99 protein-coding genes, 1 tRNA gene and 5 pseudogenes (2 of these 105 only partly in view) are annotated in these 112,693 nt (G+C 71.3%); 55 read left to right on the top strand and 50 right to left on the bottom strand.

Annotation, left to right across the window (positions count from 1 at the left end):
* A protein-coding gene (locus tag ACIQ9E_RS08870) for an endonuclease/exonuclease/phosphatase family protein (protein ID WP_403704208.1) crosses the window boundary here: on the top strand, window positions 1-974 show its 3' portion. It extends 154 nt beyond the left edge of the window; the window shows 974 of its 1,128 coding nt (coding positions 155-1,128); its start codon lies beyond the left edge, outside the window; its stop codon occupies window positions 972-974.
* 77 nt (window positions 975-1,051) lie between these two features.
* Here the strand turns inward: ACIQ9E_RS08870 and ACIQ9E_RS08875 are convergent, their stop codons facing one another.
* Window positions 1,052-1,492 carry an RNA-binding S4 domain-containing protein gene (locus tag ACIQ9E_RS08875; protein WP_403704211.1) on the bottom strand — a complete coding sequence of 147 codons (441 nt, stop codon included), beginning with the start codon at window positions 1,490-1,492 and terminating at the stop codon, window positions 1,052-1,054.
* 156 nt (window positions 1,493-1,648) lie between these two features.
* Entirely contained in the window at window positions 1,649-3,733 is a 2,085-nt protein-coding gene (locus tag ACIQ9E_RS08880) for a PhoX family protein (RefSeq protein WP_403704214.1), read from the bottom strand.
* Between the two features lie 320 nt (window positions 3,734-4,053).
* Here ACIQ9E_RS08880 and ACIQ9E_RS08885 point away from each other — a divergent pair, with 320 nt between their 5' ends.
* Window positions 4,054-6,276, top strand: a complete 2,223-nt coding sequence (locus ACIQ9E_RS08885) for a VWA domain-containing protein (RefSeq protein WP_403704217.1) — start codon at window positions 4,054-4,056, stop codon at window positions 6,274-6,276.
* Window positions 6,277-6,279: 3 nt separating this feature from the next.
* On the opposite strand, the gene ACIQ9E_RS08890 is transcribed toward ACIQ9E_RS08885, so the two are convergent.
* Entirely contained in the window at window positions 6,280-7,545 is a 1,266-nt protein-coding gene (locus ACIQ9E_RS08890) for a sensor histidine kinase (RefSeq protein ID WP_403705191.1), read from the bottom strand.
* An 80-nt stretch (window positions 7,546-7,625) separates the two neighbouring features.
* Complete coding sequence (locus tag ACIQ9E_RS08895) at window positions 7,626-8,279, bottom strand: response regulator transcription factor (protein ID WP_403704219.1); 654 nt, start codon at window positions 8,277-8,279, stop codon at window positions 7,626-7,628.
* A 311-nt stretch (window positions 8,280-8,590) separates the two neighbouring features.
* Between ACIQ9E_RS08895 and ACIQ9E_RS08900 the strand changes: the two genes are divergently transcribed.
* On the top strand, window positions 8,591-9,616 hold the full coding sequence (locus ACIQ9E_RS08900; protein ID WP_403704222.1) for an SGNH/GDSL hydrolase family protein: 1,026 nt from the start codon (window positions 8,591-8,593) through the stop codon (window positions 9,614-9,616).
* A 60-nt stretch (window positions 9,617-9,676) separates the two neighbouring features.
* Here the strand turns inward: ACIQ9E_RS08900 and ACIQ9E_RS08905 are convergent, their stop codons facing one another.
* The 4 genes from ACIQ9E_RS08905 to ACIQ9E_RS08920 form a co-directional block, all read right to left on the bottom strand.
* The gene (locus ACIQ9E_RS08905) at window positions 9,677-10,297 is read right to left on the bottom strand and encodes an FMN reductase (protein WP_403704225.1); all 621 of its coding nucleotides are present in this window, start codon (window positions 10,295-10,297) and stop codon (window positions 9,677-9,679) included.
* Window positions 10,298-10,470: 173 nt separating this feature from the next.
* Window positions 10,471-11,550 (bottom strand): LLM class flavin-dependent oxidoreductase, encoded by a 1,080-nt coding sequence (locus tag ACIQ9E_RS08910; protein WP_403704228.1) that lies wholly within the window; start codon window positions 11,548-11,550, stop codon window positions 10,471-10,473.
* 400 nt (window positions 11,551-11,950) lie between these two features.
* Entirely contained in the window at window positions 11,951-12,751 is an 801-nt protein-coding gene (locus tag ACIQ9E_RS08915) for a hypothetical protein (protein WP_403704230.1), read from the bottom strand.
* Between the two features lie 15 nt (window positions 12,752-12,766).
* Window positions 12,767-12,913 (bottom strand): hypothetical protein, encoded by a 147-nt coding sequence (locus tag ACIQ9E_RS08920; protein WP_403704232.1) that lies wholly within the window; start codon window positions 12,911-12,913, stop codon window positions 12,767-12,769.
* Window positions 12,914-13,836: 923 nt separating this feature from the next.
* Between ACIQ9E_RS08920 and ACIQ9E_RS08925 the strand changes: the two genes are divergently transcribed.
* Window positions 13,837-14,052, top strand: a complete 216-nt coding sequence (locus tag ACIQ9E_RS08925; RefSeq protein WP_403704235.1) for a hypothetical protein — start codon at window positions 13,837-13,839, stop codon at window positions 14,050-14,052.
* A gap of 69 nt (window positions 14,053-14,121) precedes the next feature.
* Here the strand turns inward: ACIQ9E_RS08925 and ACIQ9E_RS08930 are convergent, their stop codons facing one another.
* From ACIQ9E_RS08930 to ACIQ9E_RS08950, 5 genes and pseudogenes are all read right to left on the bottom strand, one after another.
* The gene (locus ACIQ9E_RS08930; RefSeq protein ID WP_403704238.1) at window positions 14,122-15,210 is read right to left on the bottom strand and encodes a magnesium and cobalt transport protein CorA; all 1,089 of its coding nucleotides are present in this window, start codon (window positions 15,208-15,210) and stop codon (window positions 14,122-14,124) included.
* Window positions 15,211-15,415: 205 nt separating this feature from the next.
* On the bottom strand, window positions 15,416-15,778 hold the full coding sequence (locus ACIQ9E_RS08935) for a hypothetical protein (protein WP_403704241.1): 363 nt from the start codon (window positions 15,776-15,778) through the stop codon (window positions 15,416-15,418).
* 87 nt (window positions 15,779-15,865) lie between these two features.
* Window positions 15,866-16,516 (bottom strand): hypothetical protein, encoded by a 651-nt coding sequence (locus ACIQ9E_RS08940; protein WP_403704244.1) that lies wholly within the window; start codon window positions 16,514-16,516, stop codon window positions 15,866-15,868.
* 848 nt (window positions 16,517-17,364) lie between these two features.
* A complete protein-coding gene (locus ACIQ9E_RS08945; protein WP_403704247.1) occupies window positions 17,365-18,987 on the bottom strand; it encodes a sensor histidine kinase in 1,623 nt (540 codons plus the stop codon).
* A gap of 272 nt (window positions 18,988-19,259) precedes the next feature.
* A pseudogene (locus ACIQ9E_RS08950) lies at window positions 19,260-19,934 on the bottom strand (response regulator transcription factor); the annotation flags it as partial.
* 354 nt (window positions 19,935-20,288) lie between these two features.
* On the opposite strand from ACIQ9E_RS08950, the gene ACIQ9E_RS08955 reads away from it, so the two are divergent.
* Complete coding sequence (locus tag ACIQ9E_RS08955; RefSeq protein WP_403704250.1) at window positions 20,289-20,462, top strand: hypothetical protein; 174 nt, start codon at window positions 20,289-20,291, stop codon at window positions 20,460-20,462.
* A gap of 401 nt (window positions 20,463-20,863) precedes the next feature.
* Here ACIQ9E_RS08955 and ACIQ9E_RS08960 read toward each other — a convergent pair whose 3' ends face one another.
* The 3 genes from ACIQ9E_RS08960 to ACIQ9E_RS08970 form a co-directional block, all read right to left on the bottom strand.
* A complete protein-coding gene (locus tag ACIQ9E_RS08960) occupies window positions 20,864-23,533 on the bottom strand; it encodes a toxin-antitoxin system YwqK family antitoxin (RefSeq protein WP_403704253.1) in 2,670 nt (889 codons plus the stop codon).
* A gap of 277 nt (window positions 23,534-23,810) precedes the next feature.
* Window positions 23,811-23,984 (bottom strand): hypothetical protein, encoded by a 174-nt coding sequence (locus ACIQ9E_RS08965; RefSeq protein WP_403704255.1) that lies wholly within the window; start codon window positions 23,982-23,984, stop codon window positions 23,811-23,813.
* A complete protein-coding gene (locus ACIQ9E_RS08970) occupies window positions 23,974-24,219 on the bottom strand; it encodes a hypothetical protein (RefSeq protein ID WP_403704258.1) in 246 nt (81 codons plus the stop codon). The genes ACIQ9E_RS08965 and ACIQ9E_RS08970 overlap by 11 nt, the downstream gene beginning before the upstream one ends.
* Before the next feature lie 117 nt (window positions 24,220-24,336).
* Here ACIQ9E_RS08970 and ACIQ9E_RS08975 point away from each other — a divergent pair, with 117 nt between their 5' ends.
* From ACIQ9E_RS08975 to ACIQ9E_RS09010, 8 genes are all read left to right on the top strand, one after another.
* Window positions 24,337-25,110 (top strand): XRE family transcriptional regulator, encoded by a 774-nt coding sequence (locus ACIQ9E_RS08975; protein WP_403704261.1) that lies wholly within the window; start codon window positions 24,337-24,339, stop codon window positions 25,108-25,110.
* A 105-nt stretch (window positions 25,111-25,215) separates the two neighbouring features.
* Complete coding sequence (cyaB, locus tag ACIQ9E_RS08980; protein WP_403704264.1) at window positions 25,216-25,767, top strand: class IV adenylate cyclase; 552 nt, start codon at window positions 25,216-25,218, stop codon at window positions 25,765-25,767.
* A gap of 19 nt (window positions 25,768-25,786) precedes the next feature.
* On the top strand, window positions 25,787-26,272 hold the full coding sequence (locus ACIQ9E_RS08985; RefSeq protein ID WP_403704267.1) for a hypothetical protein: 486 nt from the start codon (window positions 25,787-25,789) through the stop codon (window positions 26,270-26,272).
* Window positions 26,273-26,337: 65 nt separating this feature from the next.
* The gene (locus tag ACIQ9E_RS08990) at window positions 26,338-27,210 is read left to right on the top strand and encodes a glycosyltransferase family 2 protein (RefSeq protein ID WP_403704270.1); all 873 of its coding nucleotides are present in this window, start codon (window positions 26,338-26,340) and stop codon (window positions 27,208-27,210) included.
* A gap of 451 nt (window positions 27,211-27,661) precedes the next feature.
* Window positions 27,662-28,177: a hypothetical protein gene (locus ACIQ9E_RS08995; protein ID WP_403704273.1), complete on the top strand. Its 516-nt coding sequence runs from the start codon at window positions 27,662-27,664 to the stop codon at window positions 28,175-28,177.
* Between the two features lie 88 nt (window positions 28,178-28,265).
* Window positions 28,266-29,111 (top strand): DUF4097 family beta strand repeat-containing protein, encoded by an 846-nt coding sequence (locus ACIQ9E_RS09000; protein WP_403704275.1) that lies wholly within the window; start codon window positions 28,266-28,268, stop codon window positions 29,109-29,111.
* A 72-nt stretch (window positions 29,112-29,183) separates the two neighbouring features.
* Window positions 29,184-30,173 carry an ATP-binding cassette domain-containing protein gene (locus tag ACIQ9E_RS09005; protein ID WP_403704278.1) on the top strand — a complete coding sequence of 330 codons (990 nt, stop codon included), beginning with the start codon at window positions 29,184-29,186 and terminating at the stop codon, window positions 30,171-30,173.
* Window positions 30,170-30,961, top strand: a complete 792-nt coding sequence (locus ACIQ9E_RS09010) for an ABC transporter permease (RefSeq protein ID WP_403704281.1) — start codon at window positions 30,170-30,172, stop codon at window positions 30,959-30,961. The genes ACIQ9E_RS09005 and ACIQ9E_RS09010 overlap by 4 nt, the downstream gene beginning before the upstream one ends.
* Window positions 30,962-31,045: 84 nt before the next feature.
* On the opposite strand, the gene ACIQ9E_RS09015 is transcribed toward ACIQ9E_RS09010, so the two are convergent.
* The 4 genes from ACIQ9E_RS09015 to ACIQ9E_RS09030 all read right to left on the bottom strand — a co-directional run bounded on the left by ACIQ9E_RS09015 (window position 31,046) and on the right by ACIQ9E_RS09030 (window position 39,368).
* Entirely contained in the window at window positions 31,046-31,381 is a 336-nt protein-coding gene (locus ACIQ9E_RS09015) for a hypothetical protein (RefSeq protein ID WP_403704284.1), read from the bottom strand.
* 115 nt (window positions 31,382-31,496) lie between these two features.
* The gene (locus ACIQ9E_RS09020) at window positions 31,497-36,398 is read right to left on the bottom strand and encodes a DNA repair ATPase (RefSeq protein ID WP_403704287.1); all 4,902 of its coding nucleotides are present in this window, start codon (window positions 36,396-36,398) and stop codon (window positions 31,497-31,499) included.
* A 343-nt stretch (window positions 36,399-36,741) separates the two neighbouring features.
* On the bottom strand, window positions 36,742-38,775 hold the full coding sequence (locus ACIQ9E_RS09025; RefSeq protein ID WP_403704289.1) for an SPFH domain-containing protein: 2,034 nt from the start codon (window positions 38,773-38,775) through the stop codon (window positions 36,742-36,744).
* Between the two features lie 56 nt (window positions 38,776-38,831).
* Window positions 38,832-39,368: a hypothetical protein gene (locus ACIQ9E_RS09030; protein WP_403704292.1), complete on the bottom strand. Its 537-nt coding sequence runs from the start codon at window positions 39,366-39,368 to the stop codon at window positions 38,832-38,834.
* 105 nt (window positions 39,369-39,473) lie between these two features.
* Here ACIQ9E_RS09030 and ACIQ9E_RS09035 point away from each other — a divergent pair, with 105 nt between their 5' ends.
* On the top strand, window positions 39,474-40,541 hold the full coding sequence (locus tag ACIQ9E_RS09035) for a PucR family transcriptional regulator (RefSeq protein WP_403704295.1): 1,068 nt from the start codon (window positions 39,474-39,476) through the stop codon (window positions 40,539-40,541).
* A 329-nt stretch (window positions 40,542-40,870) separates the two neighbouring features.
* On the opposite strand, the gene ACIQ9E_RS09040 is transcribed toward ACIQ9E_RS09035, so the two are convergent.
* Together ACIQ9E_RS09040 and ACIQ9E_RS09045 are read right to left on the bottom strand one after the other, a co-directional pair.
* On the bottom strand, window positions 40,871-41,428 hold the full coding sequence (locus tag ACIQ9E_RS09040) for a DUF4240 domain-containing protein (RefSeq protein WP_403704298.1): 558 nt from the start codon (window positions 41,426-41,428) through the stop codon (window positions 40,871-40,873).
* Window positions 41,429-41,515: 87 nt separating this feature from the next.
* Window positions 41,516-41,728, bottom strand: coding sequence for a cold-shock protein (locus ACIQ9E_RS09045; RefSeq protein ID WP_403704301.1), 213 nt, complete (start codon window positions 41,726-41,728; stop codon window positions 41,516-41,518).
* A gap of 207 nt (window positions 41,729-41,935) precedes the next feature.
* On the opposite strand from ACIQ9E_RS09045, the gene ACIQ9E_RS09050 reads away from it, so the two are divergent.
* Entirely contained in the window at window positions 41,936-42,580 is a 645-nt protein-coding gene (locus ACIQ9E_RS09050; protein WP_403704304.1) for a dihydrofolate reductase family protein, read from the top strand.
* A 103-nt stretch (window positions 42,581-42,683) separates the two neighbouring features.
* Here the strand turns inward: ACIQ9E_RS09050 and ACIQ9E_RS09055 are convergent, their stop codons facing one another.
* Both ACIQ9E_RS09055 and ACIQ9E_RS09060 read right to left on the bottom strand, forming a co-directional pair.
* Window positions 42,684-43,646, bottom strand: coding sequence for an electron transfer flavoprotein subunit alpha/FixB family protein (locus ACIQ9E_RS09055; RefSeq protein WP_403704307.1), 963 nt, complete (start codon window positions 43,644-43,646; stop codon window positions 42,684-42,686).
* Between the two features lie 59 nt (window positions 43,647-43,705).
* Window positions 43,706-44,494: an electron transfer flavoprotein subunit beta/FixA family protein gene (locus tag ACIQ9E_RS09060; protein WP_403704309.1), complete on the bottom strand. Its 789-nt coding sequence runs from the start codon at window positions 44,492-44,494 to the stop codon at window positions 43,706-43,708.
* Between the two features lie 155 nt (window positions 44,495-44,649).
* Between ACIQ9E_RS09060 and ACIQ9E_RS09065 the strand changes: the two genes are divergently transcribed.
* Window positions 44,650-45,366: a TetR family transcriptional regulator gene (locus ACIQ9E_RS09065; RefSeq protein ID WP_403705194.1), complete on the top strand. Its 717-nt coding sequence runs from the start codon at window positions 44,650-44,652 to the stop codon at window positions 45,364-45,366.
* A gap of 137 nt (window positions 45,367-45,503) precedes the next feature.
* Window positions 45,504-45,911, top strand: a complete 408-nt coding sequence (locus tag ACIQ9E_RS09070) for a Zn-ribbon domain-containing OB-fold protein (RefSeq protein ID WP_389891113.1) — start codon at window positions 45,504-45,506, stop codon at window positions 45,909-45,911.
* Window positions 45,912-45,999: 88 nt separating this feature from the next.
* On the opposite strand, the gene ACIQ9E_RS09075 is transcribed toward ACIQ9E_RS09070, so the two are convergent.
* The 3 genes from ACIQ9E_RS09075 to ACIQ9E_RS09085 form a co-directional block, all read right to left on the bottom strand.
* Window positions 46,000-46,401, bottom strand: coding sequence for an SHOCT domain-containing protein (locus ACIQ9E_RS09075; protein WP_403704312.1), 402 nt, complete (start codon window positions 46,399-46,401; stop codon window positions 46,000-46,002).
* A 105-nt stretch (window positions 46,402-46,506) separates the two neighbouring features.
* Entirely contained in the window at window positions 46,507-47,040 is a 534-nt protein-coding gene (locus ACIQ9E_RS09080; RefSeq protein WP_403704315.1) for a hypothetical protein, read from the bottom strand.
* A 99-nt stretch (window positions 47,041-47,139) separates the two neighbouring features.
* Complete coding sequence (locus ACIQ9E_RS09085; RefSeq protein ID WP_403704319.1) at window positions 47,140-49,311, bottom strand: MMPL family transporter; 2,172 nt, start codon at window positions 49,309-49,311, stop codon at window positions 47,140-47,142.
* Between the two features lie 396 nt (window positions 49,312-49,707).
* Between ACIQ9E_RS09085 and istB the strand changes: the two genes are divergently transcribed.
* Window positions 49,708-51,072, top strand: coding sequence for an IS21-like element helper ATPase IstB (gene istB / locus ACIQ9E_RS09090; RefSeq protein WP_403704321.1), 1,365 nt, complete (start codon window positions 49,708-49,710; stop codon window positions 51,070-51,072).
* A gap of 94 nt (window positions 51,073-51,166) precedes the next feature.
* Here the strand turns inward: istB and ACIQ9E_RS09095 are convergent, their stop codons facing one another.
* Window positions 51,167-52,729 (bottom strand): alpha/beta fold hydrolase, encoded by a 1,563-nt coding sequence (locus ACIQ9E_RS09095; RefSeq protein ID WP_403704324.1) that lies wholly within the window; start codon window positions 52,727-52,729, stop codon window positions 51,167-51,169.
* Window positions 52,730-53,124: 395 nt separating this feature from the next.
* Between ACIQ9E_RS09095 and ACIQ9E_RS09100 the strand changes: the two genes are divergently transcribed.
* The gene (locus tag ACIQ9E_RS09100; protein ID WP_403704327.1) at window positions 53,125-53,808 is read left to right on the top strand and encodes a pyridoxamine 5'-phosphate oxidase family protein; all 684 of its coding nucleotides are present in this window, start codon (window positions 53,125-53,127) and stop codon (window positions 53,806-53,808) included.
* Between the two features lie 214 nt (window positions 53,809-54,022).
* Here the strand turns inward: ACIQ9E_RS09100 and ACIQ9E_RS09105 are convergent, their stop codons facing one another.
* The gene (locus ACIQ9E_RS09105; RefSeq protein WP_403704330.1) at window positions 54,023-54,811 is read right to left on the bottom strand and encodes an SAM-dependent methyltransferase; all 789 of its coding nucleotides are present in this window, start codon (window positions 54,809-54,811) and stop codon (window positions 54,023-54,025) included.
* A gap of 223 nt (window positions 54,812-55,034) precedes the next feature.
* On the opposite strand from ACIQ9E_RS09105, the gene ACIQ9E_RS09110 reads away from it, so the two are divergent.
* The 4 genes from ACIQ9E_RS09110 (at window position 55,035) to ACIQ9E_RS09125 (ending at window position 61,050) form a co-directional block, all read left to right on the top strand.
* Window positions 55,035-56,531 (top strand): FAD-dependent monooxygenase, encoded by a 1,497-nt coding sequence (locus tag ACIQ9E_RS09110; RefSeq protein ID WP_403704333.1) that lies wholly within the window; start codon window positions 55,035-55,037, stop codon window positions 56,529-56,531.
* 184 nt (window positions 56,532-56,715) lie between these two features.
* Window positions 56,716-57,705: an ABC transporter ATP-binding protein gene (locus ACIQ9E_RS09115; protein WP_403704337.1), complete on the top strand. Its 990-nt coding sequence runs from the start codon at window positions 56,716-56,718 to the stop codon at window positions 57,703-57,705.
* A 229-nt stretch (window positions 57,706-57,934) separates the two neighbouring features.
* The gene (locus tag ACIQ9E_RS09120; RefSeq protein ID WP_403704340.1) at window positions 57,935-58,939 is read left to right on the top strand and encodes an ABC transporter substrate-binding protein; all 1,005 of its coding nucleotides are present in this window, start codon (window positions 57,935-57,937) and stop codon (window positions 58,937-58,939) included.
* On the top strand, window positions 58,939-61,050 hold the full coding sequence (locus ACIQ9E_RS09125) for an iron ABC transporter permease (RefSeq protein WP_403704343.1): 2,112 nt from the start codon (window positions 58,939-58,941) through the stop codon (window positions 61,048-61,050). Before ACIQ9E_RS09120 ends, ACIQ9E_RS09125 begins: the two co-directional genes overlap by 1 nt.
* A 59-nt stretch (window positions 61,051-61,109) precedes the next feature.
* Here the strand turns inward: ACIQ9E_RS09125 and ACIQ9E_RS09130 are convergent, their stop codons facing one another.
* The 4 genes from ACIQ9E_RS09130 to ACIQ9E_RS09145 all read right to left on the bottom strand — a co-directional run bounded on the left by ACIQ9E_RS09130 (window position 61,110) and on the right by ACIQ9E_RS09145 (window position 63,737).
* Window positions 61,110-61,586, bottom strand: a complete 477-nt coding sequence (locus ACIQ9E_RS09130) for an SAM-dependent methyltransferase (protein WP_403704346.1) — start codon at window positions 61,584-61,586, stop codon at window positions 61,110-61,112.
* Complete coding sequence (locus ACIQ9E_RS09135; protein WP_403704349.1) at window positions 61,583-62,254, bottom strand: DUF1932 domain-containing protein; 672 nt, start codon at window positions 62,252-62,254, stop codon at window positions 61,583-61,585. The genes ACIQ9E_RS09130 and ACIQ9E_RS09135 overlap by 4 nt, the downstream gene beginning before the upstream one ends.
* A 393-nt stretch (window positions 62,255-62,647) precedes the next feature.
* On the bottom strand, window positions 62,648-62,980 hold the full coding sequence (locus tag ACIQ9E_RS09140) for a PCC domain-containing protein (protein ID WP_403704352.1): 333 nt from the start codon (window positions 62,978-62,980) through the stop codon (window positions 62,648-62,650).
* Window position 62,981: 1 nt separating this feature from the next.
* Complete coding sequence (locus ACIQ9E_RS09145) at window positions 62,982-63,737, bottom strand: helix-turn-helix transcriptional regulator (protein WP_403704355.1); 756 nt, start codon at window positions 63,735-63,737, stop codon at window positions 62,982-62,984.
* Window positions 63,738-64,052: 315 nt separating this feature from the next.
* On the opposite strand from ACIQ9E_RS09145, the gene ACIQ9E_RS09150 reads away from it, so the two are divergent.
* The 4 genes from ACIQ9E_RS09150 to ACIQ9E_RS09165 all read left to right on the top strand — a co-directional run bounded on the left by ACIQ9E_RS09150 (window position 64,053) and on the right by ACIQ9E_RS09165 (window position 65,143).
* Complete coding sequence (locus tag ACIQ9E_RS09150; RefSeq protein ID WP_403704358.1) at window positions 64,053-64,238, top strand: hypothetical protein; 186 nt, start codon at window positions 64,053-64,055, stop codon at window positions 64,236-64,238.
* Between the two features lie 173 nt (window positions 64,239-64,411).
* Window positions 64,412-64,678 (top strand): hypothetical protein, encoded by a 267-nt coding sequence (locus ACIQ9E_RS09155; protein WP_403704361.1) that lies wholly within the window; start codon window positions 64,412-64,414, stop codon window positions 64,676-64,678.
* 4 nt (window positions 64,679-64,682) lie between these two features.
* Window positions 64,683-64,844, top strand: coding sequence for a hypothetical protein (locus ACIQ9E_RS09160; protein WP_403704364.1), 162 nt, complete (start codon window positions 64,683-64,685; stop codon window positions 64,842-64,844).
* Window positions 64,841-65,143, top strand: a complete 303-nt coding sequence (locus ACIQ9E_RS09165; RefSeq protein ID WP_403704367.1) for a hypothetical protein — start codon at window positions 64,841-64,843, stop codon at window positions 65,141-65,143. Before ACIQ9E_RS09160 ends, ACIQ9E_RS09165 begins: the two co-directional genes overlap by 4 nt.
* A gap of 25 nt (window positions 65,144-65,168) precedes the next feature.
* Here the strand turns inward: ACIQ9E_RS09165 and ACIQ9E_RS09170 are convergent, their stop codons facing one another.
* Entirely contained in the window at window positions 65,169-65,714 is a 546-nt protein-coding gene (locus tag ACIQ9E_RS09170) for a hypothetical protein (protein ID WP_403704369.1), read from the bottom strand.
* Window positions 65,715-65,894: 180 nt separating this feature from the next.
* Complete coding sequence (locus ACIQ9E_RS09175; protein WP_403704372.1) at window positions 65,895-66,365, bottom strand: ArsI/CadI family heavy metal resistance metalloenzyme; 471 nt, start codon at window positions 66,363-66,365, stop codon at window positions 65,895-65,897.
* Between the two features lie 90 nt (window positions 66,366-66,455).
* Between ACIQ9E_RS09175 and ACIQ9E_RS09180 the strand changes: the two genes are divergently transcribed.
* From ACIQ9E_RS09180 to ACIQ9E_RS09195, 4 genes are read left to right on the top strand one after another with little or no spacing between them, the layout of a single operon-like run.
* Window positions 66,456-66,866, top strand: coding sequence for an ArsR/SmtB family transcription factor (locus tag ACIQ9E_RS09180; RefSeq protein ID WP_389891019.1), 411 nt, complete (start codon window positions 66,456-66,458; stop codon window positions 66,864-66,866).
* Complete coding sequence (arsB, locus tag ACIQ9E_RS09185; RefSeq protein ID WP_403704375.1) at window positions 66,863-67,963, top strand: ACR3 family arsenite efflux transporter; 1,101 nt, start codon at window positions 66,863-66,865, stop codon at window positions 67,961-67,963. Before ACIQ9E_RS09180 ends, arsB begins: the two co-directional genes overlap by 4 nt.
* The gene (locus ACIQ9E_RS09190; protein ID WP_403704378.1) at window positions 67,941-68,381 is read left to right on the top strand and encodes an arsenate reductase ArsC; all 441 of its coding nucleotides are present in this window, start codon (window positions 67,941-67,943) and stop codon (window positions 68,379-68,381) included. The genes arsB and ACIQ9E_RS09190 overlap by 23 nt, the downstream gene beginning before the upstream one ends.
* A gap of 42 nt (window positions 68,382-68,423) precedes the next feature.
* Window positions 68,424-69,020, top strand: a complete 597-nt coding sequence (locus tag ACIQ9E_RS09195; RefSeq protein ID WP_403704381.1) for a DUF4291 domain-containing protein — start codon at window positions 68,424-68,426, stop codon at window positions 69,018-69,020.
* Here ACIQ9E_RS09195 and ACIQ9E_RS09200 read toward each other — a convergent pair.
* On the bottom strand, window positions 69,010-70,596 hold the full coding sequence (locus tag ACIQ9E_RS09200; protein WP_403704384.1) for an MFS transporter: 1,587 nt from the start codon (window positions 70,594-70,596) through the stop codon (window positions 69,010-69,012). The two genes, ACIQ9E_RS09195 and ACIQ9E_RS09200, sit on opposite strands and share 11 nt — an antisense overlap.
* Window positions 70,597-71,099: 503 nt before the next feature.
* Here ACIQ9E_RS09200 and ACIQ9E_RS09205 point away from each other — a divergent pair.
* The 3 genes from ACIQ9E_RS09205 to ACIQ9E_RS09215 are packed head-to-tail and all read left to right on the top strand — an operon-like array spanning window position 71,100 to window position 75,369.
* Window positions 71,100-72,989, top strand: coding sequence for an IucA/IucC family protein (locus ACIQ9E_RS09205; RefSeq protein WP_403704387.1), 1,890 nt, complete (start codon window positions 71,100-71,102; stop codon window positions 72,987-72,989).
* Complete coding sequence (locus tag ACIQ9E_RS09210; RefSeq protein WP_403704390.1) at window positions 72,986-74,782, top strand: IucA/IucC family protein; 1,797 nt, start codon at window positions 72,986-72,988, stop codon at window positions 74,780-74,782. Before ACIQ9E_RS09205 ends, ACIQ9E_RS09210 begins: the two co-directional genes overlap by 4 nt.
* Entirely contained in the window at window positions 74,779-75,369 is a 591-nt protein-coding gene (locus tag ACIQ9E_RS09215) for a GNAT family N-acetyltransferase (RefSeq protein WP_403704393.1), read from the top strand. The genes ACIQ9E_RS09210 and ACIQ9E_RS09215 overlap by 4 nt, the downstream gene beginning before the upstream one ends.
* Before the next feature lie 218 nt (window positions 75,370-75,587).
* On the opposite strand, the gene ACIQ9E_RS09220 is transcribed toward ACIQ9E_RS09215, so the two are convergent.
* From ACIQ9E_RS09220 to ACIQ9E_RS09230, 3 genes are all read right to left on the bottom strand, one after another.
* Window positions 75,588-77,060: an amino acid permease gene (locus ACIQ9E_RS09220; RefSeq protein WP_403704396.1), complete on the bottom strand. Its 1,473-nt coding sequence runs from the start codon at window positions 77,058-77,060 to the stop codon at window positions 75,588-75,590.
* A 379-nt stretch (window positions 77,061-77,439) separates the two neighbouring features.
* Entirely contained in the window at window positions 77,440-78,831 is a 1,392-nt protein-coding gene (locus tag ACIQ9E_RS09225; protein ID WP_403704399.1) for a hypothetical protein, read from the bottom strand.
* A 233-nt stretch (window positions 78,832-79,064) separates the two neighbouring features.
* Complete coding sequence (locus ACIQ9E_RS09230; RefSeq protein WP_403704402.1) at window positions 79,065-79,736, bottom strand: hypothetical protein; 672 nt, start codon at window positions 79,734-79,736, stop codon at window positions 79,065-79,067.
* Window positions 79,737-79,859: 123 nt separating this feature from the next.
* Between ACIQ9E_RS09230 and ACIQ9E_RS09235 the strand changes: the two genes are divergently transcribed.
* Together ACIQ9E_RS09235 and ACIQ9E_RS09240 are read left to right on the top strand one after the other, a co-directional pair.
* Entirely contained in the window at window positions 79,860-80,609 is a 750-nt protein-coding gene (locus ACIQ9E_RS09235; RefSeq protein ID WP_403704405.1) for a class I SAM-dependent methyltransferase, read from the top strand.
* A gap of 274 nt (window positions 80,610-80,883) precedes the next feature.
* A complete protein-coding gene (locus tag ACIQ9E_RS09240; RefSeq protein WP_403705197.1) occupies window positions 80,884-81,297 on the top strand; it encodes an excalibur calcium-binding domain-containing protein in 414 nt (137 codons plus the stop codon).
* 1,299 nt (window positions 81,298-82,596) lie between these two features.
* On the opposite strand, the pseudogene ACIQ9E_RS09245 reads toward ACIQ9E_RS09240, so the two are convergent.
* Window positions 82,597-83,527: pseudogene (locus ACIQ9E_RS09245) on the bottom strand (DegT/DnrJ/EryC1/StrS family aminotransferase).
* 10 nt (window positions 83,528-83,537) lie between these two features.
* Window positions 83,538-83,930, bottom strand: a pseudogene (locus ACIQ9E_RS09250) (hypothetical protein); the annotation flags it as partial.
* A gap of 469 nt (window positions 83,931-84,399) precedes the next feature.
* On the opposite strand from ACIQ9E_RS09250, the gene ACIQ9E_RS09255 reads away from it, so the two are divergent.
* From ACIQ9E_RS09255 to ACIQ9E_RS09280, 6 genes are all read left to right on the top strand, one after another.
* Complete coding sequence (locus tag ACIQ9E_RS09255; protein WP_403704408.1) at window positions 84,400-84,738, top strand: hypothetical protein; 339 nt, start codon at window positions 84,400-84,402, stop codon at window positions 84,736-84,738.
* Between the two features lie 509 nt (window positions 84,739-85,247).
* Window positions 85,248-87,389, top strand: coding sequence for a hypothetical protein (locus ACIQ9E_RS09260; protein ID WP_403704411.1), 2,142 nt, complete (start codon window positions 85,248-85,250; stop codon window positions 87,387-87,389).
* Window positions 87,390-87,672: 283 nt separating this feature from the next.
* Window positions 87,673-88,131, top strand: a complete 459-nt coding sequence (locus ACIQ9E_RS09265; protein ID WP_403704414.1) for a hypothetical protein — start codon at window positions 87,673-87,675, stop codon at window positions 88,129-88,131.
* An 87-nt stretch (window positions 88,132-88,218) separates the two neighbouring features.
* Window positions 88,219-88,776: a toxin gene (locus tag ACIQ9E_RS09270; protein WP_403704416.1), complete on the top strand. Its 558-nt coding sequence runs from the start codon at window positions 88,219-88,221 to the stop codon at window positions 88,774-88,776.
* A 233-nt stretch (window positions 88,777-89,009) separates the two neighbouring features.
* A complete protein-coding gene (locus ACIQ9E_RS09275) occupies window positions 89,010-90,260 on the top strand; it encodes an MAB_1171c family putative transporter (RefSeq protein WP_403704419.1) in 1,251 nt (416 codons plus the stop codon).
* Window positions 90,257-90,883, top strand: coding sequence for a hypothetical protein (locus ACIQ9E_RS09280; RefSeq protein WP_403704422.1), 627 nt, complete (start codon window positions 90,257-90,259; stop codon window positions 90,881-90,883). The genes ACIQ9E_RS09275 and ACIQ9E_RS09280 overlap by 4 nt, the downstream gene beginning before the upstream one ends.
* A 135-nt stretch (window positions 90,884-91,018) precedes the next feature.
* Here the strand turns inward: ACIQ9E_RS09280 and ACIQ9E_RS09285 are convergent.
* Window positions 91,019-91,244, bottom strand: a pseudogene (locus ACIQ9E_RS09285) (MerR family DNA-binding transcriptional regulator).
* Between the two features lie 118 nt (window positions 91,245-91,362).
* On the opposite strand from ACIQ9E_RS09285, the pseudogene ACIQ9E_RS09290 reads away from it, so the two are divergent.
* A pseudogene (locus tag ACIQ9E_RS09290) lies at window positions 91,363-91,863 on the top strand (tyrosine-type recombinase/integrase); the annotation flags it as partial.
* 364 nt (window positions 91,864-92,227) lie between these two features.
* Here ACIQ9E_RS09290 and ACIQ9E_RS09295 read toward each other — a convergent pair.
* Window positions 92,228-92,301, bottom strand: a tRNA-Gly gene (locus ACIQ9E_RS09295).
* 463 nt (window positions 92,302-92,764) lie between these two features.
* On the opposite strand from ACIQ9E_RS09295, the gene dcd reads away from it, so the two are divergent.
* Both dcd and ACIQ9E_RS09305 read left to right on the top strand, forming a co-directional pair.
* Window positions 92,765-93,340, top strand: a complete 576-nt coding sequence (dcd, locus tag ACIQ9E_RS09300; RefSeq protein ID WP_006347809.1) for a dCTP deaminase — start codon at window positions 92,765-92,767, stop codon at window positions 93,338-93,340.
* Window positions 93,341-93,342: 2 nt separating this feature from the next.
* Window positions 93,343-93,855, top strand: coding sequence for a phosphoribosyltransferase (locus ACIQ9E_RS09305; RefSeq protein WP_403704427.1), 513 nt, complete (start codon window positions 93,343-93,345; stop codon window positions 93,853-93,855).
* A 478-nt stretch (window positions 93,856-94,333) separates the two neighbouring features.
* Here ACIQ9E_RS09305 and ACIQ9E_RS09310 read toward each other — a convergent pair whose 3' ends face one another.
* The 3 genes from ACIQ9E_RS09310 to ACIQ9E_RS09320 form a co-directional block, all read right to left on the bottom strand.
* A complete protein-coding gene (locus ACIQ9E_RS09310) occupies window positions 94,334-95,284 on the bottom strand; it encodes a Yip1 family protein (RefSeq protein WP_403704431.1) in 951 nt (316 codons plus the stop codon).
* 174 nt (window positions 95,285-95,458) lie between these two features.
* A complete protein-coding gene (locus ACIQ9E_RS09315; RefSeq protein ID WP_403704434.1) occupies window positions 95,459-97,729 on the bottom strand; it encodes a heterodisulfide reductase-related iron-sulfur binding cluster in 2,271 nt (756 codons plus the stop codon).
* Between the two features lie 145 nt (window positions 97,730-97,874).
* Window positions 97,875-98,435, bottom strand: coding sequence for a sugar transferase (locus ACIQ9E_RS09320; RefSeq protein ID WP_403704437.1), 561 nt, complete (start codon window positions 98,433-98,435; stop codon window positions 97,875-97,877).
* 347 nt (window positions 98,436-98,782) lie between these two features.
* Here ACIQ9E_RS09320 and dnaK point away from each other — a divergent pair, with 347 nt between their 5' ends.
* Genes dnaK through ACIQ9E_RS09340 form a run of 4 tightly spaced genes read left to right on the top strand, consistent with a single transcriptional unit; the run spans window position 98,783 to window position 103,022 of the window.
* The gene (gene dnaK, locus ACIQ9E_RS09325) at window positions 98,783-100,639 is read left to right on the top strand and encodes a molecular chaperone DnaK (RefSeq protein ID WP_403704440.1); all 1,857 of its coding nucleotides are present in this window, start codon (window positions 98,783-98,785) and stop codon (window positions 100,637-100,639) included.
* Complete coding sequence (grpE, locus tag ACIQ9E_RS09330; protein ID WP_403704443.1) at window positions 100,636-101,328, top strand: nucleotide exchange factor GrpE; 693 nt, start codon at window positions 100,636-100,638, stop codon at window positions 101,326-101,328. The genes dnaK and grpE overlap by 4 nt, the downstream gene beginning before the upstream one ends.
* Before the next feature lie 60 nt (window positions 101,329-101,388).
* Window positions 101,389-102,570, top strand: coding sequence for a molecular chaperone DnaJ (dnaJ, locus tag ACIQ9E_RS09335; protein ID WP_403704446.1), 1,182 nt, complete (start codon window positions 101,389-101,391; stop codon window positions 102,568-102,570).
* A gap of 5 nt (window positions 102,571-102,575) precedes the next feature.
* Window positions 102,576-103,022, top strand: coding sequence for a heat shock protein transcriptional repressor HspR (locus ACIQ9E_RS09340; RefSeq protein ID WP_366260976.1), 447 nt, complete (start codon window positions 102,576-102,578; stop codon window positions 103,020-103,022).
* A gap of 135 nt (window positions 103,023-103,157) precedes the next feature.
* On the opposite strand, the gene ACIQ9E_RS09345 is transcribed toward ACIQ9E_RS09340, so the two are convergent.
* A complete protein-coding gene (locus ACIQ9E_RS09345; RefSeq protein ID WP_366260977.1) occupies window positions 103,158-104,156 on the bottom strand; it encodes a helix-turn-helix transcriptional regulator in 999 nt (332 codons plus the stop codon).
* A 126-nt stretch (window positions 104,157-104,282) separates the two neighbouring features.
* Here ACIQ9E_RS09345 and ACIQ9E_RS09350 point away from each other — a divergent pair, with 126 nt between their 5' ends.
* Together ACIQ9E_RS09350 and ACIQ9E_RS09355 are read left to right on the top strand one after the other, a co-directional pair.
* Window positions 104,283-104,516: a hypothetical protein gene (locus ACIQ9E_RS09350; RefSeq protein WP_366260978.1), complete on the top strand. Its 234-nt coding sequence runs from the start codon at window positions 104,283-104,285 to the stop codon at window positions 104,514-104,516.
* Entirely contained in the window at window positions 104,513-104,839 is a 327-nt protein-coding gene (locus ACIQ9E_RS09355) for a hypothetical protein (protein ID WP_006347798.1), read from the top strand. Before ACIQ9E_RS09350 ends, ACIQ9E_RS09355 begins: the two co-directional genes overlap by 4 nt.
* A gap of 161 nt (window positions 104,840-105,000) precedes the next feature.
* On the opposite strand, the gene ACIQ9E_RS09360 is transcribed toward ACIQ9E_RS09355, so the two are convergent.
* Window positions 105,001-105,414 (bottom strand): pyridoxamine 5'-phosphate oxidase family protein, encoded by a 414-nt coding sequence (locus ACIQ9E_RS09360; RefSeq protein WP_403704450.1) that lies wholly within the window; start codon window positions 105,412-105,414, stop codon window positions 105,001-105,003.
* A 214-nt stretch (window positions 105,415-105,628) separates the two neighbouring features.
* Here ACIQ9E_RS09360 and clpB point away from each other — a divergent pair, with 214 nt between their 5' ends.
* Window positions 105,629-108,220, top strand: a complete 2,592-nt coding sequence (clpB, locus tag ACIQ9E_RS09365) for an ATP-dependent chaperone ClpB (RefSeq protein WP_403704452.1) — start codon at window positions 105,629-105,631, stop codon at window positions 108,218-108,220.
* A 93-nt stretch (window positions 108,221-108,313) separates the two neighbouring features.
* On the top strand, window positions 108,314-108,856 hold the full coding sequence (locus ACIQ9E_RS09370) for a YbjN domain-containing protein (RefSeq protein ID WP_006347795.1): 543 nt from the start codon (window positions 108,314-108,316) through the stop codon (window positions 108,854-108,856).
* A gap of 51 nt (window positions 108,857-108,907) precedes the next feature.
* Here the strand turns inward: ACIQ9E_RS09370 and ACIQ9E_RS09375 are convergent, their stop codons facing one another.
* Window positions 108,908-110,155 (bottom strand): glycosyltransferase family 39 protein, encoded by a 1,248-nt coding sequence (locus ACIQ9E_RS09375; RefSeq protein WP_403704455.1) that lies wholly within the window; start codon window positions 110,153-110,155, stop codon window positions 108,908-108,910.
* A 106-nt stretch (window positions 110,156-110,261) separates the two neighbouring features.
* Window positions 110,262-111,503, bottom strand: a complete 1,242-nt coding sequence (locus ACIQ9E_RS09380) for a pyridoxal phosphate-dependent aminotransferase (protein ID WP_403704457.1) — start codon at window positions 111,501-111,503, stop codon at window positions 110,262-110,264.
* Between the two features lie 105 nt (window positions 111,504-111,608).
* Between ACIQ9E_RS09380 and ACIQ9E_RS09385 the strand changes: the two genes are divergently transcribed.
* Together ACIQ9E_RS09385 and ACIQ9E_RS09390 are read left to right on the top strand one after the other, a co-directional pair.
* Window positions 111,609-111,812, top strand: coding sequence for a hypothetical protein (locus ACIQ9E_RS09385; protein ID WP_403704460.1), 204 nt, complete (start codon window positions 111,609-111,611; stop codon window positions 111,810-111,812).
* A 607-nt stretch (window positions 111,813-112,419) separates the two neighbouring features.
* Window positions 112,420-112,693 carry the 5' end (the start) of a DUF2617 family protein gene (locus ACIQ9E_RS09390; RefSeq protein WP_403704463.1) on the top strand. 275 nt of this gene lie beyond the right edge of the window, so 274 of the gene's 549 nt are visible here — the first part of the coding sequence; the start codon lies at window positions 112,420-112,422; its stop codon lies beyond the right edge, outside the window.

Consider the following 112,693-nt stretch of genomic DNA (forward strand, 5'->3'; position numbering starts at 1 on the left):
ACCGCCCCCGCCGGGGGGCCGGGCGCCTCGTCGCGGCATGGTGCGCGGCGCTGCTGCTGATCGTGCCCACGGTCGTCGTCGCCTGCCGGGTCGTCGACACGGACGCGGTGACCCCGATTCCGCAGCTCCTCGCCTTTCTGCCGTGGCTGCTGGTGCCCGCGGGCGCGGCGCTGCTGCTGGCGGCGCTGGCCCGCTGGATCCCGGGCCTCGTCTGGGCCGTCGTCGTCCTCGCGAGCACCGGCTGGTTCGTCCGGCCGTACGACATCGGGCTCGCGGACAGACCGTCCGGCAAGGCGGTCGCCAAACTCGAAGTGCTCACGTCGAACGTGGAGTTCGGCAACGGCACCCAGGGGCTGCTGGAGCTGATCGAGAAGGAGCAGCCCGATCTGGTCTTTGTGACGGAGTGCGCCGAGGCCTGCTCGCAGGGGCTGGCGACCCGGATCCCGATGTCCGACTACCCCCACCGGAATGTGGTGGAGGGCAAACTCGCCTTCGGGTCCGCGATCCTCAGCAAGTACCCGCTGAAGAAGGGCGCCGGTATCGAGTCCACCCTGGCGATGCCGGGCTCCGTCGCCACCATCGCGGGCCAGGAGGTCCAGGTCCAGCTCGCGCACCCGCTGCCGCCGATCCCGAGCGGTATGGACGACTGGCGGCGGGAGCTGGGCCGGATGAAGACGTACGCGGCGGGAGTGAAGGACGTTCCGACGATCTTCGCCGGGGACTTCAACGCGGGCCAGGACCATGCCGCCTTCCGGCGCATATTGGACGCGGGCAAGCTGCGCTCGGCCGCCGCGCTCGGGGGTGCGGCCCGGACGCCGTCCTGGCCGACGATGGTCGGCCGCCCGCTGGGCACGCAGATCGACCATGTGCTGATCAGCAAGGAGTTCTCGGTCCGCAAGGCCCGTTTCGTGGAGCTGGACCACACCGATCACCGCGCGCTGCTGACGGAGCTGGAGCTGCACGAGCAGCGGTAGCGGCGGTAGATGCGGTACGGGGTGGTCCGGCCGGTGGCCCGCCCAGTGGTTTGGTGGACCTATCACCGGCCGGCGGTTCAGCCGGTGCGGGGCCCGGGCCGGCCGTGGGCGTCCTGATGGCGCTGGGCCAGGCGTTCCATCTCGCGGCGGTCCCGTTTGGTGGGGCGGCCCGCGCCCCGGTCCCGGACGGCCACCGGGGCGGTGAACTCCCTCGGCGGGGGCGGCGGGCTGTTGTCCTCGTAGCACTGGACGGCCACGGGCGCGCCCACCCGTTTGCGGATGATCGTGGAGATGATGACCAGCCGCTCCCGGCCCTCGTGGAAGAGCCGGACCCGGTCCCCGGGCTTGACGGTGGCCGCGGGCTTCACCCGCTCGCCGTTGACCCTGACATGCCCGGCCTTGCAGGCGGCGGCCGCCTGGGACCGCGTCTTCGTCAGGCGTACGGACCAGATCCACACATCGACGCGTGCGGACTCGCCGGACGGCGGCGGTGCGGTGGACTGACCCTGGGATGCCATGCCTCCGACCCTACGCCCGGGGAGGGGGAGGACGGCGGGGAGTTTCCGCCCGCGCCGCGCCGGAGCGACGGATTCCGTGCGGGGTTGTGCCGGAAGGGAATCGACCGGGCGGTACGGGGACCGGGCCCGCGCCCGGTCCCCGTACCGCCCTGCGGGTCAGACGCCGATGCCGCGCCCGTCCTTGCGCCAGACCGCCACGACCGCCGGGCGGACGATCCGGCCCGGACCGTCCGGCCAGACACTCGCCGGCTTCTCCACCGACGCCCCGTCCAGCTCGCCCGGGTGCTGCACGGCGACCAGGACCCGGCGCTCCTGAATCACCGGACCGCAGGTCTCCGCCCCCTTCGGCACGGTCAGGAACTGCTTCAGCTCACCGCGCCGCTCACCGTGCACGGCCACCCCGAACAGGCCGTCGTGCGAACCGAGCTGATTGCCGTCCGTGGAGATCCACAGATTGCCGTGCGGGTCGAACGCCACATTGTCCGGGCAGGAGATCGGGCTGACCTTCTCCTTCGGGAAGCCCGCGAAGTAGGTGGACGGGTCCTTGGGGTCACCGGCCACCAGGAACAGCCGCCAGGCGAAGCCGTCGCCCGCCGGGTCGTCCCAGTTCTCCGCCAGTTCGAGGATCTGGCCGTGCTTGTTGAGATTGCGCGGATTGGCCTCGTCCGCGCCGGGCTTGCCCGCCTTGCCGCGGTCGGAGTTGTTGGTCAGCGCCACATACACCCGACCGGTGCGCGGCGAAGGCTCCACATCCTCGGGCCGGTCCATCTTGGTGGCCCCGACCTTGTCGCCCGCGAGCCGGGTGAAGACGTACACCTCCTCGGCGGTCATCCCCGGCACGTGCGAGACGTTGCCGGTCGCCAGCGGGATCCAGACGCCCGAACCGTCGAACTCGCCGTCGTTCGGCAGCTTCCCCGTGCCGTCGACCTCCGCCGCCGGGCTGTCCCCGGACAGCTTCGCCACATACAGCGTGCCCTCGTCGAGCAGGGTGCGGTTGTGCTCGCGGGCGGCGCGCGAACCGCCCTTCATCATCCGCTTCGAGGAGACGAACTTGTAGAAGTAGTCGAACCGCTCGTCATCGCCCATGTAGACCACCGGACGGCCGTCGTCCGTCAGTCTCGGCTGCGCCGCCTCGTGCTTGAAACGGCCCAGCGCGGTCCGCTTCCGGGGCGTGTAGTCGGGGTCGTACGGGTCCAGCTCGACGACCCAGCCGAAGCGGTGCGACTCGTTGGGCTCCTGCTTGACGTCGAAGCGCCGGTCGAACCGCTCCCACTTGCGTTCCGAGGCGCCGGTGCCGATGCCGTACCGCTTGTCGGTGGTGCTGGAGCCGTTCGCGAAGTACTGGTTGAAATTCTCCTCGCCGTGCAGCGTCGTCCCCCAGGGGGTTTCACCGCCCGCGCAGTTGTTGAGCGTGCCGAGCACCCGCCGGCCGCTCGGGTCCGCCGAGGTCCGCAGCAGCGCACCGCCCGCGGCCGGGCCGGACACCAGGAACGGGTCGGTCGCGGTCAGCCGCCGGTTGAGGTGGTGCCGGGTCACCGGGGTCAGCCCGCCGGACTTCCGCTCCTCCTCGACCACGACGACCGACAGACCGTGCGCCGCCCAGGCGATCTCCACCTGCTCACGGGTCGGGTTCTCCGGGTCGTACCCCCGGAACATCAGCATCTCGTCCGTGTACTCGTGGTTGGCGACCAGCACTTGACGGCCGCGTTCGCCCGGCAGTGGGAGGAGCGAGAGGAAGTCGTTGTTGTAGCCGAACTGGCCCGCCTGCGCCTTCGCCGACTGCCGCCGCTCGTCGAACTTCGGCGCCCCCCGAAGGATCGGATCGCCCCAGCGGATGACGAGGCCCTGGGCATAGCCGTCGGGGACGGTGACCTTGTCGTCCCGGTTGGGCGCGACGGGCTGGAAGCGCAGCCCCCGGGCGCCGTCCCCGCCGCTCCCGGAGCCCGGTTTGTGCCCGTGTCCGTGGCCCCGGTGGCCCACCGGGGCGGCGACCGCCCCGGCGCCCCCGCCCGGCCCCGTGACCGTCGCGGCCCCGGCCGCGGCGGCCACCGTCACCACGGCGGCGGCCCGCACCATCGAGCGGCGCGACAGAGCACCCGCGATGATGTCGCCGGCGTACTCGTTGTCGCTGGTGTTCGGGACCTCCTGGAAACAGGCGTCACCGCAGCGGTAGCGGCAGGTCAGGGCAGAACGGCCACCCGCGTGCGGAGTGGCGCTCAACAACGGCAGCAGCTTGCGCACTTCGTCCTCCTCCGGCGCGCACCGCGCCGACAGCGTGTCGGAATATCTCCGGGCGTGACGTTAGGGGGGAACGTGTGCAAAGTGGCGGACATCGGATGAACGGCGGATGAATCCGCAGCTTGCGTATGCCGCGTCTCGGCCAGGGGGCGTGCGCCGGGCCGGGCTGGGCGGGGTGGTCGCGCCCGGAGGAATCGGCGGGTCCGGGGCGTGTCATGGGCGGCGGCTAACCTTACGTGTCCGCCCTGACCAGGACACGACCGGGACAGCCTGGTCCAAGCGCGGACAATCACCGCACTTGACTGATGCGAAAGGGCTCACTCATGGGCATTCGGAGTTTGCTGCGCAAGGTGTTCGGCCGTGACCGCTCGGAGCCCAGCGAGTCGGCGACGGTTCCGCCCCAGGCGGACCGTAAGGATTCGGCCACGGTGACGTCGGCCGCCGTGAGTGCGCCCGCAGAGGGTTCGCCCGCGATCGGTTCGCCCGCGGCGGTGGCGGAGCCGGAGCCCGAGCCGGAGCCCGAGCCGGTGCCGGAGCCGAAGGGCCAGGGGAAGCCGGAGGCCGTGCCCGCGGACGGGGTGGATTCCCCGGAGGAGCGGGCGGCGGATCTGGTGTCGGCGGCGTTCGACAAGCCGCGCTCCACGGTGGCGCTTCCCGCGCAGACGAGGACGGAACCGGAGCCGGAGCCGAAGGCGGTGGAGGAGCCGAAGGCGGTGGAGGAGCCGGGGGCGGTGGAGGAGCCGGAGAAGCCTGAGGTGGTCGCGCCCGAGCCCGAGCCTGCGCCTGTGCCCGAGCTGGAGCCGGTGGCGGAGCCCGAGCCCGCGGCGGAGAAGCCTGAGGTGATCGCGGAGGCCGCGCCCGAGCCCGAGCCCGAGACGGCGCCGGTGGCGGCGCCCGAGCCGGAGCAGCCTGAGGCGGAGTTGAAGGCTCAGGAGCAGGAGCAGGAGCAGGAGCAGGAGCCGGAGCAGGAGGCGGTCGCGGTCGCGGAGCCCGAGGCCGAGCCCGAGCCCGAGACGGCGCCGGAGGTGGTGCCGGTGGCGGCGGCGGAGCCGGAGCCCGAGCCGGAGGCGAAGACGCAGCCGGTGGCGGCTGAGGAGCCTGAGCCGGAGGCTGTGACCGTGCCGGAGCCGGTGGTGGTGGTTGAGTCGGCGTCGACAGGCGAGTCCGAAGCTGCTGTGGAGCCTGTCGCGGCTGTGGAGCGCGAGGTGGTTACGGAGCCTGAGGTGCCGCAGGCCGAGCCCGAGCCGGAGCAGCCTGAGGCGGAGTTGAAGGCTGAGGAGCAGGACGCGGAGGCGGTGGCGGAGCCCGAGGCCGAGCCCGAGCCCGAGACGGCGCCGGAGGTGGTGCCGGAGCCTGAGGCAGAGGTGAAGCAGGAGGAGCCGGAGGCGGCCACCGAGGCCGAGCAGGAGGCGGAGGCGGTCGCAGAGCCCGAGGCCCCGCAGGCCGAGCCTGCCGAGCCCGCTGCCGTTGAGGTGGAGGACGCTCCGGCCGCCGAGACGGACAGCGCGCCCACCGCACCCGCGTCGGACGTATCCGCCGAGGTCGAAGCCGGGCCCGTCGCCGTCGCCGTCCCAGCGGCCGAGGACACCGAGACCGCTCCGGCGGCCGTCGCGGACGACGAGGCCCCGGCGGCTGCCGGGGCCGCTCCCGAGGAGCCGGAGGCGCAGGACACCGCTCTCGCCGACGTCGCCCCCACCGAGGCCGAGGCCGAGGCCACTGACGTGGACGTTGTCGCGGAGCCCGCTCCCGTGGAGGCCGCCGAACCGGAGCCGGAGCCGGAGGCGGTCGCGGAGCCCGAGGCTGCTCTCGCGGACGCGGAAGCTCCCGCGGAGGCCCCCGCCGCCGAGCCCCCCGCCGCCGAGCCCGCCGCACCCGCGGCTGCCGCTGCCGCCGTTGCCGTGTCCGTACCCCCCGCCCTTGCCGGAACGGCCACCGCCGCCGCGGGTGCCGTTGCGCGGGCCGGGCTCGACGGGGTGCGGGCCCGGGTGTATCTCGTGCTGGACCGGTCCGGGTCGATGCGCGGGTACTTCAAGGACGGGAGCGCCCAGCGGCTCGGGGAGCAGGCGCTCGCGCTGGCCGCCCAGTTCGGGCGGGACCGGGTGCAGGTGGTGTTCTTCTCCACCGAGATCGACGGGACCGGCGAGCTGACCGGCGCTTCCTACGAGAACCGGATCGACGAACTCCACGCCTCCCTCGGGCGGATGGGACGCACCAACTACCACCTCGCCGTCGAGGAGGTCCTCGCCCTGCACGCGAAGGGCGACGACCCCGCCGCGCCCGCGTTCGTCGTCTTCCAGACCGACGGCGCGCCCGAGTCCCGGACCGCCGCGACCGCCGCCCTGACGGTCGCCGCGGGACGGCCCGTCTTCTGGCAGTTCGTGGCCTTCGGGGAGCAGGACGCCAAGGCCTTCGACTATCTGCGGAAGCTGACCACGGAGGGCGTCGGCGGTCTGTCGAACGTCGGCTTCTTCCCCGCGGGCCCGGCGCCGAAGGACCTCTCCGACGCCGAGCTGTACGACGGGCTGCTCACGGTCTGGCGCCCCTGACGGTCACCCGGGCCGGACGATACGGCCCAGGGTCCCCGCCCCGGCCCGGGGACCCGGTCCGTCCGCCCTGAGGGCGGACGCCCGTACCGGCAGGGACACGGTGACGGCCAGCCCGCCCGCCGGTCCCGGCCGGGCCGTCACCGTCCCGCCGTGCGCCTCCGCGATGGAGCGGACGATCGACAGACCGAGGCCCGCGCCCGGCCCCAGCCGGTCGCGGCCCTCGCCCCGCCGGAAGGGTTCGAAGAGGGCCGGCACATCCGCCGCCGGGATCACCGGGCCCGTGTTCGTCACGGTCACCGCACCGCCGGAGACCACCACGTCCACCGTCCCGTCCGGCACGTTGTACGCCACCGCGTTGTCGACCAGGTTGCGGACGAGCTGGGCCAGCAGCGGCCGGTTCCCGCGGACGACCGGATGCCGTACGGACCGGCCGCGGATCCGGACGTTCCGTACCTCCGCGCGGACATCGTGCCGGGCCGCCTCCTCGGCCACCACCTCCGCCAGGTCGATGTCCTCGCAGTTCTCCAGGCCGCGTTCGCCGCGCGCCAGCATCAGCAGCCCTTCGATCAGGCGCTCGCTGCGGCGGTTGCTGTCCAGCAGGACCTGCTTCACCGCCGCCAGCTCCTCCGGCGACGAGGACGCGTCGAGCCCGACCTGGACGGCCGTGCGCTGGGTGGCCAGCGGGGTGCGCAGTTCATGGGAGGCGTTGGCGATGAATCTGCGCTGGCTGTCGAAGGTTCGCTCCAGCCGTCCCAGCAGCGCGTCCAGCGTTTCGCCCAACTCCTTCAGCTCGTCGTCGGGCCCGTCGTCGGGGCCGATCCGCTCGTGCAGGGTCCGGGCGGAGAGCCGGCGTGCTTTCGCCGTCATCTCGTGCACCGGACGGAGTACCCGCCCCGCCGCCCACCAGCCGACCGCGACCGCGCACAACGCCGTCACCAGCAGCGCGGCGACCGACCAGTAGAGCATCTGGCGGGACGCGGCGTCGGTGACGTTGTCGGTGAGCCGGTCCGCGAGGAGAGGGTCGAGCGCCGTGACGGCGGCGGAGTCGGCGGGTCCGGGGCCCGCGGTCCCACCGCTCTCCCGGTAGTTTTTGAGCACGGACGGCAGATACTCCGACCGTTCGGCGATCGCCGCCGCCTCCGTCTGCGTACCGGCGCTGGAAAGCAGATTGACCACGGTGAGCAGGGCCCCGCCGAGGACCAGGAAGACGGCGCCGAAGGCCAGGGCGATCCGGGTACGGGCCGACAGCGGGCGGCCGATCCGGCCGATCCGTGCCCGAACTTCCCGCCACCGGCCGGTCCGCCGGCGCGTCCGCCACCGCGCCGCCCGGGAGTCGCCGCCGGTCCCGGTCACAGCGCGTACCCCGCGCCCTGCACCGTACGGATCAGCGAAGGCTCTCCCAGCTTTGACCGCAGTTTGCTCATACAGACCCGGACCGCGCCCGTGAACGGGTCGGTGTGCGCGTCCCAGGCCCGTTCCAGCAGCTCCTCCGCCGAGATCAGCGCGCCGTCCGCCTCCAGCAGGATCTGGAGTACGGCGAACTCCTTCGGCGACAGGTCCAGATCCCGTCCGTCGCGTGCGGCGGTCCGGCGGACGGTGTCGAGGCGGACGCCGTGCCGCTCCAGCCGGGGCGGCACCAGCCGGGCGCTGCGGCGGCGCAGGGCCCGCACCCGGGACACCAGCTCGGGGAAGTCGAAGGGTTTGCCCAGATAGTCGTCGGCGCCCAGGTCGAGCCCGGCCACCCGGTCCTCCGCCGCGGTGGCCGCGGTGAGCATCAGGATCCGGGTCCTGGCGCCGGAGTCGACGAGCTGCCGGGCGACCTGGTCGCCGTGGACCCGGGGGAGGTCGCGGTCGAGTACGACGACGTCGTAGTCGTGGAGTCCGAGGTAGGCGAGCGCGGCGTCCCCGCTGTACACCGTGTCCACGGCGAATCCGGCCCGCCGCAGCCCGGTGGCGATCAGCTCGGCCAGAACCTGTTCGTCCTCGGCGACGAGTATGCGCATGGCGCTGTCCCCATCCGTTCCTGTTTGCGGCTTGTCTCCCCCAAGGATGCGTGCTTTCTATCCCGAACGGGGTTTCGCCGATGTTTCTCCCGGGAGCGGGCGCCGGGAGCGGGCGCCCGGGAGGCGACGGCCCCGCGGGCGGGTGCGGTCCTGCTGCACGGTGATCTGTACATGAGGGGCTGATCCCGGAAGCGCCGGGGCGCCCCGCAAGTTGACCCGTCACCCTTCGTGCATGAAGGATCACCTAGCGTTCAAGCTGACCGGCCCCTTCTTATGGGCCTCGACGACAGGGCACATCCATGTCTTCAGCCATGCGCAGGACGACGAAATCCCCGGTGATGCGGCGGCTGGCTGCCGCGGCCGTCGCGCTGGGCGGCTGCCTGGCGCTCGCCGGACCGGCAGGCAGCGCCGGTGCGGCGCCCGCCGAACCCGTACCGACCGTCTTCTTCGGCGACTCCTACACCGCCAACTTCGGCATCGCCCCCATCCACCAAGACGGCAAGAGGGACCTCTGCTTCCGGGCGCAGGAGAACTATCCCGCCGTCGCCACCCGCCGTCTCGTGGACAAGGGCATCAAGCTCGACGTCCAGGCGGACGTCTCCTGCGGCGCCGCCCTCGTTCAGAACTTCTGGCAGGATCAGGAGCTGCTGCTGCCCGGACTGAAGGTCCCGCCGCAGCAGGACGCGCTCAGGCAGGACACGGGGCTGACGGTGGGCAGCCTGGGCGGCAACACGCTGGGCTTCAGCCGCATCCTGAAGCAGTGTTCCGCCGAGCTGCGGGAGCACCCCCTGCTGCCGGGAGAGCCGGTGGACGGGGGCGAGCCGGCCTCGACGTGCGGTGACTTCTTCGAGACCGGTGACGGGAAGCAGTGGCTGGACGATCGGTTCGAGCAGGTCGCCGGGGATCTGGAGGAGCTGCTCGACCGCATCGGCTACTTCGCTCCCGACGCCAAGCGCGTCCTGGTCGGATACCCCAGGCTCATCCCTGCGGACACTGCCGAGTGCCGGACCGCGGCGCCCGGTCAGACGAAGCTGCCGTTCGCCGACATCCCCCAGGACGCCCTGCCGGTCCTGGACCGGATCCAGAAGCGGTTGAACGACACCATGAAGAAGGCCGCCGCCGGCATCGACGGCGGCGCCGACTTCGTCGACCTCTACGCCGGCACCGGTGGCAACACGGCATGTGACGGCGCCGACCGGGGCATCGGCGGCCTGCTGGAGGACTCCCAGCTCGATCTGGGCGCCAAGCTCCCCTGGTATGCGCACCCCAACGACAAGGGCCGTGACCTCCAGGCCGCACAGGTGGCCGAGAAGGTCGAGCAGATCCTCAACCGGTAGGGAGACCTGCGGCCCCGGGCCCAGGGCCCAGGGCCGTATCCGCCGTCCACCCCCCCGGGGTTACGTCAGCCGGAGTTCCGCCATCGGCGACGCCGTGTCATCGGGAGCGGCGGCCTTGGCCTCCGCCGACGCGGTCATCGCCCGCGCCAGCTGGCCGCCCGCGCGGACGATCCGGTCCGGCAGGGTGTCCGTCAGCGGGTCGCCGCTGCCGCCCCAGTCCTCGGACGCCGCGTACACCCCGGTCGGCACCGGCTCGGCGCGCAGATACGTGAACAGCGGGCGCATCGCGTGCTCCAGCACCAGCGAGTGTCGGGCCGTACCGCCGGTCGCGCCGATCAGGGCCGGCTTGCCGGTCAGCGCGCCCACGTCGATCAGATCGAAGAACGACTTGAACAGGCCGCTGTACGAGGCGGAGAAGACCGGCGTCACCGCGATCAGCCCGTCGGCCTCCACCACCGCGGCCACGGCCTCTTCGAGCACGGGCGGCGGGAAACCGGTGACCAGGTTGTTCGCGATCGGGACGGCCAGTTCGCGCAGTTCGACGACCTGGACCTCCACCTCCGGCGCCCCGGCCGTCTCGGCCAGGGACCGGCGTACGGCCTCGGTCAGCCGGTCCGCGAGCAGCCTGGTCGACGACGGCACGCTCAGTCCGGCCGAGACGACCACCAGCCTCATGGTCATGTTCTTTCCTCCTTGCGTTCTCACTGCGCGTTCTCTCGTATGCGCTTTCCCGCCGCGTGTTTCCCGCCGCGTGTCCTTCGCTGTGCGTTTTCCCGCTGTGCGATTCCTACTGTGCGATTCCTACTGTGCTTCCGTACGGCGCGGGTCCGCGGTCCGGTGGGCGGACTGCCCGGTCAGTCCCGGTCCAGCCCGGTGACCGCCGGGTGCAGTGGCGCGCTCTCCGGCACGCCCTCCGGGCGCAGCGCGGCGAACTCCTTGCGCAGCACCGGAACGACCTCCTCGCCGAGGATGTCGAGCTGCTCCAGGACCGTCTTCAGCGGCAGTCCGGCGTGGTCCATCAGGAAGAGCTGCCGCTGATAGTCCCCGACGCCGTCGCGGAACGACAGGGTCCGTTCGATCACCTGCTGAGGCGATCCGACGGTCAGCGGAGTCTGCTCGCTGAAGTCCTCCAGCGAGGGCCCGTGGCCGTACACCGGAGCGTTGTCGAAGTACGGACGGAACTCCCGCACCGCGTCCTGCGAGTTCTTCCGCATGAACACATGCCCGCCGAGCCCCACGATGGCCTGCTCGGGCGTGCCGTGCCCGTAGTGCGCGTACCGCTTGCGGTACAGCTCGACCATCTTCTTCGTGTGGGACATGGGCCAGAAGATGTTGTTGTGGAAGAAGCCGTCACCGTAGTACGCGGCCTGTTCGGCGATCTCCGGGGAGCGGATGGAGCCGTGCCAGACGAACGGCGGTACGCCGTCGAGCGGGCGCGGGGTCGACGTGAACGACTGGAGCGGCGTACGGAACTTGCCCTCCCAGTCCACCACGTCCTCCCTCCACAGCTTGTGGAGGAGCGCGTAGTTCTCGATGGCGAGCGGGATCCCCTGGCGGATGTCCTGCCCGAACCACGGATACACCGGGCCGGTGTTGCCGCGGCCCATCATCAGGTCCACCCGGCCGTCGGCCAGATGCTGGAGGTAGGCGTAGTCCTCGGCGATCTTCACCGGGTCGTTGGTGGTGATCAGGGTCGTCGAGGTGGACAGGATCAGCTTCTCGGTGCGCGCCGCGATGTACCCGAGCAGGGTCGTGGGCGACGACGGTACGAAGGGCGGGTTGTGGTGCTCGCCGGTGGCGAAGACGTCCAGTCCGACCTCTTCCGCCTTCCGGGCGATGGCCAGGGTCGCCTTGATCCGCTCGTGCTCGGTCGGCGTGCTGCCGTTGGTGGGGTCGGTCGTGACATCACCGACGGTGAAGATCCCGAACTGCATGGCGCTCGCCTCCCGGCTCCGGTCCCTCGGTGGGGCCGTTGGTTGAATGTTGAACTAACCCTATCAACGAGTCCCCCCAACGGTCTATTCCAGCCTCTCCCGGAACTCCGTCCCACCGCCTCTCGTGCCACGTTGACCAGCAGTTTCGTCATGGTGATCAGCCCCCGGTCGGTGGCCGGCGGCAGTTTTTCAAGATCCTGGAAGCGGTACGGGGCCGGTAGGCCGCGCCGCATGATCACCATCTGGTGCGGCCGGGTCGTGGCTGGGTATTCGTGTGCCCCGGGTGGTCGACCCGGGGCACGTTTCGCAGGGCAGTCGGTCCCGCCTGTTCCGCCTGTTCAGTCGGTCCCGCCTGTTCAGTCGGTTCAGTCGGTTCAGTCGGTTCGGCGGGTTCGCCGGTTCAGCCGGGTGCGGTGCCCGCGGCGCCCGGGAACAGCAGCCGGAACATATCGGCCGACTCCGTACCGGACCGTCCGAAGGGGGCGTCGAAGTCCCACACCAGGAAGAGCAGGAACGCGATCAGCGCGCTGAAGAAGCCCGCGAGGAGCAGCTCCTGATAGCTGCGGCCGATGTTCATGGTGAAGATCAGCCCGACCGTCACCAGCGCGCCGATGATCAGCCCGAACCACACCACCCCCGGCAGGGTCGCCGCGGCGCTCTGGATCCGGGAGTTGCGGGCCTCGTCCACGATCGACACCCGGTCCAGCATGGGCTGGTAGGCCTGGGCCTGGAGTTCACCGCGGGGGACGTGGCCCGCGACGCCGTCACGGATCTCGTCGAGCAGTTCACCGCCGCGCCCGTTGATGTCGTCGCCGTCGACCATTCGGGGCCACTCCTGATGGACGACGTGCGAGACGTAGGCGTCGACGTCGTTGGAGAGCCGGGCGCGGTAGTCGGCGGGGAACACCTCGGCGCGCTGCACCAGTTCGTGCAGGGCCTGGGCCTCCCGCCGGGCATCGTCCTGGGCCGCACTGCGGGCCTCCCAGACGCCCGCGATGGCGAGTCCGAGGACGATCGCGTACACCACGCCGACCATCATCGTCATGTACTCCAGGACGTCCGGCGTCTCCACGCCGTCCTCGCGGAGGTCCTCGCCCCTCGCCGCCTTGAGGCTTCTTCTGCGCTGGTTGAGGAGGGTGACGGCGACGACGACCGCGGTGGCCGCGGCCATGACGATTCCGAGGACCAGCCATTCGGACATGGGGTGTCTCCAGTTTCAGCGGCTCCGCCGCGGCTTGAGCAGCGCGGCGGCGAGCACGGCCGGGGTGGTGGTCACCAGGACGAGGACGACCAGGGGCATGCCTTCGCGGCCGGTCTGCGACGCGGGCGGCCGGTAGGCGGGCACCTCCTGCGCGGCCCGCACGGGCCGGACGGGAGAGCGCGACGGGGTGGGGGAGGGCTTCGGCGGCGGAGTGTGCCGGACCACGGGCGGCGGTACGGGGACGGGCGCGGCGATCCGCTCGGGCGCCGGAGCCAGCGCCGGAGGACGTGGAGCCGGGGTCGGCTCCGGCGTCGGCTTGGGCGTCGGCTTGGGGGCGGGAGTCGGCTTCGGCGTCGGGCTCGGGGTCGGTGTCGGCGTGGGCGTGGGCGTGGGCGTGGGGCTCGGGGTGGGGGTGGGTGTCGGTGTGGGCGACGGGGTCGGCTTCGGGGGTTTGGTGGGTTTGGGCGGCTTGGGGCAGTGCTTCAGGATCTGCACCCGGACCGATACCGAGACCTTCAGGGGGAACGGCCCGGCGGCACCGGCCTGTACGGAGAGGCAGATCAGCCCCGGTACCTGTAAGTGGATCCGGGCGCCGACGGAGAACGCGGGCGATGCTCCCGACGGCTCCGACGGCTCCGACGGCTCCGACGGCTTCAGGCGGTTCAGCGGGGCTCGTTCGGCGGCGGACCGGGCCGCTTCGGCCGCCCGGGGGCTCGCCGCGGGCCGCGGGCCGGGGCGCTCCGGGGCGCTCTCCCGGGGAGCGGGCACCGGGACCGGGAGCGGGGAACGGTCCGGCGCGGCGACGGCCGTACTACCCCCCTGTAAACCGAGAAGGACCGTCGCGATCGTCACTGCGCTCAACTGCTCCCATCGGGCCACATCAGCACGTTATGGGCGCAGCAGGGACACAGGTAGCACTATCACTTCGACTGATGAGTAAAACATTTGTCGGATCGGTCACCCACATGCGCATCACCGCTGTTCCGCGGCGTGCGATGCGCCCCAGCGCCGGGGCGCGCACGCTGGGGGATCCGGACGGAGCACTCCGGGATGCGGGCAGCGGTGGCCCATGAGACGTTCGCCGGGTGAGTGAATCACTGATCGACCTGACGCGCTCCGGGACCGGCTACGCGGTCGCCGGACTCACCGTCTGCGCCCTGCTGTTCATGGCCGTCGCGGCGCTTCGGCTGTCCAACGCGGGCCGTACGGAACCGTCCGACGAGGCGCGGTCGCTGCGGCTCGCGCTCTACGGCGGGGTGCTTGCCGCTGTCTCCCTGGGCCTGTTCGTGACGGTGATATAGGCGACATAGCGGTACGGGGCGGGGTTGCTGAAGGACGCGGCGGGCACCCGGCCGCGCCCAGCTTCCCGTTCAGAGCCAGCCGTTGCGGCGGAAGCTGCGGTGGATCACCACACAGGCGGCCGCCATGATCCCGAGGACCAGGGGATAGCCGTACCGCCACTTCAGCTCCGGCATGTGCTCGAAGTTCATGCCGTACACCCCGCACACCATCGTCGGTACGGCGATGATCGCGGCCCAGGCGGTGATCTTGCGCATATCCGCGTTCTGGACGACGGTCACCTGTGCCAGATGGGCCTGGAGTATCGAGTCCAGCAGTCCGTCGTATCCGGCGATCTGCTCGTTGAGCCGGACGAGATGGTCGACGACGTCGCGGAAGTACGGCTGCATATCCGGATCGACCGGCGGTTCGGGGCGGGTCGCGAGGCCGAGCAGCGGGCGCTCCAGCGGGCCCGCCGCGCGGCGGAGTTCCAGCAGTTCGCGTTTGAGCTGGTAGATCCGGCCCGAGTCGCCGCGCTGGGACCGTTCGCTGAAGACGACGTTCTCGACGGCGTCGACGTCCTCCTGGACCGCGTCCGCGACCGCGAGGTAGTCGTCGACGACCTGGTCCGCGATGGCGTGCAGCACCGCGCCGGGGCCCCTGGCGAGCCGCTGGGGCGAGGCTTCGAGGTTCTCGCGCAGCGGGCCGAGCGAGCCGTGCCGCCCGTGCCGGACGGTGATCACGAAATCGGGTCCGGTGAAGACCATCAGCTCGCCCGTGTCGACGACCTCGCTGGTCGCCGTCAGCTCCTCGTGGGCCACGTAGACGCAGGTCTTGAAGACCGCGAACAGGGTGTCCCCGTACCGCTCTACCTTGGGGCGCTGATGGGCGTGGACGGCGTCCTCGACGGCCAGCGGATGGAGGCCGAACGTCTCCGCGTAGACGGCGAATTCGAGGTCGGTGGGCTCGTGGAGGCCGACCCAGACGAAGCCCCGCCCGCGTCTGCGGACCTGGCGGAGGGCGTCCGCCGCGGTTCCGTCGCAGGGCCGCCGCCGCCCGTCCTCGTACACCACGGCGTTGATCACCGAGCTGCCGAGCGGGGAGCGCCGCGGATGGGAGAGGTCGACCTTGGGCCGGTAGGCGCGGCGCACGGCGTGCCGGATACGGCGGATGACGGGCACGGTGGCGCTCCTTCTGCGGGGCTCCGGGAGGGTCCGGGGCCGGTGGTGCGGGGCCGCCGGAAGATCCGGGGCGGGTTTCCTGCGGTTTCAGTGCCCCGGTGACCGTCCGGCCATGCGTGCCGGTCGGGCACCGGTGTCACCGGTGACACCGATGTGACCGGTGGTGGTGACGGTAGGGCGGGTGGGGGGTTCGGAGGGCCGTTTTTCAGCGGTCGTTGAGGGTGAGGCGTTCGGATACCGCCGTACCGCCCGCGAAGTACTCCACTTCGTAGTGGACGGCGGTCGTCGCGCTGCTGAGGTGCGGACCGGCGATCCCGACCGTGACGGCCGCCCCCACCCGGTGCCCGGGGACCCGCAGCGGTTCCTTGTGGAGCCCGTCCGGGGTCCGCCAGTGGACGGTGACGACGTCGTTCGCGGCCATGCCGGGGTAGGGGGCGATGTGTACGGTGAGGGAGCGGGTGTCCTCGTAGTCGTAGAACCCGTCCGGTGCTTCCGGCACACGGGGCGCCGGGAGGAGTACGGGTCCGGGCACGGGCGTGGGCTGCGGCCGGTCGGTGGGGTGCGTCATATCGGCGGTCTGCCCGCCGCGGGGTTTCCGGAACAGTATCCGTGCCCGCATTCCGCCCGGTGGTCCGGCACATGTTTCCCGGTGGTCTCATGGCCGGTAGGGGGCCTCCGGGGTCCACTCCACCGGTTTCCCGGTCGCCTTCGGATGCCCGTCGGGCACCGTGCGGCACGGCGATTCGGCGTCGACCCGGAGCAGGCCCGACGGCAGGCTCCACTGGAGGGAGACGACGTCCCCGGTGCCCGGGTCCTCGTAGCGCGCACCCACCCCGCCGCGGCCGCCGGCCTCGTCGTCGTACGCGAACCCCGCCTCCCAGCCGTCGGCCCGCAGCCCTTCCCCGGCCCGGCGCAGGGCGTCGCGCGCGGCGGCGCCGCCCATCCCGCCGAAGGCCCAGAGATGACGGACTCCGATCGCCGACCGGTCGGTGCGCTCCGAGGAGACGGCCGCCCGGACCGGGCAGCGGCTGGAGCGCAGGGTGTTGTTCCCGGGGGCCGGCGGGGTCGCGGCGGGCACGGCAGCGCGGAGATCCGCGTGGACCCGCCGGGAACGGTCCTGGAGCCGCTCGGCGGCGGTGTCCGGATCGGCGGTCGGATAGGGCCGGCCGCGCCACAGCCGGTCGGCGACGGGGCCGGTCGTGACGACGGCGGTGCCAGCCGCCCCGAGGACAAGGGCGGCGAGGACCGCCGCGAGGACCGTCGTACGCGTACGCCGCTGTCGCTGTCGCTGGATACCGGTGGACATGGGCCGACGGTAGGGCCGGCCGGTGCGGTGGCGCCTGAGTAGACGTACTCATCCCCGGTACGGCGGGGCGGGGCTCCGGGCGGGGCATCCCCAGCGGGCCGGGTCCTCGGTGGGCGGGGGTCTCTGGCGGGTGGGGTCCCTGGTGGGCGGGCCGGGTGCGGGGGCTTCCGCGCTCCGGGGGCTTCCTGGCGATCCTGACGAGTTCTTCAACGGCTCTTCAAAGGTTCTTCAACGGTCCGGGCCTACCGTCCTGGTGTCCGGCCCGGGAGAGCCGGGCCGTCGGGGAGGTGGAACGGCTGTGGGAGACGGACCGGACCGCATCACGGGGGCCCCGGCGTCCGTGCCGCACGGGGGCGGCCACGGGCGGACGGCGGACCCGGGACGGGGTGCCGGACCGGGCCGGGAAGTTCCTCCTTGCGGGTCGGGCCGGGTCAGCCCGGCGGGACCCGCGGGAGTTGCCCCGGGGCCTTTCCTCCGGATCAGGCGTGAGCCCGCCGGGATCCGGCAGGGAAGGCCCCGGGGACGGGGGAAGAGCGCCCCCGGCCCGTAAGCCCTGTCAGGTCCGGTCCGGTCCTTTCCGGTCCTATCCGGTCCGGCCCTATCCGTTTCGGTCAGGTCTGTTTCGGTCGGGTCTGTTTCGGTCGGGTTGGGCATCCGGGTTTCCCGGGCGGTCCGGACCGGCCCCCACCGGTAGCAGCCGCTTCTCCCTCCTCCTTCCGCCCTTCACCGCCCTTCCGGCGGTGGGGGCAGCACCGTCGGAAGCCCGGCCGGCCGCCGCCCGGCCGGGCTTTCCGCATGGGCCCTCCGAACCCGTACGCGTCTACGGTTCGAAGGGCCCGTACGGCTGTTCACATGCGGTCGAGGACGACGGTGAACGTCGTGCCCGTGCCCACCGCGCTCTCCACCCGTACCGTGCCGCCGTGGTCGTGGACGATCTGGCGGACGATGGACAGGCCCAGGCCGCTGCCCCCGGTCAGCCGGCCGCGGGCCGCGTCCGCCCGCCAGAACCGGTCGAAGAGGTGCGGAAGATCGTCGGCGGGGATTCCGTGGCCGGTGTCGCTGACCCGGATCACGGCCTGCGGACCACGGGCTTCCAGGGCGAGCGTCACGCTGCCGCCGGACGGTGTCGCCCGGATGGCGTTGACGACCAGATTGCCGACGGCCTGGCGGAGCCGGTCCGGATCGGCATGGACCAGGACCGGCGGTCCGTAGTCGGCGGGTTTGAAGAGGAGCGCGACCCCGGTCGGTTCGGCCCGTGCCAGCTGGGCGGTACGGCAGGTCTCCAGCAGCTCGCCGAGGTCCGTCTCGCTGCGGTGGTACGTGAGGGCACCCGCTTCGGCGAGCGCGAGCTGCTGGAGGTCGTCGACGATCCGCTTCTGGAGCATGACCTCCTCGTGGAGGGAGTCCAGCAGCTCCGGGGTGGCCTCCACATAGCCGTCCTGAAGGGCCTCCACATAGCCGCGGAGATTGGCCAGGGGCGTCCTCAGCTCATGGGCGATATCACCGGTCATCCGGCGCTGGCGCTCCTCGGAACGCTGGAGCGACGCGGCCATCCGGTTGAAGTCACGGGCCAGTTCCGCGATCTCGTCCCGGCCGGTGACCGGGACCCGGCGCCCGAGGTCGCCCTCGCCGAGGGAACGGGTCGCCTCCGTCAGCGCCCGGACCGGGCCCAGCACGGCCCGGCTCAGCAGCAGCGCGGCGGCCGCGACGGCCAGTGCCACGCCCGCCGCGACGCCCGCGGCCGGTTTCGCCCCGGGGGACGGCGGCGGTTCGTCGCCCACCCCGAGCCGCACGGTGAGCCGGGGCGGTACAACACCCCGCACATTGTCCCGGAACACCTGCTGGAGGCAGGGGTCGATGCTCGCCGTATCGCTGCCCATGCACGCCTGGGCCGCGTCCTGTACCGACGCACGCGCATCGGGCGCCTTCGTCCGGGGGCACTGCGGGCGGGACGGGTCGGTCCGTACCGACGGGGTGCCGCTCGGAGTGAAGCTGACCACGGGGTCGGCCCCGGAGCGGGTGAGGCAGGCCGCGTACCGCATACCGGTGACATAGGCGCCGATCTCGCGGAGCGTGGTCTCCTTCCGGTTGAGCCGGCCGGTGCCGGCGGGCGGGCGGAAATCGGGCAGCGGATCCACCAGGACCGGTGTGCGGTCCCCGGGCAGGCGCGGTGCGCGGCCCTCCAGGGCGTCGGAGTCGGCGAGCAGTTCGTCGTCCCCGGTGGTGACGTGGATCCGCTGCCCGGTGTCCCGGGCCAGGGCGTGCACGGCGGTCGCGATGCCCTCCCAGGTGCCGTGGGTGGCGCCGTACTGCCGCAGTCCGGCCGTGATCCGGATCTCCTCGGCCAGACCGGCGGTCACGCTCTGCTCCACGGCGTCGGTCGTCTGCCGCCAGGTCAGCCAGGCGGTCGCGGCACACGCGGCGCAGGCGACGAAGAGCAGCAGAACGAGGGCGCGGAGGCGGAAGCTCACGGGGTGAAGCCACCGGCTCCGGGGAAGGGGGCGGAGCGCGGGCGGGGCTGCGGGGCGCGGTCGCGGACGGCACCGGCCCAGGGGCCTGCCGTCCTGGAGCCTCCGGACCTGGCACCGTCCGTCCCGGAGCCTCCGGACCTCGAACCCCCGTACCAGGCACCCTCGGACCCGGAACCTTCGGGCCAGGGGCCACCGGTCCAGGTGCCGGGGGCCTCCACCGCGTCCTCCGGGCCCCGGGACCCTTCCGGCTCCGGGCCGTCCTCCAGCGGCGCGATGAGGCGGTAGCCGCGCCCGTAGACCGTCTCCACGACCCGGGGGAAGCGGCCGTCGGCCTTCAGCTTCCGCCGCAGGTTCATCACATGCGCGTCCACGGTCCGTACCAGGACGCCCTGGTCGAAGCCGAAGACCCGGTCGATGATCTGGGCCCGGGTGAACACCCGGCCCGGTGACTGCGCCAGGACGTGCAGAATCGCGAACTCCTTTCCGGTCAGCGGGATCGGTACCTCCGCCAGCCGGACCTCGTACCGGTCGGGGTCGATCTCCAGCACCCCCACCCGCAGCACCGAGGCGGCGGCCGGTACGGCGTTCGCGCGGCGCAGCAGGGCCCGTACCCGGGCGGTCAGCTCGCGGGGGCTGTAGGGCTTGGTCATATAGTCGTCGGCGCCGAGGTCGAGGCCGAGGAGGAGGTCCTCCTCGGTGGCGCGGGCGGTCAGCAGCAGGATGGGCACCGGGGACTCCATCCGCAGGACCCGGCAGACGTTGAGGCCGTCGACGAGCGGCATCATCACATCGAGGACGATGAGGTCGGGCCGGGTGGCTCTGGCCCGGTCGATGGCGGCCCGGCCGTCGCTGACGACCTGGACGTCATGGCCTTCGCGCTCCAGATAGATCCGGATCAGCCGGGCCTGTTTGACGTCGTCCTCGGCGACCAGAATGCGTGACGTCACGACGGTTCCTCCCCTGGTGAACTCCCCCGTCACTGACGGATGTTCTTCCGCTACCCGGCGACTCTACGATTCGGAAAGTGGATAAAGCGGGCGGGCTTCATGGTGCCTTCACGATTGGGCGGTACGGGGGGTGGTGCGGGGGCGGTACGGCGGCGGGCCCCGGGGCGTTCCCCGGGCGGACCGCCGGTGTCCTCCAGCCGTTCTGCCTGGTGGCCTGCCCGGTGTTCCGGTGGGTTCTCGCCGGAAGGGTCGGTGCCTGAGGGGGAGGACAGCACGGCGAGGGGGGTTAACCCGAGAACGGTTCGGCCCGGCAGCCGGATGGGACGGTCCGGCCGTTCCCGGAAAGCTGGATGCATGATCGGAAATCGCACCACCACCGACGCCCACGGCACCACCACCGACGCCCACGGCACCACCACCGACGCCCACGGCACCACCACCGACAACCACGGATCGGCGGGGCACCTCGGGTCCACCGGCCGCTCCGGGCCTGTCCGTGTGACATTTCCTGTGGTGCCTGACGCATAGAGGTACGGGGGGGGTCCGGACCCGGCCCGGCACGGGGGTGCGGGCCGGAGCCGGGCCCTCCCGGTCGGACCGCCCCCGCGATGCCGAGCCCCCAACAGCCTCTCCCCGGAGGCCTTTCACCCCGCTGCCGGTATACGGCCGAAGGGGGAGATCGCCCGCGGATTCCCTCCCTCACTCCCGGTCGACCATGTCCCTATCGGCGCCTGATCCCTTCCAACGGCGGTCGGCGGGCACCCTGCCCGCGAAGGATGTGACCCGCGCGAAGAGCCACGTCCCCGCGCGCGGTTCCGCGGAGCCGGTCCACCCGGCGGTCGCGGAAGCGGACCCGGGCACCCTGCGCCGACCCGGCCTGCGGTCCCGCGCCCGTCCGCAGCCGTGCGGTGCGGGCGCGGGACCGGTATTCACTCCTGTTCGCAGAGCGCTCGCAGCAACTCGGCCGTGTGCGGAAGGTTGTTGTAGCGGAGCACCTCGCTGACGTCGACGTTGATGACGCCGCCGTCACCGGCGTGTCCGGCGACCGCCAGGACGACCCGGCGCTGGTCGGCCGTGAGCGGGGCGCCGTCCTGGTAGGCCTCTTCGGGGAAGACGATGTCGAGCAGGGACCGGGCCAGGGAGGGGGCGGTGAACGAGTTCGCCCCGTCCAGCAGGGCGCACATCTCGTCCAGACAGCCCTGGGAGTGTTCGGGTGGCAGCTGGGACAGCACATCGAGCGCATCGGCGGACGCGGTGCCTTCCGCGAACCAGTGCGCGCCGTAGCCGTCCAGGCCGGTGGTGTCGCCGAGGGTGGAGATGAGCAGCGGCAGCGCGTCCGGCAGCGGGTTCCCGCCGATCCGTACCCAGGTCAGCGCGGCGCAGAAGGCGAGCAGCGGATCCTTGTCCCCGAGGAACGGCTCCACCAGGGCACGGGTCTCGTCGCCGGGCGTAAGGCCGAGGCAGAGCAGCAGATCGCCGAGGTTCTCCCGGTCGCGCTCGTCGCCGTCCCGTGCGGCCTCGGCGGCCAGCCGGTCCCGCAGGGCGGCCGCGGCGGCCTCGCCCGGGGCGGCGGCCAGCAGATGGAACGCGGTCTGCTGGGCTTCGCGGGAGATGCCGGGGCCCCCGGCGGCGAGCCGGGCCCATGCCGGTGTCGCGGCGCCGAGCCGGGTGTAGATCTCGTAGTAGGCGGGCTCCACGTGGTTCTCCCCGTAGAACTCCGCCGGATCGTCCACCCCGGCGGCTGCGGCGTGCAGCTCCTTGAGCTGCCGGGTGTGGTCCGGACCGCCGTCACGGGTGACGACATGCAGCAGGAAGTTCAGCAGGTCCTCTTCCTCGGGCCGGGCCTCCGCCAGCGCGATCACGAACCGCAGGGCGGGGCCGGCGATCTCGGAGACGGTGTGCTGATGCAGCACGGTGTCCCAGATCGCGCCCAGGGCGTGGCCGGAGGCGAGCGGGTCCGGGACGGCCAGTCCCTTGATCAGGAAGGCGAAAGCCTCGCCGCCGCCGAAGAAGGTCTCGTACCCGGTCCACTCGATGTCGTCGACGCCCGCGAGGACATCCGGCAGGGGCGTGGTCCGCCAGGTGTGCACGGCGTGCGCGAACTGCCCCAGGTCGCCCCCGCGCTGTACCTCCAGCCCTTCGAAATCGGTCACGGCGCGTTCGGTGCCGTCCGGGCCGTCGACGCCGTACAGCTTCCACCGCCCCACGGGTTCGCCCTGGAGGCCGGGCCGGACCGCGCCCTCCGCGATCACCGCGCCGGAGACGTCCAGACCGCGCCACCACTCGACCGGTTCGTCGTCCACCAGCACATCGGACGGTACGACCTCGGCCAGGCGCGTCCCGTCCGCGTCGAACCACACCTCGGACACCAGGGCGTCGTCCCGTGTGGTGCGCTCGACCCTGACGGGCCCGTCCTGGTAGAAGCGCCGTTCGGCGACCGCGCCGTCGGATTCGGGCAGGGCCTCGGTCTCGGTCTGCGGCCGCCCCCGGTCGTACTTCCGGTACAGCAGAACCGTGCCGTCGGGGCCGTACGTCCACTCCTTGGCCGGCCACTCGTGCCGCCACGCCACCCACTCGCGGCGCCGGGCCGGGCGGCCGTCCCTGAACTCGACGACGATCGGCTCGACCTGCGCCTCGCCGAACGAAAGGTCCTTCCACAGCCGCCAGGTGCCGAGGGCGGCGCCGGTCGCCGGGTCGACCTCACCGACGGCCCACGACTTCAGACCCGCGATCCACACGGCGTCGCCCGGAACGCCGTCCAGCCGCTCGGGCTCGCCGCGCGGATCGGTGAACTCGGCCCGGGGCGCGCCGGCCTCCCCGCCCAGCAGCCGCAGGGCGAGGGCGGACCGCCCCACGGACGCGGCGTGCAGTGCGGCGCCCTGCGAGCTGCCGAGCCCGAGGGCGAGACACTCCTCGACCGCCCGCTCGTCCCCGGCCAGCTCCGCGTCGACGAGCGGGTTGCTCTGGCAGGTGCTGGCCGTGTTGATCTGCGCCACCAGCTTGCCTTCGACGGTGTAGTACTCGGCGCCCTTGAACCGGCCGTCGGTCTCCCAGAACCGGTGCAGCCCGATCTTCCGCTCCTCCCCGCCCGGCTCGTAACGCTGGTGGTACCAGTGCCGGTGCCGTGCGGCGTGCTGCGCGTCCTCCGGCACCCCGGCCGGTCGGGGCGGTATCGGCTCCCCGTCGAAGTCGACCTCCGATCCGGCGGCGGTGTAGAAGCGCTGGCGGAAGAAGTACCCGTTCTCGTCGAAGTCCTGGACCAGGCGCCGGATCGACTCCGGCAGTTCGGCCATGACGGTCTCCTGCGACGGGGTGTCGGCGCGGTGGAGCACCATGGTGGTCCGCTTGCCGTCCTCCCACGGTCCTTCGCTCGCGACGGATCCGTCGTCGTGGTAGCGGATGTGCGGCCCGTGCATCTTCCCGTCGACCCAGTGGCTGGACTCGGCGAAGGTCCCGTCGGCCCGCCAGCAGCGCCACTCCCCGGTTTTCCCCCGCTCCCCGGTCGCCCCCAGGGTCCACCCCGTCTCCTCCTCGTCCCATCCGGCCCCGGCGGGCACGCCGTCGGGTCTGTCGGGGGTGGTGGCTTCGTCCATGGTCATGCTCCTCGTTCCTGCCTGTCACGGACCGCGTCGGACCGCGCGCGAGTGAACCGTCCACCGATGTGCCCCCGTGGCCGCTTGTGCGTGGCGTGCGATCGGTGCTGCGACGGGATGCTAGGCCCACCCACCGACAGGGCGGTACGGAGGTGGAGTTCAGACGGGTGGGGTGCCGGGTGGGGATTTGGGGGTGGTCCCGGCTTTGTGCCGGGGGTCGTGTTCGGGGCCGGGACCGTTCCCGTACGCGGGGCATTTGGGGCTGCGGCGCGTACGGGAGCCTTCAGCGCGGAGCGCGCTTGCGCGGGGCGGGGCAGGAGGGGTGCGCGTACAGGGAGGGTCGCGCCCCGGAGGCGGAGAACCCGAGCATCACGAGGTTCCCCTCGGACCGCTCGACGGGCCGGTCGCAGTAGACGCAGTACTCGGGGACCGGAACGGCGGCGGGGTCATTGCCCATGGTCGTCCATGGGGCTGTGTCGGCAGCGGGGGCAGTGGCAGGGCGGGAAGCGCAGTGGCTCGGGCGGGAGGTCGCGGGCGGCGTCGGCGTGGACGACCGTGTGCGGTCCCCAGGTCCGGCCCGAGTCCCGGGAGACACGAAGCGTCATCAGGATTCTCGGTCCGCCGTCCGTGGCGCGGGCGTTGCCGTCCGGAGGGCACCTGCCGGACAGCCGGCCGTCGTCGGTGATGGTCACGGAAACACGATGGACCCGGCACACTCCGTTGCGCGGCGTCGCTGAAGGCGACATTCCGACGACACGAAAGGCGTCAAATCGGTGTCATTGCAGGGTCGGTGGGCGTACCGTGCTCGCATGGCGACCCCGAACAGCGCTCTCCGGGCGGTCCGTATGGGCCTGCTGATGTCCCAGGACGACTTCGCCCGCGCGGTCCGCGAGGCCGGAAACCGCGCAGGCCGGCCCAACGATGCCAACAAGCGCCTGGTCCAGAGATGGGAGTCCGGCACGACCACCGCACCACGCGCCGTCTACGCCCGTGCCCTCGAAGCGGTCACCGGGCTACCCATCGACGCTCTCGGCTTCGACGGGGTCGTAATAGCCCGCGTGACCGACACCGGAACCGCCGGAGGCAGCGAGCCGAGCAGCCCCGACACCTCACCGACCGCAAGGGCTACTCCTGCGGCCATGCCCCACAACGCCCCGGCCACGGCCCACCGCAACTACTCGGGCGTCTGGCTGTCCCGCTACGAGTACTACTCCAGCAGCCGCGACGCCACCCACACCGGACAGCACTACGTGGTGATCCTCCAGCACGGCGACCGTCTCACCGTCCGCAGCCTGCCCGGCTCCTCCGACTCCCCGCTCACCATCGACCTCCACGTCGACGGCCACGTCGTTACCGGCACCTGGACCGAACAGACCGCAGCGGACGGCTACTACCGGGGCGCCCGCTACCACGGGGCCGTACAGCTCCTCGTCGAACCGACCGGCCGCCGCATGGCCGGCAAATGGGTCGGCTTCGGAAAGGACTTCGACATCAACACCGGCCCCTGGACACTGACCTTCGAAGACGCCTCCACCACCAAGGCCACCCTGGCCTCCTATGACAGAAAACCCACTGACAGCTGACATCCCACGCCGAAGGCGGACGCACGAGGTACTTACAGCCGCCGAGACCGGGCCGACTCGGTGCGCCGAAGGCAGCAGGGCACGGTCCGAAAGGAGTGCCACCGCGTGATCGAAGCAGAGCTGAAGGCCCGGGTGACAGCACCTGACGTGGTCCGGCGAGGTCTGGAGGGTCTGGTGGCAGGCCGTTCCGAGGTGTACCGGGACACCTACTACGACGCTCCTGATCACGCTCTTGAATCCGCGGACCAGGAGCTGCGGGTGAGGACCGTGCACGGCCCGGACGGGTCCCGGACGGTGCTGACGTTCAAGGGTGCGCGGGTGGACGACGAGTCCGGGTCCAAACCCGAGTACGAGACCGGGGTGGAGGACCCTGAGGCGGTGCACGCCCTGCTGCGCGGCCTGGGCTATGTACCCGTTGTCGAGTTCGAGAAGCGTTGCAGGAACTACGCGTTCGAGGCTCATGGACGGCAGATGCTCGCGACACTCGTACGGGTTCCCGAGCTGGACGGCACTTTCCTGGAAGTGGAGACGCTCACCGAGGAGCCCGATGTGGCCGCGGCGCTGGTGGACATGCGCGCGGTGCTCACGAGCCTGGGCATCGACGAGGACGATCTGACGCGAGAGTTGTACACGGACGCCGTGCGGGCGCGCCGGTGAACGGAAGGGGTGACACGGCATGGTGACCATGGCCGTGACGGGGCATATGGACCTGACCGAGGGGAGCGTGGCTCTGGTCCGTGCCGCCCTGCGGGAACTGCTCGCCGGGCAGGGTGACGGGCTGACCGGGGTGTCGTGCATCGCTGCCGGTGCCGACAGTCTCTTTGCCGAGGCCGTGCTGGAAGCGGGCGGGCGGCTGGTGGTCGTCGTGCCGTCGCGGGACTACCGGGCGGCCAAGGTGAAGCCGGGGCACGCGGAACTTTTCGACCGGCTGCACGGGGCCGCGGCCGAGGTTGTCGTCCTGCCGAACGAGACCGCCGACCGGGCTGCCTACGAGGCCGCCAACCGTGAACTGCTGGCCCGCGCCGAGCGCCTCGTCGCCGTATGGGACGGCACCCCGCCCTCCGGCAAGGGCGGCGGCACCGCCGATACGGTCCTCGAAGCACAGGCGGCCGGTATCCCCGTGGACATCGTCTGGCCCGAAGGGGCAAGTCGGCGCGGCTGAGTGCAACTTCAACCTCTGGACACGAGCGTCACCGAACCTCTGCGAGGCACCGCGTGAAGGGCACCATGAACCCGACCCTCGGCGTGATCGTTCTGACCATGGGGGACCGTGAGCCGGAGCTGTTGACTCTTCTTGATTCGGTGGCCGCGCAGGACGGTGAGGCCACCATCGTGGTCGTGCTGGGGCAGGGTGTTGCGTTGCCCGAGCTTCCGGCCTGGGCGGAAGGTATTGAGCTTCCGGAGAATCTCGGGGTCCCGGGTGGCCGGAACGCCGGGGTCGAGTGGCTGCGGCAGTACGGCGGCGTCGATGTGGTCGTCGTGCTCGACGACGACGGGTTCCTGCCCTGGACGGACACCCTGCAACTGGTCAGGGAGGCGTTCGCCGCCGAACCCCGGCTGGGGATCGTGAGCTTCCGTATCGCCGACGAGGAGGGGCTCACCCAGCGCAGGCACGTCCCCCGTCTCGGTGCCTCCGATCCGTTGAGGTCCGGGCCGGTCACCACCTATCTCGGCGGGGGCCATGCCATCCGGATGAGGGTGATCGACGAAGTCGGGGAGTTCCCTGCCCCGTTCTTCTACGCGCACGAGGAGACCGACTTCGCGTGGCGTGCCCTGGATGCCGGCTGGGACATCCACTACCGGGCCGACATGGTGCTCCGCCATCCCCGTACCGAGGCGTCCCGCCATGCCGTCTACTACCGCAACACCGCCCGCAACCGGGTGTGGCTGGCCAAGCGCCGTCTGCCCGCTGTCCTGGTGCCGGTGTATCTGATGACGTGGGCGGCGTACACCATGAAGCAGAGGCCGTTGAGGGAGGGCCTCAAGGCCTGGTGGTCCGGATTCTTCGAAGGCGTACGCACTCCGTGCCCGCCCCGGAAGCCCATCCGATGGCGCACGGTCCGGCGGATGACCCGCCTGGGACGCCCACCGCTGATCTGAACCGCTCCCGAGGGCATCGTGCTACCGGGCCATATGTGCCCGCCTGACCCCACACGCCCGTCCGAGCTGAGGTTGACGACCGTCCGGCCGACCGGGGCAGGAGCGGAGGCAGGGGTGGATACGGATACGGACACGGGGCTCCGTCGCCAGGTTCTGCCGGGACTAAAACGAACGCTCTATTGAGCGCGGTGTCGCGACTGTGGCGCGGCGCTAGGGCGATCGCTCTCGCGAGGAGGCGGCGGATATGGCGCCATGAGGCATGGAGTGGCGCCAGTGGGCGGGCTGTGGCGTTATGTCATGGCATGTCATGGCCTGCCATGGCGAAGGAGGCGGCTGTGCAATCCGCGATGGAGGTTCGTTTCCGCTGGTCGCAACGGTCTGGTGCCAGCGAGATGCAGAGCAGGCGCCAAGGGGCTTGCAGATGGCGCCATGAAGGTGCCATGATGACGTCATGGACCTCACGCCGTACGTCGAAACCGTTCGCCGCGAGTTCGCGGCGGCCTGCAAGGCAGGCGGGGAAGACTCCCGGGAGCCGGCGGAGTGGCTGAACGCCCCGCTGGAGGCGGCGACCCGCCTGGCCATGCTCCATGTGCTCTCCGCCGCCATGGACGAGATCACCCGCGAACTGGCGCCCGGCTCGGTCGAGATACGGCTGCGCGGGCTCGACCCCGACTTCGTCGTGACGCTGCCGCCCGCACACGACGGCGCCACGCCCCCGCCCGCCGAACCGCCCAGAACCCCCGCACCCGCCGAAGGCGGCGACGGCAGCACCGCCCGCGTCAACCTCCGGCTCCCCGCCTATCTCAAGACCCTGGTCGAGGAGGCCGCGGCCCGCGAAGGGCTGTCGCTCAACGGCTGGCTGGTACGTGCCGTGTCCGCCCGGGTCGACCGCGGAACCGGGACGCCCCGGCCGCCGGAGACAACGGCCCGGGAGAGCGGAAAGAGCTTCCAGGGCTGGGTGCGCTAGCCAGCCGCCCCGCCCCACCCCACGACTTCACCTCCCTCACGTCCCGCCGGCCGGGACGCTACCCCAGACCCACGAGGACGGGACAGCCATGCCTGCTTACGCCACCCCCCAGCCCATCTCCGTCACCGCGCACGTCGAAGGAGGCTCCATCCGCTTCACCGCGACCGACCGCACCGACACCGTGGTCGGCGTCCGGGCCCGCGAGCCGAAGAACGAGCTGGACGCCCGGACCGCAGAGCAGACCGAGGTCTCGTACACCAGCGGACTGCTCACCGTACGGACACCCAGGCCCGGCCTCCTGGGCCGGACCGGCATCGTCGACGTCACGGTCGAACTGCCCACGGGCTCCCGGATCGATATGACCGGCGCCTGGGCCCAGGTGGTCGGCGAGGGGCGGCTCGGCGAGGTCCGGGTGAAGACCTCCTCCGGCGATGTCCGCCTCGACGAGACCGGCCCGCTGAACCTGACCGCCAACCACGGCTCCCTCAGCGTCGACCGGGTCGAGGGCCTCGCCGAGATGACCACCAGCTCCGGCAGTCTGCGCGCCGGTCTCCTCGACGGCCCGGCCGTCCTGAAGAACTCGCACGGCACCACGGTCGTCGGCGCCGTGACCGGCGAACTGCGGGTGAAAGGCGCCAACGGCGATATCGAGATCCGGCGCGCCGAGGACTCCGTCACCGCGGTCACCGCGCACGGCACCGTCCGCGTCGGAGAGGTCGCCCGCGGCACCGTCCAGCTGGAGACCTCCTACGGCGCCATCGACGTCCGCGTCCGCGAGGGTTCGGCGGCGTGGCTCGACCTCAACTCGGGCGCCGGCCAGGTCCGTAACACGCTCGCCGAGTCCGGGGCCCCGGAAGGAGCCGAGGAAACCGTCACGATCCGCGCCCGCTCCCGCTACGGCAGCGTCGACGTCCTCCGCGCCGCCAAGGCATGACCCCGCGCACCGCACACCCGGGGCGCATCGCGCCCGAGCCCACCGCACCCCTTCTCCGACCCGGAGTCCGCCATGCCCTCATCCGCCCTGCCCACCGCCCGGCGAGCGGACGGCCCGCCGCCGCCCGCCGGAATCTCCGCCACCGGACTGCGCAAGTCGTACGGCGAGAAGACCGTCCTCGACGGCATCGACCTCTCCGTCCCCGCCGGAACCGTCTTCGCGCTCCTCGGCCCCAACGGCGCCGGAAAGACCACCGCGGTCAAGATCCTCTCCACGCTGATCTCCGCCGACGGCGGACAGGCCCGGGTCGCCGGCCACGATCCGGCCACCGAACCGCAGGCCGTGCGCGCCGCGATCGGCGTCACCGGACAGTTCTCCGCCGTCGACGGGCTGATCACCGGCGAGGAGAACATGCTCCTGATGGCGGACCTGAACCATCTCCCGAAGCGCGAGGGCCGGCGCGTCGCCGCCGAACTGCTGGAGCGTTTCGACCTCACCGACGCCGCCAGGAAACCCGCCGCCACCTACTCCGGCGGTATGAAGCGCCGCCTGGACATCGCCATGACCCTCGTCGGCGACCCGCGGATCATCTTCCTCGACGAGCCGACCACCGGACTCGACCCCCGCGCCCGCCACAATATGTGGCAGATCATCCGCGGACTGGTCTCCGGCGGTGTCACCGTCTTCCTCACCACCCAGTACCTGGAAGAAGCCGACGAACTCGCGGACCGCATCGCCGTCCTGAACGACGGCCGGATCGCCGCCCAGGGCACCGCCGACGAACTCAAGCGGCTCGTCCCCGGCGGACACGTACGCCTCCGCTTCTCCGTCCCCGCCGCCTACCGGAACGCGGCCGCCGCCCTGCGCGACGCCGCCCGGGACGACGAGGCCCTCGCCCTCCAGCTCCCCAGCGACGGCAGCCAGCGCGAACTGCGGGCCATCCTCGACTGGCTGGACTCCGCCGGTGTCGAAGCGGACGGACTGACCGTGCACACTCCCGACCTCGACGACGTGTTCTTCGCCCTGACCGGCGCCGGAAAGACCCAGGAGAATGCCCGATGAGCACCCTCTCGCACGCCGTCCGCGATACGACCACGATGCTCCGGCGGAACCTGCTGCACGCCCGGCGCTACCCGTCGATGACGCTCAACCTGCTGCTGACACCGATCATGCTGCTGCTGCTTTTCGTCTTCATCTTCGGCGAGGCCATGAGCGCGGGCATCGGCGGCAGCGGCGCCGACCGGGCCGACTACATCGCGTTCATCGTGCCGGGTCTGCTGCTGATGACCATCGGCGGCGCCACCGTCGGCACCGCGGTCTCCGTCTCCATGGACATGTCCGAGGGCATCATCGCCCGCTTCCGCACGATGGCCATCAGCCGCGGATCCGTGCTCAACGGGCATGTCATCGGCAGCGTGCTCCAGTCGATCATCGGTGTGGTGCTCGTCGGCGCCGTCGCCGTCGCCATCGGCTTCCGCTCCTCCGGAGCCACCGCCCTGGAGTGGGTCCTGGCCTTCGGCATGATGGCGCTGTTCGCCCTGTCGCTCACGTGGATCGCGGTCGGCATGGGCCTGATCAGCCCGAACGCCGAGGCCGCCAGTAACAACGCCCTGCCGCTGATCTTCCTTCCGATGATCTCCAGCACCTTCGTCCCGATCGACGCGATGCCCGGCTGGTTCCAGCCGATCGCCGAGTACCAGCCCTTCACCCCGGCCATCGAGACCGTCCGCGGACTGCTGCTCGGCACCGAGATCGGCCACAACGGATGGCTGGCCGTGGCCTGGTGCCTGGGCCTGGCCGCGCTGGGCTGGTTCTGGTCCAGGTCGGTCTTCAACCGCGACCCGAAGTAAGCACGGGGGCTCGTTCCCGGACGGGGGTGGCGGACACCGGCAGCACGCCGGAGTCCGCCGCCCCCGCGGTGTGTCCCACACGGCCTAGTGGATCCGCAGCGGCGTGACCCGCCCGATGCGGACCGTCTCCGGCTGCCGTACGAGCCGCGCATAACGGGCCCGTGTCCCGTTCCCGGCCGCCTGGCGGCGGCCGTTCATCCGGCCGAGCCGCGCGCCCGGCACCGCCGAGGGGACCCCGCCGGATCCGGCGGCCCGCGCGGCCGCCCCGCCCCCGGGCCCGAACACACCCTTTGCCGAAGCCCCCAGCCCGAATATCGCCCGCGCCCCGGCCGCCAGTGTCCGCAGCCGGGCCGCCAGCACCGCCCCCAGCCGCCTCACCACCGCCACGGCGACCTGCCTGCTCCCGGAGCACGCGTTCATGAGCCCGACCTCCCGTATCGCGGTGTGTGCCGCCGACATCCGTGCAGTCGACACCTACGAGGTGCTCCGGCCCCTCCGTTCCGTCGCACCCGGCGGATGTGAGCCCGGTCACCGGTCAGGGCCGCCCGGCCGCCGCCCGTACGATCGCCGCCTCCAGCGAAGCGATCCGCTCGGCCAGCCCGCTGTACGGATCCCGCTCCGACTCCCGGGCCCGCGCGTACGCCTCCTTCACCGCAACCCAGCGCGCCGCCCCCGCCTCGTCGAGCGTCCCCCGCAGCGCGGCCAGCTTCAGCAGGTTCGCCTCGGTGTCCCCGGGCAGCGCCTGCGCCTCCGCCGTGTAGTGGTCACCGACGACCGCCGCGACCTCCGCCTCCGTCATCGCCGGGCTGAGCCGTTGCACGATCCGGTTCATATTGCGGTACGAACCCTGGAGCCGGAACGGCGGTTCGGTACGGGCCGCCTCCGACACCCCCGCGGACGCGATGTACGCCGAGTTGACCGCGAGGACCGTCTCCCGGGCCGCCAGCACCTGCCGCAGCACCCCGACGATCCGCTCCAGCTCCCCCGCGGCGTACGGATGGACCAGCCCGTCGCGGCGGGCCGCCGGATCCCCGGCCGCGAGCCGTACCAGCAGTTCCACATCCGACCGCTCCCGGCCGGCCAGCGGCGCCAGTTCGGGGTGCGACGTCAGCGCGTTCTCCACGAAGCTCAGCCGGAACGCCTCCTCCTTCCCGGTGAGTACGTCTCCGAGGTTCCACACATCGGCCCGGTTGGCCAGCATGTCCGGCAGCCGGAACCTTTCGCCGGAGCCGGTGTACGGATTGCCCGCCATCACCACCGCGAACCGCTTCCCCCGCAGATCCCGCCCGCCGAGGGTGCGGCTCGCGTCGCACAGCGGCAGGAACTTCTGGAGCAGTTCGGGCGAGGTGTGCTGGATATCGTCCACGTACAGCAGCACGTTGTTGCCCGCCGCCACCGCGAAGGCGATCTTCTCCAGCTCGGCGCGGGCCGCCGCGTCCGGTGCCTGCTCCGGGTCGAGGGAGACCGTGCCGTGCCCCAGCGCCGGACCGTCGGCCTTGACCAGCAGCAGCCCGAGGCGCTCCGCGACGTACTCGACGAGTGTGGTCTTGCCGTAGCCGGGCGGCGACAGCAGCAGCAACAGGCCCCCGCTGTCGGTCCGTTTGGCGTCGCCCGCCGCGCCGAGCTGCCGGGCCAGGCTGTCGCCGACGAGCGGCAGATACACCTCGTCGACGAGCCGGTTGCGGACGAACGCCGACATCACCCGGGGCCGGTACTCGGCCAGCCGCAGCCGGGCCCGTTCGGCGTCCACGAGCCGGGACCGCAGGGCGCGGTAGGCGCGGAATCCGGGCACGTCCCGGCCCGCGAACGCGGTGGTACGGGAGAGGAACTCGTCGAGCCTGAGGTCCAGGGCGCCGCCGTCGATCCGGGGGTGGCTGCCGAGCAGGCCGTCGACGGTCACGGCGGCGGGGCCTTCGGCGTCGTAGCGGTCGAGGTCCGGATACAGCTCCAGGGCCAGCGCCTCGGCGAGCACGTCGGCCGGTACGTCGCGCCCGGTGGAGCGGGCGTACGCGGTGAGCCACCCCTCGGTGATCCGCCGCACGGTCGCGGGCTCGTCGGCCCCGCTCTCGCGGCCCGTCCCGCGGTACGCCGCGCCCACGGCTTGCCGGAAGGCCGCCACCAGCGCCCGCGCCGCCGGGCCCGTCACAAAGCCGCGTTCGCCCGTCAGCTCCTCCACCAGATACCCGGCCGCGGCGGCCGCGTCCGGGCCCGCCGGACCGGCTGCGGCTCCAGCCGGACCGAACGCGCCCGCCACCCCGCCCGCCGACCCGGCCGCCGCCCCGCCCGCGCCCGCCGCCTCCGCCGAATCGTCCCCCGCCGTACCGCCCGCCGCCTCCCCCGACCCGGCGATCGCCTCCGCCAGCTCCCTGTGCAGCGCCCCCAGCGCCGGAGACGGCCCGAACCGCTCCCGCGCCGCCACCAGCGATACCGCCTCCCGCGTCCACCGCGCCCGGTCCGCCACCTCCGCCCCCGCCCAGAACGCCTGGGCCCGCGCCCGCTCCCCGCCCCCGTACCGCAGCAGCCCGCCCACCCGCCACAGGCCCGCCGCCGCCCGCAGCACCGCGACCGCGTCGTGGTCGTGGACCCCGCGCTCGTACCCCTCGTCGTACGCCTCCGCCACCGCCCCGGCCACCAGCTCCGCCGGATCCCCGCCCGCGACGGCCGCGGGCAGCAGCCGGGCCGCCAGATACTCCGCGCGGTAGACCTCCGGCGACTCCGACGGCAGCGACCGCCCCCAGTAGGGCCGCGCCGCCGCGAACTCCGGGCCGCCGCCGACCGGCCCCCGCCAGTCCGTGCCCGTCAGCGCGAACACCATCCCGTCGCCCTGCGGCAGCAGCGTCAGCTCCGGCTCCCGCGCGGTGACCGCGAACGCGTGCCGCCCCAGCCGGATCGTGCCCCCGCCGTCGCCGAACAGCTCGCGCCGGTCCCGCAGCGCCCGTACCGCCTCCGCACGGGCCGCCTTCAGCCGCCCCTCCACCTCCTCGGCCCGTACCGGATCACCGAGTTCCCGCAGTTCGGCGGCGGTCCGCCGGATCCGGGCGACCATCGGGTCCGAACCGAAGTACGCGTGCAGCGCATCGCTGCCGTCCAGCGCGGACGCCCGCCGGGCCACCGCCTCCAGCACCCGGCGCGCCGACTCCGCGAGCCGCTCCGTCCGCCGCGCCCGCTCGTCGTCCAGCGACTGGCGGCGCGCCGAGAATGCCTCGTACACCTCCGTCCGCTTCCCCGCGATCTCCGCCAGGAAGCCGTCATGGCCGGGGAAGCGGGACTCCAGGTTCTCCAGCTTCAGCAGCAGCGCGGCGAGCCGCTCGTCGCACTCCTCCGGTGTCCCGGCCGCCGCGAGTGCGCCCGTCACCGACTGGGCGAGCAGCGCGAGTTCCGCGGCGAACTCGGCCCGCCCCTCCCGCTCCGCCAGGTCCCGGCGGCGGCCAGCGAGGGCGGCGCGGGCCCGGTTGACCAGGGCGGTGACGGACGCGATGCGCTCCAGGATGCCGGTGCGGACCGTGGTGTCCCCGATGTCGAGGCCCGCGACGACCTCGGTCAGTTCGCCGAGACCGGCGGCGCGCGCGTCCAGCCCCGCCACCACCTCACCGGCCTCCGCGGCCGTCGTCAGCCCGGCGGCCCGGTCCGCCAGCGCCGTGATCTCCGCGCGGTAGCCGTCGAAGGCCTCCTCGCGGGCGAGGAACGCGATCGCCCGGCGGCCCGCCGAAGCGGTGTCCGCGGCGACGTCGTCCGCGAGCGCGTCGATCGCGCCGGCGTCCGCGTACCGCAGCTCCTTCAGCGCCAGCAGCCGGCCGCGGGCCGACCGGAGTCCGGTGATCCGCCCGATCCACTCCTCCGCCGACGCCGGGGACTCGCCGCGCACCCGCCGCACCAGCCGGGCGATCCCCGCGGCCTCCCCGGCGAGGGCCTCCGCGGCCTGCCGGGTCAGCTCCCGTACGGCCGCGAACTCCTCCACCGCCGATGCCGCGGCCGTCCGGATCTCCTCCAGCGGGCCGCGCAGCCCCCCGGCGTCCGCGTCGCCCAGCCACGGATGCCGGTCGGCGGTCCGCTCGCAGTCGGCGGCCAGCGCCTCGTAGAGACCGGCCGTCGGCTCGCCCGCCGCGGCCTCCACGGCGCCGCGCGCGACGGCGAAGGCATCCGCGACCGCCCGTACCAGGGACGCGTTCCCGATCCGGGCGAGCGGACCGTCCGGATCCCCGGCGGGGGCGTGTCCGTCGTGTTCCTCGGAGACGTACGGGCTCCGCCAGATCTGCACCGTGTGGGTACGGGACGGCTCCCCGCCGTCCGGCGCGGCGAGCGCCACCAGCGTGCCGTCGTCGAGCAGCGCCCAGCCCTCGCAGCCCAGCGGCGCCACGACCTCCTTGCGGACGGTGTCGTACGGCAGCAGGATGCACCGGCCGCCGTCCGGGGCGCGGAACGCGTAGAGCACGCTGTCGCCGCCGGGGGAGCGGACGGCCCGCTCGAAGGCGGCGTCCGGGTGGGGATCCTCGAAGGCCTTGGCGGATCCGGTCCCGGCGGACCGGGCATAGCCGCCGGGGAAGACGACGCCCTGGTCGTCGGGGAGCCGCCGCAGCGCGCCGCCCGCACCTTCGAGGCGGTTCACCGAGCCGGTGAGGGTGTGGACGACGAGCTGCCGTACGGCGTCCTCGTTGTACGGGCGGACCCGCAGCAGCACCAGGGGTCCGACCCGGGCCCAGGACACGTCCGCGTCCGCGAGGGCCTGGAGGGGTTCGGCGACCGGCTCGGAGAACACCCCGCCGGGGCTGCCGGTGTCGGCGGTGCCGTCGCTGGTCCTCACGGTCAGCGTGCCGCCGGTCGTCGACACGTACACGCCGTCGGTGATCCGGATCTGCGGACGGCGGCCCGGGACATGGTCGTCGCGGCCGGTCGCGGTCCAGACGATGTCGTCCGGCGGCGGCGCGGCGGCGAGATCGCGCTCCCCGCGCCCGTCGAGGAAGCCGAGCGGCGAAAGGGACCAGCGCAGAACGCGTACGTCGTCGTTCTTGCCGGTGCGGAAGACGGCGAGGAGCCGGTCGTGGGTGACCAGCAGCCGCGCGGGCCGGGCGCCCTGGAAGAAGCGGCAGAGCGCGGCGAACTCGGCCCGGAAGGCGGGGTCGTCGAGGAGACCGGGGACGGCGTCCTCGGGGAGCGGGGCCAGTTCGCGGTCGTACAGCGCGAAGACGTCGGCGGGTTCGGTCACCGGCGAGAGCGCGGCGGGCGCGTCGCGGAGGAGGAGCAGCGCGCCGCCGACGGCGACGAGGTCGCGGGGCGTTCCGGGTGCCGCGGTACGGAGCCGGCCGGTCCCGGCGAGGGAGAGTTCGGCGCTCCCGAAGGCGGCGGTACGGGCCCGGTCGAGGGCCCCTGCCCGCTGCGCCAGTTCGTCCCCGCGGGCCCGCAGCCGGTCCCGCAGCACCTCGTAGGTCCCCGCGTCCATGGTTCTCCTCCGTCGTCTTTCGTACCTCCGCGGCCCGCCGCGGCGCAGTACTGCGGTCTGGTGCCCGCGGCGTCCGCAGCTCGCAGCTCACCGCTCGCCGCGCCCGCGGTGTGGTGCCCGCGGCTGCCGTCCCCCGTGGCGGCAGCCGCGGAACCTTCCAGGTGGGGTGGGGTGGGGTGGGGTGGGGAGCCGGGTGCGGGCCCCGGGCTCTCCGGCCGGGCCCGCGGCTGCCGCCCCCCGCGCGGCAGCCGCGGATCCTTTCGGCCCCGGGGGCGGCGGCGGCCCGTGCGGGACAGCGGCCTCCGCAGGAGCCCCGCGGCAGCCGCGGAACCCTCCCAGGGCCTCAGCCCTTGCCGTTCAACCCGCTCATCCCACCGACTCCGCCCAGCCCCGCCAGGGACTTGTCCGCCAGGCCCAGCCGCCGGGCCGCGTCCAGCAGCTGCCCGAGCTGCCCCTCCGCGCCGCCGCCCGAGCGCATCAGCTGCGTCAGGAACGCCGACACGGTCAGGTTCTGCACATCGGCGGTCGACACCGACCCGAGGAGCGCCGTCAGGTCCTCCCTGAAGGCCCCCGACCCGTCCAGCCAGGGCCCGGCGAGCTGCTGCACGGTCGACGACTTCTCCACGAACCCGTCGACACCCTTCCCGAGCGCGATCGCGCCGACCAGCCGGTCGAAGAAGACCGACTCCCCGCCCACGATGTCGATATCGGCGTGCTCCAGCCCCACCGAGATGAGCTGGGCCTGCGCCTCCGCGACCTTCCGCTGGGTGTCGAGCCCCGCGAGCCGTACGTCCCGTTCCGCCTCCAGGCGCAGCCGGTACTCCTCGTGGCCCCGGCCCGCCTCGTCCAGCGCGGCCATCGCCGCCGCCTTCTCGGTGAGCCCGGCGGCCTCGGCGGTCAGCTTCTCGCGGATGCCGTCCGCCTCCGCCTTCAGCCGCTCGGCGAGCGCCGCCGCTTCCGCGCGGCCCGCGCGCTCGATGACATCGGCCTCCTTCTCGCGGACGGTGACCGCGGCCAGGCCCTCGGCCGCGGCCTCCGCCCGTACCCCCTCCGCCAGGCGGATCTTCGCGCGGGCGTCGAGTTCGGCGGACTTGCTGCGGGCCTCGGCGAGGGTCAGCTCCTCGGCGGCCCGGTGGACGGCGGACTGCTCGGCGGCCTCCGCGGCCTTGATATCGCGGACCAGCTGCTCCTGCGCCGCCGCCTCCGCCGCAATGACGACCTGCTGCCGCCCCCGCTCGGCCTCCTCGACCGCGCGCAGCCGTTTGATGGACTCCTCCTGCTCCGCGACCGTACGGTCCACGGCGACCCGCTCCCGGATCACCTCGGCGATCTCGCGGCGCTCCGCTTCGAGTTCCTTCTCGGCGGAGATCCGGGTCAGCTCGGTCTCCCGCTCCCGGGCGATGACCTCCAGCAGCCGGTCCTTCTCGATGCGCTCGTTCTCGATGGCGATGACCCGCTCGCGGTTCTTCGCGGCGACGGCGACCTCACGGGTCTGGTTCTCGCGGTGGACGCCGAGCTGCTCCTCAGTCTTGAGGAACGCGGTCTGCGCGCGCAGCCGCTCCTCCTCCACCACCCGGGCGGTCTCGGCCTCCTCGCGGGCCCGCGCGGTCTCGATCTCCCGGCGCTGCCGGATCTCGGCATCGGTCTGGCGGCGTTCCAGTTCGAGGATCGCCTCGCGGGCGTCGACGTTCTGGCGGGTGATCTCCTTCTCCTCGTCGCGCAGGTACTCGTTGGTGCGGACGTGTTCGACGGCGGTCAGCTCGGTGATCTTGCGGATGCCCTGGGCGTCGAGGATGTTGTCGCGGTCGAGCTGGGCGAGCGGGGTCTGCTCCAGATAGTCGATGGCCGCGTCTTCGAGGCTGTAGCCGTTCAGATCGGTGCCGATGACCTGGATGATCCGGTCCCGGAATTCGTCGCGCTTGGTGTAGAGGTCGGTGAAGTCGAGCTGCTTGCCGACGGTCTTCAGGGCCTCGGAGAACTTCGCGTTGAACAGTTCCTGCAGCGTGGCCTGGTCGCTGGCGCGGGCGGTGCCGATGGCCTGGGCGACCTTGATGACGTCTTCGACGGTCTTGTTGACGCGGACGAAGAACGAGATGCGGATATCGGCGCGGATATTGTCGCCGCAGATCAGGCCGTCGCGGCCGGTGCGGGAGATCTCGATGGTCTTCACCGAGATGTCCATGGTCTCGGCCTTGTGGAGCACGGGCAGGACGACCTGGCCGGTGAAGGTGACGTCGACCTTTCTCATCTTGGAGACGATCAGGGCCTTGCCCTGTTCGACCTTGCGGAAGAGCCGGCCGAGTACGAGGACGGCGGCGACGACGATGACGAGGACGAACGCGACGAGCAGCGCGGCGCCCAGGGTGATGGCATCCATGAGGAAATCTCCGGAGTTTCGGAGCGGAGGGCGCCCACGGGTCCCGTGCGGGGACGTCAGGAAGGGGCGACCCAGAAGAACTCGCCGGCGGAGTCGTACGCGTACAGCAGCGCGGAGCTGCCGGACGAGAGCGCGTACCCGTCCTCGGCGGACTGGCGGACCTGGACGACGGCGGTGGAGCCGTCCCGCGCGGTGACCTCGGCCTGGCCGAAGCCCGCGTCCACCCGTCCCGTGCGGATGGTGCAGGTCAGCCCGATGAAGTCATGGCGGGACGGCCCGGGTTCGTCGGGGAAGAGGGTGGCCAGTGGGCGCGCGATCAGGCGGCTGAGCCACCCGGCGCCGAGTGCCGAGGCCACCAGGACGAACGGCCGGGGAACATCCGGCAGGAGCACCGACCAGGTCAGGCTCTGGAACCAGCCGAGGGCGGCGAAGAGGGAGACCGATACGAGGACGGTGGTGCTGAGCACACCGTCGAAGCCGTCGTGGTCGACGGCGCCGGTGAGAACGAGCAGCCAGAAGCAGACCACGACGGCGAGGGCGGAGGTGAAGAGGAGGGTGGGGAAGGCGGCGACGATCCTCAGGAATTCGTCCATGCCGTACCCTCCTCTCCCTTTTCTGCCCCGGCCGACGAGACCGATCATGCCTTCGGAATGAATCCCTCCGCATTGCCTGGGACCGGCAGTCTTTACGCTTCCTTAATGCCGGTGGCGCACCACGAGGGGGAAGAGATGCTGGAGAGCGGATACATCCGGATACTGACCGACGCCTGTGCGACGGGCCGCCGCCTCACCCGGGACGAGCGGGAGTCGCTGCGGGCGGGCGGTGAACGGGCGGCGGAGGCCGGGACGGGGCTTCGGGAGCTGGTACGGGAGCAGCTGACGGCGGCCGAATCCGTACGCCTTGCACTGCCGCGCGAGACGGCGGATCACCTTCTGTCCATCGTCACGGAGGCGGTGGACGTGTTCGCGGAGGGCCATGAGCGGGCCCAGCGGCTTGCCGTCCGCAGGCAGGAGGCGGCACGCCGGGAGTTCATCGACGACCTGCTGTACGGCCGGAGCGACCTGGGCCGCCTTGCGGAGCGTGCCGAACGCTTCGGGCTGCTGCTCTCGCAGGCGCATGCGGTCGCCGTGGCGGAGGGCCCGGAGCCGTACGACGACGGCTATCCGGTGACCCGCCAGGTGGAGACGTCCCTCCTGGCGCGCTTCGGCGACCGCCACCTCCTCCTCACCACCAAGGACGGGCGGCTGATCTGCATCGCCCCCGGTGACCAGCAGGACGTGCTCCGGTACTTCGCCAAGCAGGCGTACGCGGCGACGGACGGCGGCCGGATCGCGGTGGGCCGCGCCCACCCGGGCCCGGGCGGGGTGGTCCACTCGTACGAGGAGGCACTCAACGCGCTGGACCTGGCGTCCCGCATGGACCTGGACGCGCCGGTGCTCCACGCGGCGGACCTGCTGGTCTACCCGGTCCTGACCCGCGACCGCCAGGCGATGGCGGACCTGGTCGTCTCGGTCCTGGGCCCCCTCCGCACGGCCCGCGGCGGCGCCCGCCCCCTCCTGGACACGCTGACGGCCTACTTCGACACGGGCTGCGTGGCGGCGGAGGCGGCGCGCCGGCTGTCGCTGAGCGTGCGGGCGATGACGTACCGCCTGGACCGCATCCACAAACTGACCGGAGCGGACCCGTCCGACCCGGTCCACCGCTACACGCTCCAGACGGCGGTGATCGGGGCGCGGCTGCTGGGCTGGCCGGAGCGGGAACTCTAGCCGGGTGGAGTCCAGCTGCCCATGACGGATTGCGGCCTCCCCCCCACGGGGTTGCATTTATTGCAGATGACGCGTTCGTCGGACACCGCCGAAGCAATCGCCGTTCAGACACACGGACGCGGCAACGTCCACCGTCTTGCCACTCTGGTGGACTGCCACTTGCGTGCGGGAGAAGCCGACCGGGCGGCCGATACGGCCACCCGAATGCTCGACACCGGAGAAGGCATGGAATCCCAGCGGATGAGGGACCGGATTGTCAAAGTCTGAACCCTCTGGCCCCCGCCAGCGGGGGTGGACCGTCGAGGCCATCCGGCGTCTTGGGCCCCCGGCTAACCGCGCGCCCGCACCGGGAAGAGTGCGTCGAGCCGGGGCGTCTCCCGCTCTGCGACGGCCTCGGTCTCCTCGGGCTCGTCCTGCCCTTCCTGGACCGCCTCCAGCGCCTCGTAGAACGCTTCCTCGTCCTCGCCCGCCAGCGCGTCGAAAGCCTCCTTCGCCACGTAGTCCAGCTCCTCCCACTCCGGCCACTCGTCGTCCCGCCAGACCCGCACATCGCGCCCCGCGAGGGCCCGCACCTCGGGTATGTCCGCGAGGGCGTCGGGATCGGCGAGTACCGCCTCGTACGTCTGCCGTCCTTGAGCCACCAGCCAGCGCGTGAAGTATTCGAAGCCGTCGTCGGAGCAGAGGCCGCTCTCGATGCGCATGACCGCCGGGAGCAGCGCCTCCATGGTGACGGCGTCGCACGCGGCCTCCAACTGCGCCTGGAACCCGACCACCGCGTCCGCGGGCAGCCGCAGCAGCTCCGCGCGCAGCCCGCTCAGACGCGAGGCCCGGTCACCGGTACGGCGGCTCAGTTCGTCCATGAGCGCCCAGAAGGAATTCTCATCCATGCGGCACAGGATCACAGCCGGCACTGACACACCCCGGTGACCTGTGCGGACGGGCCCGCCGAACCCCGGCGGGCCCGGAACCAGCGTCTAGCCCGCCACCTGGACTTTGTCCGCCTGGAGGCCCTTCTGGCCCTGGACGGCCTCGAAGGTGACCGTCTGACCCTCCTTCAGGGACTTGAAGCCGGTCCCTTCGATCGCGCGGAAGTGCACGAACAGGTCGGACCCGGATTCCGGCGTGATGAAGCCGTATCCCTTTTCATCGTTGAACCACTTCACAGTGCCGTTCTGGCGCTCGGCCACGTCAATCCTCACTCAGGTGCTGTCGGTCATCGTCTTCGGCAAATGCCGGAACGATCATTACACACAGGGTTGCCTTACACCTACGGAGAGCGACCTGTGGGGGAAAGTTGCCCGACGGTTGTCGATCCGGCCGTGTTCCGTTCGACGACATGACGGGTGGCGCCCCCGCCACCCGTCGAAGCGACCGAACCTGACGAGGGAAACCCCATGAACCAATTGCTGCGGGTCATGAACTTCAACGTCTCCAGCGACGGCATCGGGGCCGGTGAGGACCAGACCCTGGAGCGGCCCTTCGGCTTCGAACACCCCGAGCGGCTGTTCTCGTGGGCCGGGGCCACGGCGAGCTGGCCCATGCGTACGGACGCCGGGGGGAGCCGCGGGCTGGACGACTACTTCACCCGGGACTTCGCCCGCAATATCGGCGCCGAGATCATGGGCCGGAACAAGTTCGGGCCCCAGCGCGGGCCCTGGCAGGACCACGAGTGGCTCGGCTGGTGGGGTGACGAGCCCCCGTTCCACACGCCCGTATTCGTGATGACCCACCACGAGCGTCCGTCGTTCACGCTCTCCGACACCACGTTCCACTTCACCGGCGGAGACCCGGCCGCCGTCCTCCAACGGGCGAAGGAAGCGGCGCAGGGCCGGGACGTCCGGCTCGGCGGCGGGGCCTCCACCATCCGGCAGTTCCTCGACGCCGACCTGGTCGACACCCTGCATGTGGCGGTCTCACCGCTGAAGCTCGGGTCCGGGGTACGGCTCTGGGAGTCGCCGGACGAGCTGCTCGACCGGTTCCAGCTGGAGGTCGTGCCCAGCCCGAGCGGGGTGACGCACCATCTGTTCTGGCGCAGATGAGGCGCAGATGAGGTGAGGGAGAGGCGAGGACGCGCGAGGACACGCGGGGACACGGCAGTGCCCGGTGGGGACGCACCTCCCACCGGGCACCGGTCCGTGGCCGTCAGCCCTTGCGCTTGTTGATTTCTTCGGTGAGTTGGGGAACGACGGTGTGGAGGTCGCCGACGACGCCGTAGTCGACGAGGTCGAAGATCGGTGCCTCGGCGTCCTTGTTGATCGCCACGATCGTCTTCGACGTCTGCATACCCGCCCGGTGCTGGATCGCGCCCGAGATACCCGAAGCGATGTACAACTGCGGCGAGACGCTCTTACCGGTCTGCCCGACCTGGTGGGCGTGCGGGTACCAGCCCGCGTCCACCGCCGCGCGCGACGCGCCCACCGCACCGCCCAGCGCGTCCGCGAGCGCCTCGATCAGCGCGAAGTTCTCACCCGAGCCCAGCCCCCGGCCACCGGAGACCACGATCGCCGCCTCCGTCAGCTCCGGACGCCCCGTCGACTCCCGCGCCGACCGCGACACCACCCGCGCCCCACGGGCCGAGCCCGCGAAGTCCACCGCCAGCTCCTCCACCGCCCCCGCACCCTCCACAGCCTCCACCGGCGCGCTGTTCGGCTTCACCGTGATGACGGAGATCCCGCGGGTCACCCGGGAGCGGGTGGTGTACGAGGCGGCGAACGCCGACTGCACCGCCACCGGACCCCCCTCACCCGCCTCCACGTCCACCGCGTCCGTGATCACACCCGACCCCAGCCGCAACGCCAGCCGGGCGGCGACCTCCTTGTTCTCCCCCGACGACACGAACAGCACCGCCACCGGCCCCACCAGCTCCACGGCCCGCTGCACCGCATCCACCCTCGGCACCACCAGGACATCCGCGAACTCCGGCGCCTCGGACACCAGAACCCGGGAAGCACCATGAGAGCCCAGCACCCCGGCCGTCCCCCCGGCACCCGCACCCAGCGCCACCGCCACCGGTGCACCCAGCCGCCGCGCCACCGTCAGCAACTCCAGCGTCGGCTTCCGGACCGACCCCTCCACATGATCGACAACAACCAGAACATCCGCCATGACACACACTCCAGAAGAAGAGAGAACGGGAGAGACAAGAAGGGACGGGACGGGAAGGGTCAGACGAACTTGCGGGACGCCAGGAACTCCGCCACCCGAACGCCTCCCTCACCCTCGTCCGTCACCACCGTCCCCGCACTGCGCGCGGCCCGCGCCTCCACCCCGTCCACCGCAGTCCACGCCCCCGCCGCACCCACCAGCCCCGCGTCCAGACCCAGCTCCTCCAGATCCCAGGACTCCACCTTCTTCTTCTTCGCCGCCATGATCCCCTTGAAGGAGGGGTAGCGCGCCTCGCCGGACTGATCGGTCACCGACACCACCGCCGGCAGCTCCGCCTCCACCACCTCCGACGCCACATCCCCATCACGACGCCCCGACACCACACCACCCGCCACCGACACCTCCGACAGCAGACTCAGCTGCGCCACCCCCAGCCGCTCCGCCAGCAACGCCGGGAGCACCCCCATCACCCCGTCCGTCGACGCCATCCCGCACACCACCAGATCGAACCCGGCCCGCTCCACCGCCGCCGCCACCACCAGCGACGTCCCCATCACATCCGAACCGTGCAGACCGTCGTCCTCGACATGGACCCCCGCGTCCGCACCCATCGACAGCGCCTTGCGCACCGCCTCCCGCGCATCCTCCGGACCCACCGTCAACACCGTCACCGACGCATCCCCACCAGCCGCCTCCGAGATCCGCAGCGCCTGCTCCACCGCATACTCGTCCAGCTCCGACAACAGACCGTCCACACCCTCACGATCCACCGTCAGATCATCCGCGAACCCACGATCGCCACTCGCATCGGGCACGTACTTCACACAGACAACGATCCTCAAGCTCACGCCGGGCTCCTGACTCCTGCCGATGGAGGGTTTGTCCCGTTGAGGCTATGGCACCAAGTACCCTCTGTAAAGGTACCCAGTGCCAAAACTGCTCCTCCGGTGTTACGTTGCCCGCCATGACAGAGGTGCGCAAGCGACGCAATACCGAGGTGCCCATGCGGGAGGCGCTCGCCCGGGCCGCGTTCGAACTCTTCCTCGACCGCGGGTTCGAGCGGACCACGGTGGACGACATCGTCGCGCGTGCGGGCGTGGGGCGCCGCTCGTTCTTCCGGTACTTCCCCTCCAAGGAGGACGCGGTCTTCCCGGACCACGAGGGGTGCCTGGTCGAGATGACCGCCTATCTGGAGGCGAACGCGGGCTCCGCCGACCCGGTCGGCACGGTCTGCGACGCCGCCAGGATCGTCCTGCGGATGTACGCGGCCAAGCCGGACTTCTCCGTCCAGCGCTACCGCCTCACCCGTGAGGTGCCGGGCCTGCGGACCTATGAACTCTCCGTTGTGCGCCGGTACGAACGCACCCTCGCCAACCACCTCCGGGCCCACGCTCCCCAGGCCCCCGACGGGTCGCTGCGCGCCGAGGTGATCGCCTCCGCCGTGGTCGCCGCGCACAACAACGCCCTGCGCTCGTGGCTCCGGGCGGGCGGCGAGGGGGACGCCGAAGCCGCGGTGGACCACGCCCTCTCCCTCGTACGGGACGTCTGGGGTACGCCCGGTGGGCTCGGGACCCCGGCGGTCGCCGCCGTTCCGGCGGGCCTGCCCGAAGGGGACGGGGAGGTCGTCATCATGGTCGCCCGCAAGGGCACCCCCGTGTGGCGCGTGGTCCAGGGCATCGAGTCCGCCCTCGGCGCATCGCCCGTGACCGGCGGCGCCTGAGCCGTCCCCGCCGCGCGGCCCACCGGGGCCGTACCGGAATCCGGCACCCAGTACCTAGGCAACTAGGCACTCAGTGCCATATGGTGCGGAGGCGCGCGCAACCCGAGCCGACCAGTGCAGGGGGTCACCGCATGTCCATGTCCCAGCCCGGAACCGACCGTCTCGCCCCGCCGCAGTCGGCGGCTACCGCGGTCGCGGACCGCGACACGGGTCTCGTCTATCAGCGCTGCCGCTGGTGCGGCAGCGTCGCCTTCCGCAAACTGCTCTGTCCCGTCTGCTCCTCCAGCGAACTGGAGGACGCGCTCAGCACCGGCGAGGGTGTTGTCATCCGCTCCGCCGTCGTGCACCGCTACACCCGCATCGCCCGCAACGAGTCCCTCGTCCGCTTCCCCGAGGGCTTTATGTACCGCTGCCGGGTCGTGGGCGCCGCACCCCATCTGATCTGGGTGGGGGCCAGGGTCCGGCCCGTCGCCGGGACCGGTCTGGAGGCGGGCGAACTCGTCGTCGAACTCTGCGACTCCGTCCGTACCACCGACTGGCACTGAGTCCCCGCCCAGAGCGCCGGGGCGGGGACTCAGTGCACCGAAGTGAACCAATGTGCACCGATGGGCGCCGATGAAGCGCGCCGCGCGGTCAGGCCAGGATCTTCGCCTTGGCCTTCTGGTACTCGTCGTCCGTGATCGCGCCCTTCTCCTTCAGCTCGTGGAGCCGGGCCAGTTGGTCCACGTCCGCTCCCGGCGCCCCGCCGCCCTCACCCGCGGTCTTGCGGATGTACGACTGGAAGGCGGCCTCCCGTTCCTGTGCGGCCGACATCTCGCGTTCGCCCATGGAGCGGCCCCGGAAGATCACGTACAGCAGGACACCGAGGAACGGCAGCAGGATCACCAGGATCATCCAGCCCGCCTTGGCCCAGCCGTTGAGGCTGTGGTCGCGGAACAGGTCGGTGATGACCTTGAACAGCAGGAACAGCCACATGATCCACAAGAAGAACCAGAGCATGGTCCAGAACAGGTTGACGAGCGGGTAGTCCTCCATGGTCGGCTCCGTTCGTGCGGCGTGAACATTCGTGCGGCGTGAACATTCGCGCAGCGTCGTCGTTCGCGCAGTGTGATCGTTCGTGCTGCGTGATCGTTGGTGCGGTCAGTGGCGTACGGCCTGGGCGACGTCCGTCTTCACTTCGCCCGTGAGGGTGCGGTTGCTCTGCGCGGTGGTGGACTTCGACTTCCCGGCCGGCACGTCCGAGAGGGTCACGACGACGGTGTCGAGGAGATTGCCGCTGGTGTCCTTGTAGTCGACCTTGACCGTGATGGTCTTCGTCGAGTCGGCGGTGTTGCGTGCCGTGACGTCGACCGTGCTGTGCCCGTCCTTGATGGCCGGGGCCGCGAGCGTGACGTCGTTCTTCACATTGACGCCGCCCTTGATCTCGTCGATCTTCTGCTGTGCCGACGCGGAGGCCGAGGCGGCCGCTCCGGTGGCCTTCGCGCCGATGGACGACGCCGCCGACGCCGCTCCGGACGCCACGGACGCCGCTCCCGACGCCACGGACTCGATACCGGACGCCACGGACGACGGACTGCTGTTGTTCCCGCACGCCGCGACGCCCGCCGCCAGGACGGTCGCCGTGAGGGCGGCTACGGCCGCGCTGACGGCCGGGCGCTGCCAGGGACGTTTCATGTCGTGGGCCTCCTCCACGCGCTGGGCGGGTACAGGCCCAGTCAAGGAGGGGCCCGGGCCCCGCGCATGCGGACGTCCGCCGTCCGGGTGAATGCCCGGCTACTCCGTCCCCTCCGGATGGAGCCTCGGCATGATCCGGTCCAGCCGTCGCGGCGTCCACCACGCCTTCTCCCCCAGCAGCGTCATCACCGCCGGGACCAGCAGCAGCCGGACCACCGTCGCGTCGATCAGGACACTCGCGGCCAGCCCCAGGCCCAGCATCTTCACGACGATGTTGTCGCTGATGACGAACGCCGCGAAGACGCTCACCATGATCAGCGCGGCGCAGGTGATGACCCGCGCGGTGATCTCCAGCGCATGGGCCACACTGGCCCGCGCGTCGCCCGTGCGCAGCCAGGCCTCGTGGACCCGGGAGAGCAGGAAGATCTCGTAGTCCATGCTCAGCCCGAAGACGATCGCGAACATCATCATCGGGACGTAGCTCTCGATGGGCACCTTCCCCGACACTCCGAGCGCGGGCCCGCCCCAGCCCCACTGGAAGACGGCGACCACGACCCCGTACGAAGCGGCGATCGACAGCACATTGAGCACCGCCGCCTTGACCGCGACCAGCAGGCCCCGGAAGACGATCAGGATGACCAGGAACGCCAGCCCGACGACGGCCGCGATGATCAGCGGGAGCCGGGCGGAGACGATGTCCAGGAAGTCGACCTGGGCAGCGGTGGTGCCGGTGACATAGGTGTGGGCCGCGGTGCCCGCGACGGCGTCCGGGAGGACCTGGTCCGTGAGCCGGTTGACGAGTTCGGTGGTCCGCTCGTCCTGCGGGGACACGACCGAGTACGCCGTCCCGACCAGCACCTCCCCGTCGGCCGTCGGCCGGAGCGCGGTGACCGACGCCGCGTCCGGTACGGCGGAGAGCGCGTGCTGTACGGAGGAGGCCAGCGCCGCCCGGTCGGCCGGCGGGACCGCGCTCTGGTCGACGACCAGGGTCAGCGGTCCGTTGGAGCCCGGCCCGAACGCCGCCGACATCAGGTCGAACGCCCGGCGGTCGGTGAACGAGGTCGGATCGGCGCCGTCCCCGATATGCCCGAGCTGCATGAAGAACACCGGGAACGCCAGCACCGCCAGCACCACGACCCCGCCCGTGAGATACCACCAGGGCCGCCGCTCCACGCGCAGCGCGTACCGGTGCCAGGTGCCCTGGACCTCCTCGCCGGGCTCGGCGTCGGTCTCCGCGACCAGGCTGCGGACCCGCAGCTTGTCGATGCGGCGGCCGAGGAGACAGAGGACCGCCGGTACGAGGGTGAGCGCGCCCAGCACCGCCGTCACCACGGTCACCGCTGCCGCGAGCCCGAGCTTTCCGATGAAGGCGAGGCCCGACACCCACAGTCCCGACAGGGCGATGACGACCGTGCAGCCGGAGAGCAGGACGGCGTGTCCGCTGGTCGCGGTCGCCTTCCCGGCGGCTGTCACCGGATCGTCGCCGTTCATCAGGTTCTGCCGGTGGCGGGTGACGAGGAAGAGCGCGTAGTCGATGCCGACGCCGAGGCCGATCATCGTCGCCAGGGTCGGGGACACGGTCGCGAAGGTGGACGCGGCCGCCAGCAGACCGAGCAGCGCCAGCCCGCACACCACGCAGATCAGCGCGGTCACCAGCGGCAGCAGGGCCGCGAAGACACTGCCGAAGCCGATGAGCAGCACGACGACGGCCACGGCGAAGCCGATCGCCTCGCTGGCGTGGTCGTTGGGTTCGGGCCGGGCCAGCTCACCGAGCGGACCGCCGTACTCCACCTGGACGCCCGCCGCCCGCAGCGGTTCCACCGCCGAGTCGACGCCGTGCAGATAGCCGGGGCCGAGGGTGGACGGCGGTACGGCGAACCGGACGGTGATGTACGCGGTCCGCCCGTCGGGCGCGAGCGGTCCCTCGTTCGACGAGGGCACGGTGAGCGGATCCTGCGCCGTCAGCACCTCGGGCAGTTTCCCGAGGCCCGCCACCGTCTGCGAGATCTCCGCGGTGACCTGGGTCAGGGGCCGGTCCGCGTCGTGCAGCACCACCTGGCTGCTGTAGCCCCCGGCCGCCGGATCGTGCTTCTTGAGCACCTCCACACCGTGCTGGGACTGGGTGTCCGACAGGGTGAAGTCGTCGGAGTACTCGCCGCCGTAGAGCTGGTGCAGCACCTGGAGTACGGCCAGCGCCACCAGCCACGCCACGACGACGAACACCGCCCGCCGGGCACACCACTCACCGATCGTTCGCAGCACACTCCGCATTCAAGGCGGATCCGCGGGCCCCGGCACCCGGTGCGCGGGGAACGGGTGATCCGCAGCCCGTGGCCCGTGACCGGGTGGTACGGCGTCCCGCGAGCCGCGCACGGCGGCCGGTCGGCTTTTGGTACGGCGTCCCGCGAGCCGCGCACGACCCGGCCGGGCGGCCTCCCGCGCACCGCCCCGGACCACACCCTGCTGAAACGTGCCTGCTCCGTACCCCCGCCGGACGCGCCCCTCGCGCGCCCCGCTTGCACCGGCCGAAAGCATTGCTCCGGGCCCCGGTGCGCCGGTCGGCGTCGGCCGTCTCCGTGACAACTGCCCCGGTCGGCCGTTGACAGCGTGGACGCGGGCCGCGCCGACCGCGCCCGACCGCCGCCCGAACCCTGTTGGGAGACGCCCTTGCACGGTCACACCCCGCCCGCGTCCCACGCACCCCATCTCAAACACGCACCACGGGAGCCCCGCGCCCCGAAACCCGATCTGCGGAGCTACGCCGCCTCGTCCCTCGGCTATGCCCTCTTCGCCACCCGCTGGCTCCAGGCACCGCTCTATTTCGGCCTCGTCGCCGCCCAGGGCGTCTACGTCTACAAGTTCTTCAACGAGCTGTGGCATCTCATCCAGCACATCGTGAGCGGCCAGGCCGACGAGACCATGGTCATGCTGGCCGTGCTCAAGCTGGTCGACGTCGTCATGATCGCGAATCTGCTGATCATGGTGATCGTCGGGGGGTACGAGACCTTCGTCTCCCGGATCGGTCTCCAGGGCCACCGGGACCAGCCCGAGTGGCTGTCGCACGTCAACTCCAACGTGCTGAAGGTGAAGCTGGCGACCGCGATCGTCGGTATCTCCTCCGTCCATCTGCTCCAGATGTTCGTGGACGTCGCCCACACCTCCCAGCACGCGCTGCTGTGGGGGACGGTCATCCATATGGCGTTCATCCTGTCGGCCGCGATCCTCGCCTATATGTCGGGGCCGATGGAGAGCGCGGGCAACGGCCACCACGACACGGGCGGGGGTCCGTCGGGTGCCGCACCTGCCGAACCCGTCGCGACCGAACCGGCCGGCGCGGCCGTCCCCGAGCCCGCGCCGACCGCGCCGGTCGTCGCCGAGGTCCCGCACGCCAGGCCGGAGACCGTGCCCGCGCAGGCCACCGGGAGCCCGGCGGTACGCGAAGGCTCGTCCGCCGAATCCCGGATCCGGGCCGCCGGATTCCCCGCCCGCAAGACGCTGGAGGACTTCGACGACGAGCACCAGCGCGCCTTCGACTGGGAGACCATCACCCGGCTCGGCGCCCTGGACTTCGTCGAGGCCCGCCGCAACGCGGTCTTCCTCGGCCCGCCCGGCACCGGCAAGACCCATCTCGCCGTCGCCCTCGGCATCCGCGCCTGCCAGGCCGGGCACGACGTCGCCTTCGCCACCGCCACCGAGTGGGTGGACCGGCTGACCGCCGCACAGTCCGCCGGACGGCTCGGGGAGGAACTGGCCCGGCTCGACCGCCACACCCTGCTGGTGATCGACGAGATCGGCTACGTACCGTTCTCGCCGGACGAGACCCGGCTGCTGTTCCGGCTGGTCTCGCACCGCTACGAACGGGCCTCCACCATCGTCACCAGCGACAAGCCGCTGGCGCAGTGGACCGAGACCTTCGGCGACGGTCCGGTCACCTACGCCCTGCTGGACCGGCTGGTCCACCACGCGGATGTGATCGGACTGAAGGGGGACAGCTTCCGGCTGCGGGACCACGATCTGGCCGGACGGCGCTGAAACAGCGGTACGGCTCCGACGGGTACGGCCCGGGGCCCGGGGCGCGGCCGGCCGCGCCCCGGGCCCCGCTGCTCTTCAGGCGGCCGGTTCCGGCTCAGCGGCTGCGGTGGAGCAGATGGTGGTCGATGACCGGTTTCACGGCGGGCATCAGATAGAGGACATGGCCCACGGTGTCCACCTCGTGCAGGGTCGCCGTCGGGATCGCGTCCGCCATCCGCCGCGCCCCCGCCAGCGGCGTCGGCAGGTCGTACACGGCGTTGACCACGAGGACCGGCGGCAGGCTGCCCGCGGCCCGCGCGGGCCGGGGCTCGACCGGCAGCGGCGAACCCTGGCAGCTGAGGGCGAAGCTCAGGGACTGGTCGTTGTAGCGGACGTACGGGGCGGCCGCGGCGACCCGCTGGCGGATCGCCCGGTACTCGGCCCAGTCCCGGATCCGGTAGTCGCTGTCCCGGCAGAGCACCAGCGGGATCGCCGGGTTGACGGGCCCGTCGCCGTGGAAGCGGACCTCGCCCTTTCCGCCGTACAGGGCCCCCAGTTGCTCGGTCGCCTGGTCCGGGTAGCCGCCTGCGGCGAGGCCGTTCAGCAGCCCGGTCAGCTCGTCGGGGGTGACCTTGGCCCGGGTGGGTCCGTTCGGGCCGGGCCTGCGGAGGGTGCCGGCGTCGGCCCGGACGAACAGCTCGTCGATGACGGCCGTCAGCTTCTTCCCCTTCGGCAGCCCCGGAGCGGTGCAGGCGGGGTCCGCCGCGCAGCGGGACGAGAGCTTCTCCAGGGATTCGCTGGCGGTGACGGCGGTGTCCGTGAGGTACTGCTCGGCGCCCGGCGGAGCCGGGTCCATGGCGCTGTCGAGGACCATCGTGCGGAGGTTCTCCGGGAAGAGCCGGGAGTAGCGTTCGCCGAGGAAAGTCCCGTACGAGTGCCCCAGGTAGCTGATCTTCCGTTCGCCGAGCGCGGCCCGGATCGCGTCCATATCGCGGACGACGCTGTTGCTGTCCATCCCGGCGGCGAGCGGGCCGGTCTGCCGGCGACAGCTCTGTATCGCCTGGGCGTTGAGGGTGCGGACCTTCTCCCACTCGGCCGCGTTGCGGGGGCGTGACGGGACCTTCGCGAAGGCGGCTTCGTCGCAGACGGCGCTCCCGCTCCGGCCGATGCCGCGCGGGTCGAAGCCGACGACGTCGAAGCGCCGGCGGAGTTCGGCGGAGTAGCCGTCGATCGGATTGTCCGCGTACATCGCCGAATCGACGCCCGAGCCGCCGGGGCCGCCCGGATTGACCAGCAGGACGCCGATCCGCTTCGCCGGGTCGGTGGCCTGCTGGCGGGCGACGGCGATATCGGTCCCGGGCCCGCTGGGCTTCGACCAGTCCACCGGCACCCGGACCGTGCCGCATTCGGCCTGCGGACCGGGGTCCGGCATGGGCGGATCGCCCTTGCAGGGGCCCCAGACGATGGGAGTGGACGTGCCGCCGGGCGGCCTCGGGGCCGCCTTCCCGGCGGGTGCGGCCGTTGCGACCGGGGCGGCCAGCGCGGCGGAGGCGGCCAGGGCGAGAAGGACGGAGAGCGCCCGCCGCCCGGTGGCCGGACCTCCGCCGGAGGCCGGTTCCGTGCCGGGCGCCGGGTCGGGGCGCGGGTTCGTCCGCGTGGTCGTAGTGCTGGGGTTCATGGCCGCCACTGTTGCGGCCGTGCGTGATGAGGCCTCCATGGGAGTGTGATGAGCAGGTAACCGGAGGTGCGCGAAGTGCCGTGCGGTGCGCGGGGGTTCGGCGGTACGGGGCGTTGCGAGGGCCTCGCCGGGGGTGGGTTCCCGGCCACCGGGCAGCCGGTGGGGGCATGACAAGAGGCCGGGAGGGAAGGGGTGGGTGGTGCGGCCGGGACAACGGATTCCGCTCTGGTCACCGGGCCGGAGCATCTGTAGCGTGCAAGGAGTTTTGCCGCCGACAAGTCAGCTGCGAACGCGTCACGGTCCGGTATCCGGTGCGCCCCGGAACCGGCCGCACGCGACCGCCGGACCGGTGGACGTACGCAGTCACCCAGATCACCGAGTGAGGGACGGACGACGTGAGACGGACACCGCTGCCGCCTGCACTGCCCGGCACCGACCGCACCCGCCACCGCCGGCTCCGCGAACAGGGCAGCGGTGAACGCGCCGCCCTCGACGCGATCCTCGCCGCGGGCTTCGTCTGCCATCTGGGCGTGGTCGTCGACGGGGTCCCGATGGTCGTCCCGACGGTCTACGGGAGCGACGGCACCGAACTGTACTTCCACGGCTCGGTCGCGAGCCGCAGCCTGGCGGAATCGCCCGGCTCGACGGTCTGTGTGACCGTGACCCATGTCGACGGGCTGGTCCTGGCCCGCTCGGTCTTCGAGCACGGTGTCAACTATCGCAGCGCGATGGTCTACGGGGTGCCGCGCCCGGTCACCGACCCGGAGGAGAAGCTGGCCGGGCTGCGCTGTCTGACCGCGCAGTGCGCCCCCGGCCAGTGGGGGTACGCCAGGGTGCCCGACCGCAAGGAGCTGGCTGCCACCGCGCTGCTCGCGCTCTCCCTGGCGGAGGCGTCCGTCAAGATCCGCACGGGCCCGCCGGACGACGGCACCTCCGGCCCGGACGCGGACCGCCCGGTCTGGGCCGGGACCCTGCCGCTGAAGACGGCCTTCGGCACGCTGGAGGCGGATCCGGCGCTGCGCGAGGGCACCGCGCCGCCGCCGCATCTGCTGGCGCTGGAGGGCGGCCGGGTGGGCTGATCCGGAACGGGGCCGGTACCGGGGCGGGGCGCCGCGTGCGCCGTACCCGGGCGGGGCCCGGTGCGCGCCGTCAGCGCGGCCGCCGGAAGCGGTCCTCCCGCCCCCGTACCGCCTGCCTTAGCCCCCGTACCGCCGCCCCCGTACCGCCTGCCCTCGGTCCCGTACCGCCCGTTCCGTACCGCCCGTCCTGGGTCCCGTACTCCCGTACCGCCCGCTACGGTTTGCGCGCCACCGCGCCGTACATCGCGACCTGCTCCGGCGCCACCCCCTTCTGCGCCGCCTCCGGACGCCAGCGATGTACCTGCACGAGTCCGGGTTCCACCGGTTCCAGGCCCTCGAAGAAGGCCCTGACCTCGGCCGCGGTCCGCGGGACCATCGGGATGCCCCGGCTCTCGTACTCGCGTGTCACCCGCCCGATCTCCTCCGGCGCGAAGTCGGCCGTCGCCGTGGAGATCGCCAGGAAGCTGCCCGGCGGCAGCGGGTCCAGCAGCCGCCGGACCAGCGCATAGCCGTCGGACGGCCGGATGAAGTGCAGCATCGCGATGACGGTGAGCGCGATCGGCTGCCCCGGTTCGAACAGCTCCCGGACCGCGGCCGAACCGAGGATGGTGCCGGGCTCGCGCATATCGGCGTCGAGATACGCGGTCCGCCCCTCGGGCGAGCTGGTCAGCAGCGCCTCCGCGTGCCGCAGCACGATCGGGTCGTTGTCGACGTACACCACCGAGGCGTCGGGGCGTTCGCTCTGGACGACCTCGTGCAGATTGGGCGCGGTCGGCAGCCCCGTACCGATGTCGAGGAACTGCCGGATGCCCGCCTCGCGCGCCAGCCAGCGGGCCGCACGCTCCATGAACAGCCGGTTCTGCCGCATGCTGACGGGCAGCGACGGCCAGCCGGCGATCATCGCATCCCCCGCCTCGACGTCCACGGTGTAGTGGTCCTTGCCGCCGAGTACATAGTCGTAGACCCGCGCCGGGTGGGCGCGCCCCGTGTCGATCCGGTCCATGACGAAGTCAACTCCCGTAATTTCAGCGGTGGTTCGGCTGGTGGAGTGATCCAGCCTAGGTGCGTGCCGCCGGTCCGGGGTTATCCCCGCGCCTGCCCGGCGCGGCGCCGGCCCCGCCCACGCGGAGGGCGCGGGCGGGGCGGGTGCCGGTGCGCCGCCGCGCCCGGACCGGCAGGGCCTGGCAGACTCCCCGTACACGCACACGGCCCACCGGAGGCGGCGGATGGCGACGGAGAACGGCCCCGACCACTACCACGCCGGAACGGCCGACCCGGGCACCGGCACGGACGTGGTGGTGGTCGGGGCCGGTCCGACGGGGCTGCTGCTCGCCGGGGACCTCGCGGCGGCAGGTGTACGGACCGTCCTCGTCGAACGGCGCCCGCCCGGACTCAGCAACCTCACCCGCGCCTTCGGGGTCCACGCCCGCACCCTGGAACTCCTCGACGCCCGCGGCCTCGCCGACGAACTGGTCGCCACCGGACTGCCCCTCACCGGCTTCCGGCCCTTCCGCTCCCTCGCGGTCGATCTCACCGAACTGCCGACCCGCTATCCGTTCGTCCTGGTCACACCCCAGTACGAGGTCGAAAGGCTGCTGGAGCGGCGGGCCGTCGAAGCCGGCGCCGAGCTGCGGTACGGCACCGAGCTGACCGGGCTGCGCCAGAGCGCGGACGGCGCCGTCGCCGTGACGGCGGACGGCGGCGAGCTGACCGCCCGGTATCTGGTCGGCACCGACGGCGCCCGCAGCACCGTCCGGCGGACGCTCGGACTGCCCTTCCCCGGCGGGTCCGTGATCCGGTCCATGGTCCTCGCCGATGTACGCCTCGCGGAGGAGCCCGCGTCGCTGCCGGCCGCCGGGACCACCGGGGACACGATCGCGCTGGTCCTCCCCTTCGGCGACGGCTGGTACCGGGTGATGTGCTGGGACCGGGCCCGGCAGCTCCCCGACACCGAGCCGGTGGGCCTCGACGAGATCCGCGAGGTCCTCACCCGTACCCTCGGCACGGACTACGGGCTCCACGACCCCCGCTGGCTCTCCCGCTTCCACTGCGACGAACGGCAGGTCCCCGCCTACCGCGACCGCCGGGTGTTCCTGGCGGGCGACGCGGCGCATATCCACTCGCCCGCGGGCGGGCTCGGGCTGAACACCGGACTCCAGGACGCGGCCAACCTGTCGTGGAAGCTCGCGGCGGCCCTGCGCGGCGCGGCCGCCGATCCCGAGGCGCTGCTCGACAGCTACCACGCCGAACGGCACCCGGTGGGGCGGGAGGTGATCCGTACCAGCGGACTCGTGCTGCGGCTCGCGATGGCCCGCGGGCTGCCGCTGCGCGCCGTACGGGCGGTACTGGCCGGGGTCCTGGTCGCCCTGCCGCCGGTCACCCGCCGGGCGATCGCGCAGGTCACCGGGGTGGGTATCGCCTATCCCGCGCCGCCCGGCGCCCATCCCTCCACCGGCCGCCGGGTGCCCGATCTCGCCCTGGCGCAGGGGCGGTTGTACGAGCTGCTGCGGGCGGGCCGCTTTGTGCTGGTCACCCCGGCGTACGCGACCCCGGTCGAACACCCCGGGGTGATCCACGTCCACTGGCAGACGCGGGCCTCCGGCCGCCCGCCCCGGGACACCGAACTGCTGATCCGCCCCGACGGCCGGATCGCGTGGGCGTCCCGGCATCCGGACGGGGCGGGGCTGCGATCGGCGCTGGAACGGTGGACCGGCCGGGCGTAGTCCGTCTCACCGCATTCCTCGAACGTCCGTACATAAAAGGGGTGTTCGGGCCGGTTGGCCGTCGCTCCGGGTATCGACATGGCCACAACTCCCCCCGATCCCGGTCAAGGGCATTAGGTGTGCCTTGCCTAAGTTGTAGGGTGTCGGGGTCAGTCCGTCCGCAAGGGGGAGGAACGTGGTGTCCATGGACGGAGCCCGTCTGGTGGCCGAGGATCTGGATGTCGGGCATGCGGGACGCCCGGTACTCCGACAGGTCGGCCTGGAGCTGAGGCCCGGCGCGGTCACCGTGCTCGTCGGCCCCAACGGCTGCGGGAAGTCGACCTTACTGAGGACCGTCGCCGGTCTGCTGCCGCCGCTCGCCGGAAAGATCAGCATCGACGGCGCACCCCTCGCCTCCTTCAACCGGCGGGCGCTCTCCCAGCGACTCGCCTTCCTCCCGCAGTCCTCCCAGGCACCGGCCGGAGTCTCCGTCCGCGAACTGGTCCGGCACGGCCGCTACGCCCACCGCGGCGCCCTCGCCCGGCATACCGCCGAGGACACCGAGGCCATCGACTGGGCCCTCTCCGTCACCGATGCGGAACCCCTGGTCGACCGCCGTCTCGACGAACTCTCCGGCGGCGAACGCCAGCGCGCCTGGCTGGCGATGGTGCTCGCCCAGCGCGCGGGCGTCCTCCTCCTCGACGAACCCACCACCTATCTCGACCTCCGGCACCAGTTCGAGGTGCTCGACGTGGTCCGGCGCCTCGCGCGCGAACACCGGATCGCCTGCGGGGTCGTCATCCACGATCTGATGCAGGCCGCCGCGTACGCCGACGACGTCGTGGTCGTCGCGGACGGCGGGGTCATCGCGGCGGGCGCCGCCGACGACGTCCTCACGCCCGATGTCATCGAGCAGGCCTTCGGGCTCCGGGTGAACGTCGTCCGGGACGCCGCCACCGGGCATCTCGCCTGCTTCCCGGTCCGCGCCGCGGCGGATCCGGAAGCGCCCGGCCCCGTACCGGCGGAGGCCGGCCCCGGCCCCGTACCGGCGGCAGCGAAAGCGGACCCGGGCTCCGCGCCGGCTTCGGCGGAACCGGCCCCCGCGTCCGCCCCCGCGTCCGCCCCCGCGCAGACCACCGAGGACCCCGCCCCCGCCTCCGCGAAAACGGAGCGCGCCGGGCCGCCCGGCCCCTGAACCGGACCGCGCACCACGGCCCCCGGCAGCCCGGCCCCGGGCGTCGCCGTGCCGCCCCTCGGCGCGCCCCGAAACGTTCCCTCCCACCGGCAACGGCGCCGGATCCCACCCCACGGCAGCACATCCGGCATATGGCAGCACCCGCAGCACAACCGGCATATGCAGTAGACGCAGCACCCGCAACACACGCGGTACCCGCAGCACACCCAGCACACAAGGAGTTACCCCCATGCGGAATTTGGTGCGCACCCTCGCGACGGGCAGCGCCGTCCTGGCCCTCACCCTGGCCGTGGCCGGGTGCGGTGGCGGCGACACGGTCGGCGACGCCGCGGGAGACAAGGGCGGCAAGGGCGGTGACAAGGCGGCCGGCGGTGCGATCAGCGTCGACACCGCGCAGGGCAAGGTCAGCCTGAAGAAGGCCGCGACCAAGGTGGTCGCGCTGGAGTGGACGTACACCGAAGAGCTGGTCGCCCTCGGCGTCACGCCTGCCGGAAACGCCGACAACAAGGGCTACGGCACCTGGGTCACCGCCGAGGGCGCCGCGCTCCCGCAGGGCGTCACCGACGTCGGCAACCGCAACGAGCCCAGCCTGGAGAAGATCCGCGCCCTCCAGCCCGATCTCATCGTCGTCGACAACGAGCGTTCCGCGGCCAATCTGAAGCAGCTCCAGGACATCGCCCCGGTGCTGGCCTTCACTTACACCACCAAGCCGCAGCTCGACACCATGAAGAAGAACTTCGGCGAGCTGGCGAAGGCCGTCGGCAAGACCAACGAGGCGACCGCGGTCACCGGGCGCATCGACGCGGCCGCCGCCGGCCTCAAGTCCCGTCTGGAGAAGGCCGGAAAGGGCGGTCTGACGTACGCCGTCGGCCAGGGCTTCACCGCCAACGGCACCTCGTCCGTGCGGATGCTCACCGACGACGCCATCGCCCCCCAGGTCCTCAACCTCGCCGGGCTCAAGAACGGCTGGACCGGCAAGGGCGACGCCTGGGGCATGACGACCGTCGGAGTCGAGGGGCTGACCGCGACCGCGAAGGACGCCACCTTCCTCTATGTGGCCGCCGCCAACGACAACCCGTTCACCGGCACCTTCGCGAAGAACCCGGTCTGGAAGGGCCTCGGCTTCGTCAAGGGCCAGAAGGTGCAGCCCCTGGACCCCGGCACCTGGCTGTTCGGCGGCCCGCTGTCGGCGCTCCAGATCCTCGACGAGACCGGTAAGGCACTGAAGGTCTGATGGCCGTCCCCGTCCGGCTCCCGGCCCGCGCCGCCGGGAAGAGCCGCCAGGGGACCGGCACCGGCCGCCCACGGGCCCTGCTCGTGGGCGGCGGCCTCGGTCTCGTCCTCTGCGCCGTCGCCGTCGTCCACCTCGGTATGGGCTCGTCCGGGGTCGGCATCGCCGATGTCGTCGCCGTCCTCACCGGCGGCGGCACCGCCCACGCCGAGGACGTCCTGCTCGGCAGCAGGCTGCCGCGGACGGTCACCGGGCTGGTCGTCGGCATCGCCGTCGGCGTCTCCGGCGTCCTGGTCCAGGGCGCCACCCGCAATCCGCTCGCCGCCCCCGACACCCTCGGCGTCAACGCGGGCGCCTACTTCGCCGTCGTCCTCGTCGCCTACACCGGCCTGGACCTCGGCCCGGTGCCGTCCGGCGCGGCCGCGTTCGCCGGCGGACTGCTCGCCATCGGCATCGTGTACCTCCTCAGCAGCGGCGGGGTCCTCACCCCCGGCCGGGTGCTGCTCGCCGGAGCGACGGTCGCCCTGGCCGGGACGGCCGCCGCCGAGTTCCTCCAGATGCTGGACGTCGAGGCCACCCGCGGACTGTTCTTCTGGGGCAACGGCACCCTGATGCAGTCCGATCTGCAACGGCCCCTGATCACCGGCGCGATCGTGCTCGCCGTCGCCTGCGCCGCACCCCTGCTGGCCCGCCCGCTGGACCTGCTCGCCCTCGGCGACGAGACCGCGTCCGCGATGGGCGTACGGGTGGAACGGATCCGGCCCGCGGCCTTCCTGATCGCGGTCCTGCTGTCGGCGACCGCGGTCTCCCTCGCGGGCCCCATCGGCTTCATCGGACTGATCGCGCCCGTCATCGTCCGCACCCTCGGCATCCGCGCCCACGCCCTGCTGATGCCCCTGGCGGGCCTCCTCGCCTGCGCCGTACTCCTCGGCGCCGACGCGGCCTCGCAGGTCATCGTGCCGCCGTCGGCCGTCTACACCTCCGAGATCCCCGTCGGCGTCGTCACCGCCCTGATCGGCGGACCCGTCTTCATGCTGCTCGCCCGGCGGATCAGCACGGGAGACGCCGACACCGGAGCGGCCGTCGCGGTCTCCGGACGGCGGCGCGCCCCCGCGTATGCCGTCGTCCTCGGCGGCGGGCTGGCGGTGCTGGCCCTCGCGATGGTCGTATCGCTGCGGCTCGGAGACGTACAGATCGGGTACGGGCAGATCGTTTCGGCCCTCACCGGTGTCACCGACCCGGTCACCGAGTCCATCGTCTCCTACCGGCTGCCCCGGATCCTGGTCGCGGCGCTCGCCGGGGCCTGTCTGGCGGTCGCGGGCGCGGCCGTGCAGGCCGTGGTCCGCAATCCGCTCGCCGAACCGGGCCTGATCGGCGTCACCGCGGGCGCCTCGCTGGGCGCGGTGGCGGTCATCGTCGCCGTACCGACGGCGCCCGCGATCGCCCTGCCGTCGGCCGCCGGTATCGGCGGGGTGCTGATGCTGCTCGTGGTGGTGCTGATCGCCCGCGGCCCGCGCCGCGGCGGGGTACGGGCCGGACTGGACCCCACCCGGGTCGTCCTCGTCGGCCTCGGCGCGGCGGCCACCGCGATGTCGCTGGTCAACATCATGGTCGTCAGCTCGCAGATGAACATCTCGGCGGCGCTGAGCTGGCTGGCGGGCAGTACGTACGGCCGGGACTACGACGCCCTGGGCTGGCTGGCGGTGCCCGCGGTCGTGGCACTGCTGCTGATCCTGGCGGCCCGCCCGGTGAACCTGCTGGCCCTCGGCGACGAACTGCCCCGCGCCCTCGGCCTGGAGCTGGGCCGCGCCCGGCTCCTCGTCCTCGGCGCGGGCGCGGTCCTCGCCGCGGGCACGGCGGCGGCGGTCGGGGCCGTCGGCTTCGTCGGCCTGGTCGCCCCGCATCTGGCCCGCCGCCTGGTCGGCAACAACGGCGCCCGCATGATCCCCCTGGCGGCGATCCTGGGCGCCCTCCTCGTGGTCACCGCCGACGCCGTCGGCCGCTGGCTGCTGGCCCCGACGGAGATCCCGGTGGGCATTGTGACGGCGCTGCTCGGGGCGCCGTACCTGGTATGGCTGCTGCGCCGGACGAAGGCGTCGGACGGCAGCATGTGAACGTACGGGCCGGGGACGGGTCCCGGCCCGTACCCACCGCGGGAGCCGGGGCCGGGCGGTCAGCTCGGCGGTCCGGCCCAGTAGTCGGTGAGCATTTCCCCGGGCCAGGCGGGCTGCCGTACCGGCCCTCGGGGACCCATCTCCCGGAAGTAGGGCGCCAGATCGTAGACCGGTGACCCGTCGACGGCGTCGAGATCGGTGACGTGGAGGTCGAGACCGTTGACCTCCAACAGTCGGGGAAACGACTGCGCGAGCTGGTTGGGCCGCCGGTGATTGCGGTGCACGAAGGTCCCGGTGGCGGGCCAGCGGGGATCGTTGCGCGGGCTGCGGGCGTGCAGGGCCACATCGGCGGGGGACGCCCGGTGGAAGTGCCACACCACGAGCAGATGCGAGAACTCCGCCAGCCCCTGGACCACTTCGGCGGGGAACTCCGGGTTCAGGCGGATGACCGCCGTTCCGCTCCACCGGTCGTCGGAGACCTCACTCCGCCCGCCGACCACGTACCCGATCGGCCGGATCTCCAGCGTCTGCGTCATGCGCTTCCCTTCGGTCGGTGGTGGAGGGTGTCGAGGACGGTGTCCAGGTCCGGGGACTGGTCCTTGTGCCGGTCCCAGCGCGAGTAGACGAGTGCGGCGGCCTCGGCGAGTTCGGCCGGGAGGCCCGCGGCTCGCAGAGTGTCGGCGACCTCGGCCATCTCCGGCCCCCATCGCCAGGCGCGGGCGGCCACGCCGGGCAGATAGCCGGGGTCGTCCAGGATGTCTTTGTTCATCGCCCCGGCCTCGGCCAGCAGGAGATCTCCCACCCCGTGATCAGCCGCCAGCGCATGCGCGACCCCGGCCAGGGCCCGTGACACCTTCTGGTAGCTGGAGATGGCCAGCTTCAGCGCGGACGCCGAACCGATACCGCCACCCGTCGCCCGCGTGAGGACCCGGGTATCTGCGAACACCGCTTCCACCGACTCCCTGGCCCCCGCATCACCGGCCAGATAGAACCGGACCGTACGGCCGCCCCGCGGCGGCGGCCCGCTCAGCATTCCGTCCAGCACTGTGCACGAGGACGGCATACGACCGGCGATCCGCTGCATCCGCTCCGGGCTGATCGCGTTGGCCTCGACATAGATCCCCGCGAAACCGTGCCCGGCCACAGCGTCCGCCACCTGCTCCGAGGCGTGCGGCGGGCAGATGGACAGCACGATGTCACTCACACCCAGTGCCTCCTCCAGCCGCTCGCAGCGCTTCAGCCCGGCACCTTCGGCCCGCTCCCCGGACGCAGCACTCCGCCCCTCGGGCACCCACAACACCCGATGACCGGCACCCACCGCCTCACCGGCAACAGGAGCCCCCATCGCACCGGGATGCAGAACGGTCAACGTGCTCAAACGGAACCTCCGGACAACTCGCGCGGCCGGGCCAAGTTTCCGGTGATCGCGCGTACTTGGGTGTGGACAGACCCATTCACGCAGAGCCGTTCGCCAACGCCCATGGGCAGCACAATGAGGCCGCGGGCCAGGCCCATGGTGCCTTTCACGCGGTGGCTCGTAGGAGTTCGGCAGCTCGCCTGTGGAACTGCTTGGACCGACCGGTGGGCGGGACAGCCCTTAGGGGCAGGGGATCACATAGACCCGCGCAAAGTGGATGCCGATGTGTGCCTCATGAAGGTGGCCAGAAATCGCCTGGTCACCTTCGACACCCATCACAGTGTGGATGTGCGCGAACCCGTTCCGGATCTCGCCGGTGCCGGTCATCTCAGCCGGCAGTTCATAGGTGGTGATGTCGTCCTTCAGCGCATCACTCTTGGGCATGGTGGAGACCGTGAACCGGTCCGCAGCCCCGATCAGGGAAACGATAGCTGCGTCCGTGACACCGGCTCTGGCTGCCTGCCGGTTGACAGAATCCATGAGTTCATCGTTCTTGACCTCGAAGACCAGCACGTCAGCTCCGTCCAATCAGGGGTGAAAGTTCACGCAGCATGACGGATGAACACCAACGTGCGCCAGCATCACTTGGGTTTACGGACTCCTGTGCGAACCGCGCTGCAAGGAACTGAGCCCTGGACGCATAGGCTGCTGGGTTGGTCACGATACGCCGTGCGGTCGTCCAGTCGACAGCGCACACCCTTGACGTGACCGCAGTCGCGTAGAGGTGTCTGACCTCATCGTCATGGGCGAGGACCTGGACGACCTTTGCAGCCTGCGCCTGCCCAGGCAGCTTCGCAAGGATTCCGGCCGCGTTGACTCGTAAGACGGGCGTCTCTGCATCTCGCATCCAGCGCGCAAGGTGCGACACCGAAGCCTTGTCGGCCATGGAGGCAATGACGACGTCTGTCCCGTGAGTGGTCTGAACTGTCGCAAGTGGCCCTGAATCACGTCCGGCAATGCTGACCAGCATCTCTGATGCGAGCTGCCCATGCGTTGTAACCAGCGCTGAGAGGCCAATGAATGATCGTCGATTCACGCGATCGAGCGTAGCTTCGGCCTTCAAGGTCTCGAAAGGGACTTCGAACACCTTGGCAAGGTAGTGCAGCCAGTGGTCCCCAGGGATCACCTTCCCCGTCTCCCAACGTTTCACAGCGTCACGTCCTGGCGCGCCACTGGGATCACCTGCTGAAAGGGCGAGGTTGTCAGCAAGCTGGACCTGAGTCCAGCCTCTCGCACCACGCAAATCGCGGACGAGCTGTCCAATCGGCATGCGCACATGATGCCCCCTCCCGTGCCCCTCCGTAATCAGATCGCCACAGATAGACCTGTACCTGGGAAGCAACAGCCTCTCAGCAGCGGCTGACCGAAATGGAGAACCACGAATGCACCATGCTGAGGAACATCTCGGGGCGCGGGAAACCCTTGACCCCGCTGCTCCTGTGGAGGCGTGGAAGCCCTGTGAGTGCAGGCGGCCGGTGTGCCCGGACCGTCCACGCGAGGTAGCGCCGCCCGGGTCGGCCGTGCAGGTGGACGCCGCGTTCGTGGCCGCTGCCGCACGCCCTCAGATGGCCGACCGGCGGCTCCTGTGACCAGCGCTCCGATCGCCCGCGAGCCCCTGCCCGAGTACTGCGTCTACTGCGACCGGCCCGTCGAGCGGTCCGAGGAGAACCTCGTGATGCTCGGGTTCTCCGCGTCCGGGGCACGGCCCTCCCTGTACGCGCACCCCGACTGCCCCGCCCCGCGCAAGGCCCGCAAGGGCCCGGCGCGCTGAAGGCTCCCGTACGCGCCGCAGCCCCAAATGCCCCGCGTACGGGACACAGGTCCCGGCCCCGCATACGACCCCCGGCACGGGGCCGGGACCACCCAACAGAAGCGCCCCGACAGACCGCAGCAACGGACCATCGGGGCTCAACCGACCAGCTACCCAAGGAGCTGATCCGTCGTATGCGGCACCTTATCGACCGGGCCCTCAACCGGTTACGCGCTTTCCTCAACCCACCGGCCCACGTCGTCGTCCTCGTCCCGGTACCGCCACCGCGTACCGACCCCTGGACCCGGCCCTGGACCAGCCCTGACCAACACCAGGCGCAGGCCATCCTCCAGGCCCGGACGAGGCGCAGGCTCATCGTCGCGCCGGACGGAATCCGGCTCGAACAGCCCGTTGCCGTACGGGCATCCCGGCCCGGACACGCCTGGACGTGGGTCGGGTGAGCCGATGACCCTTGAAGGGCTTCTGATCAGGCCCGCGGACCCCGTCACCGCCCCCTGCTGCATCTGCGGGCGCGCCACCACCGCACCCGTCGAAGTACACCCCGGCCGCACCACCTGCCCCGACCACATCACCGACGCCCTCACCCCGCTCGGAGCACCCGCGTGATCCTGTCCCGCCCCCGACGCAGCCCCACCGACGTCACCCACTGCGAAGCCTGCTGGACCGCACCCGTCACCACCGCCCGCACCACCAACGAAGGCCGCGACCTCCTCTGCACACCCTGCGCCGCTGCCGACAGCCCACCCAAGGTGCTCCTCTTCCCACCGTTCGGGATCTACCGGCTCACACAACGGAGGCTGGACATGGGCAAGCACGGAAAGCCGAAGCCGCAACTACCACCCGACCCCGGACCCCACCCGCCCAAGCCCACCCCCAAATCCCCACCCGGCACTCCACCCGTCTAGGCACGGACGCCGGACGCCACCGGGCCTACCAGCGGTGCGCCACGTCCACGATCACCCGGTCACCGGTCCGCACCACCCGGAACGGCAGCCGCGCCCGCACCCCGAGACCCACCTGCGTCCACCCCTCCCAGCTGGTGCCGAACTTGTGGTCACGGAAGGTCCGGTAGCCGGTGACGTCCACCCCGGGGAGGGCTCGCTTGCCCCGCGCGGGGTAGGTGGGGTTCAGCTCGCCGTCGTAACTCGGCGCCCTGACCGCGATCTCCAGGACCGCGCCGCCCGCGACGGGGATCGGGTCGCCCGTGAAGTCCTGCCGGAACGTGTCGACGTACCGGACGTGGAATCCCGCAGACCCCGCCGTACTGGCGAGGTCGAAGACCATCCGGTCGAAGCAGGCGTGCCTGCCGGTACGGATATCGCGCAGCGGTACGTTGGACCGCGAGCCCGCCGATTCGGTGCCGCTGCCCCACACCGTGGAACAGCGCGCTTCCGTCCCGGTTGCGGCGCCCGCCGCTCCCGGCAGGACGCCGCCCGCGATCAGCAGAGCGGCAGCGAGGGTGGTCAGCCGTCGCATGAGTACCTCCGAAGGATGTCGACCGCCGCGCCGCAGCGCGCCGTTGCCCACCGGTCCCCCTGCCGGCCCTTGACGTATGTACCAGAGACCCGGCCGGCGCCACGGCGAGTCCGCCGCTCTGTCCCCCGTCCGGACCTGTCGTCGCCTTCTCCGGGAGCGGGGGGCGTCATCCAGGAGTGGTTATCCCGCCGCGCAGGCGCACTCCGTGCCGGTCTGTCCCTGCTCCTCCGGCGTGGTGCAGCACGGCCCCTCCGCCTCTGCGGGAGCGTCGTTCGCCATCCGGTCGGTGTCGGCCTTGACGACATAGACCTCCCAGGGTTCCTTGCCGGGGCCGTGGACCCAGACCTTGTCCTGGAGGGCGTAGCAGCAGGAGGTGTCGTTCTCCTCGAAGGTGGCGAGTCCGGCCTCCCGGAGCCGGGTGGCGGCGGCGGTGACCAGGTCGGTGGAGGTGGTTTCGACGCCGAGGTGGTCGAGGCGGGTGTCCTGGCCGGGTTCGCCTTCGATGAGGACCAGCTTGAGCGGGGGTTCGGCGATGGCGAAGTTGGCGTAGCCGGGGCGGCGCTTGGCGGGTTCGGTGCCGAACAACCGGGAGTAGAAGGCCACGGAAGCTTCGAGGTCGGCGACGTTGAGTGCGAGCTGGACACGGGACATGATGCCTCCCTGAAAAGGCTGTATCGATGTTTATCGATGTCTTGTGGTTCCGAGCTTGCTCCTTGAATCGAAATTCGTCAACATAGAGGAATGTCGAATCAAGGGCTGGAAGTACTCGCACAGGACACCGGGACCGAGGGCTGCTGCCCGGGTCTGCTGTCCGCCCCGCTGGACGAGGAGCAGGCGGTCGTCCTGGCGAAGGTGTTCAAGGCGCTGGGGGACCCGGTCCGGCTGCGGCTGCTGTCGATGATCGCCTCCCGCGCGGGCGGGGAGGTCTGCGTCTGCGATCTGACACCGGCGTTCGACCTGTCCCAGCCGACGATCTCCCACCATCTGAAACTGCTGCGGGAAGCCGGGCTGATCGCCTCGGAGCGGCGCGGGACCTGGGTGTACTACCGGCTGCTGCCGGAGACGACCGACCGTCTCGCCGGAATCCTGACCCGGCCCGGGGGCGAGCCCCTCCCCGCCACCGGATGCGGCCCGGCCGGAGCCGGTACGTGAGCGCTGCGGGCGCGGCCGGGCCGGTGGGTGCGCGGCTGTCGTTCCTCGACCGGTATCTGGCGGTGTGGATCCTCCTGGCGATGGCCGTCGGACTCGGACTCGGGCGCTCGGTGCCGGGTCTGGGGGACGCGCTCGCGGGAGGGACGGTGGCCGGGGTGTCGCTGCCGATTGCGCTCGGGCTGCTGGTGATGATGTATCCGGTCCTGGCCAAGGTGCGCTACGACCGGCTGGACACCGTCACCCGCGATCGCCCGCTGCTGGTGTGGTCGCTGGTGCTGAACTGGGTCGTCGGCCCGGCGCTGATGTTCGCCCTGGCGTGGATCTTCCTGCCGGATCTGCCCGAGTACCGCACCGGGCTGATCATCGTCGGCCTCGCCCGCTGCATCGCCATGGTGGTCATCTGGAACGACCTCGCGTGCGGTGACCGGGAGGCCGCCGCCGTCCTCGTCGCCCTCAACTCCGTCTTCCAGGTCCTCGCTTTCGGCCTGCTCGGCTGGTTCTACCTGGACGTGCTGCCGGGCCTGCTGGGCCTGGCCACGAGCGGACTCGATATCTCCGCAGGGGAGATCGCCCGCGCCGTGCTGGTCTTCCTCGGTATCCCGCTCGCCGCCGGATACCTCACCCGGCGGATCGGCGAGAAGGCCCGTGGCCGCGACTGGTACGAGACGGAGCTGCTGCCCCGGATCGGCCCCTTCGCCCTCTACGGGCTGCTGTTCACCATCGTGATCCTCTTCGCCCTCCAGGGCGAGGCCATCACCTCCCGGCCCCTCGACACCGTCCGGATCGCCCTGCCCCTGCTCGTGTACTTCGCCGTCATGTGGGCGGGCTCCCTGGCCATCGGCTGCGCGGCCGGACTCGGCTACGCCCGCGCGACGACTCTGGCGTTCACCGCGGCGGGCAACAACTTCGAACTGGCCATCGCGGTCGCCGTCGCCACCTTCGGCGCGGACAGCGGACAGGCCCTCGCCGGAGTGGTGGGTCCCCTCATCGAGGTCCCGGTGCTCATCGGCCTCGTCCACGTCGCCCTCAGGACCCGCCGCTACTTCCCCGCCACCGTCCCGGCTGCTTTCCCCGATGGGAGTTCCCCCCGTGTCTGACCGCCCTCATGCCAAGCCGTCCGTGCTGTTCGTCTGTGTCCACAACGCCGGACGCTCCCAGATGGCCGCCGCCTTCCTCACCCACCTCGCCGGAGACCGCGTCGAGGTCCGGTCCGCTGGCTCCGCGCCCGCCGACGCGCTGAACCCCGCCGTCGTCGAGGCCATGGCGGAGAAGGGCATCGACCTCACCGGGATCACTCCGAGGCTCCTCACTCCCGAAGCCGTCCGCGCGTCCGACTACGTCATCACCATGGGCTGCGGCGACGCCTGCCCGGTCTTCCCCGGAAAGACCTACCTGGACTGGCGGTTCGACGACCCCGCCGGACAGGGCCTCCACTCCGTCCGGCCCATCCGCGACGGCATCGAACGACGGGTCCGGGAACTGCTCGCCGAGATCGCCGGGGCGGACAGGCAGTAAAAGAGTGGCGGGTCCTCCGGCGCCGCGGACACCCTGGGCGTCATGGCAGAGCACACCCGGCACCGGATACGCGCCCGGTACACCGACACCACCGTCACCGTCTACCAGGCCTACGCCCCGCGGATCGGGCTGCCCGCCGCCCGGGACGGGCGGTTTCCCGCCGCGTGGAAGCGGGAGCGGATGACCTGGATCAAGCCGTCGTTCCTGTGGATGATGTACCGCTGCGGCTGGGGCGCCAAGGAGGACCAGGAGACCGTCCTCGCCGTCGAGATCACCCGCGAGGGCTTCGCATGGGCCCTGGAGCACGCCTGTCTGACCTGGTACGTCCCCGGCCTCCACGGCGACCAGGCCGACTGGCGGCGGGACCTGAAGCAGGCGCCGGCGCGGGTGCAGTGGGATCCCGAGCGCGGCGTCCGGCTTCAGCCGCTGCCGTACCGGGCCCTGCAACTCGGGCTCTCCGGTGAGGCCGTACGGCGCTACGCGGACGAGTGGATCACCGGGATCACGGATGTGACGCCTCTTGCGCACGCAATCCACGGGCTGGTCCGGGCGGGGGATACGGACGGGGCCCGGGCGCTGCTGCCCCGGGAGGAGGAGTACCCCGAACCCCCGGGGCTCCTCGACCACCTCAGGCCCTGAGGGCCTTCTCCCGTACGGGCTCCGCCGTCACCGGCTCCGGGGGAGTGCGCAGGGTCGCGGCCGCCACCGCCGTGCCGATCGCGCAGACCGCCGCCGCGGACAGGCACACCACCGTGAACGCCGAGGCGAACGCCGATTCGGCCACGGCGCGGGAAGCGCCCGGCAGCAGGTCGAAGCGGGCCGTCTCGACCGCCTCGCGCAGCCCCTCCGATGTGCCGAGCCGGGCGGACAGGCCACTCGCGAACACCGCGCCGAAGACCGCGACACCCGCCGCCGTGCCCAGCGGGTACGCCGCGTTCGTCAGGCCCGATGCCATACCGGCCCGATCGGCGGGGACCGCGGCGACGGCCACGCCCATCAGCGGCGGGAAGATCAGCGCGCCGCCGGTGCCGATCAGCACCAGCGCGGTCACCGTCACCGCCCCGGGGCCGCCCGCCGCCGCCCACGCCAGTGCCAGCAGCCCGAGGCCCTTCACCGCGAAACCCGCCGCGACCAGCGAGGACGCCGGGAAGGCCCGCTGGAGGCGGGCCATGAACAGGCCCATGAGCAGCAGGCTTCCGGTCAGTGGCAGCAGGTGCAGTCCGGTCTCCAGCGGGGAGTACGCGTAGGTGCCGGCCAGCCAGAGCGTGGTCAGCGCCAGGGTGCCGAGCCCGGCCAGCCGGGCGAGGAAACCGAGTACCGCCGCGCCCGCGAACGCCCGGATCCGCAACAGGGAGAGGTCGATCAGCCCGTCTCCGCGCCGCTGGCTCACCACCAGCGCCGCCGTCAGCAGCACCCCGAGTCCGGCGGAACCGAGGACCTGCACGGAAATCCAGCCGTGTTCCGAGGCCGCGACCAGCGGATAGTGCAGGGCCAGCAGGGCCCCCACGGCGAGCAGCGCGCCCACCGGGTCGATCCGGCGGCCGGTCCCGGCGGGCGCGGCCGACTCCGGCATCCGGGTCAGCGCGCCGACGACCACCAGGATCCCGATCGGCACATTCACCAGGAAGATCCACCGCCAGCCCGCGGCCTCCGTGAACACCCCGCCGACCAATGGTCCCAGCGCCCCCGCGCCCGAGGCGATCGCGGCGAACGCGGCGATCGCGGAGCGCCTGCGGCCCTCGTCCTGGTAGGCGGCGGCGAGCAGCGCCAGCGCCGGGGCGAACATCAGCGCCCCGCCCAGCCCCTGGACGGCTCGGGCCGCGATCAGCGCGCCAGCGCCGGGCGCCAGCCCGCAGGCGGCGGAGGCGACGGTGAAGAGCGCGGTCCCGGCGGTGAAGACGGCGCGGCGGCCGAGCCGGTCGGAGAGGGCACCCGCGGTGAGCAGCAGCGCCCCGAAGGCCAGGGAGTAGGCGGAAATCGTCCACTGCATCCGGCCGAGACCGGCGTTCAGATCCCGTGACATGTCCGAAAGGGCGATGTTGACGACGGTGACGTCGAGGGTCATGACGACGCCTCCGGCGCTGACGAGCGCGAAGGTCCAGGCGGGGCGGGCGGGGTGCGGGCGGCCCACGGGACCGACCGGCCCGGTGGGCCCGGTGGGTTCATGCGGCCCGGTGGATCCGGTCGGTCCGGTCGCCGACGCTGCTGTGCTCACACGCTCTCCTCACGCCGGTCCCGGTGCCGGTGCCGGTCACGGATGTCGGGGCAGGAATGCCGGGGGCAGGAACACCGGTTCATGGACGCCGGGTCGGGGGCGCCCGTGGCCGTCGGGTCGGGTGGTGCCGGGGTCGTGCTGTGGAGCAGGGGTTGGAGCTGGAGCTGGAGCTGGAGCTGGAGCTGGAGCAGGGGGCAGGAGCAAGAGCAGGAGCTGGAGCCGTATCGCCGTTGTGCCGATGCCCGTGCGCAGGTGTCGGACCGTCCCGACCCGGGCACGAGAGAACCGCCGACCAGGAAGATCGCCCCTGGTTCGGTAAGGCTAGCCTAATTAAATCTGATGTGGCGTCAGGTCGATCTTCGTGGCTGAAAGTTGCGCTTGCATATTAGGGAAGGCTTACCTAAGGCTTGCTCTGTTCGCTGCCAACAGCACCGGTCAGCGCCGTGTCCGTGCCGTCCCCGTGATCCGCCACTGCCGTGCACCACCTACCCCGGAGCCGTTCGATGCCCGCTCAGCCTGGCCAGCCCGATCAGCCTGATCAGTCCGACCATCCCGTCCCCGATCTCACCGCCACCGACCCCGCCGCCTGGCGCGAGGCCAATCGACGCCTTCTGGCCAAAGCCCTCGGCGAATGGTGCTTCGAGGACATGCTGAAAGCGGTCAGGACGGACGACGGAGGAGACGGCGGCGACGGCAGCCGCCAGGCCGCCTACCGCGTCGACCTCGACAGCGGAGCCGCCTACGCGTTCCGCGCCACCACCGGTGCCTTCAACGGCCTCCGGGTCGACCCGGACTCCATCACCCGCACCGGCGCCGGCATGCTCGGCAACTCCATCGCCCAGCCCGCCTGGGACGCCCAGCAGTTCCTGATCGAAGCCGCCTCCACCATCGGCAGCGACGCCTCCACGGTCGCCACCTACTTCACCGAACTCTCCGCGACCCTCGCCGTCGACGCGGCCCGCCTCACCCACGGCGGCGAGACCGTCGCCGAACTCCGCTCCCTCGGCCACACCGAGCTGGAGTGCCGGATGACCGGCCACAATCTGCTCGTCGCCAACAAGGGCCGGATCGGCTTCTCCGCCACCGACGTACGGAAGTACGCCCCCGAGGCCGCCCAGCCGCTCACCCTCCAGTGGGTCGCGGTCCACCGCGGCCTCGCCGAGTTCCGCGGTACCTCCGAACTCTCCGAACAGGCCGTCATAGCCCGCGAGCTGGACGACGCCACCCGGACCCGCTTCACCGCCGTACTCGAAACCGCCGGAGTCGACCCCGACGGCTACGTCTGGATGCCGGTCCACCCCTGGCAGTGGGACCACGCCGTGCAGATCCTGCACGCCGCCGATATCGCCCAGCGCCGGATCATCCCCCTCGGCCAGAGCCCCGACCACTACCTCCCCGGCCAGTCCATCCGGACCATGGCCAATACCGGCACCCCCGAGCGGTACGACGTCAAACTTCCGCTCAAGATCCTCAACACCCTCGTCTGGCGCGGTATCCCGCCGCACTGCACCTCCGGCGCGCCCGTCGTCACCCAGTGGCTGCGCGGACTCGTCGACCGCGACCCCTTCCTCACCGAGGAGACACGGACCGTGTTCCTCGGCGAGGTCGCGTCCGTCACCGTCCACCACCCCTACCTCTCCCATCTGGACCAGGCGCCCTACCAGCACCTGGAGACCCTGGGCTGCATCTGGCGGGAGTCGGTGTCGGCCCGCAAGGACCCCGATGAGCGGGTCCGTACCTTCGCCTCCCTCCTCCACACCGACACCGCAGGGGACGCCTTCGTCGCCGAGCTGGTCCGCGCCTCCGGCCTCAAGCCCGAGAAGTGGCTGCGGCAGCTCTTCGACACGCTCCTCGCGCCGCTGCTGCACGTCCTCTACAAATACGGGGTCACCTTCAACCCGCACGGGCAGAACACCCTCATCGGCTACGACCAGAACGACGTCCCCGTCCGGCTGTATCTGAAGGACTTCGTCGACGACGTCTGCGTCTCCTTCACCGAGGTCCCCGAGCGCGGCCCCGAGCCCGACGGCCACGCCCATGTCCTGCCCCGCAAGCACCCGTCGATCATCCGCCAGCACGTTGTCGACCAGGTGTTCGTCGGCCACTTCCGCTATCTCGCCCCGCTCTGCGAAGAGCAGCTCGGCGTCCCCGAGAAGACGTTCTGGAAGCTGGTGCGGCGTACGATCCTCGATTTCCAGAAGGACTTCCGCAAGCGGTTCCCGGAGCTGGAGGGCCGGTTCGCCGAGTACGACCTGCTGACCGAGCAGATCCCGCGGTACGGGCTCAACCGCGACCGTATCGTCGTCACCCGCTACACCGACCGCGCCCTGCGGCACGCCCTGTACCCCAACGGCACCCACCCCAACCCGCTCGCCGAGGAGGGCGGCGCATGACCGCCACCACCACGACCACCGCGGCCGCCGTCACCCGGGCCACCGAGCCGCTGCACGGCCTCGACCCCCGCGCCGCCGCCGAACACGCCCATCTCGAAGCCCTGCTCCGCAGCCGGCTCATGGAGTCCGGTACGGAGCCCGCCGCGGGCCCGCTCAGGATCGACCTGCCCGCCCTCGGGCTGGCCCTGGTCACCGAGGTCGTACACCGCTCCCCGACCGGCTGGCACCGCTTCGGCCCGGTCCGCCTCGAAGGCCCCGGCGGCCCCCTGGGCGCCACCGCCGACCCGGTGACCGTCGTCGCCCTGCTCTCCACCGAGACCGCGAGCCGCGCCCCCGGCCGCCGGGGCGCCATCGCCGCCGGCGAGATCGCCGACCTCGTGGAACGTACCGCCGAATCCGTCCGCAGGGTCACCGCCTTCATCGCCGACCGGCGCGCCCACCCCGAACCCCCCGCCGGAGTCGACGCCTTCCTCGAATCCGAGCAGGCCCTCCTCCTCGGGCACCTCTACCACCCCGCGCCCAAATCCCGCGACGGGATCTCCGACCAGGAGAACCGGGTCTACTCGCCCGAACTGCGCGGCTCCTTCCGGCTGCACTGGTTCGCCGCCGACCCGTCCGTCGTCTCCCACGACGCCGTCGACGGCGCCCCGTCCCTCAACGGCCGGAACACCGTCGAACTCCTCGCCGACCTCGCGGGCCGGCCCGACACCGGCGGCCGGATCCTGGTCCCCGCCCACCCCTGGCAGGCCCGGGACGTCCTGCACCGCCCCCGGACCGCCGCCCTGATCGCCTCCGGCGCCCTGCAACCCCTCGGCGAACTCGGCCCCGCATGGTGGCCCACCTCCAGCGTCCGCACCCTCTACCGGCCCGGCGCGGAGGTGATGCTCAAACTCTCCCTCGGGCTGCGGCTCACCAACTCCCGCCGTGAATCGACCCGTACGGAACTCCTCCGCGGACTGGAGATCAACCGGCTCCTCGACGCGGGCCACGCCGACGCCACCTTCGCCGCCCACCCCGGCTTCTCGGTCACCCGCGACCCGGCGTGGCTCGCCGTCGACGAACCCGGCCGCCCCGAAGGCCCCGAGATCACCGGCCTCGACGTCGCGGTCCGCGAGGTCCCCGACGGCATCGAGAACCTCCGTACCCTGGTCGGCCTGGTCGCGCCCCGGCCCGGAATCGGCCGTACCCCCCTCGGTGAGATCGTGGCCGCCCTCGGCCCCGGCACCGCCGAGGAGTGGGCCGCGGACTTCTTCGACCGTACGCTGATCCCGATGCTGCACCTGTACGCGGCCACCGGCATCGGCCTCGAAGCACACCAGCAGAACACGCTCCTGCGGCTGGACTCCCGGGGCCGCGTCACCGGCTCCGCCTTCCGCGACAACCAGGGCTACTACCTGGCCGCGTCCCATCTGCCCGCGGTCCTCCGGCGGACCGGTACCGACGCGTCCACCCTCGCCGTGGTCGACGACGACATCGTGGACGACCGGCTCTCGTACTACCTGCTGCGCAACCAGGCGCTGTCGGTCGTCGGCGCCCTCGCCATCGACGGACTCGCCGACGAGCGCGCCCTGCTCGGCGTCCTCGCGGACCGGCTGCGGGCCGCCCTGCCCGGGCTGGCCGCCGCCGGGCCCCGCGGCGACCGGCTCGCCCGCCGCTGGCTGACCGCCACTACCCTGCCCACCAAGGGCAATCTGCTCACCCGGCTGCACGGGATCGACGAGGTGCTCGCCCCGCTGGACGCGCAGTCCGTCTATCTCGACGCCCCCAACCCCCTGATGGAGGCCTCCGTATGACGTCGTTACACCAGGACCCGCCCGATACGACCACCGTGCCGGGGCCGCCGCTGCCCCGGCTGGGCGGCCGCTGGACGGCCCGGGTGGCGAGATCCCACGGCGCCGACCTCGACCTGGTGCACGGCTGGATGCAGTCCCCGCACATCGACGCCTTCTGGCACCAGGCCTGGCCCAAGGCGCGCTGGGAGGAGGAGATCGCCGGCCATCTGGCCGGGGACGCCATCCTGCCGGTGCTGATCGTCCTGGACGGCGAGGCCTTCGCGTACGTCGAGGTGTACCGGGTGGCCCGGGACCGGCTCGCCGCCCACTACCCCTACGGCGCCCGCGACCTCGGCCTGCACATCGCCATCGGCGAGCAGGGGCGCACCGGCCGGGGACTCGGCCGGGAACTGCTGGGGGCGCTCGCGGACGGGCTGCTCGCGGCCGATCCGGACTGCCCGCGGGTGGTCGCCGAACCGGACATCACCAACGCGCCGTCCCTGCGGGCGTTCGCGGCGGCGGGCTTCCGGGACGCGGGCGAGATCGTCCTCCCGGACAAGCGGGCCGCACTGCTGGTCCGCCCGCGGACGGACGCGGACATGCTGTGACCGTGTGGGGCGGGGGAGCCGGTGGTACGGGCTTCCCCGCCCCGCCCGCGGTACGCCGGGCCGGGCCTGCGGGTGTCGGGGGTCCCCCGCGGGGGCCGTCCGTCCGACCCGGCGGGTTGCTTGCGGGGGCCGTCCGTCCGACCCGGTGGGTTGCTTGCGGGGGCCGTCCGTCCGACCCGGTGGGTTGCTTGCGGGGGCCGTCCGTCCGACCCGGCTGGTTACCCGCGGGGCCCGTCCGTCCGACCCGTCCGCCCCGTCCGGGCCCGGACCAGCAGGGCGTAGGCCCCCGCCAGTACCAGCAGTGCCGGAACGCCCACCAGGCACGCGGTCCGCATCTCGGGGACGAAGATCCCCGTCGCGTACACCGACAGCAGCGCGGCGATCCCCAGCACCGGGGTCACCCGCCCGCCGGGCAGCCGCAGCGTGGACGGCGGCCGGTCCGGATCCCGGCGGAAGGCGAGCAGCGTCAGCAGGACGGTGATCCACACCGCGACGATCCCGAACGTGCCCAGCGCCAGCAGCACCCCGAAGACCCGGTCGCCGAAGAGCGCGGTCAGCCCGGCGGTGACCAGGAAGCCCAGCGCGGAGCAGAGGATCGCCCGGCGCGGCACCCCGTGCCCGGTGGTGGCGCCGAGGGCGCGCGGCGCGAACCGGTCGCCGCCGAGGGAGTGCAGCATCCGCCCGGCGGCGTACAGATTGGCGTTGGCGGCGGACAGCGCGGTCACCAGGACGACGAAGTTGGTGACGGAGGCCGCGGCGGGGATCCCGGCCGCGGCGAACATCGTCACGAACGGGCTGCCCTCGGTGCCGTGCCCGCCGGACACCTCGGTCCACGGCAGGACGGCGAGCATCACGGCGATCGCGCCCAGATAGAAGAGGGTGAGCCGGAGGACGAGGGTCCGCAGGGCGCCGCGGAGCGCCGGGCCGGGGTCCTTCGCCTCGGGCGCGGAGACGGCGACGAGTTCGATGCCCGCGAAGCTGAACAGCACGATCGCCATCACCAGCCAGATGGCCAGCGGCCCCTCGGGGACGAAACCGCCGTGCGCGGTCCAGTTGCCGATACCGGTCGCGGGCCGGTCCGGCAGTCCGAAGACGATCAGTACGGCCCCGATGACGATGAACGCGACGACCGCGAAGGCCTTGATCGCACTGAGGACGGACTCGGTGGTGCCGAAATTCCGCACTCCGGTCGCGTTGACGCCGGTGACGGCGGCCGCGAAGACGAGGACCGCGGCCCACAGGGGGACATCGGGCCACCAGAAGCGCAGGTAGATCGCGGCGGCGACGACCTCGGAGCCGATACCGACGATCAGCGCGAGCCAGTAGATCCACCGGACGGAGAATCCGGCGAAGGGGCCGAGGGTGCGTCCGGCGATGGTGCCGAAGGAGCCCCGGACGGGCAGGGCGCTGACCATCTCGCCGAGGGCGTAGGCGACGACGAGGGCGATCAGGGCTCCGGCGGCGTAGCTGAGGAGGACGGCGGGCCCGGCGACGGAGATCGCGGCGCCCGCACCGAGGAACAGTCCGGTGCCGAGCGCGGAACCGAGCCCGAGCAGCGCCATCTGCCGCCGCCCGAGCCCGCGCCGCAGCTCGTTCCCGCCGGAGCCGTCGTCGCCGGCGTCGCTGGCGCTGTCGCCGGTGCCGGTGCCGGGAGCCGCCGGTGCCGTGGGGCGGCGGGAAGCGGTGGTCACGGCGGGGCCTCGGCAGTACTGGGGGAGCTGGGGGCGGGGTGCGGCCGGTGACGAGGCGTACTCCGGAAGGAGGAGCCCCTGACCGTATCCGCCCTATACGGTACCTTCCCGGCCCCTCGGGACGTTTCCGGCCACGGGGTCGGCCACCGGCCCCGGCACCCGGCACCTGGTATTGGTCACCCGGTACTGGTTCACCGGGCACCCGACTCGCCGGGCATCCGGTACTGGTTCACCGGGCACCCGACTCACCGGACATCCGGGGCGTCAGACACGCGGGGCGTCGGGTGCCGGGCCCGTCCCCCGAACGGGCCCGACCCCCTCAGCCCCGGAGGGAGCACGTCAGCGCGTCAGCACCTCAGTGCGTCAGCGTTTCAGCACGTCACAGACCCGTGCCCGCGCTCCAGACCTTCCCACTGACCCCGTCGGGGCTGTCCTGCCACACTGCCGTGGTCCGGCCCGCCGGGCCGCCCGCGACATGGCCCTCGGCCACCCCGGACGGCTGCGCCATCAGCGCGACCGCCGGGCTCCACGCGCCCCCGGACCGGCCCGCGTAGTGGACCACCTGCGAGAAGCCCGACGAGTCCTGCTGGGTCCAGAGCACATGCGCGGAGCCGTCGGGACCGATCTCCGCGTCGAACTCGTCCCGCGGATAGCCGGGGCTCAGGGTGGTCACCGGGGACCAGGCGCCGGTGGCCGGGGAACGGGTGCTGGCGTGGATACCGAAGCCATTGCTGCCGTAGCCCCGCCAGACCAGGGTGATCTCGCCGTCCGGGCCGATCAGCGGCCGGCTCGCCGCCGCGTACTCGACGGTCGCGGCCTGCTGCGGCGCGCCCCACTGGGTGCTGCCCGCGGGGCGGACGAGCACATCGAGGGACTGGGGCCCGAAGGAGCCCGCCGGGGTACTGAGCCAGCTCAGCACGGCCGAACCGTCGGGGGCGACGGCCGCCCGCGGGACCGCCGTTTCGTTCGCCGGACCGGACAGACTGCGCGGCGCGGTCCAGCCGGTGGCGCCCGCGACCAGGTCGGAGGCGACGACGGACGATCCGTCGGGACGGCCCTCGTTCCACAGCACCGTCGCCGTGCCGTCGGCTGCGACCAGCGGCTCCAGGGAGCTTTCCAGGGTCTCCGCGGGCGTGGTGTCCAGCTTGACCGGCGCGGACCAGGCCCCGCCTGCGGTCGCCCGCTCGGAGACGTACACATCGGTGACGCGGTCGCCCTGCCGGATCCAGGTGGTGACCGCCCGGCCGCCGGCGCCGACGGCGGTGGCGGGGGCGATGTAGTCGGCTCCGGCGGCGATGTCGACCGGTGCCGAGAAAGCGGTGGCTCCGGCGGCGAGCGACGCCGTCCGGATGGTGTTCTGCGCGGCGGCGACCTTGACCCAGGTGAGGGTGGTCGATCCGTCGGGCGCCGAGAAGAGGCGGGCGTTCGCCGTCCCGGCCGGGAGGGTGTCGACGACGGCCGGTGCGCCCCAGACGGCGCTGCCCGCGGGCCGGATCGCGATCAGGAGGTCCGTCTGCGCGGAGCCGGGGGACTGCCGGAACGTGGCCGCGACGACATCGCCGTTCCCGGCCGTACGGACCTCGGCGACGTGCACGGTGTCGGCACCGGTCGCGGAGAGGGCGACCGGGGTGCTCCAGGGGCCGGTGACTCCGGCGGACGCGGATGTCGCACTGCCCAGCAGCAGCGCCGGGGTGAGAACGGCCCCGACCAGCGCGGCACGGGCGGATATCGGGCGGCGGGGGGTCGGGGTGTGGTGAACCTGCTGGTTCAAGGAAACCTCCGGCTCGTCGCTACAGGCACACCGGAACACCATGGCCTTTGTCATGGCCACGGTGTTCCGGGGATTGCCGGGAAGCTATCACCGCCGCCGTATCACCGCAGGACAAAGGGGATGGGGTGGGAGAAGGTTCCTCGTGATCACGTGACTGCGGTACGGGTGGCGGGGCACGCGCCCCGCCACCCGTACCGCCCCGCCGCTACCGGCGCACCGCCGTGAAGCCGCCCTCAGGCGACCGCGCAGGGGCACTCCCGGAATTCGAGGCCCAACTCCCGGTCGACCGGCACGCTGGTCCGCGTCGCGGCGGCGGTCACGGCCTCCCAGGAGCCGTACTTCGCATAGAGCTGGTCGGCGGTCGGGCCCAGCGGATTGCCGTACTTGGCGATATTGCGCTCCTCCAGCGCGCGCACCTCCTCGGGGCTCATCCCGGCCCGGGTGATCTCCTTGGCGTCATTGCGGAGCTGCACCATGCGCCGGGCGATCTCCTCCTCCGAAGCGCCGGCGGCACGCATCGCGCACTCCTCGCGGTCCATCTCCACGAGCAGCCCGTGGTACATCATCCGGATCTCGCGCGACTGCTCGCGCTGCTCCGGGGTCTGCGCCCGGATCCGGCAGACCACCGGCTCGGGGCTGTCGCACGGCCCGGTGCTCGGCGGCTCCTGGGACAGCGGGGCGATGACCACGGACCCGCAGGACCCGGTCTCGGGCGAGCAGACGGCGGCCTGTGCCGCGCCCGGGGCGAAGAGCACGGCCTGCCCGGCGAGGACCGCGGAGACTGCGAGGGCCCGGACGGTCCGCCCGAACCGGGTGGGCCGGGAGTCTCGGGGGTGTCCGGAGCCTTCTGGGCCCGCTACATCTCCGGAGTGTCCGGAGTCTCGGGAATGACGAAGTGTCAGCATGCCCGCATCCTGGGGCGCCGACGCCCGTACGCACCCCATGAACACGGTGGTTTCGCCCGTCCGGGCGGCCCGGGCGCCGCACAATCAAACGCCCGCTCCCCGTCCCCCGCTACGGTCGAACGCATGGCTGACGAGAAGTTCGAGAACCCGGTCCTGGCCGAGATCTACGACCCCCTGGAGGCCGCCCGCCCGGACCTCGACGCCTATCTCCGGATGGCGGAGGAGTTCGGGGCACGCCGGATCCTGGACATCGGCTGCGGCACCGGGGTGTTCGCCCTGCTCCTGGCGGACCGCGGTCTCGACGTCACGGGCCTGGATCCCGCGGGCGCCTCCCTGGACGTGGCCCGCGCCAAGCCGGGGGCCGGCCGGGTCCGGTGGATCCACGGCGATATCACCGCCCTGCCGCCGCTCGGCGGCTTCGACCTGATCACGATGACGGGGAACGTGGCCCAGGCCATCGGCTCCCCGGCCCTCTGGCATGCCACCCTCCGGGGCGCCCGCGCCGCCCTCCGCCCCGGCGGCCGGCTCGTCTTCGAGACCCGCGACCCCGCCCGCCGCGCCTGGGAGTCCTGGAACCGGGAGGAGAGCTACGAGGTGGTCGACGTTCCCGGCCGAGGGGAGGTGGAGAGCTGGTACGACGTCCTGGACTCCGGCGGGCCCTTGGTGACCTTCCGTCAGACCTGTGTGTTCCGAGCCACGGGGGCGGTCGTGACCTCGGACTCCACGCTGCGCTTCCGTACCCGCGACGAGGTCGCCGCCGATCTGGCGGCCACGGGCTTCCCGGGGCACGAGGTCCGCGACGCCCCCGACCGCCCCGGCCGCGAGTTCGTGTTCGTCACCCGCCGCCCGCCGCGGGACCCGGCCCTGGACTGACCCCGGGTCTCGGCCGGGACCGACTCCGGGTCTCGGCCGGGACCGACTCCGGGTCTCGGCCGGAACCGGCGAATTCTCTCCACTCCCTGCCCGCGCCTCCGCCACGGCGCTACGGTGTCCCCTCACCGAATCTGCACAAGCTGAATCTCTGTGTACCGGCTTGAATCCGCCGATCCGCAGATCTGCGCAAGGGGGGACCTTGAGTAGTCCGTATGTGATGGTGCCACCACCGCCCCCGCCCGGCCCCCCGGGCCCGGAACGGTCGCTGTGGCGGATGAAACGCCTCTACGCCGGAGGCGCCCTGATCATGTTCCTCGGCTTCGGCTGCGGCAGCACCGCCGGATCCGGGGAGACCGGCGCGGCGGCGAAGCCCGGACCGACCGTCACCGCCACGGCCACCGTCACCGCGACCGCGACGGCGGCACCCGAGCCCGCGAAGACGGTCGTCGAGCCGGGCCCGACGGTCACCGTCATCAAGACCAAGGCCGCGAAGCCCCCGTCCCCGGCCCGCGACACCGGAACGGACCAGGACGGCACGGGCGGCGGCGGAGGCGATATCGCCACGGAGGTCTACTACGCCAACTGCGCGGCGGCCCGCGCCGCGGGCGCCGCCCCGGTCAGCAAGGGCGACCCGGGCTACGGCCGCCACCTCGACCGCGACAACGACGGCGTCGGCTGCGACTCCTGACACCGATCCGGCGGCCCGGTGCCATCCCGGCACCGGCCCCGGGCGGGGCCCCGTACCCCCGTACACATGGAAAAACCCCGGCCTCCGTGACGGAGGCCGGGGTCTGCTGGAGCGCTGGGCAGGCCTTGCACCTGCATCCCCCCACGGGAAGTGGGGTGTCTTTCCTTGGACCACCAACGCATTTCGTCCGCTTCCGGTTCCCCGGTGCGCGATCGCAAGATCACTATACCCCGCCGGACGCTTGTTCCCCAACTCCGCCGATCGGGGCCCGGAACGGCGGAGCAGCACCGACTCGGGCTCTGCGCAGACGTGTTGCCAGTACGGCGAGAACGGCCATGCCGACGGGGAGCTCGCCGGCATCGCCACCCGCAGGTCTGTCGATCCGGCGACGAAGCCGATGACGGGCCGGCCGGCCAGGAAGCCGACATAGCCGACCGCGAGCAGCGGGTCCGGAACGGGCGCCGGAGTCCGCCGTCCGTCGCGGTTCCGGAACCAGCGCGGTGACCGCGAGGCCCGCCACCGCGGGCACGGCGAAATCGACCCGGTGCCCACACCGGCCCAGGCCACGAGCGCCCCCGCGCCCGCGATGCCGCCGAGGCCGAACATCGCCTGGAAGCCGCCGAGCACCGGCCGCCCCTAAACCCGCTCGACCAGCACGCCCTGCGTGTTCATGGCCACGTCGACCGCGGTGTTTCCGCAGGCGAACAGGGCCAGTACCACGGTGAGCGCGACCAGTCCCGGCACCAAGGCCAGGGCCGTCAGCGCGGCCAGATATCAGGTCATACCGGCGCAGAGCACCGTACGGCTGCCGTAGCGGGCCACCAGGCTGCCCACCAGCGGAAGTCCGAGGAACGCCGCTGCTCAGCCCCACCAGGGCGACCGCGAGCTGACCTGCGGAGAGGTCGAGGCGGTCCTGGACGGTGGGGACCCGGGTGGGCCAGGTGGCGAAGGCGGCCCCGGTGACGAAGAAGAACGTGCTCACGTTCAGCCGGGCCGCTCTTGGCCGGGGTACCACCGGGGCGGCGGTCCGGTCCCCGCCCCGGTGGCCGCGACAGTGCGATCAGCGCCTCCCACTCCTCCACCAGGATCTTGTGGAAGACAGCACAGCGCCGCTTGGTCCGTTCGTCGTTCGGCGGGCTCAGGGAGCTGAAGCTCTTGCCGAGGACCAGCCTGCGCCGGGACGGGCCGCGGCTGCCAGTGCATGATGCCCGAGGCCCTCCGCGTTCATGGCCGCCGCGAGGGCGTCGCGGAACGCCGCCACGGGCACATCGGCCGGGTCGAGCCCCAGCTCTTCGGGCATCACGAGTAGCGGATAGAAGAAGTAGACATGGGTACGGCCTTCGGGGACGCCCGGCGGCCGGATGCCCGGCACCCCCGACAGCGCCGCGGTGAGGGCCGCGCCGTTGGCCTCGCGGACCCGGTCATCTCCGGGAGTCGGCGGAGCTGGGAGCGGGCGAAGGCCGCGGCGAGTACGTCGATGCGGTAGTTCCAGCCCACGATGCGGGCGTTGTAGTCCCGGTCCCGGCCCGGCAGTTCCTTGCCGAACATCAGCATCCGCCGGGTGAGTGCGTACTGCTCCTCGTCGCGGGTCGCGAACAGCGCGCCTTCGCCCAGCGCCGAAAGCGTCTTCGACCTGTTGAGGCTGGCACCGCTCATGGTGCCGAGCGCCCCGAACGTCGGCCCCGGTAGGTGGCGCCGTGCGCCTGGGCCGCGTCCTCGATCAGGGGCAGGCCGTGGCGGCGGGTGACGGCGCTCAGAGCGTCGTAGTCGGCGGGCGGCCCGTTGAGGTCGACGGCGACGATGGCACGCGTACGGTCGGTGACGTGCGCCTCGACTAACGCCGGGTCGACGTCGAAGGTGTGGGATCGGTATCGGCGAAGACGGGCACCGCATTGGCCTGGAGGAGCCAGGACGCCGAGGCCAGGAAGGTGTCGGCGGGCACGATCACCTTGTCCCCGGGCTCGACGGCCGCGGCGGCGATGGCCATGTGCAGAGCGGCCGTAATGGAGTTTGCGGCGACGACGTACGGCATGGAGGTATACGCGGCCCACGCCTCCTCCAACTCCTGCACGGCCCGCATGGGCGAGTGCCAGGGCGTCACCGCGTCCATTGCCCGCACGACGGCCCGCCGGTCCTCGTCCGTGATGTACGGCCAGGGCGCCACGGCGCCTTCGGGGAGGAGCCGGGGCCGCGGCGAGCGCCAGCAGCGCCCGGCACACGTCGTGGACATGGACGAAGTCCCTCGTCTTCAGATCGGCATCGCCGACCACCGGGATCGGCAGCCCGTTGAGGTGCCACCGCAGGAACTGGGACACCTCAACGCCCGCCCGGCGCGGGTCCTCGCCAGGGCCGTACACCAAAAAGGGAACGCCCGATGACGACGGAGACCGGCAACCTGGTGCAGGCTGAGCAGGTCGGTTCGGCGGAGAGCTTGGACGCCCCGTACGGCAGGAAGGGGCGCGTGGGGTGGTCCTTGTGCATCGGTGAGTACCCGGGGAGTGCCGCAGACGATCGCGGAGGAGAGGTAGACGAGCCGCTGTACCCCGAGTTCGAGGCAGGCGTTCCCGACGTTGCAGGTGCCCAGGGCATTGAGCTGGAATTCGTGCCGGGGCGCTCTGCCGAGACCGTCCCACTGGCGTTCCCGGCCGGTGGGTTCGATGCTCGTGAAGGGAACGTCGAGACTCGCGTGCAGGAAGCCGACTCGGCAAGGGAGTCGGGATACGGGCTCCGGCCGGAACGAGGCGTTGCGCCAGGCCGTCCGGCAGGGACGAGCCGGGCCCGGGGCCCTGTCGTCGAGACGATGGTCAGGGCCGCCGACACCAGTGCATCGGTGCGGGGTGGGAGAGCGGATCGACTACAGCCGTATTCGCTTTGTCCCAGTGGGACATGCTTCCCCGCCGTGATGAAAAGCCCGGGGTCGGTATGTGGCCGAACCCTCGCCCTTGGGCATGAGTCGAGGCTCTGAGGGAATGGCTGGTTCTCTTCGGCTCGAAGGTCCTTGTCATGTCCTGCGCATTCTGTGGGGGCGGAATGGTACCGGCCTCCCTGTGGTGCTGTCAGGACTTTTGACCCTGACGGCATAATTCGGTTAGTAATAAAATTATGGACTTCACCGTTATTGCTCATGCCGTGGAAGTCGACCACGGGGTCAAGCGCTTGTCGATGCGTTTCATCAAGCGTTACGCCGCGCCGGATCGGGCCCGGCTCAGTGCGGACCTCTGTCAGCAGATCAGTCAGGCGTTGGACGGCCTTGGGCTGATGACCTTGCCCCGGCGGCTTCCGACTTCGGAGACCGCATACGTCTTCGTCGTCAAGAAGGACAGCCCGCTCGGTGAGGCGATCGCAATCGCCGGTACCGTCGCCATGATGGAGAAGATGGGAACGTCAGTTCTGCCGACTCTCTTTGAGCGGTTCCCTGGGGCTGAGCGCTACCTGACCTAGTGCAAACGAAGCCTTAAAGATCAGCCGCCGAAAGAAATCTATCAATATACGACAATCATTCCGCGAGGGAGGTGGCGACGCTAGAGTCGCTCCATGTGTCGCCGCTCTGAGAGTGTGCCGTCGCAGTGTCCGACTCGGCGGAGTGATGCGTGCAGCCAACGCTGGTTCGCGACGGGCCGCTGCTGTGATCGGGCCCTGCGCTCCCGGCTCGGCCTTTGGGGCTCTGAAGGGGAATCTTCGAGGGTTTGCTGAAAATGCTTACTCAGATCCGTCAGAATAAATCTATGTCATGAGATATCGGGATGATATGGATGTATCAGACTTCGGCCCTGTCCTGGGCCGCTCAGGTCGGCGGACGTCCGCGTTAAATCCGTCGTATCACCGTCCAGACCGGAGAACAGATGTCCCATCCGCCCCGCCGATCCTTGTCCGTCGACTGGAAGAACGAGACCGTGGCGGTCTCGAACCCTGCGCGTTCCCTGCCTGAACCTCCCCCGGAATCCGCCCGGATGGAGCTGGCCTTGGCGGGCCTTGCCCACCCGCTCACCCGCCTCCCGGCCGACGCCTGGCAGACCGTGGCGCGTGGGGTCGTCGGTGCCAAGGGCATCGCGGGTCTGCTGGCATCGACCGAACAGGAGAACGGACTTCTCAAGGAGGAGAACGTCGAAGGGGCAACCCTCCGCACGTTCAGCAGCCGGGTCTGGCTCAGCGAACTGCTGCCGGGAATCCAGCCTCGTACCGGGATGGAAGTACTGGACATTCCTGACCCGCAGGTGACGGGCATGACCGAGAGCGGGCTCCCGTGTGCTGCGGTGCGATATCGGTACCAGAGCCTTCAGCATCTGAAGGACCATGTGCGGCAGACGATCCACGGCACCCTGGCGATCAACAGCTACGCCGTCTCGATCTTGGGACGGAAGGTGACCCGCCCTCTGATTACCCACCCTGTGGAGTTCATTTTCGAAGACGGCGCCGACTCCTTCTACGCCTTGGTGGTGCGGGACGGCATCACCCGGCTGGCCAGTGCCTGGGCCGTGCTGGCCGGACCGGACGCCGAGTCAGGCAAGGCGGCGGATCTCGTCGTGGAGTCGCTGTTCGGAGACACCCCGGCCGAACCGGCCGATGGTGTGGGGCTCGGTGAGCGGTTGGCCGCACACCGGCAGGCGCACCGCAACGCACTCACCGGAGAGTTCCAGCGGGCCACGGCCGAAGACGACGCCGAGCGCGCCGTTCCCATCGGTCAGACCTTTGTGGTGCCGGCGGATATCGCCGTGGGCATCGAGGGTCATCTGGAGCGTCTACTGGCCCCCGAAGACGTCTTTGACGACGCCATGCGCTCGATTCTGGCCAGTGTCCATGTCGAGTTCAAGGCGTGGGATACAGCTGCCCAGAACGTCGAGGTGGCCACGCGGGCACTCAAGCGGCTGATTCAGATCGACGATCTGGAAGTACCGAAAGAGGACCTCCAGGTCGTCTACGGTATGGCCGTCGGACGTATCGGCCCGGAGGATCTGCCGAAGGAATACGGCGACGACCGGCTACCGGGTACCGCGCTGTGGCGTGGCGTCCAGATCGTTCACGGCCTGACCAGGCCTGAGGTCTTTGGGAGGCTCAAAGACCAGGCAAAGATCATCAAGGGTGGTTCCCGGATGAGCGCCAAGGGCTTCGCCGACATGCTGGGCCCCATCCTGGACCGTCCTTGGCGCAACGCGAAGAAGGCCGTGTCCAAGCAGGCCCGCAATGCCTGGGGCAACGGCGGTGTGCTGACCGGGGCCGTACTCACGGAATGGGATCCGGTCCTGACGGATGATTTCACCAAGCTGGTCCAGCCGGCGGTGGACGGAGATCTGGACGCCCGCTGCACCCTTGCGGTCGCCGGAGGCATAGCGCTGATCGCAGACAAACTTCTCACTCGGAACGTGGGTTCTTCCCTGATGGCGGCCAAGGAGAAGGGCGGTGTGCCGTTCCGGGCCGATGTCCACCAGGTCGTCGAAGGGCTTTCGGCCCCGGGCAATGAGCTGGGCTTGTGGACGCTCGCCCTTACCGCCAACCGATTCCGGCACGACGCCCTTCCGGAGAACGCCCAGGTTCTGCGGCAGCTCATTCGCCGGGACCGTAGCCATCAAGAGGGCACCCCCTATGTCCATCTCAAAGTGGATGTGACCCAGCCCGACAGGATCGCGCGGGACGAGCACGGGGTGCCCGTACGCCTGTTGGAGTGGGACGTGGTCTGGGCTTCCGACCCTCAGCGAGCCGAGAGCGTATGGAAGGCGCAGCAGGTCCGTCAGTCGCCCCTGCCGACGTTGACTGCGCTGCCGGCCGGTCTCCGAGCGGAGAGCGACCCCGAGGAAGCCGGCGCATCCCCCGCCACCGCCGAACCGCCGGCCATCCAGTCGGGCGACGCCGTTCCTGCCGCCCGTCGCGCTGAAGGCTTCCAACGCACCCTGCGCAACTCCTTGGAGAGTGCCCAGTACGCACTGGACGGATTGACCGATATAGACCGTACGGCGGGCAGCTGGCCTCCGGTGATGGAAGCCGCCTCCTTCGGTGACCTCCGTCAGACGCTTCTGGAACTCCAGACAGATCTGGAGAACCTCCGGCGCAACATCCAGGGTGACGACTCTGCACCGGAGGATGATGACCTGGTGTGAGCGCATTTCAGTCACGGGGGAGGCCACAGGGCGTCAGAGGCCGTCTGTGAAACGGTTCCTGAGGGGCTGGCATACTGCACGGGTGTAGCCCTTCGCGCATCCCCCGTCGCGAAGGGCTACATGCATAGGTCGGCGCCGGGCGGGATCGGCGCGCGGGAGTTCTCCACGGACAGGGGACTCCCCTGTGGCCCCCTGGCCGTGTTTTTTGTAGTTAACAGTGGCGTAGAGTGTTTGTGCAAGCAGGACATTTGCCCCGGTGCACGAGGTGAACGTAGGTAACCGGATGGACATCGGCGAAGAACACGTGCCCGAACTGCATTCGCTGCAGCAGAAGGTCGAGTACATGCTGGAGAAGACCTTCCCGGGCCAGAAGGTGTCCGGTCGGACCTTCGCCGAGCTGGTCAAGGGGCGCGGCGGTGCCCTCTCCCACAGCTACTTCTCGAACATCCTGGCCGGCAAGGTCACCCAGCCCTCCGAGGAGATCCTCAAGGCGCTCGGGCTGGGCTTCGGGGTGGACTGGCGGTTCTTCAAGGAGGAGTCGGAGGTCGTCGGCGACGTGGTCGCCGGGCTCCAGTTCCTCGCCAAGCGGCGGACCGGTGAGATCGCGGGCGTGGCGGGCCGGGGCGTCGACGACGACGGGCTGCCGGCGGAGCTGCTGGAGTTCGCGCTCTCCCTGCTGGCGGACACCAAGTCCGGTCGGCGGACCGAGGGCGTGGAGGACGGTGGTCAGGGCAGCGCCTAGCGCAGGCGGGCTCCGCGTGGGTGACCGGCGTTGGCTAAAATCGCCGACCGCTTGTGATGCACGCGCGATGACGACCAAGAGGCCTCAATGTCCCTGCGTGAACTGCGCAAAGAGTGTGAAGCCGGACTGGCTGACCTTCCCATACCTGCGCCCTTCACCGTCGAAGGCCTGGTGGCGAACATGGAGGCGGCCCGCGGTCGGACCATCGTCCTCCAAGAGCTGCCCGAACGGCTGGCGCGCGTGAACGCGGCCTGTGGTCTGCGGCTGAAATCCGGCACCACCAGTTACGTCCTCTACCGGCGTCGCCCCTCCGCGTACCAGACCCAGCATGTGATCCTGCACGAGCTGTGCCACGAATGGTTCGACCACGGCACCAGCCTGGACGCGGAGCAGCTGCGGCTGCTGCTACCGGTGTTCGACACCTCGCTGATCAAACGGGTGCTCTCCTCCGACACGGTCCAGGCCCGAGCCCAGTACGACACGCACGACGAGCGGGTCGCCGAGTTCGGCGCCTCCCTGATCCCGCGGATGGCCAGGGATGTGACCAGCGACGATATGGTCGGAAGGCTGGCGAATTCGCTCTCCCGGCCGGTTGCCCACCGGCGCCGTGCGTTCTCCTTCCATACATTCTTCCGCCGCTCGTAGCGCCACCGGAGAGATCCCGGCCCGCCCGTTCCCCAGGCACAGCCACGCCTCATCCCATCCCGCCCGCAGGGCCTCACGGAGCCCGGCAACACCTCACGAAACCCAGCAGCACCTTGCGGAGCCCCGCAGGGCCTCACGGAAACCGACAGAACCTCACGGAATCCCGCAAACCCGCAGGAATCTGTAGACCCCGCAGAAGCCCACGAAACCCGCAGAACACCCGAGGAACTCATGTGACCGCGCTCGACCTCGCCGGCTATCTCGTCGCCGGTCTGATGACTGCCGTTGCCCTGTGGCGGATGCCGGCCGCGCTCTGGGGCGACGAGGAGGACAAGCGCCGCCGCGCCCTGTGGGGCTGCTATGCGGGCTTCGCCATCGCCCTGTGGACCAAGACCCGCGTGGTCCGAATAAGCCTCAACAACAGCCCCATCGTCGATCTTTCGGTACTGATCAAGCACTACACGTCCACCATCGCCATCCTGGCGATCCTCAGCTACATCGTCGCCATCTACGGTCACTTCCCGGAGGGCGGGGCGATCCCCCGCCATGTCCGGTTCGCCCGGCTCATCCAGCGGGTGGCCACCAAGGCGTCCGTGGTCACCCTCATCCTCCTGACCGTGCTCTTCTTCACGGTGGTGGACCGCTCGGTCCCCGCGGACCGGTTCGTCGCCGAACACGCCGGCCAGTGGGGCGCCACGCTCTATATGAGCGTCTTCTACCTCTACTTGGGCGCCGCGTCCGCCGTCTGCGCCTATCAGTGGGCCCTGGCCACCGCCGACGCCCGGTTGCGTCACCTCCGGGTGGGTCTCGGCATGATGACCTTCGCGATGTTCATCGGTGTCGGCTACACCCTCAGCCGGACCCTGTTCCTGTGGATCAGTGTGGTCGACCGGCCGAGTGAGAGCTTCGCGCTGTCCTTCGACACGGCCACCGAGGCCGCCCAGGTGGTCCTCTTCGTCTTCTTTGCGCTCGGTGCCTCCATCCCCGCCTTCAGCAAGGGCTGGCGGCGGGTCCGGCTGTGGCGGGCCCAGGTGAATCTGCACCCGCTGTGGCGTGATCTGATGACCGCCTTCCCCGACCAGCCGTTCGCCCCGCCGGCCCCGCTCGCCCGCGAGCTGACCCGCTTCGACACCCCGGCCGACCTGCGCGTCGACCGCTGGGCGGCCGATATCGCGGACGCGGTCGAGAAGCTGCGCCACTATGTGCCCGACGGTCTGCTGACCGCCGCCAAGGAGGCCGCCGCGGGCGAAGGCGGGGCCCCCGGGAAGGCCGGCTCCCTCGCCGACGCCTACTGGATCAAGGCCGCCCTGGTCGCCAAGGCCGAGGGCGCGCCCGCCGGGAAGGCCGCCGCCTTCGAGACCAAGCACGCCACCGACCAGGACGGCGAAGTCGCCTGGCTGGTCAGGGTGGCGGCCGCCTACAAGACCATCCCCGAACAGCAGAGCCGCGTTGTCCTGCGGTCGAGCCTGGAGCGCAGCGCGTGAACCACATAGGCAATACGGCGAACGAGACCGCCGGGGACCCCGCCGGTTCGGCCGTCACCACCACGGCCCGCATCGTCACCGACGTCCTGCAGCCGCGCAACGTCCTGCTCACCGGCATGCTCGGGATCGGCCTTGCCGCGGCAGGCCACTGGACCGGCCTGCTGTGGGGTCTGCTCGGGGCCCTGTGCGCCGGGCTGATCCCGGCCGGCTACATCGAGTGGGAGCGCAAACGGGGTACCTGGGGCGACCGCCATGTGGTCGACCGCACCCAGCGGGCCCCGATCTTCTTCGTCATCCTCGGCTCCATCGGCACCGGTTCGATGATCATGGTCTTGGGCGGGGCACCCACGCCGATCCTGGTGGCGATGCTGGGCCTGTGGGTGATGACCATCGGGCTGCTCGCGGTGAACACGGTCTGGAAGATCTCGGTGGACTCCGCCGTCGCATCGGCGACGGTGGCCCTGCTGGCCGCGGTGCACTCGCCGTGGTGGCTGGCCGCCTACTCGCTGACGGCCGCCGTCTGCTGGTCCCGGGTCGCGCTGTCATATCACACGGTGGCCCAGACGCTGGCCGGAGCGTCGCTCGGCGGGGCCACGACCATCGCGTTCCTCTTCGTCTCGTGACGCGGCCACAGCACCGTCGCGCCGCTCGGTGACGCGGTCCGGACACCACAGCGGAGCACCGGGCCGTCCCCTCCCGGAGGCAGTACCTGGATGTACGAGCGGCGGCCCGCCGGTCTCCGTCGGATACGTACCTCCTCAGCCCGCGCTCGGCGGGTCCGCCGATTCGACGGCGCGACGGTACTCGACGTTGAAGCGCCGGGCTTCTTCGAGCTGCTGGGGGTGCCCTGGTCGACGACTTCCCGGGCCACGAGCGGCGATGCAGAGCTGGTAGCGGGAGTAGCAGCGGGGTGATGAGGCGGGCCTCTCCGGCCGCGCGGAGGAACCCTTGCGTGGTGCCGCTGATTTCGGCGGCCCGGCCCATCGTGTAGGCGGGGTAGCCGCCGTCGAGATGGCCGGAACACCCCCGCTCGCGCGGGGCCGACACCAGGCGTTGGAGCGCCTGAGCCCGCCGGGTGGGAACACCCCCGCTCGCGCGGGGCCGACTCACCATGGCCTCTCCCGAGCTGACCAGCGGCAAGCGCGCGACCGGGCCGACCAAGTCGGCCGCCGGCAAGCGCACGGTCGTTCTGCCCGAGTTCCTCCACACCGAGCTGCGCCGCCACATGGCCTGGTACGCGGAGAAGGAGGCCGATGGGCTGGTCTTCGTCGGAGAGAAGGGAGCGCCCTTCCGGCGGTCCACCTTCGGTCGCATTTGGCGGGCGGCACGGGCCAAGGCCGGCATGGAGCCGAACTTCCGCTTCTACGATCTGAGGCACACAGGCAACACCCTGCTCGCCGAGACCGGGGCCAGCACGAGGGACCTCATGGTCCGCATGGGCCAGTCCTCGGTCCGGGCCGCGATGATCTACCAACACTCCACGGCCAAGCGGCAGAAGGAACTCGCGGGCAAGCTCGATGATCGGGTGCGCACCGAGATCGGCCGCGTCCTGCCGAGCGGGGACGCACCTGCCAGTGGTGCGCGAGTGGTGCGGCCTTCCTGACGATTCCGCCAAGCCGCCCAGAGCGCCGGATCAGCCGCGCTCTGGGTGGCTTCGCGCTGCCCGCGACCGGGATGTCGGAGACGGTGCTCTGCGGGCGAGCCTGGCCCTGACCTGGGAGGTTGGGCGAGACAGGCAGCGCCGATGGGCCCTCACGGCCCCGTCAAGGGGCGCCGGTTGCTGTGGTCGGGGTCACATGAAATTGATCTCGGAATGCGGGACGCCGGCGGAGAGGGCCGCCCGCCGGAAGGCCCCGCACCTCGCCGGGGACGCTCTCCCGGTGCGTAGTGGTGCGACAGTGGTGCGGGGTCCCGGAATTGGTCTAGGCAACACAAAAGCCCCGGGCCGTTGGCCTGGGGCTTCTTCATGGAGCGGGTGACGAGAATCGAACTCGCGCTCTGAGCTTGGGAAGCTCATGTTCTACCATTAAACTACACCCGCACAGCGGACCGAAGATCGGGAACCGCAGTGCCGTCACTCTACCCCATCGCAGGCCCCGGGCGAAGAACGCCGCGGGGCCTTCTGTTCTCCCCGGGCCGCGACGAGGAGCGGGAAGTGGGTGCGGGGCAAGGGAGTTGGGGCATAGCGTGGTGGGTGCGGGGTGGCGGGTTCGAGGGTGCGGGGGGATGGCCTAATGTGGGGCTTCGTCCGCATTTGTTGGGGAAGGGACTCGATGGACCTGATGGAGCGCACCGTCGTCCGCTGTGCCGAGGGGCACGTCTTCGCTACCACCTCGTTTCCGATGCAGCAGCTCGGGGCCGGGCGGATCGGGCCGGCCCGGTTGGTCCGGTGTCCCCGGTGTGCGCGGTTGCGGAGTGCCGTGCCGGTGGCCGTAGCGAAGTGACGGGGGAGCGCACGGACGTCCGGTTCGGTGGGGTCCGTGCGCTCTGCGTATCCTCGGGGGGTGCTTCTCTCAGACAAGGACATCCGGGCCGAGATCGACGCCGGGCGGGTCCGCATCGACCCGTATGACGATTCCATGGTGCAGCCTTCGAGCATTGATGTGCGGCTGGACCGCTACTTCCGGGTGTTCGAGAACCACCGCTATCCGCATATCGACCCCGCGGTCGAGCAGGCCGATCTGACCCGGACGGTGGAGCCGGACGGCGACGAGGCGTTCATCCTGCATCCGGGCGAGTTCGTGCTGGCGTCGACGTACGAGGTCATCTCGCTGCCCGACGATCTGGCGTCGCGGCTGGAGGGCAAGAGCTCCCTCGGGCGGCTCGGACTGGTCACGCACTCGACCGCCGGGTTCATCGACCCCGGGTTCTCCGGTCACGTCACGCTGGAGCTGTCGAATCTGGCGACCCTGCCCATCAAGCTGTGGCCCGGGATGAAGATCGGTCAGCTGTGCATGTTCCGGCTCAGCTCGCCCGCGGAGTTCCCGTACGGCAGTGAGCGCTACGGCTCCCGCTACCAGGGGCAGCGGGGCCCGACGGCCTCGCGCTCCTTCCAGAACTTCCACCGGACGCAGGTGTGACGATGAGTGCCGTACGGGAGAACCTGACCTACGACACGTTCGGGACCGCGGTCCGCGAGCTGGCGCAGAGCATCGCGGACGACGGCTTCGAACCGGACATCGTGCTGTCCATCGCGCGCGGCGGGGTCTTCGTCGCGGGCGGGCTGGCGTACGCGCTGGACTGCAAGAACATCCACCTGGTCAATGTGGAGTTCTACACCGGGGTGGGCACCACCATGGAGATGCCGGTGATGCTGGCTCCCGTGCCGAACGTGATCGACTTCTCCGACAAGAAGGTCCTCATCGCGGACGACGTCGCCGATACCGGCAAGACGCTGAAGCTGGTCCACGACTTCTGCCTGGACCATGTCGCGGAAGTCCGGTCGGCCGTGATCTACGAGAAGTCGCACTCGCTGGTGAAGTGCGAGTACGTGTGGAAGCGCACCGACGACTGGATCAACTTCCCGTGGTCTGTTCTGCCTCCATGCCGTAAGTCCGGTACCCCGGTGACGCCCTCGAAAGATGCCCTGATGTGACGTAGGTCACCGAACGGTTTGCCGGGTCGTGTCCCGGCGGTATCTGATCTTGGGCGTTTCTCGCCGCTCAGAGCCGCAATCGGGTGATGCCGGCGGGCCCGCGGTCACCTTCACTCCTCGGCAACCGGGTCGCCGTGGTCCAGACGGCTTCGAAGCTCTGAGCGTAGGCGCGGAAGGGCCCTCCCGCTCCACTGCGACGCGGTGCCGTACCGGAGCGGCGCAGGCGTTCACACCTCAGATGTGTGCGCTGGCCGAGTGGCTGGTCATCCTCTCTGTGCAGAGGGGACATCCCCGCGTGCGCGGCGCCGACAACACCTACGTCTGGACCGCTGACGGCGGCTTCGGAACATCCCCGCGTACGCCGGGGCCGTTCCCGGCCGGCACGCCCTGGTGGAGTCTGCGGAGCTTGCGATTTCCCCGGTCCGGTAGCGGGTGGCCCCTGTGCAGGCAGCCCGGGTCCGAGGCCCCGGGCCGTATCTCAGATCGTGCCCAGTTTGATCAGCGAGAGCAGCGCCAGCAGCTGGATCGCCGACGCGCCCAGTGCCTTCGGCCACGGCAGATCGTGGGATTTGCTCACCATCGACGTGAACAGCGCGCCCGCCGCCAGCCAGGTCAGCCAGCCCAGAAGCTGGACCAGGGAGTTCTGGCCGCCCAGGAAGAGGGCGAAGAACAGGCGCGGTGCGTCGGTGACCGCCATGATCAGCATGGCGAGTCCGATGGTCGGCTGCCAGGCGCCGGTGCCGCCGAACTGGCGGGCGAGGGTGTTGGTGACGGCGCCGAGGATCAACCCGCCGATCACGAAGGCCACTGCCGTCATCAGAACGGCCGGGATCGCCGACGACAGCGTGGCGTTGAAGATCTCCTTGCGCGGCTCGTCGAGGCCGAAGATCGCCAGCGCGCCGTAGATCAGGGTCACCACCAGCGCCGGGCCCCACACCGGGTAGTCCCGCATCTGGAGGAAGGTCTGCGCCGGACGGGTGACGATGCCGCTCAGCAACTGCTTCCAGTGCAGCCGTGGGCCGGCCGGGGGAGCGGGCGCGTTGCCCGCCTGGTAGGTCGCGCCCTGGCCGTACGGGTCGTCGACCGTGAAGGCCTGGGTGTGACCCGGATTGTTGTCCGCGTACGGGTCGTGGGGCGGCGGGTGGGGCTGGTGGTGGCCCGGGTGCCGCGGCGGCTGCTGGTACTGCGGCGCGCCCCGGTGCGGGCCGCCGTGCTGAGGCGCCCCGTACTGCGGCGGCCCCTGCTGCGGACCGCCCTGCTGCTGGTACGGGTCCCCGTAGTACTCCGGTTCGCCGTACGCCGACGGCCGCCCGTCGCCCGCCTGGGGCCAGGCCTGCTGCCGCCCGTACGGCGGCTCCTGGGGCGGCCCCTGCGGGGGTCGCTGCTGCCTGCGGTTGTCCCGTCCGCGTCCGATCCTGAATCCAGCCACGCTTTCGAAAGTACCCCGTTCCGGCAGATCACCACCCCACCGGGGGCGCGGACAGGGGGCTTTGCGGCTGAGCTGTGACATCCCTTAGGGGGAACGGGAAGGGGACCCGGAGGGGCTGCGCCCCAGGCCCGGGTCCCCCTGGAGGTCACCCTGGAAGTACCTGGAAGTACGGGACTACTGCACCGGCTCCGGCTCGGGCGCGCCCTCCGGCGCGTCCCGGGGCTCGGGGTCCGACGGCGGCGCCTTCACCGAGTCCAGCAGCAGCTGCGCCACATCCACAACCTGGAGGGATTCCTTCGCCGCACCGCTGTTCTTCTTGCCGTTGACCGAGTCGGTCAGCATCACCAGACAGAACGGGCAGGCGGTGGAGACGATGTCCGGGTTGAGGGAGAGCGCCTCGTCGACCCGCTCGTCGTTGATCCGCTTGCCGATCCGCTCCTCCATCCACATCCGCGCGCCGCCGGCGCCGCAGCAGAAGCCGCGTTCCTTGTGGCGGTGCATCTCCTGCTGCCGCAGACCGGGGACGGCCGACATGATCTCGCGCGGGGGCGTGTAGACCTTGTTGTGGCGGCCCAGGTAGCAGGGGTCGTGGTAGGTGATCAGGCCTTCCACCGGTGTCACCGGGACCAGCCTGCCCTCGTCGATGAGGTGCTGGAGCAGCTGGGTGTGGTGGATGACCTCGTAGTCGCCGCCGAGCTGCGGGTACTCGTTGGCGATGGTGTTGAAGCAGTGCGGGCAGGTGGAGACGATCTTCTTCGCCGATTTCGGCTTCTTCGTCGCCGGATCGTCCTCGTCCTCGCCGAAGGCCATGTTCAGCATGGCCACGTTCTCCTGGCCGAGCTGCTGGAACAGCGGCTCGTTGCCGAGCCGGCGGGGGGAGTCGCCGGTGCACTTCTCATCGCCGCCCATGATCGCGAACTTGACGCCCGCGATGTGCAGCAGCTCGGCGAAGGCCTTGGTGGTCTTCTTCGCCCGGTCCTCCAGGGCGCCCGCGCAGCCGACCCAGTAGAGGTAGTCGACCTCGCCGAGATCCTCCACGTTCTGCCCGACGATCGGGACCTCGAAGTCGACCTCCTTGGTCCACTCGACACGGGCCTTCTTCGCCAGGCCCCAGGGGTTGCCCTTCTTCTCCAGGTTCTTGAGCATCGTGCCCGCCTCGGACGGGAAGGCCGATTCGATCATCACCTGGTAGCGGCGCATATCGACGATGTGGTCGATGTGCTCGATATCGACCGGGCACTGCTCGACGCAGGCGCCGCAGGTGGTGCAGGACCAGAGCACGTCCGGGTCGATGACGCCGTTCTCCTCCAGCGTCCCGATCAGCGGCCGCTCGGCCTCGGCGAGGGCGGCGGCCGGCACGTCCTTCAGCGCCTCGGGGCTCGCCTTCTCCTCGCCTTCCATGCTCTTTCCGCCGCCCGCCAGCAGATACGGCGCCTTGGCGTGGGCATGGTCCCGCAGGGACATGATCAGGAGCTTGGGGGAGAGGGGCTTCCCGGTGTTCCAGGCGGGGCACTGGGACTGGCAGCGGCCGCATTCGGTGCAGGTGGAGAAGTCGAGGATGCCCTTCCAGGAGAACTGCTCGACCTGCGAGACGCCGTAGACGTCGTCGTCGCCCGGATCCTCGAAGTCGATCTCCTTGCCGCCGCTGGTCATGGGCTGGAGCGCGCCCAGCGCGGTGGCGCCGTCGGCGTTCCGCTTGAACCAGATGTTCGGGAAGCCGAGGAAGCGGTGCCAGGCGACACCCATATTGGTGTTCAGCGACACCGTGATCATCCAGATCAGCGAGGTGCCGATCTTCACCGCGGCGGTGAGGTAGATGAGGTTCTGGAGAGTGCCGGTGCTCAGGCCCTCGAAGGCGGCGACCAGGGGGTACGAGATGAAGTACCCGGCCTCGTAGCCGTCGACGTGGTGGATCGCGCCCTCAAGACCGCGCAGGACGAGGATGGCGAGGCCGATGGTGAGGATCACGTACTCGACGAAGTACGCCTGCCACGCCTTGGAGCCCGCGAAACGCGATTTGCGGCCCGCCCGGGAGGGCAGGTTCAGCAGCCGGATCGCCATCAGGACAAGGATTCCGGCGACCGTCATCAGACCGATGAATTCGGTGTACATCTCGAACGGCGCCCAGTCGCCGATCACCGGCAGCATCCAGTCGGCCCGGAACAGCTGGCCGTACGCCTGGACCAGGGTCGGCGGCAGGGTGAGGAAGCCGATCGCGACGAACCAGTGGGCGAAGCCGACGATGCCCCAGCGGTTCATCCGGGTGTGCCCCAGGAACTCCCTGGCCAGGGTGATCGTGCGCTGTTTGGGGTCGTTGGTGCGGCTGCCCGCGGGCACGGGCTGGCCGAGTTTCACAAAGCGGTAGATCTGCGCGACGGCTCGGGAGATGAGCGCGACGGCGACCACGGTCAGGACCAGCGACACGACGATCGCGGCGAGCTGCATTTCGGGCTCCTCGGGCCTGCGAGGGGGACCGGTCCGGGCGCGGCCGGCCACCGAGAAATTACTAAGCGGTAACTTAATCGTTTCGGGCCGAGACTACCCACTTATGGGGCCGCACTGTAGCCGCGCGGCCGGTGATCTGTGTCGCTCAGGCTTGCCTCAGCCTCTGCGGGCGCGGTACGCGCGCCGGGGCGGCGGCCGCGGCGCGTGCGGGGCGCCCGCGCCGGGCGGTGGAGACGGTACGGGCCAGGATCATCAGGTCCATGCCCAGCCAGTGTTCCCTGATGTAGTGCAGATCCTGGACGGCCATCTCCTCCCACGGCAGCCCGGACCGCCCGCCGGTCTGCCAGAGTCCGGTGATTCCGGGGCGTACGGAGGTACGGGCCCGGGCGCTGCCCGCCGGGATCCGGTCCACCGGCAGCGGGCGCGGGCCGACCAGGGACATCTCGCCCCGGAGTACGTTCACGAGCTGCGGCAGATGGTCCAGGTAGTGGCGGTGGAGCAGCCGGCCCGTGCGGCTGCCGGGCACCACCCGGAACGCCAGCATCCGGAACGGCCGCCCGCCCGCACCCGTACACCGCCTCGGTACGAGGACCCGCCCGCGCGCCGAGATGGCGACGGCGGCCGTGAGCGCCGCCAGCGCCGGGGCGAGGAGCAGCAGCAGAAGGGCCGTGCCCAGCAGATCGACGGCTCTTTTCGAAAGGGACATCTGTCTTCTCCCGCCGAAGCGTGCAGCAAGGGAAGTTTCCGGAGTTCCGGGATGAGTAGCGATGTACCCGGAGTTCCGGGATGAGTGGCGATGTATAGGGGTGTGTAGGTGTTTAGTGAGTTCTGTGGGGGATGACTGTGACAGATGCGGTCCCCGGAGGGGTGGTCGCCACGCGCGGCCGGTTGACAGGTGCTGTGCGCGGCCCGGCGAATGCGGCACCGGCCGGCCGGGCTGCGGATAAGCGTGGGATAAAAGTTGAGTGGGGTCGACTCAGGTCTGTTGACTCCCGCGACGGGCTGGGGCATCCTTGAGTCAGTTCCACTCAAGAAGTCTCTGGAGGAATTGACATGGCACGTGCGGTCGGCATCGACCTGGGCACGACTAACTCCGTCGTCAGCGTTCTGGAGGGCGGCGAGCCCACCGTCATCACCAACGCCGAGGGAGCCCGGACCACGCCGTCCGTCGTCGCCTTTGCGAAGAACGGCGAGGTGCTGGTCGGCGAGGTCGCCAAGCGCCAGGCGGTCACCAACGTCGACCGGACGATCCGATCGGTCAAGCGCCACATGGGCACTGACTGGAAGATCGAGATCGACGGCAAGAACTTCAACCCGCAGCAGATGAGCGCCTTCATCCTGCAGAAGCTGAAGCGCGACGCCGAGGCGTACCTGGGCGAGAAGGTGGCCGACGCGGTCATCACCGTCCCGGCGTACTTCAACGACTCGGAGCGCCAGGCCACCAAGGAGGCCGGTGAGATCGCGGGCCTCAACGTCCTGCGTATCGTCAACGAGCCCACGGCCGCCGCGCTGGCCTACGGCCTCGACAAGGACGACCAGACGATCCTCGTCTTCGACCTCGGCGGCGGCACCTTCGACGTGTCCCTGCTGGAGATCGGTGACGGCGTCGTCGAGGTGAAGGCCACCAACGGCGACAACCACCTCGGTGGCGACGACTGGGACCAGCGCGTCGTCGACTACCTGGTCAAGCAGTTCCAGAACGGCCACGGCGTCGACCTGGGCAAGGACAAGATGGCCCTCCAGCGCCTCCGCGAGGCCGCCGAGAAGGCCAAGATCGAACTGTCGTCCTCCACCGAGACGTCGATCAACCTGCCCTACATCACGGCCTCCGCCGAGGGCCCGCTGCACCTGGACGAGAAGCTCACCCGCGCCCAGTTCCAGCAGCTGACCTCCGATCTGCTGGACCGCTGCAAGACCCCGTTCAACAACGTCATCAAGGACGCGGGCATCGCCCTCTCCGAGATCGACCACGTGGTCCTGGTCGGCGGCTCCACCCGGATGCCCGCCGTCGCCGAGCTGGTCAAGGAGCTGACCGGCGGCAAGGAGGCCAACAAGGGTGTGAACCCGGACGAGGTCGTCGCCATCGGCGCGTCCCTCCAGGCCGGTGTCCTCAAGGGCGAGGTCAAGGACGTCCTGCTGCTCGACGTCACCCCGCTGTCCCTCGGTATCGAGACCAAGGGCGGCATCATGACCAAGCTCATCGAGCGCAACACCACGATCCCGACCCGCCGCTCCGAGATCTTCACGACGGCCGAGGACAACCAGCCCTCCGTCCAGATCCAGGTCTACCAGGGCGAGCGCGAGATCGCGGCGTACAACAAGAAGCTCGGCATGTTCGAGCTGACCGGCCTGCCGCCGGCGCCGCGCAACGTCCCGCAGATCGAGGTCTCCTTCGATATCGACGCCAACGGCATCATGCACGTGACCGCGAAGGACCTGGGCACGGGCAAGGAGCAGAAGATGACCGTCACCGGCGGCTCCTCGCTGCCGAAGGACGAGGTCGACCGGATGCGCCAGGAGGCCGAGCAGTACGCGGACGAGGACCACCGCCGCCGCGAGTCCGCCGAGACCCGCAACCAGGGCGAGCAGCTCGTCTACCAGACCGAGAAGTTCCTCAAGGACAACGAGGACAAGGTTCCCGGCGAGGTGAAGACCGAGGTCGAGACGGCCATCACCGAGCTGAAGGAGAAGCTCAAGGGCGAGGACACGGCCGAGATCCGTACCGCCACCGAGAAGCTCGGCGCCGTCTCGCAGAAGCTCGGCCAGGCGATGTACGCGGATGCCCAGGCACAGCAGGCCGCCGCGGGTGGCGACGCGCCGCAGGGCGACGCCGGCCAGGCCAAGGCCGACGACGACGTCGTCGACGCCGAGATCGTCGACGACGAGAAGCCCAAGGGCGGTGCCGCGTGACCGAGGAGACCCCGGGCTTCGACGAGAAGCCCGACGTCCCCTCCGGCTCCGACGACGCCGCCGAGACCGCCGCGCCCTCCGAGCAGGAGGGCGGGGCGGCCCCGGCAGGGGACGCCGCCAAAACCGCCGGTCTGACGGCCGAACTGGACCAGGCGCGGTCGGCACTCGCCGAGCGCACCGCCGATCTCCAGCGGCTCCAGGCCGAATACCAGAACTACCGCCGCCGGGTGGAGCGCGACCGCGTCACGGTGAAGGAGATCGCCACGGCGACCCTCCTGGCCGAGCTGCTGCCCGTGCTCGACGACATCGGCCGCGCCCGGGACCACGGGGAGCTGGTCGGCGGATTCAAATCCGTCGCCGAGTCCCTGGAGACGGGCGTGGCGAAGATGGGCCTCCAGCAGTTCGGCAAGGAGGGCGAGCCCTTCGACCCGACGATCCACGAGGCGCTGATGCACAGCTATGCGCCGGATGTCACGGAGACGACGTGCGTCGCGGTGCTCCAGCCGGGGTATCGGATCGGCGAGCGGACCATCCGCCCCGCGCGGGTGGCCGTGGCCGAGCCGCAGCCCGGCGCCGGTCCGGCACCGGCGGCCAAGGATCCGAAGGAGTCCACGGCCGCCGCGGACGGCGCGGACGCCAAGGACGGCGCGGCCGACGGCGAGGAGAGCGGTGGCCCGGACAAGGGCTGACGCAGGCAGAGGCGTACGCGTACGGAGCGTGCGCGGCACCGCCCGGGAGGAGGGACGTCGATGAACACGAAGGACTTCGTCGAGAAGGACTACTACAAGGTCCTCGGCGTCCCCAAGGACGCCACCGAAGCCGAGATCAAGAAGGCGTACCGGAAGCTCGCCCGCGAGTTCCATCCGGACGCCAACAAGGGTGACAACAAGGCGGAGGAGCGCTTCAAGGAGATCTCCGAGGCCAATGACATCCTCGGCGACCCCAAGCGGCGCAAGGAGTACGACGAGGCCCGCGCCCTCTTCGGCAACGGCGGCTTCCGCGCCGGGCCGGGCGGCGGCAGCTTCAACTTCGACCTGGGCGACCTCTTCGGAGGCGCCCAGGGCGGGGGCCCCCAGCCCGGCGGCGCCGGTGGCTTCGGCGGCGGTCTGGGCGATGTGTTCGGCGGGCTGTTCAACCGTGGTGCGGGCGCCGGGACCCGGGTCCAGCCGCGGCGCGGCCAGGACATCGAGTCCGAGGTGACGCTCAGCTTCACCGAGGCCGTCGACGGGGCCACGGTCCCGCTGCGGATGTCCAGCTCCGCGGCGTGCAAGGCCTGTTCGGGTACCGGCGACAAGAACGGCAACCCCCGGGTCTGCCCGACCTGCGTCGGCACCGGCCAGGTCTCCCGCGGCGGCAGCGGCTCCTTCTCGCTGACCGACCCCTGTGTGGACTGCAAGGGCCGCGGGCTGATCGCCCAGGACCCCTGCGAGGTCTGCAAGGGCAGCGGGCGGGCCCGCTCCTCGCGCACCATGCAGGTGCGGATCCCGGCGGGCGTCTCCGACGGCCAGCGGATCCGGCTGCGCGGCAAGGGGGCCCCGGGCGAGCGCGGCGGCCCGGCCGGTGACCTCTATGTCGTCGTCCATGTCGGCGAGCACCCCGTATTCGGCCGCCGTGGCGACAATCTGACCGTCACGGTTCCCGTGACGTACCCGGAGGCCGTCCTGGGCGGCGAAATCAAGGTGCCCGTGCTCGGCGGCCCGCCGGTGACCCTGAAGCTGCCCGCGGGCACGCCCAACGGGCGCACCATGCGGGCCCGCGGCAAGGGAGCGGTCCGCAAGGACGGCACCCGCGGCGATCTGCTGGTCACCGTCGAGGTGGCGGTTCCGAGGGATCTGAGCGGCAAGGCGAAGGAAGCGCTGGAGGCCTATCGCGAGGCCACCGCGGACGAGGACCCGAGGGCCCAGCTCTTCGAGGCCGCGAAGGGAGCATGAGGACGATGGACGGAAGGCGCCGCAACCCCTACGAACTGACCGACGAGTCACCGGTGTACGTGATCTCGGTGGCGGCCCAGCTCTCCGGGCTGCACCCGCAGACACTGCGGCAGTACGACCGGCTGGGTCTGGTCTCCCCCGACCGTACGGCGGGCCGGGGACGGCGCTACTCCGCCCGGGACATCGAACTGCTCCGTACGGTGCAGCAGTTGTCCCAGGACGAGGGCATCAACCTCGCGGGCATCAAGCGCATCATCGAGCTGGAGAACCAGGTCGCGGCGCTCCAGTCCCGGGTGGCCGAGCTGACGGCCGCGGTCGAGGGTGCGGCGGCGGCGATGCGGCAGCGCGAATCGCAGGTCCACGCCTCGTACCGGCGCGATCTGGTGCCGTACCAGGATGTGCAGCAGGCGAGCGCGCTGGTCGTATGGCGGCCCAAGCGCACCGGCGAATAGCCCGCCGGAGCGCATGACCCACCGGTGAGCGGCCCGTCGGCGGCGGCCCACCGGCGGCAGTGCTTCGCGGTACGGTGCGACAGCCCGTCCCGCCCGCGTTCCGTTGCGTTCGTGAACGGCGCGGGCGGGGGGCCGTCAGCCCGCCGTGGTCGGCGTTTCGTGCTCCAGGATTCCCGACTGGGCGATCAGATACCCCAGTTGGGTACGGCTGCCGCTGCCGAGCGACGAGCCCAGTTTGGCGATATGCGCCCGGCAGGTCCGGACGTTCATCCCCAGCCGGCGGGCGATCGCCTCGTCGACATGCCCCTCCACCAGCAGTTTGGCGATGGAACGCTGGACGCCCGTCACTCCGTTGAGATCGGGGCCGTACGAGATCGGCTCGTCCCACGGCAGTCCGTGCAGCCAGAACTGCTCGAAGACGCCGACCAGATAGTCCACGATCCCCTTGTGCCGCAGCTCCAGAGCGAACAGCCGGTCGCTGCTGGCGGGGATGAAGGCCACCTTCCGGTCCACGATGATCAGCCGGTCGATGATTTCTTCGAGGGTGCGCACCTCCACTCCGGACGGGCCGACCTTCTCCATATAGGAGAGCGTGGCGGGGTGGTGGCGGGCGGTGTGCTGGTAGAGGGTCCGCATCCGGACCCCGCGTTCGATCAGCGGCTGCACCCGGTGCAGCGCCTTCTCCAGGGAGTGCGGCTGGCGTCCGCTGCCCGGCTGGACTGTGAGAAGCTCCTCCGTGCAGTCGGCGGTGACCTGGTCCAGACTGGCGTTGATCCGGTTGAGGCCTTCGAGGACGGTGATGCCGTCGGGCACGGGTGAGCCCTGGGCACTGATGGACATAAACGGTTCGAGAGCGTCGGTGAGGGCGACGGCCCGCCGGCGGCGGTCCTGGATCTCCCTCTCGATGGGGTGAATCAGTTGCGCCAGTGCCGTGGTGGGAGCAACCGGTCGGAGCCACTGGGCGTCATACGGGTCCGGATCGAGCAGTGCGAGGTCGAACAGGCAGGGCGCGGTCTCCGCCTCCAGCCGGGACAGCCGACCGCTCCGCAGCGCGGTGATGTAAAGACTCTTTCCCGCCTCGCACAACTTGCCGTCTGAGTGAGGGTGTCCGAGTTCGCCCCCATGAGACGTCATATGTACCCCCTCATGTTCCTGCATTACAGGAACATGATGCCTGCCGTCGCTGGTGCAAGCGTTCGGAGTGAGACATCGTCTTATGCGCGGGGGAGGAGGAATGATCAAATGAGGTGGAGATCACCCATGTCTAGGACGCTACGTGCGCTATGTGCTCTTGCCTTGGCGGGCGCCGCGCTGGGCGCGGCCGGATTCACCGGCGAGCCCTCTTGGGAGCGCGTCCCCGCAGCCGTCGCGGCGGCGGACCAGGGTGAGCCCTCGTGGGAGGTCGGTGGACCGTTCGCGGCGGCCACTGCCGACGACGGCGAGCCTTCCTGGGAACTCACCACCGCACCTGCTTCCGAAGGTGCGGACGCATGACCGTTCCACCGGATGACCGCTCCTTCCGACGCGAGATGGCCACGGCCTACCGCTCCGGGTGGCATTTCATCGACCTCGTCACGGCCATTCCCCACCGAGGCGACTCGTTGATGGTCACCCTGTTCGGCGAGCCGATCGTCGTGGCCCGCGAAGAGGACGAGGACGTCCGCGCCTACCGGTGCCTCCGCCGTCCGAGGGGCGCGCCGCAGCCCGTCCGCTGCGCCATCCGATACGGAATGATTTTTGTGAACCTCGACCAGCGCGACCACCGGCTGGCCGATCCGGACACCAACACCACCCGAGCCACCCCCCGAAGTGCCTGAGCGATTCCCCCGTCGTTTTAGATCGCTCCGGCACATCCCCCACACAGCGGCGCCATCGCGGACCTGAAACGCGATGGCGCCGCTGTGCGTCTGCGTACGGGCGCCGGGCCCGCGATCCGGCCCCGGCGCCCCGGCGGGCGCGGGCGGGTCCGGTGGGGGTCTCAGGTGCGGCCCAGGGCCCGTTCCACGGTGATCTCGACGACGACCCGGTCCGGGTTGGGCTTCGGGGTGCGTCCGTACCGTTCGGCATAGCGCCGGACCGCGTCCGCGACGGCCTCCGGCTCCGTGACGATCCGGGCCCGGCCCTCCAGCGTGGCCCAGCGCCCCCGGTCCAGCTGGCAGACCGCGACCCGCGCGCCCCGCCCGTCCGCCGCGCCCGCGAGGACATGGGCGACCTTGCGGCTGGACTTGTTGGTGATCACCCGGGCCAGGCCGGCCTCCGGCTCGAAGGTCACCCCGACCGGGACCACGTGCGGGGAACCGTCCGCCCGGAGCGTCGTCAGAGTGCACAGATGGTGTTCGCGCCAGAACTCCAGATAGCCGGGGGACAGCTCGCGCAGATCGGTGATCGCCATGGAATCCAGCGTAGGCCGTACCGGTCGGAAGCCCCGGAGCCCCCGTACGCCGAACGATGGCGCACCCCGCCACCGGTTGAGGCCGGGCCTTGAGTGGAATAGACTCAACTTTGTGCAGGTTCAATGAGTCAGACTTAGTGACCGGATGCGGGCCGGGGCCCGTATCCGATGTGTGTGACCTGCGTGAGCGACCTGCGAGGAGGAGTTACCGGACGTGGACGCCGAGCTGACCAACAAGAGCCGGGACGCCATCAACGCCGCGACCAGTCGCGCGGTGTCGGGCGGCCATCCCGATCTGACCCCCGCCCATCTGCTGCTGGCGCTGCTCTCCGGCTCCGACAACGAGAACCTCACCGATCTGCTGGCCGCGGTGGAGGCCGACCAGGCGGCGATCCGGGCGGGGGCGGAGCGGGTGCTCGCATCGCTGCCCAGCGTCACCGGTTCCACCGTCGCACCGCCCCAGCCCAGCCGCGACTTCCTCGCCGTCCTCGCGGACGCCGCGGAGCGCGCCAAGGAGCTGGGCGACGACTATCTCTCCACCGAGCATCTGCTGATCGGCACCGCCGCCAAGGGCGGTGCGGCGGCCGAGGTGCTGTCCGGCCGGGGCGCCACGGCGAAGAAGCTGACGGCGGCGTTCGCCGCGGCCCGCGGCGGCCGCCGGGTCACCACCGCCGACCCCGAAGGCCAGTACAAGGCGCTGGAGAAGTTCGGTACGGACTTCACCGCGGCCGCCCGCGAGGGCCGGCTCGACCCGGTCATCGGCCGGGACCAGGAGATCCGCCGGGTGGTGCAGGTGCTCTCCCGGCGTACCAAGAACAACCCGGTGCTGATCGGCGAGCCCGGCGTCGGCAAGACGGCGGTCGTCGAGGGGCTGGCGCAGCGGATCGTGAAGGGGGACGTGCCCGAGTCCCTGAAGAACAAGCGGCTGGTCTCCCTGGACCTCGGCGCGATGGTGGCCGGTGCCAAGTACCGCGGTGAGTTCGAGGAGCGGCTGAAGACCGTCCTCTCCGAGATCAAACAGAGCGACGGGCAGATCATCACCTTCATCGACGAGCTGCACACCGTCGTCGGCGCGGGCGCGGGCGGCGATTCCGCCATGGACGCGGGCAATATGCTCAAGCCGATGCTGGCCCGTGGCGAACTGCGGATGGTGGGTGCCACCACCCTCGACGAGTACCGCGAGCGCATCGAGAAGGACCCGGCGCTGGAGCGGCGCTTCCAGCAGGTGCTGGTGGCCGAGCCGACGGTCGAGGACACCATCGCCATCCTGCGCGGTCTCAAGGGCCGTTACGAGGCCCATCACAAGGTGCAGATCGCGGACTCCGCGCTGGTGGCCGCCGCCACCCTCTCCGACCGGTACATCACCTCCCGCTTCCTGCCCGACAAGGCCATCGACCTGGTCGACGAGGCCGCGTCCCGGCTCCGGATGGAGATCGACTCCTCTCCGGTCGAGATCGACGAGCTGCAGCGCTCCGTCGACCGGCTGCTGATGGAGGAGATGGCGCTGAAGAACGAGTCCGACCCCGCGTCGCGCCAGCGGCTGGAGAAGCTCCGCCGCGATCTGGCCGACCGGCAGGAGGAGCTGCGCGGGCTGACGGCCCGCTGGGAGAAGGAGAAGCAGGGCCTGAACCGGGTCGGTGAGCTGAAGACCCGGCTCGACGAGGTGCGCGGCCGGGCCGAGCGGGCCCAGCGCGACGGGGATTTCGACACCGCTTCCAAGCTGCTGTACGGGGAGATCCCGGCGCTGGAGCGGGAGCTGGCGGAAGCCTCGGAGGCCGAGGCCGAAGCCCGTACGGACACCATGGTCAAGGAGGGGGTCGGCTCCGACGATATCGCCGATGTGGTGGGCTCCTGGACCGGGATCCCCGCCGGGCGGCTGCTGGAGGGCGAGACGCAGAAGCTGCTGCGGATGGAGGACGAGCTGGGGCGGCGGCTGATCGGCCAGTCGGAGGCGGTCCGGGCCGTGTCCGACGCGGTACGGCGGACCCGCGCCGGGATCGCCGACCCCGACCGGCCGACCGGCTCCTTCCTCTTCCTGGGCCCGACGGGCGTCGGCAAGACGGAGCTGGCGAAGGCGCTGGCGGACTTCCTCTTCGACGACGAGCGGGCGATGGTCCGGATCGACATGTCGGAGTACGGGGAGAAGCACAGCGTCGCCCGGCTGGTCGGCGCGCCCCCCGGCTACGTCGGCTACGAGGAGGGCGGCCAGCTCACCGAGGCGGTGCGGCGCCGCCCGTACAGCGTGGTGCTGCTGGACGAGGTGGAGAAGGCGCATCCGGAGGTTTTCGACGTCCTCCTCCAGGTCCTCGACGACGGCCGGCTCACCGACGGACAGGGCCGTACGGTCGATTTCCGCAACACCATCCTGATCCTGACGTCGAACCTCGGCAGCCAGTATCTGGTCGATCCGTCGACCTCGGCCGAGGAGAAGCGGCAGCAGGTGCTGAACACGGTCCGCGCCTCGTTCAAGCCCGAGTTCCTCAACCGCCTGGACGATCTGGTGGTCTTCTCGGCGCTCGACGTGAACGAGCTGAAGCGGATCGCCGGTCTCCAGATCGGCCGGCTGGCGCAGCGGCTGGCGGAGCGGCAGCTCGTCCTGGACGTCACGCCCGAAGCGCTGGAGTGGCTCGCCGAGGAGGGCAACGACCCGGCCTACGGCGCCCGGCCGCTGCGGCGGCTGGTGCAGACCGCGATCGGGGACCGGCTCGCCCGGGAGATCCTGGCCGGCGAGGTCACCGACGGCGACACGGTACGGGTGGACCGCTTCGAGGACGGGCTGATCGTCGGACCGGTGGCGGCCGGCTGATCCGGAGCGTCCCCGGGAATGCGCCCGGGGGCGCTTGGGGCCCGGCCCCGCCATGGGGGAGGATGGCCGCATCCGTACGAAGGGAATACCAGGGTGACCATCGATCCGTCCTCGATTCCGAATTTCGGGGGCCAGCCCCAGCCGCAGGCCGCAGGACCGGCGGGACCCGTCGTTCCCGACCAGGACCTCGTGAAGCAGCTCCTCGACCAGATGGAGCTGAAGTACGTCGTCGACGACGAGGGCGACCTCGCCGCGCCGTGGGAGGAGTTCCGCACGTACTTCATGTTCCGCGGCGAGAACGAGCAGCAGGTCTTCTCCGTCCGGACCTTCTACGACCGTCCGCTGGACGTCGAGGAGCGCACCCGGATCCTGGAGAAGATCGACGACTGGAACCGCCGCACCCTCTGGCCGAAGGTCTACACGCATCTGCACGAGGACGAGGAGGGCGGCGCGTCCGTCCGTCTCATCGGCGAGGCACAGATGCTGATCGGCATGGGCGTGAGCCTCGACCACTTCGTCTCCTCCACCGTGAGCTGGGTGCAGGCGTCGATGGAGTTCGACAACTGGTTCGCCACCGAGATGGGCTTCAAGCCCTCGGAGGGCGGCCAGGAGGGTGCCGGGCCCGACGAGGCCTGACATCCGGCCCCGGACACGTCCCGGCGCAGGCCCGGTGGGGGTTCCGCCGGATCAGAGCGCCATCGGTGACAGCGTCAGCAGATAGGTGCCGTAGCCGAACGAGAGCCCGGCCAGGGCGGCGATCACCGCGATCGCCGACCGCGGCCGGGCTCTCGTCACTGCCAGGGCCACCGGCAGCAGCAGCGGGAACGCCGGCAGCAGAAACCGCGGTTTCGACTCGAAGAACCCGGACCCGCCGAGGGTGATCAGCACCAGCACCCCCGTGTAGACCAGCAGCGCGGCGGGCGGGCGGGCCAGCACCAGCAGGACGAACAGCACCGTCGATACGAGCACGATCAGCAGCGCCATCGTCAGCGGCAGCGCGACGGGCCGCAGCGCGATATCGCGGACCACCCGGGCCGCCCCGGCGCCGAAGTCGAAGGTCGACGTCCAGCCGCGCTGTACGGCGAAGTAGCCGCCGAGCGGATCACCGGTACGGAAGCCGACCCAGAGGACGTAGCCGCACCAGCCGGTGGGGGCGAGTGCCGCGGCCGCCCACAGCCGCGGGTCCCGGCGGCCTTTGCGCCCCCCGCGGACGAGTTCGTACGCCACCACGCACAGCACCGCGGCGGCCACCGCGATCCCGTTGGGCCGGGAGAGGCCCGCGAGCGCGGCGAGGACCCCCGCCCACAGCCAGCGGCGGGTCAGCAGCGCGTACAGCGACCAGGCGGCGAACGCCGTCAGCAGCGGTTCCGTGTACGCCATGGTGAGCACGACCGAATGCGGCAGCAGCCCCCACAGCAGCACCAGCACCGTCGCGGTCCGGCGGCCGTGCAGCCGCTCGCCCACCGCGTAGATCCCGGCCGCCGCGACCAGCGCCGCCGACCAGGAGACCAGCAGCCCGATGGTCCCGCTGGTGATCCGGTCCGGGACGGCGTACGACAGACCGCGGACCAGCCCGGGGTAGAGCGGGAAGAACGCCAGGTCGCTCTGGACCGCACCGGGCCAGGTCAGCACCCGCCCGTAGCCGTGTTCGGCGATGAGCATGTACCAGTCCGCGTCCCAGGCCCGGCCGAGGATGGCCCGCGGCCGCCGTCCGATGTGCCAGGCCCAGACGCTCATCAGGACCAGCCCGGTCAGCCGTGCCGCGGCGAACAGCCCGACGGCGGGGGCGATGCGCAGCAGGGCCGAGTGAAGGCCGCGGGGGCTGTGCTGCGTGTGGTGCGGGTGCTGCGTGGCGGGTGCCGCTGTGTCGTCGAAGGCCGTTTCGGCGGACAGGGGGCACCTCCGGTCGCGGTTCGTCTCCTTCCGACCCAACATGGGCCGCGCGCGGGTGCCGCGCGAGTCACACTGCCCCGACAGGCCGCGCCGCGCCGTGCTTCCCACCCGTACGGCGCAGCCCCCGGAGGCCGTACCGTCTCCCGGCCTACAGACGGCGCAGCCGGTCGGCGGCCTCTTCGAGAAGCGCGGGGCTTTTGCAGAAGGCGAATCGGATGAAGGGCGCGCCCTGGGCCGTGTCGTCGTAGAAGACCGCGTTGGGGACGGCCACCACCCCGCACCGCCGCGGCAGCTCGCGGCAGAAGGCGATGCCGTCGGACGCGCCGAGCGGGCGGATGTCGGTGGTGATGAAGTACGTGCCCGCCGGGCGGTAGACCGTGAAACCCGCCGCTGTGAGACCGTCCGCGAGCAGATCGCGGCGGGTCCGCAGGGACGCCCGCAGTTCCTCGTAGTACGCCTCCGGGAGCTGTAGCGCCTCGGCGACGGCGTACTGGAACGGACCGGCCGAGACATAGGTGAGGAACTGCTTCACCGTGCGGACGGCCGTGACGAGCGGGGCGGACGCGGTGATCCAGCCGACCTTCCAGCCGGTCAGCGAGTACGTCTTGCCCGCGCTGCCGATGGTGACCGTGCGCTCGCGCATTCCGGGGAAACCGGCGATGGGGTGGTGTTCGCCCTCGAAGACCAGGTGTTCGTAGACCTCGTCCGTCACGACGAGCAGATCGTGTTCGACGGCCAGCTCCGCGATCGCGGCGAGTTCGCCGCGGCCGAGGACCGTACCGGTCGGATTGTGCGGGGTGTTGAGGAGGATGAGGCGGGTGCGGTCGGTGATCGCGTCGCGCAGTTCGTCCAGGTCGAGGTGGTAGGCGCCGTCGCGGGGGCGGAGGGTGACCGGGACGCGCCGGCCGCCCGCGAGGGCGATGCAGGCGGCGTACGAGTCGTAGTACGGCTCCAGGGCGATGACCTCGTCGCCGGGTTCGACCAGGGCGAGGAGTGCCGCCGCGATGGCCTCGGTGGCGCCCGCGGTGACGAGGACGTCGGTGTCCGGGTCGTGGTGGAGCCGGTAGCGGGAGAGCTGGTGGCCGGCGATCGCGGCCCGCAGTTCGGGGATGCCGGGACCCGGCGGGTACTGGTTGCCGCGGCCGTCGCGGATCGCGCGAACCGCCGCCTCGCGGACGGCCTCGGGGCCGTCGGTGTCGGGGAAGCCCTGGCCCAGGTTGATCGCGCCGGTCTCGGCGGCCAGGGCCGACATCTCCGCGAAGATCGTGGTCCCGAAACCGGTGAGCCTGCTGGTGAGCAGGGGGCGGTCCGCCGTCCGGCGGGCCCCCGGTGCGGGCCCGGACCCGGGGCCGGTGGAAGATCCGGTGGGGGACTGCTCGGTGGTCGCCATGCGGCCATCCTGGGCCGAAGCTCTGGACTTGCTCAAGTCTGCTTTGGCGTCCGGCGGGGCGGGGCATCCCGGATACGGAGAAGATCGGAAGGAACGGTGAAGGTCATGGGGGTACCGCTGGTCATCGTGCTGGTCCTGCTGGCGCTGATCTGGTTCGGCGTCATGGCACTGAACAGGCGCGGGGTGAGGGAGGGCCGACGGAGCCGCAGGGGCTCCGATGCCGATTCCGGTGGTTCGTGGTGGAGCGGCGGGGACACCGGGCACAGCTGTGGCGGTGGTGGGGGCTGCGGCGGCGGTGGTGGGGACTGAACCGCTCCGGTGACCAGGGACCAGGGACCAGGGACCAGTGGTCGGTGACGGGTGCCGGTGAGGGGCCGGGCGAACCGAAGGAAATGAAGGAAACGCTTTAACGGTGTGAATTACGTGAATCGCGTGAATTACGTGAAACGGTTTAATGCGGACTGGAGGCGACGGGGGGGCACTGACGGCGGAAGCGGCTGACACGGGGCAGCCGATCCGCGACCCGGAGGCACCTGGCGGGAGGGGCGACCCTTTCGCCAGGTGCCGAAGTCGTTTCGGGGGTACGGGTGTTGGTGCCGGGGCGGATGCTCGGCGGCGGTAACGGGAGTGAGGAGGTTCCCGTCATTCGATACTACGTACGGATTTTCTTGAACAGGTGAACCGCAAGGCCACCCAGGGGATGGAAACCCCGCCAACTTGGGTAAAAACGCTGTGAGCCCCGCGTACTTCGTGATTCCGTTGACGACGGAACCTGTTGGAACCGTCCAGCCTCCGGGCCGGCATCCGGGCCCGATCAGGCGCGTCCCCATTTCTCTTCAGATCCTGCCGTCTTTGCGCTCCGGGGCGCCTTCAGGTCCATGTATCCACCGCCGAAGCGTGTTTGCGGAGCCGATCCATGCTCACCACCCTCCATACCGCCTACACCGATACCCGTGCCGACGACCTCGCCTGGGCTCTCGGCCGGGAGCCCCTGCCCGCCCTGGCCGTACTCGACCTCGAACTCGCCGGGGCCAAGCTCCAGCTCAGGCTGCTCGGCGCTTCCCACCAGGTGCTGCTGGAAGAGGAGCAGGGCACCTGCTCGGAGACCGTGGCCTGCATGCCCGGCAGCAGAACGCCCCTCCCCCTGGGGGTTTCGGAGCGGCTCGGCTCCTGGGAGTACGAGTTCGCCG

Origin of the sequence: Streptomyces sp. NPDC094448 (assembly GCF_044763775.1) — a bacterium.
Lineage (GTDB): Bacteria > Actinomycetota > Actinomycetes > Streptomycetales > Streptomycetaceae > Streptomyces.

Bases quoted from the DNA above. Each gene is read 5' to 3' on its own strand.
- ACIQ9E_RS08875 (WP_403704211.1), bottom strand. From the start codon at position 1,492: ATGGCATCCCAGGGTCAGTCCACCGCACCGCCGCCGTCCGGCGAGTCC.
- ACIQ9E_RS08885 (WP_403704217.1), top strand. From the start codon at position 4,054: ATGGGCATTCGGAGTTTGCTGCGCAAGGTGTTCGGCCGTGACCGCTCG.
- ACIQ9E_RS08895 (WP_403704219.1), bottom strand. From the start codon at position 8,279: ATGCGCATACTCGTCGCCGAGGACGAACAGGTTCTGGCCGAGCTGATC.
- ACIQ9E_RS08900 (WP_403704222.1), top strand. From the start codon at position 8,591: ATGCGCAGGACGACGAAATCCCCGGTGATGCGGCGGCTGGCTGCCGCG.
- ACIQ9E_RS08905 (WP_403704225.1), bottom strand. From the start codon at position 10,297: ATGACCATGAGGCTGGTGGTCGTCTCGGCCGGACTGAGCGTGCCGTCG.
- ACIQ9E_RS08910 (WP_403704228.1), bottom strand. From the start codon at position 11,550: ATGCAGTTCGGGATCTTCACCGTCGGTGATGTCACGACCGACCCCACC.
- ACIQ9E_RS08915 (WP_403704230.1), bottom strand. From the start codon at position 12,751: ATGTCCGAATGGCTGGTCCTCGGAATCGTCATGGCCGCGGCCACCGCG.
- ACIQ9E_RS08935 (WP_403704241.1), bottom strand. From the start codon at position 15,778: ATGACGCACCCCACCGACCGGCCGCAGCCCACGCCCGTGCCCGGACCC.
- ACIQ9E_RS08940 (WP_403704244.1), bottom strand. From the start codon at position 16,516: ATGTCCACCGGTATCCAGCGACAGCGACAGCGGCGTACGCGTACGACG.
- ACIQ9E_RS08955 (WP_403704250.1), top strand. From the start codon at position 20,289: ATGATCGGAAATCGCACCACCACCGACGCCCACGGCACCACCACCGAC.
- ACIQ9E_RS08960 (WP_403704253.1), bottom strand. From the start codon at position 23,533: ATGACCATGGACGAAGCCACCACCCCCGACAGACCCGACGGCGTGCCC.
- ACIQ9E_RS08965 (WP_403704255.1), bottom strand. From the start codon at position 23,984: ATGGGCAATGACCCCGCCGCCGTTCCGGTCCCCGAGTACTGCGTCTAC.
- ACIQ9E_RS08975 (WP_403704261.1), top strand. From the start codon at position 24,337: ATGGCGACCCCGAACAGCGCTCTCCGGGCGGTCCGTATGGGCCTGCTG.
- ACIQ9E_RS08985 (WP_403704267.1), top strand. From the start codon at position 25,787: ATGGTGACCATGGCCGTGACGGGGCATATGGACCTGACCGAGGGGAGC.
- ACIQ9E_RS08990 (WP_403704270.1), top strand. From the start codon at position 26,338: ATGAACCCGACCCTCGGCGTGATCGTTCTGACCATGGGGGACCGTGAG.
- ACIQ9E_RS08995 (WP_403704273.1), top strand. From the start codon at position 27,662: ATGGACCTCACGCCGTACGTCGAAACCGTTCGCCGCGAGTTCGCGGCG.
- ACIQ9E_RS09000 (WP_403704275.1), top strand. From the start codon at position 28,266: ATGCCTGCTTACGCCACCCCCCAGCCCATCTCCGTCACCGCGCACGTC.
- ACIQ9E_RS09005 (WP_403704278.1), top strand. From the start codon at position 29,184: ATGCCCTCATCCGCCCTGCCCACCGCCCGGCGAGCGGACGGCCCGCCG.
- ACIQ9E_RS09010 (WP_403704281.1), top strand. From the start codon at position 30,170: ATGAGCACCCTCTCGCACGCCGTCCGCGATACGACCACGATGCTCCGG.
- ACIQ9E_RS09015 (WP_403704284.1), bottom strand. From the start codon at position 31,381: ATGAACGCGTGCTCCGGGAGCAGGCAGGTCGCCGTGGCGGTGGTGAGG.
- ACIQ9E_RS09020 (WP_403704287.1), bottom strand. From the start codon at position 36,398: ATGGACGCGGGGACCTACGAGGTGCTGCGGGACCGGCTGCGGGCCCGC.
- ACIQ9E_RS09025 (WP_403704289.1), bottom strand. From the start codon at position 38,775: ATGGATGCCATCACCCTGGGCGCCGCGCTGCTCGTCGCGTTCGTCCTC.
- ACIQ9E_RS09030 (WP_403704292.1), bottom strand. From the start codon at position 39,368: ATGGACGAATTCCTGAGGATCGTCGCCGCCTTCCCCACCCTCCTCTTC.
- ACIQ9E_RS09035 (WP_403704295.1), top strand. From the start codon at position 39,474: ATGCCGGTGGCGCACCACGAGGGGGAAGAGATGCTGGAGAGCGGATAC.
- ACIQ9E_RS09040 (WP_403704298.1), bottom strand. From the start codon at position 41,428: ATGGATGAGAATTCCTTCTGGGCGCTCATGGACGAACTGAGCCGCCGT.
- ACIQ9E_RS09050 (WP_403704304.1), top strand. From the start codon at position 41,936: ATGAACCAATTGCTGCGGGTCATGAACTTCAACGTCTCCAGCGACGGC.
- ACIQ9E_RS09055 (WP_403704307.1), bottom strand. From the start codon at position 43,646: ATGGCGGATGTTCTGGTTGTTGTCGATCATGTGGAGGGGTCGGTCCGG.
- ACIQ9E_RS09065 (WP_403705194.1), top strand. From the start codon at position 44,650: ATGCGGGAGGCGCTCGCCCGGGCCGCGTTCGAACTCTTCCTCGACCGC.
- ACIQ9E_RS09070 (WP_389891113.1), top strand. From the start codon at position 45,504: ATGTCCCAGCCCGGAACCGACCGTCTCGCCCCGCCGCAGTCGGCGGCT.
- ACIQ9E_RS09075 (WP_403704312.1), bottom strand. From the start codon at position 46,401: ATGGAGGACTACCCGCTCGTCAACCTGTTCTGGACCATGCTCTGGTTC.
- ACIQ9E_RS09080 (WP_403704315.1), bottom strand. From the start codon at position 47,040: ATGAAACGTCCCTGGCAGCGCCCGGCCGTCAGCGCGGCCGTAGCCGCC.
- ACIQ9E_RS09085 (WP_403704319.1), bottom strand. From the start codon at position 49,311: ATGCGGAGTGTGCTGCGAACGATCGGTGAGTGGTGTGCCCGGCGGGCG.
- ACIQ9E_RS09095 (WP_403704324.1), bottom strand. From the start codon at position 52,729: ATGAACCCCAGCACTACGACCACGCGGACGAACCCGCGCCCCGACCCG.
- ACIQ9E_RS09105 (WP_403704330.1), bottom strand. From the start codon at position 54,811: ATGGACCGGATCGACACGGGGCGCGCCCACCCGGCGCGGGTCTACGAC.
- ACIQ9E_RS09110 (WP_403704333.1), top strand. From the start codon at position 55,035: ATGGCGACGGAGAACGGCCCCGACCACTACCACGCCGGAACGGCCGAC.
- ACIQ9E_RS09115 (WP_403704337.1), top strand. From the start codon at position 56,716: ATGGACGGAGCCCGTCTGGTGGCCGAGGATCTGGATGTCGGGCATGCG.
- ACIQ9E_RS09120 (WP_403704340.1), top strand. From the start codon at position 57,935: ATGCGGAATTTGGTGCGCACCCTCGCGACGGGCAGCGCCGTCCTGGCC.
- ACIQ9E_RS09125 (WP_403704343.1), top strand. From the start codon at position 58,939: ATGGCCGTCCCCGTCCGGCTCCCGGCCCGCGCCGCCGGGAAGAGCCGC.
- ACIQ9E_RS09130 (WP_403704346.1), bottom strand. From the start codon at position 61,586: ATGACGCAGACGCTGGAGATCCGGCCGATCGGGTACGTGGTCGGCGGG.
- ACIQ9E_RS09145 (WP_403704355.1), bottom strand. From the start codon at position 63,737: ATGCCGATTGGACAGCTCGTCCGCGATTTGCGTGGTGCGAGAGGCTGG.
- ACIQ9E_RS09155 (WP_403704361.1), top strand. From the start codon at position 64,412: ATGCGGCACCTTATCGACCGGGCCCTCAACCGGTTACGCGCTTTCCTC.
- ACIQ9E_RS09160 (WP_403704364.1), top strand. From the start codon at position 64,683: ATGACCCTTGAAGGGCTTCTGATCAGGCCCGCGGACCCCGTCACCGCC.
- ACIQ9E_RS09170 (WP_403704369.1), bottom strand. From the start codon at position 65,714: ATGCGACGGCTGACCACCCTCGCTGCCGCTCTGCTGATCGCGGGCGGC.
- ACIQ9E_RS09175 (WP_403704372.1), bottom strand. From the start codon at position 66,365: ATGTCCCGTGTCCAGCTCGCACTCAACGTCGCCGACCTCGAAGCTTCC.
- ACIQ9E_RS09180 (WP_389891019.1), top strand. From the start codon at position 66,456: ATGTCGAATCAAGGGCTGGAAGTACTCGCACAGGACACCGGGACCGAG.
- ACIQ9E_RS09190 (WP_403704378.1), top strand. From the start codon at position 67,941: ATGGGAGTTCCCCCCGTGTCTGACCGCCCTCATGCCAAGCCGTCCGTG.
- ACIQ9E_RS09195 (WP_403704381.1), top strand. From the start codon at position 68,424: ATGGCAGAGCACACCCGGCACCGGATACGCGCCCGGTACACCGACACC.
- ACIQ9E_RS09205 (WP_403704387.1), top strand. From the start codon at position 71,100: ATGCCCGCTCAGCCTGGCCAGCCCGATCAGCCTGATCAGTCCGACCAT.
- ACIQ9E_RS09210 (WP_403704390.1), top strand. From the start codon at position 72,986: ATGACCGCCACCACCACGACCACCGCGGCCGCCGTCACCCGGGCCACC.
- ACIQ9E_RS09215 (WP_403704393.1), top strand. From the start codon at position 74,779: ATGACGTCGTTACACCAGGACCCGCCCGATACGACCACCGTGCCGGGG.
- ACIQ9E_RS09230 (WP_403704402.1), bottom strand. From the start codon at position 79,736: ATGCTGACACTTCGTCATTCCCGAGACTCCGGACACTCCGGAGATGTA.
- ACIQ9E_RS09235 (WP_403704405.1), top strand. From the start codon at position 79,860: ATGGCTGACGAGAAGTTCGAGAACCCGGTCCTGGCCGAGATCTACGAC.
- ACIQ9E_RS09240 (WP_403705197.1), top strand. From the start codon at position 80,884: ATGAAACGCCTCTACGCCGGAGGCGCCCTGATCATGTTCCTCGGCTTC.
- ACIQ9E_RS09255 (WP_403704408.1), top strand. From the start codon at position 84,400: ATGGACTTCACCGTTATTGCTCATGCCGTGGAAGTCGACCACGGGGTC.
- ACIQ9E_RS09260 (WP_403704411.1), top strand. From the start codon at position 85,248: ATGGAGCTGGCCTTGGCGGGCCTTGCCCACCCGCTCACCCGCCTCCCG.
- ACIQ9E_RS09265 (WP_403704414.1), top strand. From the start codon at position 87,673: ATGGACATCGGCGAAGAACACGTGCCCGAACTGCATTCGCTGCAGCAG.
- ACIQ9E_RS09270 (WP_403704416.1), top strand. From the start codon at position 88,219: ATGTCCCTGCGTGAACTGCGCAAAGAGTGTGAAGCCGGACTGGCTGAC.
- ACIQ9E_RS09305 (WP_403704427.1), top strand. From the start codon at position 93,343: ATGAGTGCCGTACGGGAGAACCTGACCTACGACACGTTCGGGACCGCG.
- ACIQ9E_RS09315 (WP_403704434.1), bottom strand. From the start codon at position 97,729: ATGCAGCTCGCCGCGATCGTCGTGTCGCTGGTCCTGACCGTGGTCGCC.
- ACIQ9E_RS09320 (WP_403704437.1), bottom strand. From the start codon at position 98,435: ATGTCCCTTTCGAAAAGAGCCGTCGATCTGCTGGGCACGGCCCTTCTG.
- dnaK (WP_403704440.1), top strand. From the start codon at position 98,783: ATGGCACGTGCGGTCGGCATCGACCTGGGCACGACTAACTCCGTCGTC.
- dnaJ (WP_403704446.1), top strand. From the start codon at position 101,389: ATGAACACGAAGGACTTCGTCGAGAAGGACTACTACAAGGTCCTCGGC.
- ACIQ9E_RS09340 (WP_366260976.1), top strand. From the start codon at position 102,576: ATGGACGGAAGGCGCCGCAACCCCTACGAACTGACCGACGAGTCACCG.
- ACIQ9E_RS09345 (WP_366260977.1), bottom strand. From the start codon at position 104,156: ATGACGTCTCATGGGGGCGAACTCGGACACCCTCACTCAGACGGCAAG.
- ACIQ9E_RS09350 (WP_366260978.1), top strand. From the start codon at position 104,283: ATGTCTAGGACGCTACGTGCGCTATGTGCTCTTGCCTTGGCGGGCGCC.
- ACIQ9E_RS09355 (WP_006347798.1), top strand. From the start codon at position 104,513: ATGACCGTTCCACCGGATGACCGCTCCTTCCGACGCGAGATGGCCACG.
- ACIQ9E_RS09360 (WP_403704450.1), bottom strand. From the start codon at position 105,414: ATGGCGATCACCGATCTGCGCGAGCTGTCCCCCGGCTATCTGGAGTTC.
- ACIQ9E_RS09375 (WP_403704455.1), bottom strand. From the start codon at position 110,155: ATGTTGGGTCGGAAGGAGACGAACCGCGACCGGAGGTGCCCCCTGTCC.
- ACIQ9E_RS09380 (WP_403704457.1), bottom strand. From the start codon at position 111,503: ATGGCGACCACCGAGCAGTCCCCCACCGGATCTTCCACCGGCCCCGGG.
- ACIQ9E_RS09385 (WP_403704460.1), top strand. From the start codon at position 111,609: ATGGGGGTACCGCTGGTCATCGTGCTGGTCCTGCTGGCGCTGATCTGG.